Raw genomic sequence first — 115343 nt, 5'->3', positions numbered from 1 at the left:
GCAAAAATACATTTAGCAAAATATGCCCCGGTACAAGAAGTCGGTACTGGATTGCAACTGACTTACCCAAGTTAATACAGCATGCAGAGAAGGTAAAATCTGGTTTTTGTTAGACTTTACCTAAATTAATAATATTAAACACCTGACAAATAGTGAAGGTTTAAGTTCTTGAGCCTAAATCTTCATCCTTATTACTGCCTTTAACCATTCTTGTCATTTCTTCGCAACGGATAATTTTCCCATCTTCTATTTGAAAACAAGCAAATACCTCAAATTCACTTATTGAGCCATCTTTTTTAGTCGCTTTTGCCAGATGTTGAGTATGCACACACCCATCCCCCTCCGCGATAGATTTAATGGTAATAACGATCGACTCAGTGGCTTGCTTCAATACCTGCAAGTGTGTAATAAACTCATTAAAATCAATTTGTTTACCATCAACAACTTGAATGTATTTATCTGAAAAATATTGTTTCGCCACAGACAATGAACCAATGTCCTCACCCAATACTGCGTTCAGTGCCTGTATAACCCATTGTGCGTTAGTCATATGTGCATTAGTCATATTTTATCCCTTATTATAAAAATATTATTTATAATTGTTATGGGTGTATTATTTTTCATTTCAAGTCAAAATAGAATTTATTATCTTTAAATTCTCACCTTTACACTATCTTCTAATAATTTATCCGTGATTTAACCTGAAGGATGGCACTTAATTTTATGCTTTTGTCCCTTTTCTATATCACGATAAATTTTTGCGTAAACAATCAAAAATTTATTTCTTATTCATCAATTTTAGTTTGGTTTTATTGGTGTTTTCAATTAATTACTCATTAACACACTTTATGCGTAATTGAATCCCCTATAAAGAACTTAACTTTTATGCTTACGCCGATTTGGATTAAGGCTTAAGAACTGGTATTATTTAGTGGTCTATCTAAGCAATAGACGCCTTATAACAATAACTATAAATATACATTTCCATTAGATACCCCTGCTTGCAGGGGCTTTTTTTGCTAAACAATGATATATAATGAAAAAAGTCATTGCCAACCTCATAGCCCAGTCCCATCTTTTTGAGCACACTGAGAATTCCTTAACTAAACGTCTAGTCAGCTTAAGCAGATTATCAATACTTTATTAGTTGGTTCATTAAACTATCAATAAAGGATAGCATCATATTTACGCTATTACACAATGGGTTATACTAATATAGCGTTTGCACTTCTCATTAAATTTGAACCGATGAGTAAAGTACACTCTGAAAATTTAAGATATCTATTTATAACTCGGGAAAATAAATGCCAACTAAAAATACCGGCTCAATTGAGCAAGATATTCTGGTGTATCTTGTCAATTCTTTCACACAAAATAACACTGGGGGTAACCCTGCGGGTGTCGTTCTAAATCCGCCAGCACTCAGCACTTCACAAAAAATTGCTATTGCACAACAAGTCGGTTTTTCAGAAACAGCGTTTGTCTATAATAGTGAAGACACTGATTTTGAAGTGGATTTTTATACCGCTGAAGGTGAAGTCGATTTTTGTGGTCATGCAACATTAGCGGTGTTTTTCACTTTAGCTTCACTTAAGCTAATTTCTTCTGGGTGTTACACCCAAAAAACCAAAGCCGGTGTTTTAAGTGTGTCTGTTAGCCCAAACAATATCGTTATGGATCAAGCGCTACCAACCTTACGAACTGGGCCTAATATCAATGAAGTTGCAGCAGCCCTTGGCATAACTCGTGAAATGATTACTGAAACAGGCCTACCTATCATGATAGTTTCAACTGGGTTACCTGACATCATTATTCCAGTTAATACCGGTTATTTAGATTTACTGCAGCCTAATTATGAAGCAATAACGAGAATCAGCAAAGAATCAAATGCTATCGGTTTTCATGTATTTGAGTTAAGTAAAGACCCTTCAATCACAGCACATTGTCGAAATTTTGCACCGCTCTATGGGATCAATGAAGAATCAGCAACTGGCAGCGCTAGTGGAGCACTTGGCTGCTATTTGGTCAATTATATCTTACCGAACGAAACGCAATTTCTATTTGAGCAAGGTCGTGCAATGGGATGCTCCTCCTTGATTCATGTCACTATTCATTCACAAGCAAAAAATATTACTCAAGTGAAAGTTGGCGGCCAAGCAGCCATGATCGATACGCAAATAATACATATTTAACAAAAAATAAGGCTCACAATTGCAAGTCAGTGGCCATCTTTTAATGCCATTTATTCGGTTATTTATCATCACTAGAAAGCTTAGCTAGCTAGCTAATATAGAAACTTTTCCCATGGATGGGAAAATCTAGCATATAATAAATAATTATGCCGTTAACCTATAACTATCTTCAATTAACTCCTTAATTTCATCCTCTGTAAGGCTCCCTGGTAGCTTTATCGTAATCCAATGCTCTTTATTCATATGATAAGCCGGATAAATATCATCCTTTAATCTCAATGAACCAATGAGCTCCGGTTGGGCTTTAAGGTTGACAATATTAACTATCTCTTCATTCTTATTTGCATCTAATTTACGAGATGAAATACGCATAATAACTGCAAACCATTTTGCATTATTTTTTCGCCTAAAAACAAGATAATCAGGATACTTTGCCCACGGAGTATCAGGATCTACACCATAATTATTCTGAATATAATCAATCAGTTCACTGCGGTTCATTTGATCATCCCATTTCAATAATAAACTTCAGTAATATCACCTAACCTCATTATTATATGCCGTCTGACCGACTCTGTAACTCTTCTTTTACTAAAACTTTATTAGGCCATAAGAGCCAAGCGATGACCGATAAATATCATGATGATCGAGGGAAAAATTGGCAGGTTTTAGCTATAAAATAACGCTTATTTTGTAGTCTATTTTGCAAAAGAGTTTTGCAGAAGAATTTTTCTAGACAAAATAAAACGGGAGTTTTTAGGCTCCCGTTATTAATCACACAATATAATAAATTACATGTGTTTAATGATTGCGTCACCGAATTCGCTACATTTCAGTAATTTAGCGCCTTCTAATTGACGTTCGAAGTCATAGGTTACAGTCTTAGCTTCGATTGCGCCTTCCATACCTTTAACGATTAGGTCAGCCGCTTCAGTCCAGCCCATATGGCGTAACATCATCTCAGCAGAAAGAATGATAGAGCCTGGGTTTACCTTGTCTTGGCCTGCATATTTTGGTGCAGTACCGTGCGTTGCTTCGAATAATGCACACTCAGAACCAATATTCGCACCTGGAGCAATACCGATACCACCAACTTGTGCTGCTAATGCATCAGAAATGTAGTCACCATTTAGGTTCATACACGCGATAACATCGTATTCAGCTGGGCGCAGCAGGATTTGTTGTAAGAAAGCATCTGCAATAACATCTTTAACAATGATATCTTTGCCCGTTTTAGGGTTTTTAATTTTAACCCATGGGCCGCCATCTAATAATTCACCGCCGAATTCCTCTTGTGCTAATTGGTATCCCCAATCTTTAAATGCACCTTCAGTGAATTTCATAATGTTACCTTTATGAACTAAAGTCACTGAATCACGGCCGTTATCAATAGCATATTCAATTGCTGCGCGAACTAAACGCTTTGTCCCTTCTTCTGAGCAAGGCTTAATACCAATACCACAATCTTGTGGGAAACGGATTTTAGTCACACCCATTTCATCTTTCAGGAATTTAATCACTTTATCAGCTTCTGCACTGCCGGCTTTCCACTCAATACCCGCATAGATATCTTCAGAGTTTTCACGGAAAATAACCATATCAGTCAGTTCAGGTTGTTTAACTGGGCTTGGAGTGCCTTTGTAGTAGCGAACAGGACGTAAACAGATATACAAGTCAAGTTGTTGACGCAGTGCAACGTTCAAAGAACGGATACCACCACCAACAGGCGTTGTTAAAGGGCCTTTAATTGAAACGCGGTAATCACGGATTAAATCGAGAGTTTCTTCTGGTAACCAAACATCTTTACCATAAATTTGTGTAGATTTTTCACCGGTGTAAACTTCCATCCATGAAATTTTGCGCTCACCGTTGTAGGCTTTTTTAACTGCCGCATCAACCACTTTTAACATTGCTGGTGTAACATCGATACCAATGCCGTCACCTTCGATATAAGGGATAATTGGGTTGTTCGGAACATTTAGTTTGCCTTTTGCATCAATGGTAATTTTAGCGCCTTCTGCCGGAACTACTACTTTGCTTTCCATTAACCTCTCCTTTCACTTGCGTATTTTGCTTGTTAATTTTTTGTAAGAGACGTGTCAATACTACTTCAATCTGCGTCGAACGCCAATGATTACTCATCTAAGCTTCAATGCCGATCGCATTTAACGTACTGTTTTATCTTGTAAGTTAATCAACTAACTCTTTATAAACACTTTTAAATCAATAAATTAATTTAAGTATTCTATTATTGAAAATAAATCAAACCGCGATGAAAAGTTGTCAAAGGCTCATTTGAGCGAGTGACTTGATTTTGATTAAAGTACTTCCCTACAAAAAATAATACTAGCAAGTTAACTCAAATTAAAAATACGTTTTGCTCACACTATCGCCATCCAAACAAACTCATATGTACTTATTTTTAAATGGAAAATTATTTTTATTAATTTAAATGTTTTTAAAGTTGTTAATTAAATATTACATCGCGATAAAAAATACGTCCTAGGATCCAACCGTTAAATCTCCTACACTATATGCGGTAAATAACCACAAATTATAAATTCTTATTGAATGGCCATGAACAGACCGAACTCGAAATCCGTTTTGAAGAAAAACCGTTACTCACCGAACCCTACCGTTTTAAAACATAAAGCTAAACGGGTTTCCGTTAGTTCGCAAACATCAACTAAAATCATTTTATTTAACAAACCCTTTGATGTTTTACCTCAATTTACTGATGAACAAGGCCGCGATACATTAAAAAAATATATTCCAATCACCGATGTATACGCAGCGGGCCGTCTTGATAGGGACAGTGAAGGGCTGTTAATTTTAACCAATGATGGGAAGCTGCAGGCGCGTTTAACACAACCACAGAAAAAAACAGGGAAAATATACTATGCTCAAGTAGAAGGGATCCCTGATGAAGACGCATTGCTAAAATTTCGGCAAGGGCTGGTGTTAAATGATGGTCCAACGCTCCCCGCAGGCATCGAGTTAGTTGGCGAACCAGAATGGTTATGGCCAAGAACCCCACCTATACGGGAACGCAAAAATATCCCGACCAGTTGGTTAAAAATCACCTTATATGAAGGACGTAATCGGCAAGTTCGTCGTATGACGGCAAATATAGGTTTTCCCACACTTAGGCTAATTCGCTATCAAATTGGTGAATTTAATTTGGGAAATCTTTCAGTTGGCGAATGGAAGGAGGTAACTGTTGTTTAAACCCAATGTGACTGTAGCAACTGTCGTACACGCTCAAGGCAAGTTTTTAGTGGTAGAAGAGTGGATAAATAACAACCCCACGTGGAATCAACCTGCTGGGCATTTAGAAGCGAATGAGACTATTTTACAGGCCGCTGAACGTGAGTTACTAGAAGAAACGGGAATAAAAGCCACACCAACGCAATTAATTAAAATTCACCAATGGATTGCCCCAGATAAAACCCAGTTTATCCGCTTTTTGTTCGCCGTAGAACTTGGCTCCCTTTGTGAAACACAGCCACAAGACAGTGATATTAGCAAATGTCACTGGCTAACAGCCGAAGAAATTTTACATAGCAACTGCTTGCGGTCGCCATTAGTAGCTGAAAGTTTGCGCTGTTTTCTCACAGGAAAGCATTATCCTTTAGATATCTTAACGGCTTACGGTGACCATTACCTTTAACCCCTTAACGTCTGCTTGGTGAAATCTTCACCAAGCAATAATATTCCCCTCTAACTCTGGTGTAATGCGGGAACAACATGCTAAAGTATGGGGCTTGATTTTTCCGCAGTGAGATATTTCCATGTCAAATAATAGTACCATGTCAGATAACAGCCAAAAAAAAGTCATCGTCGGGATGTCCGGTGGTGTTGACTCCTCTGTATCCGCTTACTTGCTACAGCAACAAGGGTATCAGGTTGCTGGTCTGTTTATGAAGAACTGGGAAGAAGATGACGACACAGAATATTGCTCGGCTGCGGCTGATCTTGCCGATGCGCAAGCCGTGTGTGACAAACTGGGTATTGAACTTCATACCATTAATTTCGCTGCTGAGTACTGGGACAATGTTTTCGAACATTTTTTAACTGAATATAAAGCAGGTCGCACACCAAACCCAGATATCCTCTGCAACAAAGAAATCAAGTTTAAAGCGTTCTTAGAATTTGCTGCTGAAGACTTAGGTGCAGATTACATCGCCACAGGTCACTATGTTCGCCGTCGCGATGTTGACGGGAAAAGCCAGTTATTGCGCGGTTTAGATGGCAATAAAGACCAAAGCTATTTTTTATATACATTAAGCCATGAACAGGTTGCTAAAAGTCTGTTCCCTGTTGGCGAACTGGAAAAACCTGAAGTTCGTCGCATCGCAGAGGAAATTGGCCTGATCACAGCGAAGAAAAAAGACTCTACTGGTATCTGTTTTATTGGCGAGCGTAAATTTCGCGACTTTTTAGGCCGCTACTTACCCGCTCAACCCGGCCCTATTGTGACTGTCGATGGCGAAACCATTGGCCAACACGAAGGCTTGATGTACCACACCTTAGGTCAACGTAAAGGTTTAGGTATCGGCGGTACAAAAGAGGGGTCAGAAGAACCTTGGTATGTTGTCGATAAAGACGTTGAAAACAACATTCTTATCGTTGCGCAAGGCCATGAACACCCTCGTTTAATGTCTATTGGGTTAATTGCCCAGCAATTACATTGGGTTGACCGAAAAACAATGACTGAGCCGCTACGTTGCGTCGTAAAAACACGTTATCGCCAAGCGGATATTCCTTGTACGATTACCCCACTGAGTGATGAGCGCATTGAAGTCGCTTTTGATTATCCAGTTGCGGCTGTCACTCCAGGTCAATCTGCTGTATTTTATATCGATGAAGTTTGTCTCGGTGGCGGTATTATTGAAGCCCGTATTCAGGAGTAAATGTGGCAAAAAACTATTATGACATTACGCTTGCCTTAGCGGGTATCTGCCAAGCAAGCGCAATGGTTCAAAAACTTGCACATGAAGGTGTTTGTCTTGAGAAAGACACGGAAACCATGGTCAACTGCCTCACCAATATGAATCCAAAATCCACTTTGGATGTCTTTGGTAATGATACCGCAAATTTAAAAACGGGACTCAGTGCCCTGTTAGGCATGTTAACAGGCGGCAACAATGGTTTATCCGCTGAAATGACACGCTATATGTTAAGTATTATGGCACTCGAGCGTCGTCTCAATAAAAACCAAGAAGCGATGAACCAACTCGGCCAACGTATTGAGCAATTCGAACGCCAAGCTGATTATTTTGAGCCTCTTTCTGAAGGTGTATTTAACGCGCTTGCGGGTATTTACGTAGACGTAGTTAGCCCTGCGGGACCTCGAATTCAAGTCACGGGCTCCCCTGATATTCTAAAGAATACGTTAGTTCAAGCAAAAGTTAGAGCCACTTTACTCGCAGGTATTCGCTGTGCGGTGCTTTGGCAACAAGTTGGCGGAAGTCGTATTCAACTCATGTTCTCTCGCAATCGTCTGGCTAATCAGGCGAAAGATATTTTGTCTCACCTTTAAATCTGGAGTTGCTACCAATGGAATTATCCTCACTGACCGCTGTATCCCCGATTGACGGCCGTTACGGTGATAAAGTCAGCGCTTTACGCACTATTTTTAGTGAGTTTGGTTTACTGAAATTTCGCGTGCAAGTTGAAGTCCGCTGGCTACAAAAACTGGCTGCAACCGCTCAAATCAAAGAAGTTCCTTCATTTGATGCTGACGCAATCGCTTACTTAGATGAAATTGTCGCGAACTTCGGTGAAAAAGATGCAATGCGCATCAAAGAAATTGAACGCACAACCAACCATGATGTGAAGGCCGTAGAATACTTCCTAAAAGAAAAAGTGGCAAACATCCCTGCTCTTCATGCCGTTTCTGAATTTATTCACTTCGCTTGTACTTCAGAAGATATCAATAACCTTTCTCATGCATTGATGCTGAAAACCGCTCGCGAAGAAGTTTTGCTACCACAATGGCGTCAAATTATTGATAAAATAAAAACAATGGCTCATGAGTACCGCAATTTGCCGTTACTATCACGTACTCATGGTCAACCTGCCACGCCTTCCACCATTGGTAAAGAGTTTGCCAACGTTGCTTATCGTTTGGAACGCCAATTCCGCCAGCTACAACAGATTGAAATTTTAGGTAAAATCAATGGTGCTGTTGGTAACTATAATGCACATATGGTCGCTTACCCTGAAGTGAATTGGCACGAATTTAGCGAAACCTTCGTTACGTCTTTAGGCATTCAATGGAACCCATTCACCACACAAATTGAACCTCATGACTATATTGCTGAGTTATTTGATTGTGTCGCTCGTTTTAACACTATCGTGTTAGATTTCGACCGTGATATTTGGGGCTATATCGCATTAAATCACTTCAAACAAAAAACAATCGCTGGTGAAATTGGCTCTTCCACTATGCCACACAAAGTGAACCCGATTGATTTTGAAAACTCTGAAGGTAACTTAGGGTTAGCAAATGCCGTCTTAGGTCATTTAGCGAGCAAACTTCCTGTTTCTCGTTGGCAGCGTGACTTAACAGACTCGACAGTATTACGTAATCTCGGTGTCGGCTTAGGTTATGCATTGATTGCTTATCAATCAACCATGAAAGGCTTAAATAAATTAGAAGTTAATGAACAGCATTTACTGGATGAATTAGACCAAAACTGGGAAGTTTTGGCTGAGCCAATTCAAACTGTAATGCGCCGTTATGGCATTGAAAAACCATACGAAAAACTCAAAGAATTGACCCGCGGCAAACGCGTTACCGCTGAAGGGATGAAACAATTCATTGATAGTTTAGATTTGCCTGAGCATGAAAAAGCCCGTTTGAAAGAGATGACGCCTGCCAACTACATCGGTTACGCTGTCACTTTTATTGATGAGCTAAAATAACCTCAAGCTTTTAACTTAATACATTCAAAGTGGGCGGGCTCTATGTCCCCCACTTTTTATTTACCCTATAGCCTCTGCTTGTTCCCCCCTAAACTGCCTGAAGATAAACAAAGATAAATTATATTTCCGCTTTGTTTGATTTATATTTACTTAATCCCTTGTCGTTATTCAGAACTCTTTTTACCATAGCGTATCTAGTGCTACTATTTGCAATAAGTGTAGCTATCTTTTTTCAATATGAGGGTTTCCGATGCGTATTCTTATTGTCGAAGACAATGCGTTACTTCGTCACCATTTAACCGTACAGCTTAAAGAGCTTGGTCATCAGGTTGACTCCGCTGAAGATGCAAAAGAAGCTGACTACTTTTTACACGAAAGTTGCCCAGATATCGCGGTAGTTGATTTGGGCTTACCTGATGAAGACGGGCTTTCCATGATAAAACGCTGGCGTGGTGAGCACGTCAATATTCCACTTTTAGTATTGACGGCTCGCGAAAGTTGGCAAGAAAAAGTACAAGCACTAAACAGTGGTGCAGATGACTACGTGACGAAACCTTTCCAGCTAGAAGAGCTGGTCGCCCGCATGCAAGCTTTAATGCGCAGAAATAGCGGTCTCGCTTCACAAGTACTCGAATTAGGCAATTTCGTTATTGACCTCTCACGTAAAGAATTTACAGTTAACGGTGAAACCGTCAAATTAACTGCTTTTGAGTACACCATTATTGAAACACTGCTTCGCAACAATGGGAAAGTGGTTAGCAAAGACTCGTTAATGCGCCAGCTTTATCCAGATGCCGAACTTAGAGAAAGTCATACTATCGATGTTTTAATGGGCCGATTACGCAAAAAAATTCAACAATTCCATAGTGATGATGTGATTGTCACTGTACGTGGCCAAGGCTATCGTTTTGATGTGAATGGCTAATATGACGCTACGTAAATTTAAGTTCAAGCCCCTTTCGCTACGAGCACGTTTTCTCTGTGCCACATCAGCCGTGATCTTGGCGCTTTCTTTGTCCTACGGTATCGTTGCAATTTTGGGGTATCTAATTAGTTTCGATAAAACAACTTACACTCTATTACGTAGCCAAAGTAACTTAATTTACAGCCTAGCCCAATGGCAAAATAATAAAATTGATATTCGTGTTCCACCAAATTTCACATTAAATAACCCTACTTTGGTTATTATTTATGATGAACAAGGTCTCGTATTATGGCGCCAACGGGATGTACCTAGCGTTGAACGGCTGATCCGTAATGATTGGCTAAAAAAAGAAGGCTTATATGAAATTGATACGGACATTCGTGAAACTCGCCAACTCCTAGACGACAACCCCGAGTTCAACACAAAATTAGACGACATGGGTAATGATGACGAACCGTTGACTCACTCCGTGTCCGTGAACCAATATGCCGCAAGCGAAAACCTGCCTCCTCTCACCATCGTCGTTGTTGATACCCTACCACAAGACTTACAAAATACCGGTTTAGTTTGGGAATGGTTTGGTTACGTTTTACTAGCTAACTTAATTTTAGTCATCCCCTTATTATGGTTGGCCGCTTATTGGAGCCTACGGCCAATTAAATCATTAGTATCACAACTCAGTAGCCTAGAAAAAGGTGAACGGGATGCACTGGACGAGAACCCACCGTATGAGCTTCGCGGCCTAGTACGCAACCTTAATATTTTGTTAACGAATGAACGAAAGCGCTACAGTAAATATCGCACCACACTTTCGGATTTAACACACAGTTTAAAAACGCCTTTAGCCGTTTTACAGTCGACATTACGCCTGCTTCGCTCAGGCAAACAAATGAATATAGAACAAGCTGAGCCTATCATGCTTGAACAAATTGGCCGTATTTCTCAGCAGGTTGGCTATTATTTGCACCGCGCATCAACGCAAGGTGATGAAAACATGATGCTACGTGAAATTTCATCTGTTCCATCAATATTAGACAGCCTTGCAAGTGCCCTGCATAAAGTTTACCAACACAAAGGGGTTTCTATTACGGTTAACGTTTCTCCTGAAATAACCTGGCTAGGTCAACCTAATGACTTCATGGAAGTTATGGGCAATATCATGGAAAATGCGTGTAAATATTGCCTTGAATTCGTTGAGGTTAGTGCTGTTACGGGGGCTGATAGCTTAACATTAATTGTCGATGATGATGGTCCTGGCGTACCTGAAAGCAAACGCAGCTTAATTTTCGTTCGAGGGCAACGTGCAGATACCCTGCGTCCAGGCCAAGGCTTAGGCTTATCCATTGCCTTGGATATTATCGACCAGTATGACGGGGAAATCATAATTAGTGATAGCCCGCTTGGCGGTGCACGTTTATCCGTCACATTTAGGCAGCAATCTATGATTGAAGATAGTTAATCTGTGATATGAGTCCGTTTGTCCCCTATTTTACGAACCATTTCCGGTATACTATTTATGAAGTGTTTTATGAAAAGTAGTTTAAGGTGGCTGACTTGTTTACTCTCAAGATAAACCGCCCCCTACGTTTCTCATAAAGTTTATTTAGCATAATACTATTGTATATCGGCCATTTTTCGGTATTAAGACCGGGTATATTGCAATAAACTGATTAGCTATATTTAGCAGCTCCAAGGGACAATAAGATGGATTACAAACTAAATCTCGACTGGCAAAGTTTCCTCGACAGTCACTGGCAGAAGCGCCCACTGCTTATCAAAAAAGGGTTTGCAAATTTTATTGACCCTATCTCGCCTGACGAACTTGCAGGTCTGGCGATGGAAGATGAGGTTGATAGCCGTTTGGTTAGCCATAAAGAAGGAATTTGGCAAGTTGGCCATGGCCCATTTGAAAGCTATGAACACCTTGGCGAAGAGAATTGGTCTATTTTAGTTCAAGCTGTTGACCATTGGCATCACCCAAGCTCTGCGTTGATGAAACCATTCCGTGTACTTTCAGACTGGCGAATGGATGATTTAATGATCTCCTACTCGGTCCCCGGCGGTGGTGTAGGCCCTCACCTAGACCAATACGATGTGTTTATTATTCAAGGCGAAGGCCGTCGTCATTGGCGAGTGGGCGAAAAAATTCCAATGAAACAACATTGCCCACACCCTGACTTACTGCAAGTACAACCCTTTGATGCCATCATTGATGAAGAAATGGAACCCGGCGATATATTGTACATTCCACCTGGGTTCCCACATGAAGGCTACGCCATTGAGCCTTCATTAAATTACTCGGTTGGCTTTCGTGCACCAAATACTCGTGAATTGGTCAGTAGCTTTGCCGATCACTTAATTTCTAACGATTTAGGCAGTTACCGTTATAGTGACCCTGATTTATCATTCCGTGATAACCCTGCGGAGATCTTGCAAGGTGAACAAATTAAGCTGCGTGAGATGATGATATCACTAATTAATGACCCCGAGCTCTTTCGCAAATGGTTAGGTGAGTTTATCTCTCAATCACGCCACGAATTAGACATTGCGCCACCTGAACCACCTTATGAGCAAGAAGAAATCTATGATTTACTGAAAACTCAGCAAGAAACCTTGTACAAATTAAATGGTCTCAGAGCATTACGCGTTGGCGACCAATTTTTTGTAAATGGAGAATGCTTAGAAACTGAGTGTTATGAAGCTGCAGATAGTTTGTGTCGCTATGATGCCGTTAATAGCCAACTTTTAGCTGATGCTATTGATGACGTTAATTTTATCGCACTACTTACTGCACTCGTCAATAACGGCTACTGGTATTTTGATGATTAATCGATACCAATAATATTAAATGTGTATTTTATGAAAAGGCCCATTAATTATGGGCTTTTTCTTTAAACGAATTCTATTAGTATGATATAGCAACTCTCTCCTACCCCATTAATAAAAACCGCTGACTGTAATTAAAATACCTTCATTAATAACTAAGTTATTTATTTTAGTCTGTATTTTATTTCACGGTCACATACTCCCTTTATGAGCCTGATTTACTCATCAGCACGCAAAGATAACGTATTTTATTTGATTCAATTCTAAACTGTTTTTACTTCAACATCGCCAATCCTATACAGCGTTAATTACCCCTTTTAAAGATGATAACAACATGAACATAGAAACACTTTTGGCTTTATCATTGTTTTCCTTTGTGACATCCATAACGCCAGGACCCAATAATATTATGTTACTTGCTTCAGGCATTAATTTTGGATTTAGAAAAACATTGCCGCATTCATTGGGAGTATCAATCGGTTTTCTTATTATGCTCGTTGCAGTAGGGCTTGGAATCGGAGCCTTGATCCAATCATCCCCTATGATTTATTCGATATTAAAATATTTTGGAATTGTTTATTTGTTCTGGCTTGCATGGAAAACCACGATTAGCCATTCCATTGCACAGACAAATAACCAAGAGATTAAACCGCTAACTTTCTTAGAAGCGGCACTATTTCAATGGATAAATCCTAAAGCATGGATGATGGCTATTTCTGGAATGGCCATGTATACCAATACAAACGCCCCCTATTTATCGATGTTTCAGGTCGCCGTCATCTTCTCAGCCATCAACTGGCCGTGTGTTGCTATCTGGGCGATGTTTGGCAGTAAATTAAGAGAAAGACTAAAACAACCTAAAATATTAAAACGATTTAATTTAGTCATGGGTATTTTACTGGCGCTTAGTGGTATTTCTGTATTATTTCAATAGAAAAATTAGAGTGCTTATCGCAGTAAGCACTCTATTTATGGCAAGATATCAGGATTGCCGTGCGTGGATAGCCGTTAGCTCCGCAATACGCATAATCACACTAACAGCCTGTTCCATACCTTCTTGGGTTATAAACTCATGTTTACTGTGGAAATTATATCCACCTGTAAAAATATTTGGGCACGGTAAGCCGCGATGTGAAAGCTGAGCTCCGTCAGTACCGCCCCGGATAGGTTGAATAATGGGCTCAATGCCACAATCAAGCATCGCTTGCTTGGCTAGTTCAATCACGTGTGGGTACTTCATGACCTCTTTGTGCATGTTATAATAGGTATCATCAAGCGTTAGTTCGATATAACAACTTGGATGTAGCCCTTCGCCAACTTTTTCAGCAATTCGAATGATATTTTTCTTCCTAGCTTCAAATCCTGCTAAGTCAAAATCACGAATAATATAATTCAACTCGGCCTTCTCTACTGTACCTTTTAACGAGGTTAAATGATAAAACCCTTCATAACCATCTGTACTTTCAGGTGTTTCATCGGGAGGTAACATTGCATGAATACGATTTGCTAACCCTAATGCATTCACCATCACCCCTTTGGCTGTACCTGGATGGGTGTTATTGCCGACAATTTTAATCGAAACATTGGCCGCATTAAAATTTTCATACTCTAATTCACCAACACCACCACCATCGACGGTATAGGCCCACAATGCATCAAATTGTTTAAAGTCGATATGGCGAGCCCCACGTCCTATCTCTTCATCAGGGGTAAATGCAAGACAGACTTTCCCATGAGGAATATTTTTTTCCTTTAAACGGACGAATGCTGTAATAATTTCTGCAATTCCCGCTTTATCATCGGCACCAAGTAAGGTTTTACCATCAGTCATGATCAGGGTTTTGCCAATCATTTCATGGAGTACCGGAAACATTACTGGGGATAACACTTCATCACCAATACCTAACGCAATATCCCCACCTCGATAATTTTCAAGGACTTGTGGACTCACGTTTTTACCTGAAAAATCAGGCGCTGTGTCTAAGTGTGAAATAAAACCAATAGTGGGAACATCCCAATCAACGTTTGACGGCAAATAGGCCATCACACAACCTTGATCGCTTAGTGTTATTTTTTCAAAACCTAATTCGTTCAGTTCATTAACTAATGCGCGAGCAAACTTTAACTGCCCCGCACTGCTCGGTACGGTTTTTGCGTTTAGTTTTGACTGTGTATCGAAAGCGGTATATTCAAAAAACCGCTCTAAGAGTTTGTCCATACCCTTCCCCCTAAAATATCAATGTTTATATTATGGGAAAGATCACAGATTCAATTATTGTCTCAAATCAGCTTTCCTGTTAATGCGCACTATTTTTATAGTAAATCTTTAATAAAATTTATTTTTTAGCGTATTTTTTGGGTGATTAACTGTCATAGTCACAATCAGCACCTATAATTAATAGGGGTAATAATTAAATTACATTAATTAGTAAATTATTAGTTACCTAAAAACACGCCTCTTGGTTAACTTTCACTCTCCCACTACACAGATCATCAATTATTGAATTGAAATAGTATGTTATATATGACCTATTATTTTTTTATTTATTATCTAATTAATAAACAAAACGAAGTTTAACTCGTTAATAGGAATATCTATGTCAAAAACATGTTTAATTTATGGTGTGAGCAAAGGCTTAGGCAAGGCATTAGTCGAAGGATTCCCTGAAAAAGTAGACCATATTTATGGTGTTTCTCGCTCAAAACCTCCTTTTGAACAAACTAATTTTACGTGGATCCCTGCTGATTTAAATGACATTAATAGTGCAAATACCATTAAGCATGTTATTCAAAATCAACCTATTCATACTTTAATTTATAACGTTGGCATATGGGAAAAATTGGCATTTAATGAAGAGTACCAATTTGAATCGACTGATGACATAGAGTTACTCAATATGGTTCAAACCAATATAAGTGCCTGTTTATTAAATCTAAAAGCGCTCTTACCTAATTTGCGCCTAGCAAAAAACAGTAAGGTTATATTGATTGGCTCCACATGGGGTTTAGATAATCATAATGGCAAGGAAGTCACCTTTTCTGCCACCAAATATGCCCTCAGAGGGATAGTCCAGTCATTAAGAGAAACACTACGGGAAGATAAAATAGCAATATCAGTCATAAACTTAGGTTATCTAGCAACTGAGTTCCCATTAACTGTTTCTGTCGATGAGGTCATTGAAAAAAGTGATGGGCAATTAATCCCATTACAAGATGTTGTCAACGCCGTGCGTTTTATCGCCAATACCAGCAATGCAACCTGTGTCAAAGAGATTACGATGCCAGCCATGATGGATACAAACGTCTAACCTATAAGAGGAAACAATACGCTTCCCCTATAATGTTATATATTAAAAGCTTATTGCGCGGTATTTTTAACCTGTAACTCAGTAATAAGCTTATTAATATATTCAACAACGACTTTGCTGGCTAAACCATAGTGTTTTTCATCGAACTCACTTTCCACTTGGCTAGGCTCTAAATTCAGTTCGACGGTATGTGCCCCATGTAATTTCGCCTCATGCACAAAACCTGCCGCAGGATACACATGGCCAGACGTTCCAATAGAAATAAAAATAGTCGCCGATTCAATGGATTGATAAATATAATCCATTCCAATTGGCATTTCACCAAACCAAACAATATGGGGCCTCAGCGGTTGAGGAAATTGGCAACAATGACAGCGGTCATCGACCGATAAATCCCCTTTCCACTCCAATACTTGATTTGACCAATTACAGCGAACTTTTAATAGCTCTCCATGCATATGGATAACCCGCTGACTCCCCGCTCTTTCATGCAAATTATCTATATTTTGCGTAATTAACAAAAAGCGGTCACCAAAAAGTTCTTCAAGCTGTGCAAGTGCATAGTGAGCGGCGTTAGGCTTAATATTTTCTTGCTGTAACTGCCGACGCCGCTCATTATAAAAACGTTGTACTAATTCAGGATCACGCTCGAAACCTTCAGGAGTAGCGACATCTTCAACGCGATGCTCCTCCCATAATCCATCCGCAGAACGGAATGTTTGGATCCCAGATTCAGCTGAAATTCCAGCCCCCGTCAAAACGACGATATTGACATTTTTCATGTTATCCAATCTATTATCTATATAAAAAGACCGGTTACGAAGTCGCTGGCGGCGTATACATTTATTCTTACGAGCTTTTTTCAACCTATAACGAAATCGCAACATCAAAACTTCCTTTCATCCATATCACCAATAAAATTTATACCGTATTAAATATTAATTGTTTTCTATCATGTCATTACGACATGAATTTATAAACCTTGATTGTTTGAAATTATTTAAAACAATCAAGCTCAAGTGTGTATTTTATTGGCATATTAACCATTTCCTTACCACAACTGATGATATTATCTAAATGTTAACATACTAAAACGCATCATCATGCTGAATGCAAATAAAAATATCGAAGGTATCGATTTTGTCACTTTTTGTTCATGAAAATGACATCATATATTCATAAATACGCCATAAAACTGCCACAATGGGAAAACAATAAAAAAACCTTTCTCGTTCACTCTCAGTGCAGTTAAAATACGCCTCGCAGATTTTACTGTGTTATTAACTCACCACTACAAGGGATTTCATGGAAAAGTTTTTTGAAAGAGCGATGTATGCTTCACGTTGGATTTTAGCGCCTATCTATTTTGGGCTTTCACTGACACTATTGGCTTTAACCATTAAGTTCTTTCAAGAGCTATACCATATTTTGCCAAATATCTTTTCAATTCCTGAAGCAGACTTAATTTTAACGCTATTATCATTGATTGATATGGCATTAGTCGGTGGGTTATTGGTGATGGTGATGTTTTCAGGTTATGAGAACTTTGTTTCACAAATGGATATTCCTGACAACAGCGAAAAACTTGGCTGGCTTGGAAAAATGGACGCTTCATCATTAAAAAATAAAGTCGCGGCTTCCATTGTTGCAATTTCCTCAATTCACTTGTTAAAAATCTTTATGGACTTAAAAAGTGTCTCAAATGACAAACTAATGTGGTATGTCGTTATCCATTTAACCTTTGTATTATCTGCATTCGTTATGGGTTACCTCGATAAAATGACCAAAAAATAAACAGTTGAATTTATTTTCAAAGTGCCTAGCCTCGACGCATAGGCACTTATCAGTTGACTAATCTTATCTTTATCTCCCTTTTCATTTTCCGCTTTGTGTTACCATCACTGTTCTGAAGACCCGTACTAAGGATACTCAACATGAGCCAACATTTTGTCGGCAAATATGAAGCTGAGATTAAATTTCAATTACCAGACCCTGACACTTTTTTGCATAAAATAAGAGCCGACTTGGCCGAACCCTTTACGGAAAATAATATAGAAACAGATTATTTCTATGAAAACCCACATTTACCACTGGCCGACAATAACGTCAGTATGTGTGTCCGTGAAATGGTGCCATCAGGCATAAAATTATGGATAGTTAAAGGCCCTGGGCTTTCTGAATGCAAAGCCATTAATATTGATGACTGCCATCATGTACAAAACATGTTGACGACACTGGGATACCATTGCTACTTAACCACGACAAAGGTAAGAAGTATTTATTTTCTGAATGACATACACATAACAATTGACCATCTTAGTGGGATCGGTTGGTTCGCTGAGTTTGCCATCATGACTGATGAACAAGATTTACTTGATAGTTTATATAAAAGGTTGATGGCGACGGCCAAACAGTATGGATTTACAGAAGAAATGGTCGAAACTCGTAGCTATAAACAGATGTTTTTAACTGCACAGCCATCATATAAAGAGCCAATAAATTTTTAGCGCCATTCCCTAAAAATAATTGGCTCTTTGCCCTAATGACTATTGGCCACTGAGGATCCGAGCTGGGTCTAACTTACTCGCTCGGCGAGCTGGATACCAACTGGCTAACAGGCTTAACACAATGGTTGTAATTAAAACATAAACTACATCCATAACATGCAATTCAGACGGTAAAAAATCAATAAAATAGACATCACCGGACAAAATTGGATGGCCAACAATAGCCTCTATCACCTTGATCATTGACGTTAAATTTAAGGATATGACGACCCCAAGTACCGCGCCAATCAAAGAACCAACAAGGCCCCCCAACAAACCATACCATAAGAAAATAGCGCGGATTTGCCTATCTTTTGCTCCTAAGGTTCGCAATACAGCGATGTCACTACTTTTATCTTTAACGGCCATAACAAGCGTAGAAACAATATTAAAACAGGCAACACCAATGACTAATATCATAGCTAAGTACATGATACTTCTAACCATTTGAATATCATTGTACATATAGCCATAATCACCAATCCAGCTTTTTACGACAACGTGATGCATAGTTTTCAAACCTGCATCATAAACAACTTGATCGGCAATAAATGGGTCTGTGGCTTTGATTTCAAACCCTGTCACACCATCCCCATAGTCGAGGTATTCCTGTGCATCTGCGAGTGGAACAAGTGCCAACTGGTGATCTAGCAGGCCGCTCAGTTTAAAAACCCCTGTCACCTGCACGCGAATACGCTTAGGTTGTTGAATTTTTAAGCTAGCATCCGTATTTGGGATCATGATTGTCACCCAATCCCCAACCTTCACATTCAATGCATCAGCCACACCTTGGCCTAAAATAATTGATTGTTTACCCGCTTCAAAATGCTGCCAAGCGTCATTGAGAATAAACTGTGGTAATGCGCTGACTTGTGATTGCGTTTCTCGTGAAACTCCCATCACTTGGATTGCTTTTAAATTTGCGCCACGCTCAAGCAACCCAGTAAAATTGATGTAAGGACTAACGCCTTCTACACCCGGCGTTTTTCGGATAACTTGTTCAGCAAATTCCAAATCTTTATAGGGCGGTTTAACTGCATATATTTGCCCATGGGGAACGACAGATAATACGCGGTTATTTAATTCTCGCTCAAAGCCGTTCATCGCGCTCAAACCGATAATGAGCACTGCAACCCCGAGAACAATACCCAACGTTGAAACTATCGAGACTAACGAGACCATCCCGGTTCGACGTCGACCACGGCTGAAACGCAGCGCTGTGAGTAGTGAAAGAGGCAATTTAGACATTACCGAGCCCCCAAGGTAATTTCCTGCTGTAAATGCCCATCACGCATTTCCAATTGACGAGATAACCGGCGAGCTAGTGTCATATCATGAGTGACCACTAAAAATGCGGTCCGCTGTGTTCGGTTTAATTCCCCCAGCAATTCAAAAATGGCGTCTGCATTGCGTAAGTCCAGATTACCTGTCGGCTCATCGGCTAAAACCAATGCTGGCTCATTCACTAACGCCCTTGCAATAGCAACACGCTGACGCTCTCCCCCTGACAATTCAGAAGGACGATGCCCTGCCCGATGCGCTAGCCCGACCGCTTCTAGCATTTCGGTCGCTTTCGAAAATGCAGTTTCTTTCGCAACCTTGCCAATCAATAAAGGCATCGCCACATTCTCTAAGGCGGTAAAATCCGGTAAAAGATGGTGAAATTGGTAAATAAAACCTAAATCTTTATTACGAATAGCCGCACGTTCATCTGAAGATAATTGATTAATATGCTGCCCACGAAAAATGACATTCCCTTCTGATGGGGTATCTAGGCCCCCCAGTAAATGTAATAAGGTACTTTTACCCGAACCCGAGCTTCCCACAATAGCCATCATTTCCCCAAGCCCCATGGAAAAACTGACATTTTTCAACACTTGCGTCGACAATGTCCCTTCTTGATATGTTTTACTCAAATTTTCACAGACCAGAAGTGGTTGTTTATTCATAACGTAAAGCCTCAGCAGGTTGAACCGCTGCTGCACGCCAAGAAGGATAAAGCGTTGCCAGCAGAGAAATCAGCATTGCACTCAGTGCAATAATTAAAATACCAGAGTAATCAAGCACAATAGGCAGAGAGACACCTTTAGGTAATAAACCAATCAGCGGCATAATGACATTCAGTTGACTAGAAAGTATTGTGCCTAATATTGTGCCAATGAGTGAACCAATCACCCCCGCCCCTGCACCTTGGATCATAAATATCATTAAAATACGCCAACGTTTGAGACCAAGGGTTTTTAAAATAGCCACTTCACCTTGCTTTTCCATCACTAACAACGATAGCGAGGTAATAATGTTAAATGCCGCCACTGCGATAATTAAGCTGAGCAATAAGCCCATCATATTTTTTTCCATGCGAACCGCTTGGAAAAACTCCCCTTTACGCTCTCGCCAATCTTTCCACACCAAGCCTTCTGGTAACGTTTGCTGACTCAAAACGTCAACTTGTAAAGGTTCATCCAAATATAAACGCCACCCAGTAATGTGCCCTGTTGGATAACGTAGCATACGTGCGGCATCTTGCTGTGCGACGACCAACTCGCTCGTATCCGCTTCCCCATTCGTTTGGAAAATGCCTGCAACGGTAAATAAGCGCTGACTTGGAATACGCCCCATCGGTGTTAACTGACTCACCCCAGGAATAATTAAGCGAACTTCATCACCACGTTTTACGCCAAGCGTTTCTGCCAGTTTGTTCCCCAGAAAAACATTGTAACTGCCTTCTTTAAGATCACTGCGTTGCCCAACAACCAGTTTATCCAATAATAGCGAAGGTTCTTCAGGTTCAATCCCCCCCATGACACCAACGCCAACATTGGTTCGGCTTTGTAATACCACGTCAGATTGCACAATAGGTGCAATATGGCTAACACCGTTTAAATGTTGTAGGTCGGTTATTGGATATTTTGCTGGGTCTATGTTTCCAGAGGCAGAGGTTAAAATTGCCTGCGGCATATAAGCAAGTATGCTATCTTGTAAAGATCGCTCGAACCCATTCATCACTGAAGTGACGGTTATCAATGCCGTCACCCCCAGTGTGATACCAATGGCAGATAAACTGGAAACGAAACGCCCAAATTTATCTGCGGCGCGCCCACGTAAATAGCGTAGGCCTATAAATAATGAGACAGATTGGTGCATGAAATCTATGATGCCCCTGTTGCCAAAGCGAAGTGTTCAGCGATAATAAAGGGTACGATTGATGAATGGAACCACTCGATGGTTTTTTTTCTGCTTTGAGTGCCTTTTTGTCTGACTTTCAGACGAATTACGAGTTAAAACTGATTGTTTTGTTCCGAATTTTGTAGTTTAACTATCCATTGATTAACTTAACTATTTTTCGTGCAAAATTTGGCTATGTTTGTGCTAACTCTTGTTTAACTGCTTACTAATCGCTGTGAGATACCGAAGATTTCTATGTTGTCAAAATTTCGTTATGAACTCCCTAGTCGTAGTGGCGATGTTCGCCATTTAGGTTGCCTTATCGGGGCGGCTGGTGCACTTGAATGTGGAGAAATAATACAACGTCATCAAGGGCCTGTTATCATCGTGACACGTGACATGCAAAATGCATTACGTTTAAAAGATGAAATTCAACAGTTTACACAACACCCTATAGAGACACTTTCTGATTGGGAAACATTGCCATATGACAATTTCTCCCCCCATCAGGAAATTATTTCTCATCGTTTATCGACCCTGTACCGTTTGTCCAGTTTACAAAAAGGCGCATTAATTCTTCCCGTCAATACGCTGATGCAAAAAGTCTGCCCTGCTGACTTTTTAACCAGCCATGCTTTGTTGATGGCAAAAGGTGATAAACTTTCCCGTGATAACTTACGGAATGAGCTCGATAACGCGGGTTACCGCCATGTTGAACAAGTTTTAGAACATGGCGAATATGCAACACGCGGAGCGCTGCTCGATTTATTTCCAATGGGAAGTTCATTACCATTTCGTATTGATTTCTTTGATGATGAAATTGATAGCTTGCGAACTTTCGACGTAGACTCACAAAGAACACTCGAGGAAGTCGAGCAAATTAATTTACTCCCAGCGCATGAGTTCCCGACCGATAAAGACGCGATTGAACGTTTCCGCAGCCAATGGCGGGAGCGTTTTGAGGTTCGCCGTGACCCAGAGCATATTTACCAACAAGTCAGTAAAAATACCTTACCAGCAGGTATTGAGTATTGGCAGCCTTTATTCTTTGCACAGCCACTGCCCTCTTTATTTGAGTATTTACCACCATCAAGCTTAATTGTTTCGCAGAACTTACAAGAAGCCGCTGAACGGTTTCAGGTTGATACTCGACAACGGTATGAAAGCCGCGGTGTCGACCCTATGCGCCCATTGCTCCCGCCATCTGAACTCTGGCTAACCGTTGAACAACTTAATCAATCATTAAAAAACTGGCCACGTATTCAATTATCACCTGAGTCTCTGCCCAAAAAAGCGGCAAATACCAATTTAGATTATCTGCCATTACCGGATATCAGCACACAAGGGCAAAGCAAAACGCCACTCGAAAAATTGCGGCAGTTTACTGAACAGTTCGATGGAACTATCGTCTTTTCTGTTGAAAGCGAAGGCCGACGTGAAACCGTTACCGAACTATTAGCTCGTTTAAAAATTCGCCCTGAAATTATTCAAAGCTATACTAGCCCTGCTGATAACCGGTTTGCCATCACCATTGGTGCCGCTGAACATGGTTTTATTCAATCTGATATCCATAAAGCATTAATTTGTGAAAGCGATTTGCTTGGGGAGCGTGTTGTTCGCCGCCGGTCAGATAACCGCCGTTCCATTAATACCGATACCCTCATTCGTAATTTAGCGGAATTACGCACGGGGCAACCAGTTGTCCATATTGAGCATGGTGTGGGCCGTTACCAAGGGCTAACTACCTTAGAAGCGGGTGGGATTAAAGCGGAATATTTAATTTTAACCTATGCTGGCAATGATAAACTGTATGTTCCTGTTTCTTCGCTTCATTTAATTAGTCGTTATGCAGGTGGCGCGGATGAAAATGCCCCATTGCATAAATTAGGCAGTGATAGCTGGGGGCGTGCACGCCAAAAAGCGGCTGAAAAAGTTCGCGATGTTGCGGCAGAACTTCTTGATATCTATGCACAACGAGCCGCTAAAGCTGGCTTTGCATTTAAGCATGATAAACAACAATACCAAGAGTTTTGTCAAGGTTTTCCATTCGAAACAACGCCTGACCAAGAAGCCGCCATCAATGCCGTTCTCAGTGATATGTGCCAGCCATTAGCGATGGATCGTCTGGTTTGTGGCGATGTGGGCTTTGGTAAAACCGAAGTGGCAATGCGAGCCGCATTCCTTGCGATTAATAATAACAAGCAAGTTGCCGTGTTAGTCCCCACGACACTACTTGCGCAGCAGCACTACGATAACTTTAAAGATAGGTTTGCTAACTGGCCTGTCCGTATCGAAATGTTGTCACGCTTTAAAACAGCGAAAGAGCAACAACAAATTATTACCCAAGCTGCTGAAGGCAAAGTGGATATTCTAATTGGTACCCACAAATTGCTACAAAGTGACTTAGTATGGAAAGATTTAGGCTTACTTGTCGTCGATGAAGAACACCGCTTTGGTGTCCGTCATAAAGAACGCATCAAAGCCATGCGTGCAGACGTTGATATCTTAACGCTGACTGCCACACCTATCCCTCGGACGCTCAATATGGCCATGAGTGGTATGCGTGATTTATCTATTATCGCCACACCACCAGCACGCCGTTTGGCTGTAAAAACCTTTGTGCGCCAATATGATGACTTAGTTGTCCGTGAAGCAATTTTACGCGAAACCTTACGTGGCGGCCAAGTTTATTACCTTTACAATGATGTTGAAAACATTGAAAAAGCCAAAGCACGCCTTGAAGAGTTAGTCCCTGAAGCCCGTTTTGTTGTTGGTCATGGCCAAATGCGTGAGCGCGAATTAGAACGCGTAATGACAGATTTCCATCATCAACGTTTTAATGTATTGATATGCACAACAATTATTGAAACTGGTATTGATATACCGACGGCAAATACCATTATCATTGAACGCGCTGACCATTTCGGGTTAGCACAACTCCATCAACTACGTGGCCGTGTGGGTCGTTCTCACCATCAAGCTTATGCATACTTGCTCACTCCGCATCCAAAAGCCATGACTTCCGATGCACATAAACGTCTTGAAGCCATTTCTTCACTGGAAGATTTAGGAGCTGGGTTTGCTTTAGCAACTCATGATTTGGAAATTCGTGGTGCGGGTGAATTACTCGGTGAAGATCAAAGTGGGCAAATGACCACGATTGGTTTTACCCTCTACATGGAACTGTTAGAAAGTGCGGTTGATGCGCTAAAAGAGGGCCGTGAGCCTTCATTAGAAGATTTAACTAACCAACAAACAGAAATTGAGTTGCGCATGCCTGTTCTGTTGCCTGACGACTATATTCATGATGTGAATATCCGTTTATCTTTCTATAAGCGGATAGCCAGTGCAAAAGGAAGCCAAGAGCTCAACGACCTACGTACAGAGTTAATCGATCGTTTTGGTAGCCTACCAGATGCAGGTAAATTCTTACTAACGAATGCGGCTATTCGATTACAAGCTCAAGCCCTTGGTATTAAACGAATTGAAGCTCATGAAAAAGGCGGGTTCATTGAGTTTGGTGATAAAAATAAAGTCGACCCAAGTTTCTTAATAAGCTTATTACAAAACCAGCCACAAACTTATCGGTTAGATGGCCCTGTTAGACTAAAATTTTTCCATGATTTAACCGAAAGAGTTTCTCGACTAGAGTTTATTAAACAATTACTCATTGGATTTGAAGAGCATCAAATTAGCTAAGTTTGATGCTCTAAAATGATAAAAGGCTACTCTTGTAGCCTTTTATCTCTATAATATTTATAGAAAAAATTATTCCATAAAGCCAAATGTATTTTTATTCGGTTGCAGTTCTAAGACTACTGATGCGTTTTTTGTGATTGGTAATTCATTTTGCTGTAGGCAATAAAAGGGTAATAACTCTTTTATATCACTGCGAATGGTTTCACATACTGAATTAGATGATGTTAATACTAGGCGCCCTTCATCATCTAATGGAATAAACATTGATGGTGCATAGGATGTTCTAACTTTTCCAATATTTTTACCTATTTGGTACACAACATCATACCCAATAACAACTAATTCCATTTTTTGTGTCTTCACACAGGTTTGATCTTGCATATCAAACAGCGATGGAAAGCCTTTCCCTTGCAGCGCTTCAATCATGAAAACCATTTTGCATTCACTTTGCGCAGGATGAAAGCGAGAAAGAGACTGTTGATTAAAAGAACCTAGAACCCCAGTAACTGTACAATTTTCATACTCCACAAGGCGATTGGATTGGATTGGTTCAACAGATAAAACCGTAGCCAACTTAATTTCAGGGGCTCGGTTGAATAAAGCCACGAGCAAGACAATAAGGAATACCACTACTGTTGCTAATAACAACTTAAATTTTAGCTTCATCGCGTTAACCCTTATTAAAATATGCCGTATCTATTGTAACCACTACTCAGAATAATTCGATAATTACGTACTAATCGTATTGTTTTTTAGAATTATCTTAAGTCATCATCAAAAAACGGTTTATTATAACTGTTTTGGAAAATAGAAACTTTACTATTAGTGTAATTTCACAATTCTATTAGAGGGGGATTGATATAACCATTAAAATCAATAAGATACACTAAGATCTCATTCATTTTTCAACTTTTCGTTATATAACCAAATTTACACCTTAATTATTTATACCCTAGGTATTTAATATACTAATCACTTATTTTATATTAACGCCTCGATTTAAATTTGATTTAGATAAAATATATGAATAAGCAATAATGGCAATATACTCGATATTTAATCTATTACTCTTGATCTAAATAGTTTTTCTATGCAATATTTAATACAGATAAATCTTGACAGATTTAGTTAATATATTTTATTAATGGCATATTTATCATTATAAATATAAGAAATAATGCACCTGTTATACGAATACACAGGTGCATACCGCTACTAAAACCTGATTAAACAACTAATTAGTAATAAATTAGTGCAATTTTAACTTCGGTCGAATAATTCGGTTAATACTACCAACAAGCATCATTAGCCCAGTTTTAATATAACCATGTAATGCAATTTGGTGCATACGATATAAAGAAATGTACACAAAGCGTGCAATGCGTCCCTCTACCATCATATCCCCACGCATTAAATTACCCATCAAGCTACCAACGGTACTAAAGCGAGATAGTGATACTAATGAGCCATGGTCTTTATAAACATACTCTTTTAAAGGCTTATCTTTCATTAATGCGACGATATTATCATAACAAAGGCTAGCCATTTGATGGGCTGACTGCGCCCTTGGTGGCACAAAGCCCCCTTCTGGCTTAGCACATGATGCGCAATCGCCAATGGCAAAAATCATATCATCACGAGATGTTTGTAACGTTGGTTTTACCACCAATTGGTTAATGCGGTTGGTTTCTAACCCAGCGATATCTTTCATGAAGTCAGGTGCTTTGATCCCTGCAGCCCAAACCATGAGGTCCGCATAGATTTTACCATCTTCTTTCGTATTCAAACCATCTTCATCAGCACTGGTCACCATGGTTTTTGTCAAGACATTCACACCTAGCTTATTAAGTTCTTGGTGAGCTGCACTTGAAATTCGAGGAGGCAAGGCCGGTAAGATACGTTCGCCAGCTTCGACTAATGTCACATTCAATGCATCCGTATCTAACCCTTTGAAGCCATAACTGGTCAGTTGCTCAACTGCGTTATAAAGTTCTGCTGATAACTCAACGCCCGTTGCACCGCCACCAACAATAGCAATATTAACGCTCTCTTCTGCGTTATCACGCACTGAATAACGTAAAAAGAGATTTAACATTTCGTCATGAAAACGATGTGCTTGATGTGGATTATCTAAGAAAATACAGTGTTCTTTGACGCCAGGTGTACCGAAATCATTCGACGTACTACCTAGTGCCATCACTAAAATATCGTACTCTAATTCACGCAGAGGGACTAATAATTCGCCGTGCTTATCATAAAGCTCACCGAGAACCACTTTTTTATTTTCACGGTCAATATTGGTAAGCGAACCTAACTGGAAATTAAACGCATTATGGCGTGCATGAGCCAGATAGCTTATCGCATCGACACCATCATCTAACGAACCTGTTGCCACTTCATGTAATAGTGGTTTCCATAAATGACTTGGGTTGCGGTCAACCAAAGTAATTTGTGCGCGTTTTTTACGGCCTAACTTGCGGCCTAAACGTGTTGCCAGTTCTAATCCGCCAGCACCACCGCCGACAACGATGATTTTGGGTTGAGATAAGGTCATAAATCCCTCGAAACAAAATATATTAATGTTATTTAAGGTTTCTCACCTAGAAAAGTCTTATATAACAATAATTAGCCAAGCTATCTTCCATTCCCATTAGAATATCATGCGTGGTCTATTGGTAATACCAAATATTGATTCATATCAATTTAGTTGATTATTATGACTACTATCACATTCGTCAAATCATTTTTTCTTCCGAACGAATCGAGTCAGCTTTTTGGTATTCATATCAATCAATTGTTTAAATCCACATAAACCATAATGATAATGAGAACTATTATTCTATCATTTTTAAATTGGTGTGTACTATCAATTCCCTGCTGTTGAGCTAAACCTACACAAAGCACAAAAAAAAACTCCAAGGATGAAAAGCACCCTCAGAGTTTTTAATTAAATATTAAATTTTATTATTTAATTTTCTTGATACGCACATCCGTAGGAACTGAAACGGGTGAGTTATCTTTAAAATATTGCATTAACGCTTCGTTATCTGGCAGGCTATAAACACGGTCTTTACCTTGGTTGAAGGCAGAGAAACGGCTGCCACCCGTTGCTAAGAATTCATTCGCAGCAACACGATAGCTTTTGTTCATGTCTAACGGCTTACCGTTTAATTTCATTGATTTTTGAATAACTTTGTCACCCACTGGGCGGCTGTCGTCCCACTCGTAATAAAAACCTTTAGAAACAGGCATGACTTGTGGACGAGCACGATCCCATTGCTGTTCAAGCGCTTGTTTAATTTGTGCACCTGTTAGCGACTGTGTGACAACCACGTTAGAGAATGGTTGGACTGTGAAAATATCACCATACGTCAATTCACCTGCTTTCATGTCAGCACGAATACCGCCACTATTCATAAATGCAATTTGAGCACCGCCCGCTTCTTTGCTGGAAGCTGCATATAATTGACCATCAGCAATAATCTTACCTAAGGTAGAATCCCCTGCTGGTAATAATTTTTTATCCACATTAGCCGTCAAAGACCCCATCACTTGTTGAGAAATAGGTAACGCAATTTTTTCGTATTTTTGTACGAACGTGGTTAACTCAGGGTTTTTCTCATAGCGACTCGTCTCAACAGGGATATTTTTTGCATTTATGCTAACAATATCTTTCGTGTTTCTATCAATCTCAATATTTAATTGAGACAATAAAGTCCCGTTAGATTGGGCAGAAATCACAGTCATCCCATTGATTTCACAATTGTAAGCTTGGTGTGTATGACCACTAACGACAAAGTCTACCGCGCTATCTAATTGTTTGACGATATCAACAATTGGGCCTTTGATATTATCGCAACGGTTAATATCTTTAACTTTTGTATCAACTTGTTGTGTTGCGCCTTCATGGATCAGAACACCGATACTGTTAATACCTTGTGATTTTAATAATTTCACTTGGTTATTAATAGTTTCAACTTCATTTTTGAATTCTAAACCTGCGGTTCCACTTGGTGTTACGATAGCCGGCGTACCTTCTAACGTTAAACCAATAAATGCCATTGGAACACCATCAAACTCTTTAATAAAGTAAGATGGGAACAGTGTTTCACCAGTTTCTTTAACAATAACGTTGGCTGCTAAGTAGTTAAAGTCAGCCCCTGAAAAGGAATCTTTACCCACACAACCGGCCGTTGGGTGACAGCCACCATTTTGCTTTCTCAGCAGCTCTTCTTTACCTTTGTCAAACTCATGGTTACCCACTGCACTGGTTTCCATACCAATCGCACTTAGCGCTTCAATAGTGGGTTCGTCGTAGAACATTGATGACAATAGTGGGCTTGCGCCGACTAAATCACCCGCGCCTACAACGATAGTTTTATCATTTTGCGCTCTTAATTGATTAACCAGTGTCGCAATTGACTCAATTCCACCTAACTTACCATCGCCCGGTGCTTGTAGAGCGCCATGGAAGTCATTTATACCAATGACTTGTACTTTTACCGTATCCGTATTTTTGGAAGCACAACCCGCCAAAAGTGCACCGGAAATGAGCAGTGTGAGTAATCCAATTTTGTATTTCATTTATCTTACCTTTTAATCCTTTTCAACTATCGGCTACATTTTGAAACGATAAGTCGTTGTCATTGAACCAGATAACGAGTGTGCGCGACGTGATTGACCATCATATAATTTTGGGGTCGTGTAGTCGTTTTCCTGACGATGGTGCCAGCCCAGACCCCCACTTAACGAAACAGAAAGATTTTCAGTTGGTTTCCAATAACTAAACAGACCAAACTGACCTTGTTTTAATCTTTCACCTTCATATTTAAATTCTGAATAGTTAGTACGTGCGCCAACAGAAAGCTCTTTACTAATACGATACTCTGCGGCCATAGCGACCATGGTTTCACCATCACGTACGTAGTCGATATCTGCATAAGCTGGGGAGTTAAAACGGCCACGCGTGTTACCAATTGGGTTACGTGCAAATTGTCCGACGCCGTTCGCTTTTTTCGCTTGGGTGTAAGTTAAGCCTGTGCTTAGCGTCCAAGGCGATTCTGGGATGCGCCATTCTGCCGTCCCTGCATAGTGCCACGCACGTTTGTCAAAATTACGCTTCCCTTTTTGTTTATCGGTTTCAGTACGTTTACCGTCACTACCGTATTCATGGTTATAGATTTGTGTACCAAGTGTCACATCTGAAGTCAGTTTATATTTTGCTTCTAAACCTTGTTGACGGAATAAATCATCGGCTTGACCATAGAAATAATAAACTTTCAATGGCTTAGTATTGTAGTTAATCCCTCCCGTGATGACATGATTAACATTGTGTCGAACACCGTTAGCATCAGTAAAATACATGGCATCAATATTTGGGCTATCACGACGCATAACTTTTTTATCGAGATATAATAAGTCCAAACTCCAATCACTGATCGCCGTATTCGTGTAGTAACCGCTATAGCTGTTCAATGATAAGCGCTGTGAATTCGTGAAAATACCCGTATTTTTCAGTGTAAACCAACCAGCCTTGGCATTAAATTTTACAGGTTCAAGGTCAAGTTTTATTTTTGCATAACGTTGACCAATTTTGTTATACCCTTTCGCATGGCCATCATCGTTATATAAAATTGCACGGGAGGCGAAGTCTTTACTTGCACCCAACTTGATACCACCGTAATAAGATGCATCAAAACCAATGACATCTGCGAAATAACCTGATTTGAAATCTGCTTGGAAGTTTTGCCCCCAAGCATTTGCGACTTGTTTTCTATACCGGTTTTCGTTTTTATCAAAACGGTTTTCTGTTTTTAAGTATTTCCACATGTTGCGGGTTGACAGCTCGAGTTCCGAATCCGCAATGAATGAGTTTTCCTTGATAGAATTTTCCCAGTTGCTGGCATTTGCCATTGCTACCGCTAAATAGCAAGGAGAAAGCATTAATAACGCAATATTTTTAACTTTCATTGGAATAAACCTAGTTAATGATTATTTGAATTAATTTTATGCTGTGCCATGTTTCCATGAACAACAAAACACCATTTTTTATTTTTAGCTTAATAAAACAATTTCACTTAAAGACAAACAGACACATCCATTTCAAACACATAAGTCATTTTAAATATAAAATTCAATACAGTATTTCCCTGTATTTGTGTTTACTTATTACTATGAATAGAAATATTCCTTATAGGAATTCCAAAGTACATTATTGAATCAATAGCGATAAATACTCATATTTGGTGTTTGTTTAGCTTAAGCCTCACATTACGGTACTGTATTTACCGACACCGCATTAATTCATTAAGAAAAAACTTTCACTCTATTTTTTATGACAAAGTGTTCCCCTGAGAAATAATCATCTCAAATAAATTTGAATATTTAACTTAAAGTGCAACCATTAAATTGCTGTTTTTTTAAACTGATTACTTATCGCTCTAAATTGTCATAAATCTTTCATAATATGAATGCTATCGTAATTTTATGTCAATTAAAACGATCGCTGTCACAACACGTTACATAAGTTGCATTAAACTACCCACCAACAGTGATCACAATCACACTTCATTTTAGGGGAATTTAAGGTATAAACCTTTATTTTGGATAGGGTTTCAGAATCAATTCATTTATAACCAGTTAAAACATAAATTTAAATGGATATCTGCAAACTGCTTTCTTTATAGATATAAAGAGTAATGAATAAAATATAACCTAATAAAAATTTTCACATGAATACATACTGTTTGTAGATATATATTCAATCCACAATTATTCTATATAGCACATCACAAGAGAAAGTACATTTCCCTACAGGCCAATTGCAATCAAGTAAATCTCGGATAAATGATAAATATTATTTAGCTATCAAATGTTGTTTTACTTATCTTACTTTTCATTTATTTAAATTTTCTTTAACTTTTGAAAGTAACCTATTTCATTATTAAATGGCTCAAAGTCATATTGGACGCTTTTAATCGCATGAAAAGCAAGTTGCAATGCAAATTATTAGTTAATTATTTCATATAAACTAAAAATACAAATACCAATAAGTCAAACTATCAACAATTTCACTTTTTTATTTCAAACAATGAACCTTAAAATGATTAAATCAATAAAATACTCTCTAATTATTTTAGAGAGCAAAATAAATATTGATTGATTTTTATCTAATACGATTAGATATATTATTGTGATTAACTGTGCAATTATTGATAACGTTACGGGTAACTTTTAATATGAGCAATGATATCACCATCTTCTTTATGAAAAATAGTACCCCTTTGTTATGCGTATTTATGCAAAAAAAAGCCAGTAAATAAAATACTGGCTTTTAGATATACTAAATGTAATCAAAATTATTAGCGGTGTTCTTGCCAACGCTCATGCAAATCAACCAGTTGCCGATGACTTTCTTTCCAACGCTCAACGGCCTGTAATTCTGTCAAACTGTATTGTCGGCCACTATGATATAGCTTAGAAGCTTGGCTATCATATTGCTTCGGTAAGTTATCTAAAACACTAACGGCACCTTCACGGTTATTACAAACTAAAATCATGTCACACCCCGCATTCAGTGAGGCCTGTGCTCTCTCAGGGTAACTCCCCATCACTGCCGCGCCTTCCATAGATAAATCATCAGAGAAAATGACACCATGAAAACCAAGTTGCTCGCGCAATACCGATTTTAACCAAAATGGTGAGCCGCTCGCAGGGCGGTCATCAGCTTGGGTATAGATAACATGGGCTGGCATAACTGCATCGAGTAGCTCTCGTTGAATAAAGTCTTTAAAAATCAGCATATCTTTACCGCGGATCTTCTCCAAAGCACGATCATCCCGAGGTGTTTCTTTATGCGAATCGGCTTTCACTGCACCATGACCAGGGAAGTGTTTACCTGTCGTTTTCATCCCTGCACTGCGCATACCTCTAATAAAACGCTCCGCCATAACCATCGCAATCTCTGGGTCTTCGTGGAATGAACGTTCACCTATCGCAATGCTTTGATGGCCAAGATCCAAAACAGGTGCAAAGCTAATATCAATATCCATGGCTATCATCTCTGATGCCATTAACCAGCCTGCCTCTTCAGCAAGCTTAGCGCCATCCATCTCACTATTGAGTGCAGCAAATGCTTGAGCTGAAGGCAATGCGGTGAAACCATCACGGAAACGTTGTACTCGACCGCCTTCTTGGTCAACGGCTATCAGCAACCGGTGTCTTGATGCATCACGAATTTGGCGAACAAGCTCTCGTAATTGTGCTGCGTCATGAAAGTTACGGGTAAACAGTATTAAGCCCCCCACGGATGGGTGAGCCAATATTTCGCGCTCTTCGTTGTCCAATTCATAACCCTGAACATCTAGCATTATAGGACCCATAACATGCCTCACTTATTAAACTAATTAACTTAATCCGATACTGTTTTCTGATAGCCTTCGGCCATCAACCTAATAAACCAAAATATTGTCGTAATGGTTGTGAGTGTAACAAAAAGTCCGATGACTGGCTTTCATGCCACTGCACTTCATACCACATTAATGTCATATATTTTACCCAAGGTGCCCATAATTGACAGCTTTCGGCCAATTGCTGTTTGTCTCGATAAGCACCGTGAATGTCACAATATTGCGTCAAGAAAAAATCTCGCTGAATATCACTCAGACCATTAAATTGAAAATAGGTTTCTAAAGAGAATGCGATATCTGTATTGGCCGCATATTCCCAATCCAATAGCATTAAACGCCCTGCTGATGTGCAAACAATATTTTTAGCATGGATATCCATATGGGCAGGGGCAAGTTTTAGCGTCTTAGGGAAGTCTGCAGAGGTAAAATGACGATGTAATTTTTTCCAACGAGGTGAAAAACGTTTTTTATCGATTAAATAGCCATAATGCGATATTTCATCGCAAAGTTGTAAGCGATACCCCAACAGTGGCGCCCGATGTAATTGTGCGACTATATTCGCAAGCTCACACTGAAAACTAGGCAGCAAAAAAGCTTTATTATCAGGATGTTGCCCTTCACACCATCCGAGTAATAACCATTGTGAATTTCGGCCAATCACTTTCGGCGTAAAGGAAAAAGCGCGTAATTGCTGTAATATTCGCGCTTCTTTCTTTCGATTAACATACAACGCGGTTTGTGCAGTTCCATCCGCACGCGCGATAAGCTTGACTTCGCTGCCAGGCAAAAAACATTGCAGCAAATAACTTCCACCTGACAGCCCTGTGAGTGAGGATATTTTCCAATCTCGCACAGAGATTGTAGGAAAGCACGCCACTAACAGTTGATAAAGTGACTGCGAGTTACTCAATATTGTGTTTTCCAGTCCAAATAATTTCGCCTGTTTGCACTTCCATTAATTGCATTTCAAGGCTTCGTTCTTTGTTTGAACCTGACATCACACTGTAAATGACATAATCCGCTTGGACATAGCGGCCTAACCCAATGGCTTTGCTACGGGTTACCAAGCTGTCTTCTTGAGATAAACCGAGCGTCTTACGCGCAGACCCCACCACACTGGCAGGAACAACTTTAAAGCGATTTGTATTCTCAACCGCAGTTGTCATGGCTGATGTCACCGCTTGCACAGGTAGTGAACCGTTCGTATTATTTTTCACTGAATCAACTAACAGGACTTTGCCATTTTCAACACCATCCGCACTCGCCATTTGATTAACTAAAGGCGTAATAGATGCAGACCAATCTATTGTTTGCTGTTTTGGTGGAGTTGGAACAACATCAATGGGTGGTGGCGTTACTTCAGGTTGTTTTTCCGGCTCTATTGGTACAATCGGTGGCTGAGTACCAGGTTGTTGAGGTGGATATGAAGGGCACCCAGCCAAAATTAATGTAGCGGCAGCAACCATTAAGATGCGTTTCATTATTACTCTCCGGCCTTTGGCGATAAAAATACATGAACACGTACATTTGTTGCACGTGGAGAGGAAGTCGCAGCATGAACTTTCGCAACGGAATTCGCTGCAATCTGCTGATACAAGGTATTTGAAGTCTCCACTTTTAACCCTTGCTTATCATACCAATATAAACGATAAGCAATATTCACCACTTCAGATTGAGTATTACTCATATTAATCGTGGCAATGGTTTGATGGTTTTCACTACCTATCACTGGGTTTTCGACAATGATACCTTGCGCGAGTACTGCTGGCTCCATAATGATGCTTTGTTGCTCATTAAAAACCAGCCCTTGTGTCTTTTTAAAGATGCAACCACTTAGCAACATTGTTACCAAAGCAAGTAATGCAATACGGTTCATTGTCGATCCCTTATCCCTTATTACTCATTACTTAGCCAATAATGGCCCTAATGGACGACCACCCACTAGATGCATGTGGATATGAAAGACTTCTTGCCCCGAATGTTCATTACAGTTCATGATTAAACGGTAACCATTCTCTGCAATACCTTCTTCTTTAGCAATTTTAGCTGCAACAGTAAACAAACGACCTAACGCAAGTTCGTCATCCGCAGTGACATCATTGACAGTTGGAATTAATTTATTAGGAATGATAAGAATGTGTGATGGTGCTTGTGGTGAAATGTCACGAAATGCGGTGACAAGATCATCTTGGTAAACCACGTCTGCAGGGATCTCGCGACGGATAATTTTACTGAAAATCGTTTCTTCTGCCATTTCAATTTCCTTAGTCATTTAATCGTTCTTGTGAACTCATTTATACGTTACCTGTACCGACATTTAAATGAAACAAACGATTGAAGTTTTGCGTCGTAATTTCAGCGAGCTGTTCAACACTCACTCCCTTCAATACTGCCATATATTCAATGACATCCCGAACATACGCAGGTTGGTTTTCCCTACCACGATGAGGAACAGGAGCTAAATAAGGTGAGTCGGTTTCAACTAAAATGCGGTCTAAAGGAACAACTCGAGCGGCTTCTCTAATTTGTTCTGCGTTACGAAATGTGACGATCCCTGAAAATGAGATATACATGCCTAAATCGAGTAACTCCACCGCAGTATCTCTATCTTCGGTAAAGCAGTGCAATACTCCGCCACAATCCATCACCTTCTCTTCACGTAGAATGGATAAAGTATCTTCTCGTGCTGCACGAGTATGCACAATCACCGGTTTATTAACTTCGCGACCAATGCGAATGTGCTGGCGAAAAGATTCTTGCTGCAGCAGCGCATTTTCTTGCTGGTAATAGTAATCCAGCCCGGTTTCCCCTAACGCAACAACCTCATTTCCTGCCGCTAATTGTGCTAATCGCGCGAAATCATATCCTTCGTCTAAATTAAGAGGATGGATACCACATGAAAAAGCGATATTGTCTCGCATACCAATCATTTTCTTCATGCTTTCAAAACCATGCAACGTCGTTGCAACGGCTAACATAAAGTGAACATCACGAGCCGAGGCCTTTGCGATAACATCGTCGACATTTGTGTGCAATTTTTCATAATCTAAACAGTCGAGATGACAGTGTGAATCAACAACAAACATATTTAACTCTTTTTAAAATGTAGGGACAGCCAGTGAAGCTTCCCATTGTAATAATTGATTTGTCAGGATCAGTTCCTGATTCAGTGCAGGAACTGTCATTAATTGATGACGGCAGTATAACCACTTATCATACATATTTATTAACTGGGTGCGATTCATAGCACCAGCTAATTGCATAACTTGAGCTTGCTGATCTTGGTTGATGCAAAAAGCCCCAGCACCTTGTTGAATTTTAATTGCATCCGCAAATAGACTAAGTAGCCAATTTAAGGCATCTGTGACCTCGTCGATATTCAAACTAGGCAGCAAACTCAGCATATCACCCGTATGCAATGCGTGACTTAAACTATGGCACAGTGCATTACGTTTTTGCCAACGCTGTTCGTCCAATAAGGCCAGTGCAGAAATTGGCGCACCTTGGCATATTTTTAATGCCGTTATCGCATTTTCAGTCGCAATACCCGGTTTTTGCTTTTGAAGCCAGTAAAGTGCTATTTGTAGATCGGGCGCGGATAAGAAATGACTTAGGCAACGGCTGCGAATGGTCGCTAGCAAATTCTCTTGTTTATCACTTCCAAGTAAAAAGTAAGTGTCCTTTGCAGGCTCTTCCAATGTTTTCAATAAGGCATTCGCTGCTGCATCTGTCAATGCTTCAACCTGTGGGATATATACCACTTTATTGCCACCTTGCTGAGCATGGCGACTTAAGGTTTCAATTAACTTCCTAACCGCATCAACGCTAACAGTAGACTTTCCTTTTTCTACTTCAATAATGTGATAATCAGGATGGTTACCTGCGAGCATCAAACGGCAACTATGGCACTGCCCACAGCTTTTTAACCCGTCTCTTTCTTGGCAAATAAGCCAACGACTCAAACCATAGCACAGCGCTTGCGCCCCATTTCCCGGTACCGAATGAAGCAGTAACGCGTGGTGGCCTCGACCGCTTTGGTACGCAGTTATGATTTGTCGGTAAGGTTCATTTAACCAAGGATACCAATTCATGGGATTAATACCTTATTTGGTTTATCTGGCACGCACGAGCCATTCTGTCAGTGTTTGCCGAATATCTTGCTGTACTTGCTCAATATTTTGGCTTGCATCAATCGTGAGTATGGTTTTGTCGCCAGCAGCAAGTTCAAGATAACGGCTGCGTGTTCTTTCAAAAAAAGCTAACGATTCTTTTTCAATTCTATCTAATTCACCTCGTGACCTTGCACGCTGCAAACCTAATTCAGGTGGTAAGTCAAGGTATAAGGTTAATGAAGGTTTGAATTCACCTAGCACCAAATCACGTAATGATTTCATTAAATCGCGGTCAATCTCACGCCCGCCCCCCTGATACGCTTGGGAAGATAAATCATGACGATCGCCCACCACCCATTTGCCGGCCGCTAATGCAGGTTGGATCACTGTATCAACCAGTTGGACACGGGCAGCATATAGCATTAGTAACTCCGCCTTGTCAGTCACTTTATCACCGGCAATACCTTGCTTTATCAGCTCGCGTAATTTCTCGGCTAATGGCGTGCCTCCGGGTTCACGGGTGAAAACAATATCTGTGACCCCTGCTTGGTTTAACGTTTCTACAACCGTATTGATTGCAGTTGTTTTACCAGCGCCTTCAAGTCCTTCAATAACAATAAATTGGTTTTTCATTTTTATCAGTTTTGCTGTTCAAATTGGCGATAAACTTTAACGGCACGATTGTGGTCGTTTAAATTACGACTAAAAGTATGCCCACCTTTACCATCTGCGACAAAGAATATGTAATCCGTTTTAGCCGGATGCGCTGCTGCCTTAAGTGATGCAAGGCTTGGCATTGCAATCGGTGTTGGTGGCAAACCATCAATCTTATAAGTATTGTACGGTGTGTAAGTATCTAAATCACTACGATAAATTTTACCACGATACTTTTCACCTAAGCCATAGATGACTGTTGGGTCGGTTTGCAAACGCATATTTTTCTTTAGGCGATTAACAAACACGGAGGCAACTTGAGACCTTTCACTATCAATACCGGTTTCTTTTTCAATAATCGAAGCCATAATAAGCATTTCATAGGCATTCTTATAGGGTAAATCCCTATCACGCCCTTTCCACTCTTCATCAAGGCTGTTTTGCATACGTTTATAGGCACGTTTCAAAATTTCAGCGTCAGTTGTTCCTGCTGTGTATAAATAAGTGTCAGGGTATAGCCACCCTTCTAACGTGCCTTCCCCGTTAAAACCAATCAGGGCATGCAGTTCTGTTGGGGTTAAATTGGTGGTTTTATGCTCTAAGTACGGTGCGTCGCGTAAAATATTACCCCAATCGCTTAAACGATTACCTTCAATAAAACGGATCGAAAACTGGGCTTCTTTTCCACTCACAATTAATTGTAATAGCTGTTCAACATTCATCCCCGGCTGCAAGCGATAAGTGCCCGCTTTTAGCTGAGCCAGTTCAGGCCGTAATTTGAGTAACCATTGAAATTCATTCCCTTTGTCAAGAATGTTATCTTCAATAAGTAACCCTTCAAATGCAACACGCCCAGTCCCCGCAGGTACCGTAAAAATTTTTTCTTGTGTGATGTTGATTGGCGTTTTGGCATAGTCCAATACTTGACGATATTGCCAATAGACAGCGACTGCAACAATAGCAGCCAAGGTAACGGCGATTAGAATGATTTTTTTGGCTAATTTCATTTATTGACCATTTCAATGCGTGTGTTGGTAATAATTAATTCATTTATAAAAACTAAATTTTGCAACGCAAAAATAGATACTCAAACAGCTCACGAGACGCAAATTGTAATGGTGGAAGTTGTTTATCCATTTGAATACTTTGTACAGGTAAAACCGGCATCAGCGCATTACAAATAACCACTTCATCACAATGATTTAAAACGTTAGCAAAGCGTTCGACCTGTTGAAGATGGTACTGGCTATCCTCTAGCAGTGATATGATCTTTTGTCTCATTAATCCATTGACACCACTATGAGATAAAATTGGGGTATACACTGTTTGCCCAATTCGCCAGAAAACATTCGCGCTACAGCATTCAACAATAATACCGTCGGTATCTAGCACAATCGCTTCATCTACACCTAGTTCATCAACCTCTTGCCTAATAAGAACTTGTTCTAGGCGGTTGAGATGCTTCATGCCAGCTAACAATGGGTTACGAGCTAATGGAATTTGGCTAAGAACTAAGCGCGCCCCTTTGCACTGCAGTTGAACATAGTTATTTGTAAAGGGAGAAACGCTCACTATTACCGTCGGTGTGGTAAAACCTTTAGTACTATATCCTCGGCCTCCAACACCACGGCTCAGGATCACTTTAATCACAAACTCGTCTTGAGTTTGTTCTGCACAAATCTGCTTTAAGTGCACTGCCAAGCTTTCCCAATCTGGCTGTGCAATTTTCAACCTTTGGCTATCATGTTTTAACCGAGCAATATGCGCATCTAACATTTTAGCTTGCTGATTAACGCCGTATATAGTCGTAAAGCAGCCGTCTCCAAAAGAGACCGCACGATCGGTAACACTTATTTGTTGGCAAAGCTGCCCATTAACCCAATATGACATTGATATTACTTATAATAAAAGCTGATAAATCAGACAGTAATCAAGTGAGATTATCATAAACTAAAGCGAAGAGCTGTGCAAAGTACTGCAAAAAATAAAGCCCCAGCCACAATTAAGCGACTAGGGCTAATTAATCACGGTAATTGATTAATTACTCGCCGTTATAACGACGGAAAATTAATGAACCGTTGGTGCCACCAAAACCAAATGAATTACACAGAGCAAACTCCATGTTGTCCACTTTACGAGCCTCACCTGGAACAAAATCCAGTTTGCACGCTTCATCTGGGTTATCCAAATTAATGGTTGGTGGAACAATTTGGTCGCACAATGACAAAATGGTGAAAATTGATTCAATAGCGCCCGCTGCACCAAGGAGGTGCCCAGTCATTGATTTGGTTGAACTGACTAATACGTCAGTACCTTCACCAAATACATTAACGACCGCTTGCGCTTCAGCCAAATCACCTGCAGGGGTTGAAGTACCGTGAGCATTGATATACCCCACGTCACTCGCTTTAATGCCTGCGTCATTCAGTGCGTTTTCCATTGCAAGTGCGGCACCCGCACCATTTTCAGGCGGTGATGTCATATGATAAGCATCACTGCTCATCCCAAAACCTGCAATTTCGGCATAAATTTTTGCACCACGCGCTTTCGCATGTTCATATTCTTCGAGAATGATGATACCTGCTCCGTCCCCCAGAACAAAACCATCACGGTCTTTATCCCATGGACGACTTGCCGCTTGTGGGTCATCGTTGCGAGTCGACAATGCACGTGCTGCACCGAAACCAGCTACACCAAGAGGTGTTGTCGCTTTTTCAGCACCGCCTGCAACCATCACATCCGCGTCACCGTAAGCAATCATACGTGCAGCATGACCAATATTATGCACACCAGATGTACAGGCGGTTGCAATTGAAATACTTGGACCACGGAAACCGTACATAATGCTTAAATGACCAGCCACCATATTAATGATGGTTGATGGTACGAAGAACGGGCTTACCTTACGAGGCCCACCGTGAAGTAATGACTCACAGTTGTCCTGAATTAAGCCTAACCCACCAATACCAGAACCAATCGCTGCACCAATTCGGGTAGCATTGGCTTCTGTTACTTCCAATCCAGCATCTTTGAAGGCTTGAAAGCCAGCCGCGATACCATATTGGATAAATGGATCCATTTTCTTTGCATCTTTACGGGAGATGCCAAATTCTTCGTAATTGAAATCTTTTACTAAGCCAGCAAATTTAGTTGCGTGGTTAGTAGTATCAAAATGATCGATTAGGCTGATACCACTCTGTCCGTCACAAACAGCTTTCCATGATGACTCAACTGTGTTGCCGACAGGAGATAACATGCCCAGTCCGGTTACGACTACACGACGCTTAGACACGTATTTCCTCCAAGGAGGGAAAAGTTACAAAAGAAACATAGGCGATCGAGTGATCGCCTAGATAAGTTTTTCGTACAATTATTTAGATGCGTTCTCGACGTAGTCAATCGCAGCCTGTACTGTTGTGATCTTTTCAGCTTCTTCGTCAGGGATTTCGCAATCGAACTCTTCTTCCAGAGCCATAACCAGCTCAACTGTGTCAAGAGAATCAGCGCCCAAGTCATCAACAAATGAAGCTGTATTTACAACTTCTTCCTCTTTAACACCCAGTTGTTCAACGATGATTTTCTTAACGCGTTCTTCGATAGTGCTCATACTATTAAAATTCCTATCAAAACTCGCTTTCGCGATGGTTTTCGTAGTTTATGAAATACAGGAAAAGATACAACCCAATCCCGGCTGTTGGAACTATTATTTTGCATTATTTAGCGTTGGATAACATTAAAAATGCAAATAGTTCCATCATTTCTTTAGATCATGTACATGCCACCATTGACATGCAATGTTTCACCTGTGATGTAAGCAGCCTCATCAGAAGCTAAAAACGCTACAGCACTGGCAATTTCTTGTGCATCACCCAGTCTATCCGCAGGAACCTGAGATAAAATGCCTGCACGCTGTTCATCTGTCAATGCTTTAGTCATATCTGTTTCGATAAAACCAGGTGCAACGACGTTGACAGTAATACCACGAGAAGCGACTTCACGAGCTAATGATTTGCTAAAACCAATTAACCCCGCTTTCGCTGCTGCATAGTTAGTTTGCCCCGCATTTCCCATTACACCAACAACGGATGCAATTGAAATAATACGTCCACAACGTTTTTTCATCATGGCACGCAAAACGGATTTAGACAAACGGTAAACAGATGAAAGATTGGTGTCAATAATATCTTGCCATTCATCTTCTTTCATACGCATCAATAGGTTATCACGAGTGATACCTGCATTATTAATCAAAATATCAATTTCACCAAATTCTTCGCGGATTTTGGTCAAAGTTTCTTCGATTGATGCTGTATCAGTCACGTTTAAGGCTAAACCTTTACCTTTACCATCAAGATAAGCGGTAATGGCTTCTGCGCCTTTTTCGCTGGTTGCTGTTCCGATAACGGTAGCGCCACGAGCAATTAGTGTTAAAGCAATCGCTTTACCAATTCCACGACTCGCCCCTGTTACCAGTGCAATTTTTCCTTCAAAGCTCATGTCGTCCTCAGCTATTTTCTAAAGCAGTGCTTAATGATACAGGATCATTGACTGCAACGGCAGTTAATTTAGAGACAATTCGCTTGGTAAGACCAGTCAATACTTTTCCTGGGCCTACTTCAATTAGGTGTTCAACACCTTGATCTGCCATCAATTCTACAGTTTCTGTCCAGCGTACTGGATTATACAGTTGACGGACTAAAGCATCACGAATATTTTGTGCCGATTTCTCAATTTTAACATCAACATTGTTAATAACTGGATAGACTGGCTCACAAAAATCGATTTTTGCTAACGCTTCGGCTAATTTATCAGCAGCTGGCTTCATTAATGCACAATGTGAAGGTACGCTAACAGATAAAGGCAATGCTCGTTTTGCCCCCGCTTCTTTACAGGCAATACCTGCGCGTTCAACGGCCGCTTTTTCACCCGCGATCACAACTTGGCCCGGTGAGTTGAAGTTAACTGGTGAAACCACTTGGCCTTGAGAGGCTTCTTGGCAGGCTTTTTCAATTGATTCATTATCTAAGCCAATAATGGCATACATTGCACCCGTGCCTTCAGGAACCGCTTCTTGCATGAGTTTCCCCCGCAATTCGACCAGTTTAATCGCTTGTTTAAAGTCGATAACACCGGCACAAACTAAAGCTGAATACTCCCCAAGGCTGTGGCCTGCCATGATTGTAGGCATTACGCCATTTTTTTCTTGCCAAACACGGAAAATCGCCACAGACGCTGCTAATAAAGCAGGCTGTGTTTGCCATGTTTTATTTAATTCTTCTTCTGGCCCATTTTGTACTAACGCCCAGAGATCGTAACCCAATGCTTCCGATGCTTCAGCGAATGTTTGCTCAACAAGCTGATTTTCTTCAGCTAGTGCCGCTAACATACCTAAAGACTGAGAACCCTGTCCGGGAAATACCATAGCAAATTGTGTCATGTCTATTTTCTCAGTTAATTAAAAACGAACTAATGCAGAGCCCCAAGTGAAACCACCACCGAAAGCTTCTAAAAGCACAAGTTGACCACGCTGAATACGGCCATCGCGCACCGCTTCATCCAACGCTGTAGGAACTGATGCTGCAGACGTATTGCCGTGACGGTCTAATGTGACAACGACTTTATCCATTGTCATATCTAATTTTTTTGCCGTCGCAGAGATAATTCTTAAATTTGCTTGATGTGGGACGAGCCAATCAAGTTCTTCTTTCGCAATGCCGCTTTGTGCTAATGTCTCATCAACAATATGCGCTAATTCACGCACTGCAACTTTAAAGACCTCGTTACCTGTCATGGTTAGATATGCAGGGTCTTCAGAACAACGGCTACGGTTAGGTAATGTCAGTAAATCCCCATAACGGCCATCTGCATGTAAATGAGTCGAAATAATACCCGGCTCTTCAGATTCACCAATAACAACAGCCCCTGCCGCATCACCAAATAAAATAATCGTGCCACGATCTGTTGGGTCTAATGTTTTAGATAATGCATCTGCGCCAATCACTAACGCTTTTTTGGTCATACCCGTTTTGACGAATTGATCAGCGATACTAATTGCATAGGTAAAGCCTGCACATGCGGCTGCAACATCAAATGCGGCGCAATCATGAATACCTAGCATCTGTTGAATTTGACAGGCTGCGCTAGGAAATGCGTGAGTTGCGGATGTGGTCGCGACGATAATTAAACCAATGTCTGTTGCATCGACTTGTGCCATATCCAACGCATTTTTGGCTGCATGAAACCCCATCACTGACACACTTTCTTCTTCGTTAGCAATTCTTCTTTCATGTATGCCAGTGCGTGTCACAATCCATTCATCAGAAGTATCAACCATTTTTTCCAGATCAGCATTGGTACGTACTTGTGCTGGTAAGTAGCTGCCTGTTCCTAAGATTTTACTGTACATAGCCATAGGTTATTGATCACTCCTGGGTAAAACAATATTTAGTCGCGCTGTTATTCTTTCTGGGACTTGTTTTTCAACAGCTTGTACTGCGCGGTCAATAGCCGCTTTGAAAGCGCCTTCATTCGCTGCACCATGACTCTTGATGACAATACCTTTTAATCCTAACAGAGTCGCACCGTTATACTGGTCGGGGTTCATGTCCCCAAAACGTTTCATTAAACGTTTTTTTAACCATTTTTTCGCCAGTTGCATAAACCAACCGCTTTTTTTGTGTTGATCACCGGACGATTTTATCAATGAAAGGATGACACGTATTACACCTTCCATCGTCTTCAACGAGACATTACCTGCGAAGCCGTCACACACTAACACATCGGTTTTACCTGTCAGTAACTCGTTACCTTCTACATAACCAATGTAGTTAATTGATGTCGTTTCTTTTAATACTGAGGCGGCTTCGCGGATATTATCCAACCCTTTACTCTCTTCTTCGCCAATATTCAGTAACGCAACTCTCGGTTTAGAAATGTTAACCACTTCTTCCGCCATCACGGAACCCATTACGGCAAATTGGACTAGCATATCACTACTGCAGTTAACATTAGCGCCTAAATCTAGCACTACTGTTTGACTTTTTTGCTGATTAGGTAAGATTGTCATTAGCGCTGGGCGCTCAATCCCCTCTATAGACTTCAGCATTAATTTGGCTAAGCCCATCAGCGCACCCGTATTTCCGGCACTCACGCACGCTTGTGCCTGCCCTGTCTTCACTAACTCCAAGGCCACTCGCATCGATGTTCCTTTGCTTTGCCTTATCGCGTTTGATGGTTTTGCATCGTTTGCGATAATGCCATCTGCAGGAATAATTTCGACGCGCGAAATTTGCTCAGCACTTTGATGTGCAAGCAAAGGTTGAATGGCTTCGGGTTGACCGACAAGCAGTAATTTGAGTGCTGGATTAGATGCCAGTGCCTGCAATGCAGCAGGCACCGTGACGCGGGGACCAACATCCCCGCCCATAGCATCTAACGCGATGGTTAGATTAGCCAAGGTAACAACAAATTACTTGTTGATAACCTTACGGCCACGGTAGTAACCATCTGCAGTCACATGGTGACGCAGGTGAGTTTCACCGGAAGTTTTATCTACAGAAACTAGGGTAGCAGTCAGTGCATCATGTGAACGACGCATACCGCGTTTTGAACGAGTTGGTTTATTCTGTTGTACGGCCATTGACCTTACTCCTTAAGTACTTTTCTTTAAACTGGCTAATACGGCAAATGGGTTTGGTTTTTCTGCCTCGGGAGGCAGTTCACCATACACCATGTCCGCTTCGGACACTTCACAGTGTTCAGAATCATGAACCGGAACCACTGGTAAGGATAGAATTATTTCATCTTCTATCATTCCCAGCAAATTTATTTCACCAAATTCATCTACATAAACTGGTTCATACTGTTCCGGTAATGCTTCGGCCTTTTCGTCATTGACGACAGGACTAAAACAATACGATACGTAGACATGATGCTTGAAATCATTTCTGCAACGTTGGCATTGTAGGGTGACATCAACTTCAGAATGTCCCTCTATGACCGTCAAACGCTGATTATCAATTTTAAATGATAATTCGTTTTCTACATCACTATCTACACTGACTACTGATTCGGCAATTCGTGTAACTTGCTCAGATGTATAACTCCCAACATAGTCGAGGTTTTTCTGAGCTGCACGCTGCGCATCGATAGTCAGGGGTAATTTTACCTTTTGCATAAGGCGCGCATATTAACTTTGTAATGAGCTATAGTCAAAGAAAAAGGCGGGGTAAACTCGCCTTTTCACCAAAAAACCGTCGGTTTTACGTTTTATAGTTTAAAATGAGTTAACCCTTTTGGCTACGAGTTTCGAGAAAAATCATGAAATCGATTATTTTGGCGTCAACTTCAACATATCGACAAGCCCTACTAAAAAAACTGGGTTTGCCTTTTTTAGCCGTGGCTCCCAATATTGATGAATCGCCCATATTGAATGAGTCCGCTCAGGCTTTGGTCATGCGTTTGTCTCATGAAAAGGCCAACGCACTCTCTGTTCAATACCCTCAGCATCTGGTTATTGGTTCTGACCAAGTCTGTGTAATTGGAAATAAAATTATGGGCAAACCGCATAATTTTGATAATGCCTTTCAACAGCTTAAATCCGCTTCCGGCAATAAGGTCACTTTTTATACTGGCTTATGTTTGCTAGATAGTGAAACAGGTAAGTTTAATGTCGAGTGCGAACTGTTTCATGTACATTTCAGGCAATTATCTGATGAGGAAATCACTAATTATTTACTTAAAGATGAACCTTATCAGTGTGCTGGGAGTTTTAAATCGGAGGGATTAGGGATCAGTTTATTTGAACGTTTAGAGGGGCGAGACCCTAATACATTAATAGGGCTTCCACTTATTTTATTACTCGAGATGTTACGTCAACACCAAGTCAACCCATTACTTAGTCGATAATTTAGTCGCTAAATATTTATACTGGCAGGAAAAACCTGCCAGTTAATTAAATGACTTACTTTTCTGCTTTACGGCTACGCAGTATTTTTAGGCAGTGGTTCAACTGGTTATCTAATGGCGCGTTCAATCGCATCTCTTCACCCGTTTTAGGGTGCGTAAATTTCAGTGCGCTCGCATGCAAAAATAAACGATTTAAACCTGTGCCTTTTAGCTGGCTATCAAATTGCTTGTCACCGTAACGGTCATCGAACGCAATTGGATGCCCTGCATAGAGGGTATGTACGCGAATTTGATGGGTACGTCCTGTGACGGGGCTCGCTTTTACTAAAGTTGCATTGTCAAAACGTTCTTCCACTTTAAAGCGCGTCTCTGATGGTTTCCCTTCACTACTCACTTTAACGACACGTTCACCACTTTGTAGAATATTTTTGAGTAGAGGCGCTTGGACAACTTTCATGTGTGATTGCCAGTTGCCTCTTACTAATGCTAAATAATCTTTTTGCATTTGTTTCAAACGCAATTGTTCATGTAGCGCTCGAAGTGCTGATCGTTTTTTAGCCACCAATAAAATGCCAGAGGTGTCTCTATCAAGACGATGAACTAATTCGAGAAAACGTGCTTCTGGACGCAATGCTCTCAAGCCTTCAATCACACCAAAACTTAAACCACTTCCGCCATGAACGGCTGTACCAGAAGGTTTATTCAACACTAAGAGAACGTCATCTTCAAATAAGATGCAATTCGCTAACGCTGCTACCTTATCCAGTTTGGCTGAAACTGGGGCTGCTTCACGTTCAGCAACCCGAACAGGTGGAACGCGGACTTGGTCCCCTTCTGCCAATTTATATTCAGGCTTTGTCCGCCCTTTGTTAACACGCACTTCCCCTTTGCGGATAATGCGATAAATCATACTTTTTGGGACACCTTTAAGTTTAGCGAGCAAAAAGTTATCGATACGTTGCCCAGCTTCGTCATCACTGATGTCTATAAATTGAACTTGATTTTGTGTATTCATTCGGGAATGCGTTAACTCTAATTGATTAAAATATGCTCTTATTCGCTTTCTCTATCATACCGACTCCACAAAATTTTTTATCTTTTTTTTTAATTTGGTTATTTTCTGCATGATTAATCCTATTTCTAAATAAAATTTCCATATAACTTCCTTATCAACTTGCTATAATGCTTATGGCAATGGAATAATATGAAGTTGCTGAGATGTTTAAAAACGAAAGTTTACGTTTTATAGGATTTCTTATTTGATGGCGTAACAATGCAGCAATGGCGTAAGACATTTAGCAACATCAAATAAATTAGCGAGCAACGAATTTTGGCTTATTGGGTTAGGAACTTCCGTTTTCTTTAATAACTTACGGCATCCTGATTAAGAACGCTGAATTTTTAATCTAAAAATCAGGTTCACCGAATACTGCGCGTCTCTATACGAACGACTGCCGCGAGGCAGACGGTTTTGTAAAAATCACGAGGCCATCGGTTTACAGTAGCTCTTTCTTTCGCTGCTCTTTATTTAAAAGAAAATAATGAGTAAGTAATAACATGAAAAGAATGCTAATAAACGCAACTCAACAGGAAGAGTTGCGTGTTGCCCTTGTTGACGGGCAACGCCTCTATGATTTGGATATTGAAAGTCCCGGTCATGAGCAAAAAAAGGCCAATATTTACAAAGGTAAAATCACCCGTATTGAACCTAGTCTTGAAGCCGCTTTTGTTGATTATGGCGCTGAAAGACACGGTTTCCTTCCTATCAAAGAAATCGCTCGTGAATACTTTCCAAGCAACTATCACTCCCAAGGCCGTCCTAACATTAAAGATGTGTTAAAAGAAGGCCAAGAAGTTATCGTTCAAGTGGATAAAGAAGAGCGTGGTAATAAAGGGGCGGCGCTAACAACCTTTATTAGCTTAGCCGGAAGTTACCTCGTTTTAATGCCAAATAACCCACGTGCGGGTGGTATTTCACGCCGTATCGAAGGTGAAGACCGAACGGAGTTAAAAGAAGCGCTGTCTTCTTTAGAGATCCCCGACGGGATGGGGTTAATCGTTCGTACCGCGGGTGTGGGCAAATCTGCAGAATCTCTGCAACAAGATTTGCTCTACCGTTTACGTCACTGGGAAGCAATTCAAAAAGCCGCTGAAAACCGCCCTGCACCTTTCTTGATCCACCAAGAAAGTAACGTTATCGTTCGTGCATTCCGCGATTATCTACGCCCAGATATCGGCGAGATCCTAATCGATAACCCGAAAGTTGTTGAAATGGCACGTAACCATATCGAAGCTATCGGCCGTGGTGATTTTGCCAGTAAAATTAAGCATTACAGTGGCGATGTTCCACTCTTTAGCCATTACCAAATCGAGTCACAAATCGAATCTGCGTTCCAACGCGAAGTCCGTTTGCCATCAGGTGGTGCATTAGTTATTGATACCACTGAAGCGTTGACCGCTATCGATATCAACTCCTCACGTTCAACACGTGGTGGCGATATCGAAGAAACTGCGTTCAATACTAACTTAGAAGCGGCTGATGAAATTGCACGCCAATTACGTCTACGTGACCTAGGCGGTTTGATTGTTATCGATTTTATCGATATGACGCCAGTTAGGCATCAACGTGAAGTGGAAAACCGCTTACGTGAAGCTGTGCGCCAAGACCGTGCTCGCATTCAAATTGCACGTATCTCTCGTTTTGGTTTATTGGAAATGTCACGCCAGCGCTTGAGCCCTTCTTTGGGTGAATCCAGCCATCACGTATGCCCTCGCTGTTCAGGAACAGGAACCATTCGTGATAACGAATCACTTTCTCTGTCTGTTCTTCGCCTTATTGAAGAAGAAGCGCTGAAAGAAAATACCCATGAGGTACATGCGATTGTCCCCGTACAGATCGCCTCCTATCTACTTAACGAAAAACGCAAAGCAGTCAGTGATATTGAACAACGTCAAAGCCATGTTCGCGTTGTTATTGTCCCGAATGACCAAATGCAAACCCCTCACTTTCACGTGATCCGTATCCGTAAAGGTGAAGAGGTCAATACTTTAAGCTATAACTTAGCCCAATATCACGAAACAGAAACTTTAACGCAAAGTGATGAAACTGCTGCTGAGCGTAAAGTCCCTGAGCAACCTGCAATTTCTGCTTTTGCACTGCAAGAACCTGTTGAAGCCTCTACAACCGTTAAATCAAAAGAAGCCTCCACAAAAACACCTGTTAAACCAGCAACAGCACAACCTGCACAACCGGGTTTATTTAGCAAAATTGCTGCTTTCTTCAAGAAACTATTCGGTGAAGAAGAAAAAGTGGTGGAGAAACCTGCACCAAAAAATCGTCAGAATAATGATCGTCGTCGGAATAATGAACGTCGCAATAATAATCGCCGCAATAACAATCGTCGTGACCGCGATGATAATGAAACTCGCGATAATCGTGACAATCGTGATAACCGCGACAATCGCAATAACCGCAATACGTCATCGGATGATGCGAATAATCGTAACAAAGGCCGTAATAATAAAAATACGAGCCAACACGATGAACAAACAACTGAGACTAGCAATCGTGACAACCAGCAGCAACGTCGCGAACAACGTGCCGAGCGCCGCCGTCGCCAAGATGAAAAACGTCAACAGCAAGCGGCTAAAGCGCAGCAAGATTCTCAACAAAATAATGTCGAAGATGCGGTGGAAAAGGAAGAGGAACAGCGCCCTGTCACTCCTCGTCGTCAACGTCGTCAATTGACACAAAAAATCCGTGTTACTGATAGCGAGCAAGTTGTTGCTCCTGCTGAAACAACACCTGAAATAACGCCTACGCCAATTGCTGCATTGCCTGCCCCAATTGCACCTGTGAGCCAAACTGAAGGTGAAGTACAAACTGAAGAGCGTCAAGAATCCGTGGCTCAAGTTGATGGTGAAGAAAAACAAGATACCATCATTCCACGTCGTTCTCGTCGTTCACCTCGTCACTTGCGTGTCAGTGGTCAACGTCGTCGTCGCTACCGTGATGAGCGTCATTTAACTAAATCACCAATGCCATTAATCGCTGCCGTTGCCTCACCAGAGCTTGCGTCTGGCAAAGTATTTATTCATTACCCGATTGCTCAGCCTCAACAAGAAAGCATGGCAATCATCACCAATGAAGAAATGCTTGAACAACAAAGTGTTAATGACGCTTCTGTAGCTGAAACCTCAAATGTTACCGCGTCACAAAGTAGTCTTCTGCCTATCGTTACAGCGGCAGCGGTTGAAGTTGCTCAGCCAGAACCAGTTGTAGCACAAGCTGTGGAGCCTGAAGTCAAAACTACTGTCATTGAGCAACCTGTCGAGGTAGCCCCTGTTGAAGTTGATGCTGTTGAAGCAACTCAACCTGAACCCCTGACTGAAGAAACGGTTGAAGAAGTCACAGCAGATGTCGTTGCTCCAGCTGAAACCGTTAAATTAGATACAGCAGAGCCTGTCGTAATTGAAGAAGCACCTGTTCATACTGAAATCGTCGAAGAAGCATCCGCTCCTGAGGTTATCGTTGAAACAGTAACAGAAGCTCCTGAAGTTAAAGCGATTGAACCTGTTAAAGTGAGCGAGCCAGCAGCAGTAACCAGCTTACATAAACGTCATGCTTATTCTCCAATGACAAAAGCGCCCGCACCTGCAAGTACTGCTGCACCATTTGAGATAACAGAGTATCAGCGTGAAGCCTCAACCTTTGAAGGTAAAGGCGGCGCAGGTGGTCATGTTGCTTCAACCGTCGCAACTTCTGAAATGGCGAAACCAGCCAACTTCTAATACGCGACAACGTTAAATATTTAAGCCTTGCTGGGAAACTAGCAAGGCTTTTTTATTACAATATAATTTAAAAATTTCATCACCTCGTCGTTTTTTTACATTGTATTCTCACCCAATTCATGTATATATTACTGTATTTTTGTACAGTTTATTTATAAAGAAAAGGGAAATCCATGTTAAAAGTCATTGCGGAAGATTTTATTAAAACTGAGGCGATTGAAATAGTTATGCCTCTATATCGTGAATTAGTCGCAGCAACCAAGCAAGAACCTTTATGCATCAGCTACGACCTTTACGTTGACCAAAAAGACCCGGGGCACTTTATTTTTATCGAGGAGTGGCCGAATCAAGAAGCATTAGATATCCACTGTGCTAGTGAACATTTCCAGCGCCTAGTTCCGCTCATAAATAGCTATAAGCGGTCGGAGCCTATTATCAAACTGATGAATGGTGCGTTTGAATAAGCATTCCGCTAAACGAGGCCCTAGGAGCATACATAAGTATGTGACTAGGGCGAGTGTGCGACGCCAACAACGCTATAGTTCTAAATAAATACAATCATATCAATCCTCTAAATAGTTCGGTCTGTCGCTAGGCGGCAAGCTAAACGAGGCCCTAGGAGCATACGTAAGTATGTGACTAGGGCGAGTGTGTGAAGCCAACAACGCGACAGGCCGAAATATGACGAGGATTTTTAGAACCACGGAGCTTGGATCATCACCGAGCCATAAAACAATGCTCGGCCGGCTAACTCTCCGCTAAACATCGCCAACATTATCAATACAAGTAAGAGTGCGGACGGTCGCTCCTTATATCCTTTCATCACCACAATGCATGGCAATAGCATACTCATCACTACCTGCCACCACAGCAAGTAGCTCCCGCCTTGGCTTGCAGGTAATTGTAAACGAATAATCTGTGCAATTAATACCAATGCAACGCCTATCAGCACGCCAACTTTAATAGTCGAGGGTAATGATTTGCCTTGCCCAATAACAAATAAGGCTACTAGACTAAAACCAAGGACAATTGCACTGCCTATAAACGCGATTTGGGTTGCAGGTGTATGCCATAATGGGTGAGCGACCATTTGATAATAGACCTGTGCCGTGACCAATATAGCGGATAATCCACCAATTCCACTTACCCAGCCTAATATCGTGTTGCGCATGTTTACTGTGGGTTGCAACCAGCAAGATAGCGCCCATAACGTAACAACGCCGTTTAATAATACAAATGTCACGGCCTCACGGCTTAACCATGAATGGCTTAACCCCAGAACGGAACGATAAGCTTCGAGAGGCACGCCTAAATGGCCCATTGACATCGTTGACCCGACAACTTCAATCAGCCATATCAATAACACTGCGCGACGTAATGCAGAACCTGATAATAGGCGCTCCTGACTGGCCTTCATTTGGTAAATGGTTAATGCGAGAACAGCGCCGACTCCCCATTGGCTCATCACCGTGAAAAATACCAGAGGGAGTTCCATATGTTTAATATCCATGATCAGTCCTCCATCCCAATAATCACAATATTTGGATGACTAATTGTGTGATCGGGCATGTTATAACGTTGCTCCAGTACCGCCCAGTTTGTCGTGTGCTTTTTACGTAGCTCGGTAATATCACCAAACTCAATAGCGCCCGTCGGGCAAGACTCCACACATCGTGGCAATAAGCCTTCATCTAACCGTTCTGCGCACATATTACACTTACTGGTTTTTCCTTCTGCTGGGTCAAAGACAGGGGCATGATATGGGCAAGCCATGATGCACATCTGGCAGCCGATACATTTTTCATGATCTTGAACGACAATACCGTCCGCCCGTTTGGTATAAGTATCTGCTGGGCAAACTTTTAAACATTGTGGGTCATCACAATGATTACAAGACATCGTAATAAATGCTTGGGTATTCGGTGAATCATCATTAAATTCACGAACTCGGCGCCACAACACACCCGGTGGCGTGACATTTTCAGATTTACAGGCCATTGAACAAGTGCGGCAACCATAACAATCTTTTGTGTTGATCAAAAAACCATATTGCTTGACCATGATTAAGCCTCCCTTCTGACATCAACTAGCGTGCTATTACAGCAGTGTCCTGTTCCCAGGTGTTCAACTTGGTCATTCGTGACATGGCTGCTACTTCCCCCCTGCTGTTCCCACCAGCCGTTATCTAGTGAGATTACGCCTTTTTTAATATGCGTAGTTACCACCGCAATGGCTCTGTGTTCGCCTCGGTCATTAAATGTAACCGCCCATTCCCCATTCTTAATGCCTCTAGATTTAGCATCTTCTGGATGGATTAAAACATTTGGCTGGTTTCGTTGTACTTCAAGGATCCATTCATTCATTCCATGACTTGAATGCACACTACGCGCTAACTTGCGCTGAACCGCCATCAACGGGTACTTTTTGGCTAATTCAGGTGAACCTTTAACAGACTCCGTCACTTGGTAGTAAGCGACAACAGGTGAAAAGTTTTTCTTTTGCCAATCTTCAATAAACAGGTGCGCTTTTTGGGTTGATGTCCTAAAAATACCGTCTTTGAATGGTATCCAATCCCCCTCGACTGGGCGCACAGGGCCTTTTTCTAACATTTGGCGCGTGATACCAGAACCGACTAAACAGGCGTCAATATAGTGCTCTATGGGTTTATTGAATACGTCTCCAAAACCAAAACGTTCCGCTAATTGGGCAAAAATCCAATAATCGGGTTTTGCCTCACCCGCGGGCTCAACCGCTTTTTCCATTAATTGAACATATTGGCTACGTACACCTGCCATCAAACTGGTATCTTCAAAAATCGTGGTAACAGGTAGAACTAAATCTGCATATAACGCCGTCGAACTCATTAAGTTATCCGCCACAACCACAAACGGGACTTTCTTTAATGCTTCGCGTACCTTATTTGTGTTTGGTAATTGGGTCATAACCCCCATGGTCATGATCCACCAGAAATTAATCGGATGCGGTTTTTCATTGACAATAAAATCACCAACTTTCGCAACAGGAATAGGCGGGATATTTTTCACATTCGGTGCGGGGGGAACGATTGGACTAAATTTAGCCATTTGTCGAGCACCGCCAGCATCGCAAACACCCGCCCCTCGTTTTCCAATATTTCCAGTGAGTAAAGCGAGATAGAACTGACTAGCGGCAACATAAGCCCCATGTTCTGTGCGCTGAGCGCCAGACATATTTTGTACAATCATGGACGGTGTAATGGATGAGTAATCACGAGCAAGGCGGACTATCGTTTCCACAGGTACGTCTGTTTCTTCACTGACGCGAGTCACATCCCAACCTTTCGTTTGCTGATAAATTTGTTCAAAAACCGTGGTGTAACCCAAGTTATCAGGGAGTTCATGTTGGAAAAGTGCCGGTTTAATACCCGATAAATCATGGCGAACTAATTGTTTGCTTAATATATCGAAAACTAAATAGCTGTCTTTATCATCTTCATTTTGCCTAACTTGTTTTTGGTCTGCATCAACCAAATAGACAGCACCGGTATGAGCTCTGAGGAAATTTTCATCTATCCGATTTTCTTCAATGATAATTTTGATCATGCCTAAAGCAAGCGCAGTATCTGTCCCTGGAATAATTGGGATCCACTCATCGGCTTTTGCTGCGGTTTCATTAAAGCGCGGGTCAATAACCACTAATCGAGCGCCATTCTTTCTTGCTTGGTTATAATTTTTAAAATAGGCTTGCATCGTAACCGCTGGGTTATTCCCCCAACACAGGATATAACGGCTATCTGCTATCGTATCGCGGGTATCGGCATACCTCAGGCCGAGCATTGGGATCATGGCGGCTGTTACAGCAGAACAACACAGTGAGCCTGCTTGTTTCGTTGCCCCACCTAAATAATCGAAAAACGCCTTCCCCATATCATTTTTAATCGAGTCCATGTTTCCGGCATGAGTCGAAATAAACAACCCTTCATTGCCATATTTATCGATGGTCTCTCTGATATTTTTTTCAATAAGATCCAATGCCTCATTCCAACTTATTGGCTTGAATTCTGCTTTACCTTTTTCGCCTACTCGCAGTAAAGGGGTTGTGATGCGTTGATCATGATAGACCCATTTAGTTCGGCTCATACCTCGCAAGCAGCATTTAACATTAAACCCATCCGTTGCTTGAATTTTCATCAGCTTACCTTGATAGGTATATGCGGTTAGGTTGCAATGTAAACACTCCATTGCACAAGTTGAGCGGAATGTTTTGTAGTCCGACAGTTTTAGCCGCACTTTGGGTAAGGGTTGATTACTGTTACCCTGTGCATATGAACAGGGTGCAATACTTGCCAACCCGACAACACCAAGCCCTTTGAGCAGAGTTCGGCGCTTCAAACGTAGTGTATTTATAGTTTTCATTATAGTGAACCTCGACATTGCCTTTATAAGTACACTATATATATACCCCATTCACCAAAGATGAACTTGAGTAGTATCAATAATTCTATCTATTTATAGGTAATAACGCGTTACCGCTTTAGGGTTATCTTTTTGCTTTATCGGGTCGTTAGCAGCGCAAGGCAACTCATGGTAAAATACGAGGACTTGTTAAACTGAGGTTTATGTATGTCTACTCTGCAAGGTGTTAATTCTGTTGATATCGCTGTAAGCATTTTAAATTATATTGCTCAAAATGGGGGCATTGCGCGCGCAGCGGATATTTCAAAAGGTTGTGAGATATCGAAAAGCCGTCTGCATAAATACCTCGTTTCACTATGCCGTACACAAATGCTGTATCAGGATATTCAAACTAGTCGTTATGGGTTAGGTCGTAATTTAGCCTTCTTAGCCAATTTTGTTGAGCCTGAAGACTCTTATATCGACACCATTAATAATAGTTTGATTCAATTTCGCGATGAACAAAACGTCTCAACGGGTATTGCCACCCGCCTAGGGAAAGCACTTTCTTTAGTTAAATATAATCGCAGCTTCAAAAATATTGAAATTGACTTTTTACCTAACACCCCATTACCTGTAGTAAAAAGTGCGGCAGGGCTGGTTTATTCCGCATTTGATAGCCAATTTGGCTCGAATTCATATTCACAAGACGAAATAAACAAAGTTATCCAACAAGGCTATGCAATCCGTTACCGGCCGACAGAAGGTATTCCCGGTGCACAATCTATTGCTTGTCCTGTATTTAATCGCGAAGGCCAACTTGTTGCGGCAGCAGTAACGATGGGATTTATTGCAGAAAATGAAATGGAAAAGTTGGCAACTTTATTAATCAAACAAGTTAGCCGGTTAAATTTATAATAACTACACGTGGCCGATACTATCGACTCCAGCTATAAAATATAGCTTGAATCAACGGTTCCAAATAAACAAGCAAAAAATAAAGCCGAGCTTTGAAGTATCTCACTTTATGAAAGCACTTCAGTTACCTCGGCTTTATAAATTCATTACTTCACATCGATACGAGGCAATTCGCCCATTTCTTTGAGTTTTTTAGATATTTCACGACGCTCTTTAGAGAGCTCTGCGTTCTTAATAATATAATCATCAACGCGATCATCGTAATCGCTACGCATATTCGCAATAATTGCCTGAATATCTTCAATCGACATGCCTGGTTTTATATATTCACTCAAGTTATCCAGCAGTAAAACACGCTTCTGGTTATCACGAATTTTTTTCTCATTGTCGGTAATTTCACGACGAATTTTATTTTTGCGACGAAACATACGCACAAATTCCAGAACATTTTGGAAAGACGGCTTGTTAGCGTTGTCCATGTTTAAAACCCTCTAGTCAATATTTAAAACGCATTATCTATTAACACAATACATTCTAATCCTATCGTGTTACAAGTCCGTTTGGCATATTTATCAAAATATTCCACTGTAAATTGATTTCGCCTTACACTTTTACGACCAAATTTTCGGCGTGATCTTCATGAAATTTATTTATTTGTTCTTTCCCTTTGATTTATGGGACACCAGCCCATCACCTCTGAGGCAAAATGCAGATAATATCGTCGTAATAATCACAAATACTCCCATAACAAGATAAGTATGAGCAAAACCAATTTTGTCATACCCCCAGCCTGCTAATGGAGACAAAAGACTTGCAACAACAGAACTCATGCAACTAAAACCAACCAAATAAAGTGTCGATGATAAACGCTTATCAAAATGAAGACTGTTATATTTAAAAATTGCGACTAAAAGAATTGGGAGTTCAACGGCATGCAGTAATTTCATTATCGATATCATAATTGCACCATCAGCTAAGCCTGACCCCATAATGCGTAACGCCATGACTGAACTAGCAAATAATAATCCATTTTTAGCACCGATACAGTTGACGATAAATGGCGCTATGAACATGCCTCCCGCCTCCAAGAAAACCTGCAATGAATTTAGATAACCGTACATCTCATTACCTAATTGTTCACTTTGGAACTGATGAACAAAATACACCATAAATTGCTGGTCATAGACGCTGTATATGCAGGTTCCTAATACAAATAATATTAAAGCCCAAAATTGAGGCTGCACAAATAATTGTAAAGCATCTTTCACCGTTATGGCGGAAGGCTTACCGTGTTCAAGACGATTATAAGCCTCCGTATTTACTGTTTTTAATCTCAATAAAATAACTAAAAATAATAAGCCTGAAACGGTTGCCATAATAAAATTGTAGTCGGCGTTTACGTTAATATTGCGTCCAGCAAAAAACGTTGCAGTGGCCCATCCCAGTGAGCCCCACATCCTCGCTTTTCCATATTCAAAATTATGTAATCGGCTGACCCGTTCAGTATAAGATTCAAGTACACCAATCCCTGCGTGAAAGGTGATGCCAATAAACAAACCACCGATAATACTGCCTAAAAGTACATTCCATTTTAACAGCGTACCGAAAACCATAAAAAATGGCCCTGATGAAATTAGCAGTATGGCAATAAATAGCAGTAAATTTTTTCGTAAGCCTAATTTGTCCTGTATAAATCCATAAAGTGGCTGAGCGCAAAGCGCCACAATTGAAATACAAGAGAAAATAAACCCCGTATCTGCGCCATCTAAGCCAACATATTTACGCAGCCAAATTGCGACGACAGAAAATATTGATGACCACGTGAAAAAGAAAAAAAACAATAATGCACTCAACGAGACATAACACTGTTTTGACTCACGCTCCATATTTCACCACCTGCCCCAAATTATCCTGATTAAGCCGCTATTAATTCCACTCTCTCAATATCAGATAGCGTTGGTTTAGCTTTCACAGTAGATAAGGTATCATTAATCAACAATGTATAGTGATACCAATCAATTAACCACTATCAACCTATTATATAACCATCAAAATGGTGAAAACGTTGCAAGATAATAAAAAACAACCTACTTTTTTTATTCATGACTATGAAACCTTTGGTAAACGCCCTGCTCTCGATAGGCCTGCGCAATTTGCAGGCGTTCGTACCGACCTTGATTTTAATATCATTGAAGAACCTGAGGTTTTTTATTGCGCTCCGGCTGATGATTATTTACCACAGCCAGAAGCCGTCATGATCACAGGGATCACCCCACAGGTAGCATTATCTCAAGGCGTTAATGAAGCCGAGTTTGCTAAACGAATTCATGCAGCTTTTAGTGTTCCTAATACCTGTATTATGGGTTACAACAATATCCGTTTCGATGATGAAGTTACCCGTAATATTTTTTACCGAAATTTTTACGACCCATATGCCTATAGCTGGCAACAAGGAAACTCGCGTTGGGATTTGCTCGATGCTTTGCGGGCCTGTTTTGCGCTTCGTCCCGAAGGCATTCAATGGCCAGAAAATGAAGATGGCCTACCGAGTATGCGTTTAGAACATTTGACCAAAGCAAATGGGGTTGCTCATGAAAATGCTCACGATGCAATGTCTGACGTTTTAGCCACTATTAACATGGCAAAACTGTTGAAAGCTGCTCAACCGCGAATGTTCGACTATTTTTATCAGTTAAGAAATAAAAACAAAATAAGCCAACTTATTGATATTGTAGAAATAACGCCATTAGTTCATGTGTCTGGTATGTTTGGCGCATTGCGTTCTTATGTTAGTTTAGTTGCACCTCTGGCTTGGCATCCTGACAACAAAAATGCCGTCATTATGTGTGATTTATCTGCCGATATCTCCCCCTTAATTGAGTTAGATGTTCAACAGTTGCGTACTCGCTTATATACACCTAAGGCCGAGCTGGCTGGTGCGTCCCCTGTTCCTGTAAAATTAGTGCATATTAATAAATGCCCTATTTTAGCGCCAGAAAAGACACTGCGCCCAGAAGATGCACAGCGAACTGGTGTTGACCGTGACTTATGTATGCGCAATCTGGAAATCTTACGTAAAACTCCTGTCATTCGTAACAAACTAATTGAGTTATTTAGCGAACCTCAAATATTCGCAGAGTCCGATGATGTCGATACACAAATTTATAATGGTTTCTTCGGTACTTCTGACCGTTCGACCATGGATATTATTCGTGAAACATCCCCACAGAACTTGCCTGCATTGGAATTAAGTTTTGAAGATAAGCGTTTGAAAGAACTGTTTTTTCGATATAAAGCACGTAATTACCCTGCAACACTATCTTATGATGAGCAGCAACGCTGGTTACAGCACCGTAGGGACTACTTTAATGAAGAACGTTTAACAGACTATATGCAACAAATACAGCAACTGCTTGTAGAACATCAACATGATGAAAAGCGTTGTCAGCAATTAAAAGCATTGATTAATTATGCGAGAGATCTCGCCAGTTAATTTATCAATAAAAAAGGCAGATATTGTACTATTCCCAATACCTGCCTTACTTCATTTATATAGCGAGTTTATTACTGGTCATGAGTATGACCACAGCCACAATCTCCTTCCCAATTTTTCCGTTTAGTTGTTTTACCTAAACCTGGGTTCATTGTGTTTGTTGGGTCAGATTGCTTATAGAATGATTTCAGTTGCTCAGGCGCTTTATATAAATGACCGACGTTATGTTCAGCCGGATATTGAGCGCCTCGTTCATCTAATAACGCTAACATTTTTTCTTTTAGTTCTTTCGGGTCAACCCCTTTTTTCAATACGTAGTCTTGGTGCATAACATGGCACATAAAATGACCGCAGTATAATTTATGAACTAAGAGCTTTTCAATTTCTGGTGGTAATGTTTCAAACCAGTTTCTATCATTACGACGCAATGCAATATCGAGAGGCAATACATCTTCCACATCTTTATTATGAACAGCATGATAACGAACCGCAGAACCCGCAGCAGCAAAGCGGTGCAAAAAGGCTTTTGCGCCCTCTTCTGGCGTACATTCAAAATAGCCGCCATCTGCGTTTGAAAAATAAGATTTTAGCCAAACTTTAGCTTCATCAATGCCGTCTCCAGCCATTTTCAACATTAAATGGTGTTCGTAACGATCACGGAACTCTTTCATGCGAGGCGGTAAGTGGGAAGGCCATAATTTACTGAGAACCTGCATGGTACGGTCAATCAGATTTGATGGCAAGAATGGGACTTTATTTAATACTGCATCAATACGCCCTTTAATAGTGAAAAACATTGGCATTTTGTCGGTGCCGAATTTATCAATCATTAAAAAGGTGTCTTTACCATAAACCTCTGCAATATCGAAACAACCACGATGCATATATTCCCCTGCAACTGGCAGGTTTTTAAATTCACTCAGAATATAACGACGTATATCTTCCAAAACATCTGGATTGTTAGAACCAATATAAAATACTTGTGTTTTTTTATCTGCTGGGAAGGTATCTAAACGAACAGCAAATACCGCTAGTTTACCCGCGCAGCCAGAAGCTTCAAATAGACGTCGTTCATCCGCATTGAAACGTGACGGTGTATCGGCATCGACATCACGAACGCGTTCCGCATATTCATGGTCAGACGCTAGTTTATCGCTCACTTGCACGTCTTCGCTGCTATAACCACGATTTTGTAAATTCGTCAGGATCTCTTCTGGCGTATTCCCCAAATCAATACCGAGGTGATTGACAAGCTCTACTTTGCCATCATCATTCACTCGCCCATACAGAGCCAATTCAGTATAGGCAGGGCCTCTGCGCACCAATGAACCACCAGAACTGTTGCAAATACCACCGACAACCGAGGCACCAATACATGAAGAACCAATCAAAGAGTGCGGCTCGCGCCCTAATGGTTTCAGAATTTTTTCCAGATCGTACAAAGTACTTCCTGGCATCGCAACAACTTGGTTAAACTCAGGTAAAACTTGAATTTGGTTTAGTTTCAAGGTGCTAATGATGACGATATCGCGATCATAATCATAACCACTCGGAGTTGACCCTTCGGTTAACCCTGTATTAGCCGCTTGCATCAGCACAATTTTATCTGCTTCAACACACGCCTTGAAGACATACCACTGTTCAAGCAATGTTGTTGGAAATACAACTGCGATTGCATCGCCCATACCAGAACGGAAGCCTTTACGGTAACGTTCTGTTTTATGCGGCTCTGTTAAAATATTTTTTTTGCCAACAATATTCCTAAGCGTCAGTAATAACCGTTGATTCTCAGGTTTCTTTGCATCATTCATTTGTGTGCCTTATTAATCGAATTCGTAATTATCATAGTTATGCATTATGTGTTGTAACAACAATATCACATAATATTATGATGTTAATAGGCTACACGCTTTATCTTAAATAATTCTTAACGGGTAAAAAAATAGCGCCTCAAGGACGCTATTTGATCAATTCTAATTCTGAGTATATTCAAAATAGTTCGCGTTGTAGCAAGGCACCGAGCAAAACGATCATGGGGAGCATACATAAGTATGTGACCCATGTCGTTTTGAGAACGCAACGCAGTTACGGCACGAAATATGAAGAATATAGCTAGATGTCGCTCATCTGTGGCATAGGCCGCTTAAACATACGTGTCAGCACCGCCATATAGACCAAACCAACCGCTGTCCAGATCAACCCATAAACCATTGAGTCTTCTTCTATATTCAGCCATAACACACACACTGTCAGTGTACCAATAACAGGCAGGATCAAGTAGTTTAGGATATTTTTGAAGCCTGTCATGCGGCGTTCACGAATAAAGAATTGGCTAATGACCGAAATATTTACAAAGGTAAACGCGATTAGTGCACCAAAGTTAATTAATGCTGTCGCAAAATCCATTTCAAACCAGATAGCGCCTAATGCCAAAAAGCCAACCAATAATACGTTGTATGCCGGGGTGCGCCATGTTGGACTTACGTAGCCAAAGACTTTTTCTGGGAATACCCCATCACGTCCCATAACATACATTAAACGCGCACTACCTGCATGAGCGGCCATGCCTGATGCTAATACGGTAACACATGAGAACACCAGAATGATTGACTGGAAGAATGTACCAGCAACAAAACGCATAATATCTGGCTGTGTTTCATTAATATTCTTAAAGCGTGATACATCAGGGAAGTATTGCTGTAAGAAGAACGAAACCGTAATAAAGATAACCCCACCGATTAACGCGGTTAAGAAAATAGCACGAGGAATAACTTTACCAGCATTCGGTGTTTCTTCTGAGAGTGAACTTAACCCGTCAAAACCTAAGAATGAGAAACAGAGGATTGTTGCCCCAGCAATGAGTGGGATCATTTCTGTTTTTTCATTAGCAAATGGGTTAAAAGTCCAAATTTCTCCCGTTCCTTCACCGTTAGAAACACCGTGGATCACAAGCCCCGTAAACACCACCATGACACCCACTTGAATGATGGCAATGACGGTACTTAAGTTTGCAATTACGTTAATCCCACGTAAGTTGGCTGCAGTCATTAAAATAACCAGCCCAACAACGAAGATTGCCGGTTCCACATTAGGGAAAATATCTTGTAAATAAATTTTAGCCAATAATATGTTGATCATTGGCATAAAAATATAGGACAGCAAGGATGTCCAGCCCACCAAGAAGCCAATATGTGGGCTCATTGATTTTTGGGCATAAGTGTACGCTGAACCGGCTGATGGGAAACGTTTCACCAATTTACCGTAGCTCAGAGCAGTAAACAGTATCGCAGCAAGTGCAATAATGTATGAAGTTGGAACATGTCCACCGGTTTTATCTGACACCATTCCGAAGGTATCAAATATCGTCATTGGCTGGATATACGCAATACCGATCATGACCACTTGCACCAATGTTAAGGTTTTTGCAAGTTGTACGCGGTTATTCGCACCCGTTTGATTGTGACCGATGTCTAATGGAATTGGCGTATTATTTTGCACGTCTAAGCCCTCCCATAACTTTCGATTGCATACTACTTCGGCTTAATCGACAGTTACTGGGAAGACTTTGCATCTGCCTATAGGCAGAGAAAAACGAAGAAAGGGAGAAAGGCGTGTGAGCGAAGCCACCGAGAGCCCCGTAGTCATCGATACGGCAGCCGCCAGCGCCTGGCCCTGCTGCGAATGCGAAAAAGTAAGCCATAAAAGCATTCCTCAAATCGGTAGCGAAAAATGTTTGCTACACGTAAATATTAAAATTATCTCTCCGGCTCTATGTCCGGCCCCGCTAGAATGAACGTTCCTAAAAACAAAAAAACCGATGCTTCATTTGATTAAGCATCAGTTATTTTTTAGTTCGCGCATTTTGCACGCCATAACTCGAAATAGCAAGTTAAATTGTTAACAAATCACCCTATTTTCTATGAGAAATTTTGATTATTTCTGGCTTTTTGCCATATCTGCTTATAAGTTCTTTTTCTTATGATTTTTATCAGGTTTTAATCAACAAAAAACCCTCTGGTGAGAGCCAAAGGGTTTGGGTTAATCGAGATAGTTTTTTCGATTAGAAGTTGTAGTTGATACCGATATTGTAACGACGGCCATCAAGTACTTTATCATTGGACTCAGCAGTTAAACGCTTATCAAAGATATTGTACATACCTGCTACTAAGTTGATATTTTTATCAATATGATAGCTCGCACCGATATCAACAAAAGTATAAGAAGGCCTTTCTTTGCTCATACTAGTTCTGGAGAGATAAGAGCTACTTTTTCCGTTAAAGTTAACACGATTCCACAATTGAAGATCTTCAGTTGCTTGCCAAGTTAAAGAACCATTCGCCATATGTTTCGGTGTACGGCTTAAAGGCTTACCTTTGAACTTACCACTTTTTTGCTCAGAATCAGAATAAGTATAGTTAGCAGCAAATGCGAGATCCGTTGTAATATCCCAGTTAAATGTCAGCTCAGCACCGCGAAGGTTTGCTTTATCAACGTTCTCTCTTTCACTAATAAATTTGTATGCTTTCCCATCATACATACATTCACCACTAGCGATTGTGCCTGTATTTCCATCTTTATCTTTTGTGGAATCCGTGCAGCCACGTACTTCCATGATTTTATCTTTAAATTCAGTATTAAAGAATGTCACTCCGACATTCAGGTTATCTTGATTATTCCAGATAAACCCAAGCTCTTGTGTAACACTTTTCTCAGGTTTTAAATCTGGATTACCGATAATAACTGCAGGGTCACCGCCACCACCTGTTACTTGTCCCCAATTTGGTGCAACTTGTCTTAACTCAGGTGAACGGTATCCTGTTGAAATACCACCTTTAATTACCCATTCATCTGAGGTATGCCAAACACCGTATAAACGAGGAGTCCAATGAGAACCAAAGTTCTCATCTTTATCCATACGGACACCACCCGTTAAAGCAAAATCATTGGTCATCATCCACTCATCTTCAGCAAATAATGCCCAACTATAACGAGTTAGCTTATCAACGCCTTGAGCCGATGATAATTGGTTACCTTTGTCACGAAGATCTTCATAACGGTATTGACCGCCAATACTTAACGTATGATCCCCCAAATTAAATACGGTTTGATTTTTAACTAATGTATCGTTATATTCCATTTTACGACTTGGGTTTTTTGTTTCGTCCCTTTGAACAAAGGTTTCCATTGCACCCCAATCATAAATACCGTTATGCGTAACTGCATAGTTATTTTTCCGGTATGTCACATTTGAATCGTCACATTTTTTCGTAACTTTATTTGCACCTTTACCTGTCGTACACATCAATGAACCTGATTTTCCAGCAGTCGTATTCCGTTCTTGCTCATCATGTTTGAAATCAAAATCAAAAGTATTAAATTCATCAGGCGTTAATGTCAGTGTTGTTCCTACTGCACCAATTTTTTGTTCATTAAAACCACCAACAAATTTATCTTCCCAGCGCTTAGAATAAATTCCATTAACTTTCATTCCAAGTAAGCCATCAACTAAAGGTCCCGATGCATAGAAACTTCCTTGGCCTTCATTTCCTGAATCACGATGAGAATTGATTGTAGTATCAGCACGTAGACTACCATTCCACTCTTTTCCTACTTTGCGGGTAATAATATTGATTACCCCACCCATCGCATCTGAACCGTACAGCGATGACATAGGACCACGTACCACTTCAACGCGTTCAATTGCAGGTAATGGCGGTAGCCAACCTTGTTCAATACCTGAACCATCACTATTTGGGCGAGTACTACGTGAATCAATGCGCTTTCCATCAACCATAATCATGGTGTATTTTGCATCCATACCACGAATACTAATATCAGATTTACTTCCACCACCAGTAACCTGAACACCAGGTAAATCCTTTAACGCATCGGTGACATCTTTATAAGCTTTGTTCTCGAGTTGTTCGCGCGTCACAACAGAAATAGACGCAGGTGCATCTTCAATTTTCTGTTGGTAGCCTGATGCTGTTGTTACATAGATTTTATCATTACTATCATCAGCAAATGCAGGTGCCGCAGCGATAGCCGCAATTATGCTAATTGCCACTTTTCTTTTATTAAAAACAACCATTCCCAACTCTCCAAGAGATATTTTGTTTTATATATGAATTGATTTGCTCACATTGATTTCATTGAATCAAAAATATCTTTTTTATTATTTAGGCATTGAAATACCCATAGGAAATTCATGGTAAAAAACCATTATATAATTCAATTAAATTTCCTGTGGGTAATTACTATTAATGAATATTTAAATTGTTTATTTTCAATATTGCTTTCTCTCCTTTTATTTAATGTACTTGCCAAGTGCGGCAAGTACATTATTTTATTACGATATTAACTCGCCAGTTTATCAACAAGCCCATCAATCAGGACTTGTGGAACACCTTGTGAACAACGTTCGATGCGACCACGTACACCATAAACTTCAGCAAGGCTTTCCGGTGTAATAACCTCAGCAGGTTCGCCTTGTGCAATTAAATTACCCTGCTTCAACATTAATATATGCTCTGCATGTTTAAGCGCAATATTAATATCATGAACTACCACAACCGTGATTATATTTCGGCGTTTGGTTTCTTTCGCCACTAAATCCATCACATGATATTGGTAATTTAAATCCAGCGCACTTAAGGGCTCATCTAATAACAATAAGTTGGGTTGACGAATTAAAGATTGAGCCAAGCCGACTAATTGTTTTTGACCACCAGAAAGTTGGTCTAAATAACTTAACGCCAAATGTTCAATACCCAATTGGCGTAATAGCCCCATCACTTCGTCTTTACTATTTTCATTGCTCAAACCGCCTGACGCACGTTGAGCAACAATAACAGACTCAAGAACATACAGGTGCACACCAGCAGGTAACGTTTGCGGTAAATACACCACATTTTGTGCCCGCTGGGCAAAGCTCTGTTGGGTTAAGTCCTGACCATCCAGTAGCAGCTGCCCTGTGGCTTTATTTAACCCCGCCAATGAACGCAACAACGTGGATTTACCACTGCCATTAGGCCCAAGTAATACCGTGATCTTGCCTCGAGGCAAAATATCCGTCGATAAATTCTCAATTACGGGGCGTTTTGGGTAGCCTGCATTAAATTGATTAATAATCAGGCCGCTCATGATACGTTCCCTCTATGACGTAAAATAATGCTTAAAAAGAACGGTACCCCCACTAACGATGTCACAATCCCAACAGGAATAATCACACCCGGAATAATATTCTTCGACGCAATTGACGCCATGGATAAAATTAACGCCCCAATTAATGCACTTGCCGGCAGATAAAAGCGGTGATCTTCACCAAAAATCAACCTTGCAATATGCGGTGCGACTAAACCAATAAAAGCGATAGGGCCAACAAATGCCACCGCTAACGCCGATAAAATACTGATACGTAATAATGTTGTTAGCCTTAAACGACGCACATCAATACCAAAACTGATTGCCCTGTCCTCGCCCAACCTTAAAGCCGTCAGTTTCCATGAGCTCATCATGGCAATCGGGAAAATAAGTGCGAACACTAGCGCCATAACACCCAGTTTTATCCAAGTTGCTTTTGATAAACTCCCCATCGTCCAAAAGACTAAACCTTGCAAGGTATCTTCCGTCGCGATGAATTGCATCATAGAAACCAATGCATTAAAGGTGAACACGAGAGCAATACCAAACAATACAACACCTGAAGTTGCTACGCGCGTCCAACGGGTAACCGCGTCTAACATCAAAGCGGCTAACAATGCAAAAATAAAGGCATTCGCTGATATCACCCATTGGTCAGGCACACCTGGAATTGCAATGCCAGAAACAATCGCTAATGCGGCACCAAAAGCCGCGGCATTAGAGACCCCTAACGTAAATGGGCTCGCTAACGGGTTATTGAGGATAGTCTGCATCTCAGCGCCAGCAAGCCCTAATGACATGCCAATCACCACTGCCATCAACGCGTATGGCAACCGAATATCCCATACGATGACGCGTGTTCCTGCATCAACGACCTCTGGGGTCATCAACGTTTGCCATAAACGCTCAAGAGATAAACCTGATGGCCCTAATGTAAAATCAATAACCAGTGATAATAAAATTGCCGCAACGATGACCCCTAGCCAAGTCAACCGACGACGTAACATATTTTGATAATGTATTTTTACATTATCGTCAGCCTGAATCGCTGATTTTTCAGCCACAACTATTGGCTCGCTCGTCATACTCATCAATTCTTACCCGTTTTCATTACTTTTCGCTGACCCAATATACACCTGTTGGTTCGATGGCGAGAAACTCTCTATGCAATTGTTCCAGCGTTTTTTGCGGCTCAAGGTCGGTAAATTGTTCTGGATAGAACCACTTAGCGAAAACTTGCGTCGCAATCACATTGTACGGAGAGTTATAGTAATTGTGCCAGATAGCATAATCTTGCTTATCTTTAATGGCTGATAACGCGCTAATTCCTTTACGTTCAGTTATTTTTTTCAGGCTTGCTTTCGCATCCGCTAATGAGCTTTGCGCACCTAATTGAACGCCTGCATCTTTACTACCCGGTGCTTTTGCCCCTGATGCAATATAAATATTTGGGTCTGCTGCGATGATTTTCTCTAAATTCATTGTACCAAGTGCACCCGGTAAAACGCCTTTTGCGATATTTTTACCACCTGCTAGGTCAATAAAATTCCCCATATTTCCATCGCCAGCCGTGCCACAGCAATCTTCAAAGGCACCTGCACGTAATTCAATAAAAACATTTGGTTTTTTATCGTCTGGTATTTTAGAGGTGATGTCAGTGACTAATTTTTGGTTTTTTTCATAAAAATCGACATACTTATTTGCTGCCTGTTCACGATTTAACGCTTTACCGAGTAAACGCATACTTGGCAATGTGTTTTCCAGTGGCTTATCACGGAAATCCACGAATACAACAGGTACTCCCGCTTTTTCAAGCTGGTTAACTAATTCACTATTTTTACCCGGCCCATGGCCTGATAACCCAAAAATCGCGATATCTGGATTTAGGGTTAATACTTTTTCTGAACTGACGCTATCTGCACTGGTATTACCAATCAGTGGGATATTATCAATTTCAGGAAATTTAGCTTTATAGGCAGCGTAGGTTTGTGGATCTAGTTTTCGAAGGTCACCTTGCCAACCCACAATTCGGTCAATAGGTTTATCACCTTCCAGCAGAGCTATTGCACTAAATAGGCGTCCCTCACCTAATAAAATGCGATTAACATTATCAGGAACTTCAACTGTACGGCCTGCAATATCAGTGACTGTTGCAGCCCAAGCACTCATACTGGCACTTGCTAATAACGCTAAACTTATCCCTTTTACTACCGACCTAGCTACAGACTTCTTGGCTACCGACGACATAGTATTAAGCTCCACTATTAACCTCATTGACTTACCTTTTTTTTATGCGGTAACAATAAAGCAAATAAGAATACTTATCAATACGATTATTAGTTTAATCATGACTTTCATCAATGGAATTTTGTGACCACCATCGTAAAGCCAAGCATTCAGCATATTTTATCGCCAAAATACCACTTTATTGCCAGCGCTATATATAAAAAAACAGCACCCTATAAAGAGTGCTGTTTTCATGATAAGTATTTAAAAAAATTATTTATCTAAATTTTCGCGGTAACTTGGAAAGCTCATGTCTTTATAGCGAATAAACGTTGTTTTCTTCGCTATCTTATAGCCAAACCAAATCGCTAAAAATAATGGGATACCAATATAAGTTGCAGTAACCCCCACCCAATCAATTTTATCTTCTAAAAAGGCTTGGTAGTTTTGGCCTAATGTAATTGTTAAACACAAAATAAAGGCAAAAATAGGGCCAATTGGGAAGAAACCTGAACGATAAGGTAAGTCATTAAGATCTTTCCCTTGTGCAATATAGCCTCTACGGAAACGATAATGGCTAATTGCAATACCTAACCAAGCAATAAACCCTGTCATCCCAGATGTATTTAATAGCCACAGGTACACCGTCTGGTTTCCAAACATAGAACTTAAGAAACATAAGCCCGCAACAACTGTCGTTGCTAACAATGCATAACGCGGTACGCCACCTTTAGATAATCGGGCGAAAATGCGCGGCGCTTTGCCTTCACGCGCTAAGGTATACAACATACGCGTTGATGCATACATACCCGAGTTACCCGCCGATAATACTGCCGTTAAGATAACCGCATTCATCACTGCTGCTGCGGATAATAGGCCTGCATTTTCAAATACTAAGGTAAATGGACTAACACTAATATCTTTAACATCGTTACGTAGTAAGCTTGGGTCAGTATAAGGAATGATCAAACTAATAATTAAGATTGCGAAGATATAGAATAACAGGATACGCCAAAACACTTTGCGCACGGCTTTCGGAATATTTTTGGCAGGATCTTTCGACTCACCCGCAGCAATACCAATTAATTCAGTACCTTGGAATGAGAAACCAACGATCATTGCCACACCAATCATCGCAGAGAAACCACCAGCAAAAGGTGCATCACCGATTTCCCAATTATGCCACCCTGCATTTTCTGCACCACTCATGATGCCAAAAATCATCAATACGCCAACAACAATAAAAATAACGACCGTGGTGACTTTTATTAATGAGAACCAGTATTCTGCTTCACCGAACCCTTTAACAGAGATGAAATTCAGTAAGAAAATAATGGCGAGGAAGATTGCGCTCCAAATCCAACCGGGCGTATCTGGGAACCAGTAGGTCATCACCAATTGAGCGGCAACTAAGTCAACCGCAATGGTCACGGCCCAGTTGTACCAGTAGTTCCACCCGAGTGCGAAACCAAAGCCTTCATCGACATATTTTGCACCATAAGTTGCAAATGAGCCCGAAACAGGCATATAAGCGGCTAACTCGCCCAAACTGGTCATCAAAAAATAGACCATTAAGCCAATGATAGCATAAGAAAGGAGTGCTCCACCGGGGCCTGCTTGTGCAACCGTTGCACCCGATGCAACGAATAAACCGGTACCGATAGATCCACCGATAGCAATCATCGCAAGATGGCGCGCCTTTAACTCACGGCGTAGTCTTTGTGCGCCGCCCTGCGAGATAGTATTGGTATGTTGTTCTGACATTTGTTCCCTGCAATTTATTATTCAGCTAATATCGCATGGATTCTAGCAAAATAGGCTGTGAGAACTAAGCAACTCTTCACTGTTATAAGATACCTTCATAATTCACACAAAATTATAAGTAAAACGCGTTATTGCCAAATCCCCCATTTCTATTGAAAGAATATCAAAAATAGAATGAGGTATTTAACTAAGACGAAAAAGCGCAGCCAACAAGGCTGCGGCTCGATATATGGCGAGTATTACTAGTTGCAATAAGACAACAGGTTAGTAATCGCGTTCGAAAGATGCTTTTGACGGTGATAAATCAAATATAGCGTTCTTTCTAAATGAAGTTCGTCTATTTTTAATTCGACTAGAGAGCCATTTTCTAATTGCTCTTCGATCACTCGGCGTGATAAACAGCTTATGCCTATTCCGTAACGCACTGCATGTTTAATCGCTTCTGAATTACCTAGCTCCATTAAAATATGAAAGCCGGGAAGATGTGCAAATAATAGTTGGTCAAGGACATCCCGCGTACCTGACCCCCTTTCACGCAAAATCCAAGGCGCATCACGCAAATCCTTTAAAGAGATATTTTTATTCGCTAATGGGTTTTGAGGTGAAACAAAAATAACGAGTTCATCTTTTAACCATGCTTTAGAAATTAACTCAGGGCTATGGCAAACACCTTCAATTAACCCAACGTCCGCTCGAAACTCCATAACGGATTTAATGATTTCTTCTGTGTTACTGATAAAAAGCTCTAAAGGTATATCCGGGTGATCATGACGATAACCCGCTAAGACTTCTGGCAAAATATAATTACCAATCGTCGTACTGGCAGCAAGACGCACAGCCCCCATCTCTTTTTTAAATAATTGCTCGACCTCTAACCCTTGCTCTAATAATGCTAACGCTTTGGGATAAAGCAGCCTTCCGTGCTCATTTGTAACAAGTCGTTTACCCACACGGTCAAATAATTGAACGCCTAATTGGCCTTCTAAATCCGTTAGGGATGCGCTGACAGCTGATTGTGAAAGCGCTAATAACTGAGATGCCTGCGTCGTGGAGCCACTTTTTAATACTTCCGTAAAAACCTCAAGTTGCCTAAGTGTAATTCGCATAAAGGTAAGCCCCAACGTGATTTTTAGTATTTGTAATAATAATGTTAATAGTAACGATTTATTCGTAATATTCCAGAAGAAACTTATAATCTGTTTTAGTGGTAGATAATATAAAGACAATCAATTTAAATTATTATTGATTTTGATATATCCTTATTACTAAATCTTATAAGCGGTAATAAAGAGCATCATCATGAATAAAAGTGACACCAACACCCTTGAGCAGAACAGTCAGAACCCTATATTAAAACTCATACCAGGTATTATTTTAGCTGGGCTCCTAACTGCTATTGCAATTTACCTCGGTGACCAACCCTGGTTTATGGATATCGGTTTAGGTGCATTAACCCTCGCAATATTATTAGGAATTATTGTAGGGAATACTTTTTATCCCGTAGCCAGTCAATCTTGTGATGCAGGCATTAAATTTGCCAAACACTATTTCCTACGCGCTGGTATTATCTTGTATGGTTTTCGCCTTACTTTCCAGCAAATCACAGACGTCGGAGCCACTGGCGTCATTATCGATGCTTTAACATTAACATCGACATTCTTACTAGCGTATTGGCTAGGTAAAAAAGTGTTCGGTCTTGATGAAGAAACAACACTATTAATTGGTGCAGGCAGTAGTATTTGTGGTGCAGCTGCAGTCATGGCAACCGAACCTGTGGTTAAGGCCTCAGCGAGTAAAGTCGCGGTTGCCGTTTCAACGGTGGTTATCTTTGGTACGATTTGTATCTTTGTTTACCCTTGGATTTACCAATTAAATGCGCACTTCGGCTGGTTTCCAGCAACAGAAGAAACTTTTGGGATTTATATCGGTTCAACCGTGCATGAAGTTGCACAGGTTGTTGCAGCAGGCCACACCATTGGGACTGACGCAGAGAATGCCTCTGTCATTGCCAAAATGATCCGTGTCATGATGCTTGCGCCTTTTCTCATTATTTTATCGGCTTTCTTAAGCCGTAAAACAGCGGCTAACCAAACAACCAATACCCAAAAAAGCAAAATTACTATTCCTTGGTTCGCTGTATTCTTTATTGTTGTTGCAGGTTTTAACTCACTCAACCTACTGCCTCAAGTATTAGTGCAACAAATCATTGCGTTAGATACAATTTTACTCGCAATGGCAATGGTGGCTTTAGGGCTAACGACCCATGTGAGTGCTATTCGCCAAGCGGGTATTAAACCCTTGTTAATGGCGCTGATACTGTTTGTTTGGTTGATAGTCGGTGGACTTTTGATTAACTTACTGATTCAAAGTATTTTTTAAACTATATTTCCCTCATTTTTAGCCACCTCACTTGGTGGCTTTTTTGTTGATTTCATTTATTTGCTCATTAATGGCATACTCCAAGAAAAAGGAGTCAAAAATGAAATATATTGGAGCACATGTCAGCGCCTCAGGTGGCGTTGACCAAGCCGTTATTCGCGCACATGAAATCAATGCAACCGCTTTTGCATTATTCACAAAAAATCAGCGCCAATGGAAAGCCGCACCGTTAAGCGAAGACGTTATTAAAAAATTTAAAGATAACTGCAAGAAATATGGGTACGGCAAGCATCAAATCCTTCCTCATGACAGCTATTTGATCAATCTAGGTCACCCCGAATTTGAAGCTTTAGAGAAATCTCGGGTCGCTTTTATCGATGAGATGCAACGCTGCGAACAATTAGGTATTGATTTACTTAACTTTCACCCAGGTAGTCATTTAAAGAAAATTGAAGTTGACGATTGTTTAGCGCGGATTGCTGAATCTATTAATATTGCCCTTGCTGAAACTGAAGGAGTGACTGCCGTGATTGAAAATACGGCTGGCCAAGGGACTAACTTGGGCTTTGACTTTACACATCTCGCCAAAATTATTGATGGCGTGAAAGATAAAAGCCGTGTCGGTGTTTGTATCGATACTTGCCATGCTTTTGCCGCAGGTTATGACCTACGCACGTCCGAAGATTGTGACAAAACATTCGGCCAATTTGCAGAGATTGTCGGGTTTGAATTTCTAAAAGGAATGCACCTAAATGATGCTAAAAGTGAATTTGCCAGCCGCGTTGACCGCCACCATAGTTTAGGTGAAGGAAACATAGGCTTTGCGCCATTTACTTACATTATGCAAGATAACCGCTTTGATGGTATCCCATTGATTTTAGAAACCGTTAACCCCGATATTTGGCCGCAAGAAATTGCATGGCTCAAAGCACAACAAAATAGCTAATTATTTACTTTCTAATAACCATAAACCCCTGCATTTATCATGTAGGGGTTTTGGTTGAAACTAACGTACTATAACGATTTCATTTCAATTTTAGCCATCATATCCGCTAATTTGTTTCTATTTTTTAAACCGACATCTGGCTGAGAAACCGATAACGCAGAAATCGCTGTCGCCATACGTAACGTGTGCTCACTGGATTCACCATTCAGTAACCCATACGCTAACCCTGCCACCATGGAATCACCAGCACCAACCGTGCTTATCACTTCACAATGGGGTGGTTTTGCAAGCCAAGAGCCCGACGCATTAACCCAAAGAGCCCCTTCTTCCCCTAACGATATGACCACATGGGAAATCCCTTTATCTCTTAATTCATGCGCTGCGGTCACGACATCTTGTAAATCGGGAAGTTTTCGGCCAACCCAACTTTCTAACTCATGACGATTAGGTTTTACTAACCATGGAGATGCTTTTAAACCGGCCTTCAACGCTTCCCGGCTACTATCAAAAATAATACATGGGCATAATTGGCGAAGGCGAGTCATCCAGCGAGTAAATTCTTCTGGATCAATACCACTCGGTAAACTTCCGCTCACCACCACCATATCGAAATGGCCTAACCAGTTGAGCGACTCTGTCGAGAAACGGTTCCAATCTTCTTTACTAACTTCAAAACCTGAAAAATTGAAATCAGTCGATTCCCCGTTATTTTCAGTGAGTTTCACGTTAATTCGTGTACGCCCTGGCACCATACTAAAGCGATTAGCCATACCATTTTCACTGAAAAAATGTTGGAATTCTTCTTGGTTATCCTTTCCCATAAAACCACTAACGGTGATATCAATACCTAAGTCACGGAGCACTTTTGCGACATTGACACCTTTACCACCCGCATTGAGGCTAGCGGTTTTGACTAAATTGACTTCACCAACTTCGATAGTAGAGCATAAGCCCACAAGGTCGTAAGCAGGATTTAATGTAATTGTAGCAACCCGGCGAGTCATAACCACTAATCTCCCTTATCATGATTATCGTGTCTTTAAATTTAATTATAGTTATAACATTAAAGCATATTGTTTTCAGTGATATTTGTACTTTTTCCTGCTTGTTTTTCTACACGATTATGTCAGGATCAGCGCGCTAAAAATAAAACAATAAGGAGAAGATATGTCTGAGCCTACCAACGTCGTCGTGGGTGTCGGTGTTCTAATCACGAACAAACATGGGCAAATTTTAATGGGTAAACGCAGCAGTAAGCATGCGCCCTATTGGTCTATTTTCGGAGGCCACGTTGACCCAGGTGAGTCTTTTGAAAATTGTGCCATTCGCGAAATAAAAGAAGAAATTGGTATTGATATCCAAGCCCCCACCGTTTTTGGCATCAGCAATAATTTACAAACTTATCAACAAGAAGGTAAACATACGGTTTCTATTTGTATGCATGTTGAATATAGCGGTGATGTTGAGCCTCGAATTATGGAAGCAGATAAATGTGAAAACTTAATGTGGGTTTCCCCTGATAATCTCCCAGAACCCCATTTTGAAGCGAGCCGCAATGCGGTTGACCTCTGGTTAACACACCGTTTCTACCACCACATCGCCTAATTAACCGAAACGTACAAACCTCTTCGTTTTGTGCGTTTATTGTCCATCTCTTTCTAATTACTCATTTTTCCCTAATTTATTCAATTTGCCATATTTACAATACCTCACACTTACCGTATCATTTGGCTAGTACAGTGAAACGTAATATTTAGGAGCCACCATGGCTATTGATGGAACAACCCAACAAAAAAATCCTTCTATATTGGGAGGTGCTATGATCATCGCCGGTACTGCAGTCGGTGCTGGTATGTTTTCTATTCCTATGGTGACTTCTGGCGTATGGTTCACAGGTTCCGTCATTCTGTTAATTTATACCTTTATTTGTATGTTACTTTCTGGGTTAATGATTTTAGAAGCTAATATGAATTACCCTGCGGGTGCTAGTTTCCATACAATGGTAAAGGATTTATTAGGTTCAACTTGGAATTCAATTAACGGCTTATCCGTTACTTTTGTGCTTTATATACTCACTTATGCCTATATTTCTGCGGGCAGCTCTATCATCGCAGCAAACCTGTCAGAAAAAATACAGATACCACAAGCGGGTGCAGGCTTTGTTTTTGCTTTCATTGTTGCTTTTTTTGTATGGCTTTCTACACGTGCTGTCGACCGGTTAAGCACCATTTTAATTGGCGGGATGGTAATCACCTTTATCATGTCAATCGGTGGGATGGTTTCCACTGCATCGCCCGCGATTTTATTTAACCAAACTGAGCAAAGCGAAAGCCAATACCTCCCCTATGCCTTAGCCGCATTACCTTATTTATTAACCTCTTTTGGTTATCATGGTAATGTGCCTGGATTAGTAAAATATTATAATAAAGATAGCCGTAGTGTTGTTAAGAGCCTCGTCTATGGTGCCACAATCACTGTTGTTATCTATATTTTATGGCAGTACGCTATTCAAGGAAATATTCCAAGAACGTCATTTATTGAGATCAGAGAAAACGGCAATAATATTGATGCATTACTGGCTCAAATGAATATTTCCACCCAAAGTAGTTTTATCTCTCAATTTTTGAACCTGTTTTCGTACATGGCTCTAGCTAGCTCTTTCTTAGGCGTGTCTTTAGGGTTATTTGATTTTATTGCTGACTTTTTCAAATTTGAAGATAATAAGTTTGGCCGTCTTAAATCTGTCGCAGTCACATTTTTACCACCAACAATTCTCGCTTTAATTTTCCCTAATGGGTTTATTTATGCGATTGGTTTTGCCGGGTTGGCTGCCACTATTTGGGCTGTTATTGTCCCTGCATTGATGGCAAGAGCCAGTCGTAAACGTTATCCAAATAACAGCTATAGAGCACCAGGAGGAAGCTTTATCATTGGCTTCGTGATCCTTTTTGGTTTAGTTAATGCGGTGGCTCATTTATTGTCATTGTCTGGCTTACTTCCTATCTACTAATCATTTCAGTATGAATATAGCCCACGGGTTATATTCATACTTATTGCCTTATCCAAGAACTGTATTATCTAAAATTGTATTTTCCAAAAATTTTTCACCGAAAATTGACTTTAGCATCTTGCCTAATTCCTTATCTGCGAGTAATTTTGTCGCACTCTTTTTGACAACCCCAAAGAAGGTTATTTATGGCCAAGGCCAATGAAATCAAACGTGGTTTTGCAATAAACTACAATGGCAAATTATTACTTGTAAAAGACATTGATATTCAAGCACCTAGCGCTCGTGGTGCGAGTACATTATATAAAATGCGTTTTACTGATATCAAAACTGGCCAGAAAGTTGAAGAGCGTTTCAAAGGCGATGATATTTTAGACACTATTTCACTTACGCGTCGTGGCGTCAGTTTTTCTTATATTGATGGTGATGAATATGTCTTTATGGATAATGAAGACTACACGCCTTATATTTTCAAAAAAGCTGATATTGAAGAAGAATTACTTTTTATTCCTGAAGAAGGGTTACCAGGAATGCAAGTGTTAACGATGGATGGGCAAGTTCTGGCTTTAGAGTTACCACAAACCGTTGATATGGCCATTATAGAGACAACACCTGCGATTAAAGGAGCGTCTGCCAGCGCACGAACTAAACCGGCAACAATGTCGACAGGGCTAACCATTCAAGTTCCTGAGTATCTAACTAGCGGCGAAAAAATTCGTATTCATATCGCTGAGCGCCGTTATATGGGCCGTTGCGATTAATTTTTACTTTTAATTTTGCAAAAGTAATGCTTTATATGCCTATGAGTTTATTGTTCATAGGCATATGCCATTGCAATTAAACATTGCTCCCTCATCCCATCTTCGTTTGCTACATTCAATTATTGGTTATCTCAAAATTAATCGTATTTAATCGTATAAATCCCTAACGTTTTATCTTTATTAATCCAGTTAAATTGCTGAGTACCTTTTTGATTTGGAAGCAACATTTCTTGATTTTTTAGTTTTCGAATATCTGCAGATGCGGTTTCCAATTTGCCGTTATCACTCCAACATTTAGTTTCAACCTTATTCGCATTCGCTTCGACAACACAAGGTGATGCAACAATAGCTCCAGTAAATCGAATAACGGCGGTATTACTCCGTCTCGCCTCACTGTTTTCAGAGGCAAAAATTGAAAAACTTGTACTTAATGTCGCTACCGCTAAAAAAGTCATTACTATTTTTTTTACTGAGCTATTCATGATGAAATCCCCTTCTAAAATTATGTTATCGTCACTTTCTGTCATTTATTTACAGTTAAAGTATTTAATTTGGCTGAATTGCCGGAGAACGACATACTAATTCCAAAAGGAAATTAAAAATTTAATTTATAGTCGTAGTTTTTTATTTTTCCTTTTAATTATTTATCCAAATAAAATAAACGACTTGCATCACACTTAATTAACCACACAAAATGCAACACTTTATAAATAGTATCTATTAGCATTGGTTGTATAATTTATAAAAAACGTCGCAATATCATTTTAGGCTTATCCTATAATTCATTAAAAATAGTATGTATCGCCATGAATAAAAAACTAGATAAAAAAATTTCATTACCCGTTAGCAACTTAATCGCATCAGGCCGCCAGCGCGCTTGTTATCAGCATCCTGACTATCATGACCTATGTATAAAAGTTCATTTAAATGGGAGAGATGACAAAGAAACCTTAAGAGAGATCCGCTATTACAAGCGCTTATATAGAAAAAACTTCACGACAAAAACAATTTCTCATTACTATGGCACCCAACAAACTGATCAGGGGCTGGGGTATGTATTCCAATTAATCAAAGATAAAACAGGAAATGTTTCACATACTTTAGATTATTACCTAAAAAATAAACAACTTTTTTTAAAACATAAAAAAAATATGAAAGTTGCTTACGAGCAATTTAAAAAGAATATATATAAAGAAGCTATCACCACGATGGCGCTAAAAACGTATAATATCGTTTACCAACTAGGTTATAAACCTTATGGCCAGTTTTTTATTATTGATAACCTGGGGTCCGCTAACTTAATCCCCATTGATTATTTTTCAACTAAAATAGCCCGTTCCACACTAAATCGTCGGTTTACCGATTTCGAACAGCGGCTATATCGTGACTATAATATTAAGGTATAGCGCACATACTCTGACTTATACTTTACCTTCACCATTAGTATCTGGTTATATTGATTTATTGTTAGCATAGATTATCTCGCATTATCTGATACCAGTATCACACAAAAAATAGGATTAACGAAAATACTGATATACATACAGTGCTTTTGTTTTTTTGAGTATTTTTTCTCCTAATAGTGTTTTTTTAAGACAAATTAAACTATTCATTTTTTCCATAAATAAACCTTCGTTAAATATAAATTTAGACTTCTTTACATTTCGGGTTTGAAAAGGACTTAATTATGTAATTACACTGAAATATTACACAATAAAACGTGATTTAGATCATAGTTTATTAGTGATAAACACCCGTTCTGTAAGTGAATATACCTCATTGTAGACGACCATCACATAACCCAATGGCAAATAGGCTCTTTTATCTAATGTTTTGTAAATTTCCCCCCTATTAACTCGCCATTTTGCTTTTGTTTATGTATGCTCTTAAAGGTTTGATTTGGTACTAATGCGATACCGAATCTTCTAGGTAAAGAATGTTTTAGTAAATTTAGTAAATATTGATATATATCCTATACTCAATAAGTCATTAAATATGATTAATACATTCGAAGTTTGGTAGTGCTGCAATAAACACTTTCTGCGAAAAACACACTTTTCTGATTTGTAATGCGTTTTTCACAGGGATAGGTTTAGTTTTTTTGTGTCTTTTTACACAATAAGTACTAGAAAAATGGTAAGGGATATATATAAGAATGTTAACGTCTGAAAAACTTAAGCGCTATGCTTGGCGCATTGTTCCGGCAATTGCCATTGCCGTGACGCTCACAGCATGTACCACCCCAAAGTCAGCTAAGAATACACAATATACCGCTAAATCAGATACCCGTATGCTAAACGGTTCTGCTGGCGATTCGTTGACGATGGCATCTCAAGATGAATTCGAAGAGTTAGTACAAAGTGTTGATACTAAGTCTAAAATAATGGACCAATACGCAAACTGGAAAGGTGTAGCTTATCGCCTTGGTGGCACAACAAAGAAAGGTGTCGATTGCTCAAGTTTCGTTCAGCGCACATTCTTTGAACAATTTGGTGTAGAGCTTCCACGCACAACATCTGAGCAAGAATCCTCCGGGAAAAGCGTAAAACGCAATAACCTAAAAGTCGGTGATATTGTTTTATTTAAAACAGGCCGCACGATGAAGCATGTTGGTATCTATATTGGTGATGAAAAATTTGTTCATGCATCAACCAGTAGTGGTGTTATCGTTTCTGAAATGACTAACTCTTACTGGAGCAAAAGATATTACGCAAGTAGACGCATTATCAACGGTTCATAAATTTTTGTAGTACCCTATATCCCCTTTCCAATAAAAAAGCTTCCATTTGATGGAAGCTTTTTTATTGGAAATCTTTACTGACTAAATTTAGTGGTAGTCATCCGATTTTAAATCAAAAATAACTCAGTCACCAAATTCCACCTCATGATGATACTCATCCAAAAAAACAATTTTAAATATAGAGCCAAATAAAATCAGTAAGCAAAAACAGTAATAAACAGTCGAGCCATCATTACTAAACAAAGATTAAAACATACTCAAAGCTAAGCACTATAAAAACCAGAAGAAAGTTCTGCTATAGCAACACCTGAAGCTTTTAAACGGCACATAGCGGCTAACTCATCATTAGCATGAATGAATAGGCAAATTTCTTTCTGCCACTCTAAGATCGCATTAGCAATCTGCATGTCTGATAATGATTCAGACAATTGCTGCATTGCAATACAGTCTGTCGCACAGTCATGGCTAAGCAGTTTCAGCCCCACAAGCTTATCGCTATCGACATCATTCATAGGCACAACTTCAACATCGGTACCTTTTTTGCCTGATAACCAGCGGTAGCTTTGCGGTAGCCTGTGCACCACCGAAAGACCTAATTTTTCCACAAACATATCCTATTGAAACATTTTAGTATTTTGCCAAGTATTGATATTTACTTTCTTACTTGACCTAACACGGGCTTAAGCCAATCATTCATCGTTCAAACCGAACTTTTAGTTATCTAAAAAGTGACATTAATGTTAAATAATGAACCATAAATATAACATTAAAAAAACAAAATGTCGTTAAATTTTTGTGACACAAATCATTGCATATTCATTTTAATAGTAAATACATTAAAATTTAAACTATTTTTGATCTTTGCGCTCAACATCCTGCTCAAAACACTTAACTTTTTTTTACATTTCTGAAATGAAAATAGTAAAAAATAGTTAATTTTTGAAATTAAACAAAATTTTTATTAATCAATAATGTTGCAATGTACATTAAATCATAAAACATAAATTTAACAAATCTAACCATAATGATAGTTGATTTAGATCATTTTTCAGCAAATATTTTAACTACCCTGTGTTACTATTCGGTTTTGTCGAGTGATAATCCTTTATCCCTTATAGATAAAATGAATGATATGGAAAAGTAACTAGAAAAAGCTTCATTTGATTAGAGATATAAAGAGGAGAATTATGTGTTTTCAGCTTCATCCTTGAAACTTGAAAACATACGACTTACTTTGTTTTTTTTGCCAATAATACAAATAACATTGAAAAAGCGACACAAGCGACCATAGAACCCACCATTGGCCATGCGCTCTGGGCGGGTATTAGCGATAATAATGTTCCAACAAGTGCCCCTATCGAAAACCTTATTGTTCCTGCCAATGAAGAAACCGTTCCTGCAATATGTGGATAATTATCTAAGATCACGGCCATTGCATTCGACGTGATCATCGCTATACCACTAACATAAATGGCAACGCCGATTACCAGAGTCCAAAAATCTAGCGCAAAGGCTGTTGTCACTAGCAACCACACCCCCATTACAAATTGAATAATAATACCAAAATAAAGCATTTTTTCGGCACCAAAATGCCTAACATAGCGGCTATTTATTGTCGTCATAATAAATAGGAATATGATATTGATACCAAAATAGTAGCCAAAATTCTGTGGAGACACCCCGTTCAAATCAATATATACAAAAGCGCCTGCATTTAAGAATGAAAACATCCCTGCAAAGGAAAATGAACTCGCTAATATGTAGAACAGTACCTGTCTTGCCCTAAATAAAGTAGCAAACTGCCTTAATGTTGTACCAATATGAAACTTCTGCCTTTTAGCTACGGGTAATGTTTCTCGCACAAAACAGCTCACTAAAACGACAGCGATAACCGCGGCAATGGCGATGCTCCAAAAAATTGCATGCCATGAGAACCAGCGCATTAGCTCCCCCCCTAAAATAGGGGCTAACAACGGCGCTACTGTCATCACTAATACAACGAAGGACATACTTCTTGAAAATTCATCACGAGTAAACATATCCCGCATAAGTGCGTTAATCACAACACTTGCAGCGGCAGCAGCAAAACCATGTAAGAAACGTAACCAAATCAGTGAATCAATCGATTCCGTGATAGCACAGGCCGCTGATGCGATGGCAAAAACGACGACCCCACCTAAAATAACAGGTTTACGCCCGATGCTATCTGCCATCGGACCATAGAATAATTGCCCTATAGCAAAACCAAAAATGTAGCTATTGAGCGTCATCTGAATGCGCCCTTCATCTACATTAAAATAATGCATCATCGTCGGAAAGCTTGGTAGGTACATATCGATAGCCAATGGCATTAGCATCGATAATAAACCTAGAATTAATATCAGCCCCAAATAGGATGAACGCTGCTGTTGCACTCTTTAAACTCCTGCTGTTTTTTTACGTGGTACATTAATACTATTGATCTCTTCTTCCGTCAGTGGGCGGTATTCTCCTGGTTCAAGTGTCTCATCTAGCCAAATTTCGCCAACGCGTTCACGATGCAGCCCACAAACATGGTTCCCTACCGCAGCAAACATGCGTTTTACTTGATGATAACGCCCTTCACTAATCGTCAATCGGACATCTCTAGGGCTAATAATTTCCAGTTTCGCTGGTTTAGTTGGGTGTTTTTCCCCGTTAAGCATGACCCCCAGAGCAAACTGTTCGGCAACATCATTGGCAATATCGTCACTTAATTGAACTCGGTATGTTTTTTCACAATGATGCTTCGGTGAAGTAATGCGATGTGACCATTGGCCATCATCAGTCAATAGCACCAAACCTGTTGTATCGATATCTAAACGCCCTGCTGAATGCAGTTTTTGTGCGAGAGGCTCATCGATAAAAAACAGGATCGTGGGATGTGTTGGGTCATCTGTGGAGCAAATATAGCCTTGTGGTTTATGTAACATAAAATAACGCGGCCCTGTAACTTGCACGAGGACATTACCATCATAAGCGACTTCATGGTCAATCGTAACTTGAAAAGCACCTGATTTAACGATTTCATCGTCAACGGTTACAAGCCCTGCACGCAGTTCTCGCGCTACCAAACTTCGGCTTATCCCTAATTGCTGGGACAAAAATTTATCCAGTCGCATAGATTCTCTTAACTTGATGGAATGTCAGTGAAGCGTACAATAACGCTCAACTGTCAGAATAATATAGAGTGAAAGGGTGTTGTGATTGTTATCACATTATTCATTATAACAATAACCCCTGTGAAGTGATAGCTTCACCTAAGCAGCTGACATCTTTAGACAGACTCATCGTTTTAAATTAAATTTAACGTCATTCACCTGATTTAATTACATAATACTGAATAATATGCCTTTTATTTTACGCCCTTATCAACAAGAAGCTGTCGATGCGACAGTGAGTTATTTCCGTAAGCAGGCTCACCCGGCTGTGATTGTCTTGCCTACTGGCGCAGGTAAAAGCTTAGTGATTGCCGAATTGGCCCGACTCGCTCGAGGACGAGTGCTGGTATTAGCTCATGTGAAAGAGTTAGTTGAACAGAACCATGCTAAGTACCTCGCATATGGCCTGCAAGCTGATATTTTTGCCGCGGGACTGAATCGCAAAGAGTCTCAAAGCAAAGTCGTTTTCGGCAGTGTGCAATCCGTTGCTCGCAATCTAAAAGCATTTAATGCACATTTTTCCCTAGTGATTATTGATGAGTGCCATCGCATAAGTTTGAATGATAAAAGCCAATATCAACAAATTATTCAAGCTTTACAGGTAAATAACCCTTCATTGCGTATTTTAGGCTTAACAGCCACCCCCTACCGCCTCAACAGTGGCTGGATTTACCAATATCATTACCATGGCATGGTACGCGGTGATGAAAATTGTTTTTTCCGTGAGTGCATCTATGAGTTACCGCTACATTATATGATTAAAAACAAGTTTTTAGTCCCGCCTGAACGGCTTGACATGCCTGTTTTACAATATGATTTCAGCCAGGTTTCACTCGCATCATCAGGTATTTTTAACGAACAAGAACTTAATTTATCGTTAAAAAAGCAACAACGCATTACGCCTAAAATTATTGAGCAAGTTATTGAATACGCAGCTCCGTTGCAAGGCTGCATGATCTTTGCTGCAACGGTCGAACATGCAAAAGAAATTTTGGGCTATTTACCTCAGGGGCGCGCCGCATTAGTGACAGCTGAAACCCCAGCGGCTGATAGGCAATCAATTATTACGCAGTTTAAAAACAAAGCACTACATTATTTAGTTAACGTTTCAGTGTTAACAACTGGGTTTGATGCACCCCATGTTGATGTGATTGCTATTTTGCGACCAACAGAGTCAGTGAGTTTATACCAGCAAATTGTTGGCCGAGGATTACGCCTTTCTGAGGGCAAAACACGCTGTTTAATCTTAGATTATGCAGGAAATCCACACGACCTATTTCGGCCTGAAGTGGGCTCAAGTAAACCGAATTCAACCAGTGTGCCGGTACAAATTTTTTGCCCATTGTGCCAATTTGCGAATGTTTTTTGGGGGAAATGTACCTCTGATGGCCAAATTATTGAACACTTTGGTCGGCGCTGCCAAGGCTGGGAAGAAGACGAAAATGGGCAAAAACAGCAATGTGAATTCCGCTTTCGCTTCAAGCAATGTCCACACTGTGGCGCTGAAAACGATATAGCCGCTCGCCGCTGCCAAAAATGCCAAGAAGTGCTAACCGACCCTGACGATATATTAAAAGCCGCATTAAAACTTAAAGATGCATTAATCATTCGTTGCGGGGGAATGCAATTTATCACAGGGAATGATGCCAAAGGCGAATGGATTAAAATCAATTATTATGATGAAGATGGAACCTCTGTTTCAGAACGTTTTCGCCTAGCGACGCCCGCACAAAAACGCGTTTTCGAATACCGTTTTTTACGAGAACATCAACGTGCCCCAGGGGTCCCATTTAAGTGGAATAATGCAAATGATATATTATTGCAGCAGTCTTTGTTACGTTATCCCCAATTTATTGTCGCTCGCAAAAAAGAACGTTTTTGGGAAATTCGCGAGAAAATCTTCGATTATCAAGGGCGTTTTCGCGTTGCAGATCCCTTATCGTAGAGCGAAGATGATCATAATGATTGCTGGATGACGGATTTTTCGTTAAAATGCCGCCCGCCTTCCGATATCTTGTTCTCTGAATGAAGTATTCCTAGGCCAAATCTCGAACCTGCTGCTGGGTCGCCTGTAGCAGGAATTTATATTTTCTTTTTATAGAGAAATAGTAATGTTAACTATCAATGCAATTGAACGTAAAGAGCAGGGTAAGGGTGCGAGCCGCCGCCTGCGCAGAGATAACCAGCTTCCAGCTATCGTTTACGGTGGCAACCAAGAAGCTATCTCTGTAACTCTTAACCACGATGAAATCATCAACCAAGAAAGCAAAGCAGAATTTTACGAAGTTCTGAATCTGGTTATCGATGGTAAAGAAACAAAAGTAAAAGTTCAGGCTGTTCAACGTCACCCATTTAAGCCAAAAGTGACGCACATTGACTTCCTGCGCGCTTAATTAAAGCCCACAGCCGAGCTTTAGAATTTTCGGGACGCCGAGTAAATAACGCCGCAATTGCGGCGTTATTTATTTCTAGCTATTCAACACCATAATCTATTTCGTGCCACGGCGTTGTAATTGGTCTCGCAGATTAGGTGGTGTACCACGAATGGTTAACGTATCAGTGACAGGATCCCAAAAGATACGCTCCCCCATAAGCATCGCATCAAAGCTAATCGTGATCCCTCCACCACTTCCTGAAAACTTCGTTAATTGCTTTAATGTTCCTCTATCAGCAGGGAAACTTTCCTCAAGTTGGTAATCATTTTGACGAGCGAAATCGTCAAAACTTTGCTCTTCCACCATTGGTAACTCTTTCGCCAATGCTTCCAACTCAATTTCTTCACCTGACTGTAATTGCTCCGTGCAATAACTGTGAACTTGCTGGCGATAAGCTTGACGCGTGTTTTTATCCATCTGAGCATTGTCACAAAAATCATCCAGTGCTTGAACTAAGCCTTTATTTTGAACTTTTGCATTTAGCCCTTCGGACGCAGCTAAAAAATCCATAAAGAAGTCAGAGACTTTTCGTCCTACTCTACCTTTTAAGAACGTTAAATACCGTTTTGACTCAGGATTGGTTTCCCATTCGGTTAAATCAATACGAGCGACAATATCCGCATGAGGAATATCTAAATAGTGTGTCGTGCCTAAATCTAATGATTCCGTGACAAACATGCTGTCACAACTATTGAGCACTGCAATTAATAGGTATTCGACTGCGAGGTAGCGGTATTGACAAAAAAGAACGACGCCCCCTTCAGCAAAAGGGTATTTGGCTAGTTCATCTTTCAAGCGAACGGTCATCGCACGGCTGAAACCTAAGAATTCTTCTTCGCCCTTACGCAATAACTTTAACGCATCAGCAAGTTCACTTTCTTCGTTAAACTCACCAAATGCTTTACTTTTAGCACTATAGACGCGATGTAGCTCTGCCATCATGTCTTGTACGACACCATCTGCTGTCAATAAAGAATCCCGCAACATCACCTCGAGGGTTTGTTCATCTCTTTTAATTAACTGGTGTAACGCTATCTGGTTAATTTCCAGACTCATTGTTGGCTCCTTCGAAATAGCAGAAATAATGTTGCGCGTATTCAAACATTGATATTATTCCTCTGCAATAGAAACTATCATTTGCACAAATTTTAACCCACACTGCTGAACTTATGCACACTTTACGAATCTTAATTAGCATTATTATCACTTAAACAAAAATTTGTTGCGAAGAAAGAAGAAAAACCAACTGTGATACGCTATGATATGTAGCTTTCATTAATTTAGGATCTCTTAATTTATGCCACAATCATCTCGCTATAGTGATGAAAAAGTTGAAGGTTTACTTTCTGACCTTGTTAGTGTGTTAGAAAAAAACCACACCCCTGTTGACCTTTCCCTTATGGTGTTAGGTAATATGGTCACGAATCTGCTGAATACGTCAGTTGCACCTGCACAACGTAAAATGATTGCAGAATCATTCGCAAATGCATTACTTTCTTCTGTTAAAGAAGATAAATCACACTAATTGATTAATGAAATAAACAGTATGGTCACCCACCTGCGCTACCGTGACAAAGTCTCTAACATGATTGGTTGGGGGCACTGGTTTGCACTATTCAATATACTGCTTAGCCTTGTGTTAAGTAGTAGCTATCTGTTTATTTTTGATTGGCCAGACACCCTAACTGGCCGAGTTTATGCTTTCGTCAGTTGGTTAGGTCATTTTAGCTTCGTGGTCTTTGCTGCCTACTTACTCATTATTTTCCCACTGACCTTTATTGTCATGTCTCAGCGGTTGCTGAGGCTACTTTCTGTTGCCCTCGCGACTGCAGGGATAACTCTTTTAATTTTTGATATCCGTGTTTTTAGCCAGTTTGGCTTGCATCTAACCCCACAGGTATGGGATTTAGTCATTAACCCTACAAAAGGCGAGATGGCTCGTGAATGGCAGCTGATGTTTATCAGTATCCCCATTATCTTTCTTGTTGAAATGTTATTTGCAACTTGGAGTTGGCAAAAACTGCGCAGCTTAAGCCGGCAAACCTTTGGTAAACCGCTTGCGGGTATTTTTATTGTGACTTTTATCATGTCACACCTGATGTATGCGTGGGCCGATGCGAACTTTTACCGCCCTATCACGATGCAGCGTTATAATTACCCATTATCACAACCAATGACTGCGCGGAAACTTCTTGATAGATACGGCTTATTGGATTTAACAGAACATCAAAATCGTGTCTTCCAGCAAGGTAGTCCGACTGCCCTTAAATTAAATTACCCATTAAAACCATTAAGCTATTATGACCAGGGTTCAGGTTATAATTTATTATTATTAGTGATTGATGACCTCGGTAATAAGTCTCAACAAGACTCGATGGATGCTCTGAATGAGTTTAAATCAATCAGCACACAGTTTACCAACCATTATACAACTGGTTTACGTAACGATACCGCCTTGTTTGGCCTATTCTATGGTATCTCATCGACTTACTTTGATAATATTCTTAATGGCCGCCATCCATCAAGTCTGATTGAAGCTCTTCAGCATCAAGGGTATCAGTTCGGTTTATTCTCAACAGATGGCTTTAACTCTCCATTATTCAGGCAAGCTATTTTAGCCGATTACTCTTTGCCTGCCAAAACTGCCGATAACGATAGTTTGACTGTTTCTCAATGGAATAATTGGTTAGATAACCTGAAAAATGGGTCGCCTTGGTTCTCGTTCCTTAACATTACAGGTACGCCAGGCAGTGCAAAAACCAACGAGCAGATCAAGCGTGTGATGGCGACATTACAACGTGAGAACCGGTTAGAAAATACCATTGTTATTGTCACTGCCAATTACAATAATCAAGGTAAATCAGAGAACGAATGGTTAGATGGCAAACACTTTAATCGAGATAAGATGCAAGTGCCTCTATTTATTTACTGGCCGAATACTCCTGCACAACAAATAGATAAACTGACTAGTCATCAAGATGTAATGACCACGCTAATGCAACGGCTGTTACACGTCAGTAACCCACCTGATGATTACAGCCAAGGTGAAGATTTATTTAGTGTTAAACGTACCTACCCATGGGTGATCACCGGTGATAACGACGATGTTGTGATTACCACTGACAATGCCACCCTTTATATGGATCAAAATGGTCAGTTTAATATCTATGATAAACAAGGGGCTATCGAGAAAAATGAAAAACCTGATTTGGCTGAGTTATTGAAGATCTTTACTGAATTAAAGCGTTTTAATGAAAATTAAATGCTTAAATATCAACCAGTCGCATCATGCGTCTATTGCTTTTAGAAACAAATTGGGTAGTATAAATCAAAGTTCGGCATGTAGCGCAGCTTGGTAGCGCACCGTCATGGGGTGTCGGGGGTCGTAGGTTCAAATCCTATCATGCCGACCAACTTTTTATAGAGAAACCAACCACTTAAGGTTGGTTTTTTTGTATCTAAATTTTAGGTGGGTAAAATGGGGTACCCCAAAAACTTTCACTTCTACAAATCAGTCGAATACAGCCACTCAACACTTCTTAATTAAAGCTGGCTTTATTCCTAGTGGCTACATTAAAAATTTAGATAATAATGACCCGGTACTTATCTATTGCTATAAACTTGATTAAAACCATCTACATAAGGAACTATAATAGCGCTTTATTCATCACAAGCGTTTGTAAGGCGTGATTAAATTGCTGATAGACTTCTTCTGCTATCGCTTCTGGATAACTTAATACCCTAAGCTTATGTGGCTTATTTCCAGGGTAATAACTTGGATGTGCGTGTGCATATTCGTTTTGCTGAAAACCGCAATGTCGATAAAAAGACCAACGCTTTTGGCTCACATCATCAATAATAGGGTCAATTTCTAGGATCACTTTACCTACATCATGACAAAACTGTTTTAATACCTTTTGCCCATAACCTTGCCCTCTTAGTACAGGAGAAATAGCAAGATGTTCGATGTAATAATAATCTTCGATTTTCCAACACCCAATAAAACCAATAAAAATGTCATTTTCTTTGAAACTGAACAAATAATAATCACTATGATTTAATATTGCTTCTCTTCCTTGGTAGCTTCTTTGTTCATATAATGGAAAAGCTGTGTCATACAACTGGTTAATCATTGCTACCGTTTGGCTATCTTCACTTGAAACTCTTAAACCATATAACATTTAATCGTTACTCACTTTCATAAAATATATTTTTTAGAATACCTATTTTAAACTTTCTGACAATTACTTATCGAGCACTAATAATATTAACCTACTGTTTTGTCTAAATATTATTTTTCCACTTAATTCACTGATAAAAATATTTTTGCCTCTATATTGACTTTTTTACCTAATAGTTCTAAAAATACTGTATATAAACACAGTCCTTATTAGAGGCTATCATGTTACGTATCGAAGTTTTATTTGATAAGAATGCTCCACAAAAACCGAGTTCAGTTGTTTTACAAGCACTTGAAACTGAGATTTTACGCAAACTTCAAAACCAATACCCGGACATGGTAACGCGGGTTGGGTTTAGTTCACAACAACGCGTGAATATCTCAGGTACAAAAATAGCGGAGGATAAAACGCGTATTGAAGAAATACTGGAAGAGATATGGATGGATGATGGTTGGGTCCCAGAAGAAACAACGGTGGATTAACCAAAGACTTAAAGGAATGTTTCCTTATTGTGTAACATTCCTTTTTCTGTCTCCAAAATTTGCAAGTAAAAAACTACTCGCTTTAAATTTCTCATATCTAAATTTTACGCCCTATTAATTAGCCAATTTTATGCCTAAGAAAGGCTTTAATTTCTTTCACTAGATTCAACTTTTTATTTTTTTTATCCGTTGTTCTAACCTGAGAAATACAGTTATTAGCATCTACACAGGTAGGAATTTCATTTAACATTATTGCTGATAAACTCACAGCCGGCCTATTATTGATATCTTTTCCAATAAAAGTTAAGGCCAGCGCGATTGCTGCTATAAATAATGGCACCTCATAGAATGCTTGTTTCATTATCAATGCTCTTATTGTTTGAGTGATGGATAATAATAAACAGTCTATTTCTTTGTACCTTAAAAAATAGTTAAACCAACCTTAAGGTATGCTTAAATCCATCTCAAACTTGAATTGTTCGTATTGTCTGACGCTCATTGCCTGCTTATACTTGCTAGTAGAGGTGATAACATGAATATCCTATTAGTCGAAGATGATCTTCAATTGGGAAAAGCGCTATGTCGTGGGCTGGAACTTGCAGGTTTTAGTCCTTGTTGGGTCAGGCTACTTGCTGATGCAAAATTACAACTCGCATCTCGCAATTTTGATTTAATGCTCCTAGATTTGGGATTGCCTGATGGCGATGGTCTTGATGAACTCATTACTTGGCGTAATACGGGAGAAACGATCCCAATCATCATTCTTACAGCAAGAAATCAAATGGATAACTTAGTTTCTAGTTTAGATTCAGGCGCTGATGACTTTTTAACAAAACCATTTGCTATGCCTGAGCTTATTTCTCGAGTAAAAGCGGTTAGTCGCCGTATGGCTGGTTTTTCATCTGAAATATGGCAATTAGGTAACCTACAATTAAATCCTCTTAATCACCAAGTCACCCTTAATGAGCAATTGTTGCTGCTCTCCGGGAAAGAATATCTATTACTCTACGAACTCATAAAAAATGCAGATAATGTTGTCAGAAAAACGGATTTAGAGCAGCGCCTATTCGGGTTAGATGATGTGGAAAGTAACTCTTTAGAGGTTCACATTCATAATCTACGCCGGAAAATAGGTAAAGACCGTATAATTACTATCCGCGGTATTGGTTATTTATTAAAAAAAGAAGTGCCACTAAGTGAAAGTTAAATCATTTTTTATTTATACGTTTGGGCTGCAAATCAGCTCAGTTATTTTCCTTTGGCTGCTATTAGTTGGCTGGCTACAATTTTTTTATTGGCCCTCAATTCATGATGAGTTAAATGCGCAACAGAATATCGTCACTCAAGGGTTTGCTAAGACACTTGATATAGTTGCTGATAAACCGGAATATTTCAATAAAATAGCAAATAACCTACAAGAACTTTATTCTGCAGCGATGGAAAGTGGCGATGATATTAACTATCGGCCTTTTATGGTTGTTAGAGATAAACAAGGGAATGTCTATTACCGAAACAGTGACAAATTACATGTGCCATCGCTTAAATCTGTCTCTGAACTCGCCGCATTACATAAAGATTGGCATTTTACTTCTGCATGGAATGATCAAGAAACTTTCGAAGTTGTTATTGCCGAGTCTTATAGTGACCGTAAATCTTTATTAGGTAACCCAGCTGAAGGTACAGCCATTCCACTCGCTTTTATTTTGGGTATTATGTTGTTAGCAATATTAATTACCGCTTATTTTAGTCTGCGGCCTTTAAGGCAATCTGCAAAACTAATTTCTAGCCGTCAGCCAGGTAATTTAACTCCGATAGAAACGAAAGAACAATATAAAGAAATTCGCCCTATTATTGATGCTATAAATAACCTTATGTCACGTGTTGATGCTGCAAATCAACGTGAAAAGCGCTTTATGGCAGATGCTGCACATGAATTAAGAACTCCCATAGCGGCTGTTATTGCTCAATTACACTTGTTGATGCAAATTGATAACCCAAAAGAAAGGGCAGAAATCATTAATGATATGCAAGAAACTTTAAATCGCGCAGCCTCTTTATCACATCAATTAATAGACCTAGCCCGCTTAGAAACTGAAGACTTTTTATTAAATAAAGAGCAAATTGACCTACCCGTATTAATTAGCCATTTAATATCCTCACACATACCTTACGCCATTAATAAAAATATTGATGTTGAACTACAAAGCCCAAATTCTTTTTATATCCTCACCGATAAACTCGCATTGAGTAATATTTTTACTAATTTGTTTGAAAATGCGATTAAATACTGCCCAGAGAAAGGGAAAATAAAAGTCGTTTTAAAAGACCTTACCCCGTTTGGTGGGACTATTTCTGTTCAAGATAATGGCCGAGGAATCCCAGAAGAAAGTCGCCAACTTATATTTTCTCGTTTTTATCGCGTACCAGGAACAATGGAAACCGGAAGCGGTTTAGGTTTATCTATCGCTCAAAATTTAGCCTGCAAAATCGGTGCTGTAATAAGAGTTACTGATGGATTAGACAATCGAGGTATCGGTTTTATTATTGACTTACCCTAAATCGAATTATGTTATTGAGTTAACAGCATTCGCTATTTTTTCTAGCTAGAATATGCCTTTCATACGTTAATATACCTACACCTAGAAGAGGCAATAATGTCCAAGGCATTAGTAATTATTGATCTCATTGAAGAGATAATTGGTAAAAATGGCTTATCTAATTCAAGTTATCAACAGACTTGCTCACGTAAAATCGTTGAGAAAGCCAATCAAGCAGCGCAATATGCAAGAAAGCATCATATCCCTGTTATTTGGGTAAAGGTTGGGTTTTCAGACAATTACCACGATGTTCCTGCCGGTTCTCCGATGTTCCAGCAAGCCAAAAGCCTTGGTGCCTTGAAATTGAGCGGTAATGGCTGCAATTGGGCTCATGACCTTGAGGTAGCTTTTCGTGATCCTGTAATGATTAAAAAAGGGGTTTCTGCGTTTGCAGGAAATCATTTCAATAAATGGCTTACTGATAATGGGATCACCGAGTTATTTATTGGTGGAGTCAGTACCGTAAAGGCCATTCAAAGTACTGCACGACAAGCCCACGATTTAGGATATTATGTCACCGTACTTGAAGATTTATGTGCAGCCCCAACGCCAGAACTCCACGAGCAAAGTCTTCTGGCACTGGAAGGTATGGTAACGGTTTCTTCAGTTAAAGAATTTATGCAATTAAAATAACATTTGATATTTCAAAGCATTATTTTAGTTTTTGCAAGTATATCTCCCGTAGCCGGATAGCTAGTTTCCCCGGCTTACCTTCTCCAATTAATTGTCTATTAACCATAATAACTGGCCACACTAATGTTGTTGCTGAAGTAATAAAGACTTCTTTAGCTTCTAACATTTCATCAATACTAAATGGTTTTTCAATAATGCCTATTCCTTGCTCCCGGGCAAGTTGTAAAATAGCTTGGCGAGTAATGCCTGGCAATATCTCATTATTTAACCCTCGCGTTTGTATTTGGTTTTGATGGTTAATAATAAAACAATTACTGGAACTTCCTTCAGTGACATAACCATTTTTAACAAATATGGCGTCATCAGCACCTTGTTGCTTAGCGTATTCTTTTGCCATGGAAGCAGCTAATAAGGCGACAGTTTTAATATCACAACGCTGCCAACGAATATCATCCACGGTGACGGCTTTTATTCCATGTTTTGATTTTTCATTTTCAACAATCTTCGTCTTTTGTGCAAATAAGACTAATGTTGGCTTCGTCTGTTTATCAGGATATAAAAAACTGCGTTGTTTTGCATTGCCACGTGTCAACTGAAGATATACAAGCCCTTCTTCTATGTTATTCTGCTGAACCAGTTGAAAATGAATGTGTTTTAATTCGGCTAAATCGTAGGGGAATGATAACTGTAATTCAGCGCAAGAGCGCTGCAAACGAGCCATATGATGTTCAAAATCAACTAGCTTACCGTTGATTATTGCTGTCACTTCATACACTGCATCCGCAAATAAAAAACCACGGTCAAAAATAGATACTGACGCTTCTTCTTCAGGTAAAAACTGGCCGTTTACATAAGCAATCATGAGCTATATTCCTTTATCAATCAAATCATTACCTAATCTCTTATTAACCATACACTATATTACAAAAATTACCTTTCAATTCTTCACATTTATTATCTCTATTTGCAGATTCGGGCCCTCTTGTATGCACCGCGACTAACAAAAAAACAAGCGGTAGCACAGCAACTAAAATATAGTTTAAAATTTAAAATTATTTTTAATATTAACTTGACATTAACATGTGAATAGCTAGAATGCTCTCACGTGATCTGGATCACATTTTAATTTGGAGTTCTCGATGAAAAGCATCAAAGAATTTATCAGCAGTGTACAAGAAGTCGTCGAATTACTATCTAAACGTTTTATGTAAGCAAGTTAATTAATCTTTAGTTAATCAAACCTTTAGTTACCTCATCATTAGCGTTAAATTGCATTTATTTTGCACAACGACCTTAAAATTAAGGTCGTTTTTTTTATGCTTAATTATAAAGAACCACTATCCGAAAACCCTCATCACACGTAATGTTATGTAAATGTTACTTAATCACTCAAATTAGTAAGTGCCCTTCTTTATAATAGCTCTTATTGTCATTAATATTATTTTCATATATTAGACAATACTTAGAACTAGTAATAAGAATTAAGACGGAGTTTAATATTACTCCCCATGAATTTTCGTTGTAAATATGATAAAGTCATTTGACCTATGCTATTTTATAAACACTATTTTATAAACAATTGTTCCTAACATTCTAAAGAAGGAGAAACCATGCAGCAGCAACTGCTAGACTGGGTACGTCAATTCAACCAAGATTACGCTGACATTGCCTCTTTACTTATGGTGCTCGGTTTAATCCTTATTGTCGCCTGCGTATTACACTTAATTCTACATAAAATATTACTTCCTCAGCTCGAAAAGCGCGGGCAAAAAAGTGCAGGAACTTGGGTACATTTAATCACTCAACATAATCTTTTCAATCGATTCGCATTTGTGATCCAAGGTGTTGTGGTCAATATCCAAGCAACACTATGGTTACATTCAGGTTCGACTGCTCAAGCCGTTTTAAACGTTGGCTCACAGGCATGGTGCCTATTATTTGGCTTACTCACCCTTTATTCCGTCCTTGATATCATACTTGGCGTACTCCAACGTGCAGCCAAAACAGCACACCTACCTCTTCGAGGTATATTCCAAAGCCTGAAGCTACTCGCCACAATTTTAATTGGCATCATGATCATCGCGCTATTAATTGGCAAATCACCACTGATTATCCTAAGTGGCCTTGGTGCGATGACAGCCGTCATGATGTTAGTGTTTAAAGACCCCATTATGGGCTTAGTTGCAGGAATACAACTTTCAGCCAATAACATGGTCAATATTGGTGATTGGTTAGAAATGCCTAAATACGGTGCTGATGGCGCTGTTGTTGACATTGGTTTAACCACAGTTAAAGTGCGTAACTGGGACAACACAGTTACGACTATTCCAACTTATGCGCTGATTTCTGACTCCTTCAAAAACTGGAAAGGAATGACAGAATCAGGTGGACGCAGAATTAAGCGTAGTGTCCGCTTAGACGCCAGTAGTGTTCATTTTTTAACCGATGAAGAAATCGCGCAATACATTAAAGCCAATTTACTTGAACCCTATATTGAACAAAAAATATCGGAGATCCAAGTCTTTAATTCTAGTCTACCTGATGACAAAGCCGTTCCTTTAAATCAACGTCGTTTGACGAATATAGGGACCTTCCGAGCTTATATTGAAGCTTATTTAAAATCACACCCTAATATTCATAAAAATATGACAATTATGGTCAGACAGCTAGAATCTGATTCAAATGGTATTCCAATCGAAATATATGCCTTTACGAATACAACCGTATGGGTGGAGTATGAAAGAATACAATCTGACATTTTTGATCATATCTTTTCCATCCTGCCGCAATTTAATCTGATGGTACATCAATCACCTACCGGAAATGATGTTAGAATGATAGGCCATTTCCCAGAAAAATAACTAATACTAAGTGATTAGTTAAATTTTCTTATTCATCTACATCTAAAGTAGTATCTAAAAGAGGGAGATATCCCTCTTTAACTCTTAATCCCCTGTCATCGCTATATAAACAATAACATTTCGATAGTTAATCAAAATAAAACTAACCTATGCACTAACAAACAAAAAACCCTTATAAATTAAATAAATACATTTACTTTATCAGGGATAACATTGATGTAAGTCATGTAACTCAACAGAAACTTTTTTTAACATATAACACAAGATAGTAATGTTGTTATTTACATATAGGCAATGTCAATGCATAAAAATAAAATAAATACTCAATTTGGAAAACTGAGCAGGAGGGAGTTTATACAAACCTCCGCAACTGTTGCGGGTGCCGCTGCTGTTGCAGGCTCAATCACTCTCCCTTTTGCTGCACAAGCAAAAACACCAGCAATCATGCCAGACGAAGTCAGCGAAAAAATTAGCTATAGCGCATGCTTAGTCAACTGTGGTAGCCGCTGCCCATTAAAAGTCCATGTGAAAGATGGTGTTATCAGCCGTATTTCCAATGAAACGATGTATGACGACTCAACGTTAGGCGAACACCAAATCCGTCCATGTTTACGTGGTCGTTCAGTGCGTTGGAAAACCTACAATCCAGACCGTTTAAAATACCCAATGGTTCGTGTTGGTAAACGTGGTGAAGGTAAGTTTAAAAAGATTTCATGGGATGAAGCAACAACCATTATCGCTGAAAAATTAAAGTATACGATTGATAAATATGGAAGTGATGCCATTTATTATCAGTATGGCTCTGGGTCAACGGGTGCTAACTTACACGGCCGTGCAGCGTGTAAACGTTTATTAAGCTTAACCGGTGGTTTCTTGGGTGACTATGGTACATATTCATATGCTCAATTAATGGAAATCACACCTTATGTCTATGGTAGCGTAGAAGAATCCTATTTATCTGAAATCCAAAACTCTGACCTAGTTGTCATGTTTGGTCACAACCTTGCTGAAACGCGTATGTCTGGGGGCGGTCAATTTTACGAAACCCTCAATGCGTTAGATAAAAGCAAAGCAAAAGTTATCATTATTGACCCGCGTCGCACTGATAGCGTCACAACGCTTGGCGCAGAATGGATACCTATTTACCCAGGTACTGACGCTGCATTAGTTGCTGCTCTCGGTTATGTCATGATCGAAGAAGGCCTGACTGACGAAGAATTCCTAAACAACTATTGTGTTGGTTGGGATGAATCGACCTTACCTGCTTCTGCACCACGCAATGCATCATATAAAGATTATATTTTAGGTAATGGGCCTGATGGCATCGCAAAAACCCCAGAGTGGGCGAGCAAATTAACGGGGATCTCCGTCGCACGCATTAAGCAACTTGCACGTGAAATCGGCAATGCTAATAGAGCATGGATTTCACAAGGCTGGGGCTTACAACGTACTGAAAATGGCGAACAAGCTTGTCGTTCTATTATGATGTTACCGCTGATGTCTGGGAACATTGGTCGTGCAGGAACGAACACAGGTCTGTGGGGGAATAGCTATGCTTATCCTGTTGCGGGGTTTGCTTTACCTAACCCAGTCAAAGCCTTGATCCCAACTTATATGTGGTCAGAAGCTATTGTTCGTGGGAAAGAATTAACCGCAGAGAACGGTGGTATTAAAGGTGTCGATAAACTCAATAACGACATCAAGTTTATGTGGTGTTACTCCAGTAATGTCATTGGTAACCAACATGGCGACTTAAACAAAACCCATGAAATACTGGCTGATGAGTCAAAATGTGAATTCATTTTAGTGTGGGATAACCATGATACGCCATCCGCAAAATATGCAGATTTATTGTTACCGGATGTCACAACCGTTGAAACCAATGATTTAATCAATAACTCCTATGCAAGTGGTGCATACCACTATTTAGTTCGCCTACAGAATGCCATTGAACCACTGTGGGAAAACCGCCCTAACTATGATGTATTAGCAGAAGTTGCTGAGAAAATGGGGGTAAAAGAACAATTCACCGAAGGCCGTACCTACGCCGAATGGATTGAGTTCTGTTATAACAAAACACGTGAAAAAATGCCGCATTTACCTGAATTCAGCGAAACCGACGGTGCGGGTATTATCGACCGTAAGTTCTTGAACAGTTCAGAAAATATTGCATTGAAGAAATTCCGCGATGACCCAATCAATAACCCATTGAAAACGCCGTCAGGTAAAGTGGAAATCTATTCGGAACAACTGGCTGAGCGTGTTAAAAATTGGGAGTTACCAGAAGGCCAACGTATCCCTGCCCTTCCTGAATATTGCGTCAATAAAGAAGGCGTTGAAGCCCAAGCAAGCCAACAGAAGCATCCGCTATTAATGACAGGCTTTCATGATAAAGGCCATGTGCATTCATCTTATTACAATGTTGCCATGCTCCGTGAAGCCATTCCGCATCAATTTTGGCTCAACCCAATTGATGCCCAGCAACGCGGTTTGAACAATGGTGACATGGCTGAAATATTTAATGATCGTGGCCGTATTCAAATTAAAGTGAAAGTGACAGAGCGTGTATTACCTGGTGTTATCGCTGTTCCACAAGGTGCATGGCGTACTCTCAATGAAGATGGGCTGGATATTGGTGGTTGTATCAACACACTGACCTCTCATGTTCCTTCGCCATTGGCTAAAGGTACCCCACAACATACTAACCTTGTTGAAGTTAAACGCGCTTAAGGAGTTGAATAATGAAACAATATGGCTTTTACTTTGACTCCACTAAATGCACTGGCTGTAAAACATGTCAAGTCAGTTGTAAGGATGAAAAAGATTTAGATTTAGGTCCAAAATTCCGTCGTGTCTACGAGTTTGGTGGCGGTAGTTGGCAGAAACAAGATGGTATTTGGCAGCAAAACGTTTTTAATTACTATCTTTCAATTTCATGTAACCATTGCTCAAACCCGACTTGTGTCGCAGGTTGCCCAACCGGTGCAATGCACAAACGTGAAGAAGATGGTTTAGTCGTAGTTGACCAATCTATTTGTGTGGGTTGCCGTTACTGTGAATTACGCTGTCCATATGGCGCACCACAGTTTGATGAGAAGAAAAAACTCATGACTAAATGCGACGGCTGTTATGAACGTGTCGCAAAAGGAATGAAACCGGTTTGTGTTGAGTCTTGCCCGCAGCGTGCTTTAGATTTTGATGATATTAATGTTCTTCGTGAGTTACACGGGACCGAGTGTGGTATCGCTCCAATGCCAGACCCAAGCCTGACAAACCCAAATATTGTCATCAAACCCCATAAAGATGCGAAGCCATTTGGCGATAAAAGTGGCGAATTAAAAAACCCTGCGGAGGTGTAAGATGCATGAATTACCACTCGTTTTTTTCACTGTCTTAGGACAGTCAGCTGCTGGGCTTTTTTTACTCGCTTATATCAGCCGTAAAATGGGATCTATTGATGATAAACAGCTAAAAACTGCCAATATCGTTGCCTTTATTATTATGATAATTGGTTTAGGTATCGGTGGGTTACACGTTGGCCAGCCACTACGCTTCTTCAATATGCTACTGGGTGTGGGCCGTTCGCCTATGAGTAATGAAGCCTTCTTAAGTGGTGTATTTGTTGGATGCGCTGCGGCAACGTTATTTTTCACCCTGTTTTTCAAGCATACGTTATTGCGTGAACTGGCAAATATTGCCGCTGTCGTGTCAGGGCTTGCATTTGTTTGGTCGATCCCTCAAGTGTACAATATCGCCACTATTGCTAACTGGGACACCGGTTATACCACACTGCAAATGTGGATGACGATGTTAGTCGGGGGCGGCGCGCTCGCTATTGCTATCGGCGCACGTGGCTTAGGTATTGCTTCATTCTTAATTGGTACTTTCGCTATCTTTGCAAGCCGTGCTGGTTACCAAGCGTTTTTAGCCGAAACCGGCCCCGCTCTTAGCGGTGAGCAAACAGGCTTCTGGGGCTTCCAAGTGGTTGTCTTAGCGATTGCTTTAGCTGCATTTGTTGGTATGGCGTTGAAACAACGTGCGCCAAGAGCAACATTAGCAACGTGTGCCGCAGCAGTATTATTAGCTGAACTTGCAGGCCGTATCGCATTCTATAACTTGTGGCAGATAACCATGTAAGGCATTGTTCTTACTATGTTATAATTTATTACTCAAGAACCCCATTTGGGGTTCTTTGTTTAGTAATCCCACATTATCCTGCATCGATACAGTGACAGGAAATCAGATAATAATGGCATACTTTAGCGCAAAATAAGACGGATAAATAATATGATTGACACGACAATGATCCGCATCCTTGGTGCGTTTTTCTACTACCCTCCGCAATCGGACACGCTACGAAACGTCTACCCTGTTTTGAGTGAAATTCCACAATTACACACATGGGAAAATCCAGAACAAATTCAGGCGCTTTGTACTGCGTTGTCACAAACACAACCTGATGATATCTCGTATGATTATTCTATCTTATTTGAAGGACAAGGTAGTATGCCAGCGCCTCCATGGGGATCTGTGTATCAAGAACATGATAATTCTGTTATGGGAGAGTCAACGGCTGCTTATCGCCACTTTTTGCAAACCAAGGGGTTAGTGACTGATACCGGACTTCGTGAGCCTGAAGACCAATTTGGCTTAATGATGATGGCTGTTTCTGCTTTAGCGGAACAAGAAGACGACAGTGCCATTATAACGCTATTTGAACAACATTTATTACCTTGGGCATATCGTTATTTAGAACTGGTGCAGGAAAGTAAAACTGAGACAGCCTTTTACCCTAACCTTGCGCAGATCACTGAAATTTACCTCAAATCACTACAGTTAGAATTAGCATTATCGCCAATCCATGTTGAGTTATTTCGTTAAATGAAAAACGAAACCAAATGAGCTTATTAAGCAGTAATATGGGCTCATTTGGTTTTCACCTAAAATGAAGAATTTGGCTCTTGTAAAAATGCAATTTCTTCTTGTGTCGATGGCCGACCTAAAATTTCATTACGGTGTGGATAGCGACCAAATTTGTCAATAATCGCTTTATGTCGCATTTCATAATCTAATGTGCCGTCATCACCCAGCATGCGAAAAAGTTCAACAGCCTGTAAATGAATAAAACTGGATTCAGAATGCATAAATGGCATTAAAACAAACTTGCGCTGTGATAACGTCAATAGGTTATAATCATGCTGTTTGATCGCTTCTTGCGCGAGAGCTAAAGCCATTCCATCTTGAGCAAAAGACTTTGGCGTATCGCGCCATAGGTTACGAGAAAACTGGTCTAGAACAATAATTTCTGCTAAACGTCCACGAATAGATGCACGCCAATACGCTAATTCGCCCTTAGCTGCACGTTCACAAACATGAGCAAATCGCTGTGCTATCGTTAAATCAAATTTAGCGCTTTTTTCAAACCATTGTTTTGGCGTCGATTCCTCAAACCAAAATGAAAGCACTTCTTCCATGGCAGTCATGATGTATTCCTATCAATTTTCTTATTAGAGGTTGTCATAATCCTAGATAAAATTCGCCTTAATTGACAGGCTTGAGCTCTAATATCGGTTATTTGTAGATAATTATTTTATTTTTTTGCGATCTGACGCCAAAAAACACTCGATATCGTTAGGGGAATTTTAACTATATACCGCGTTATTTGTTACCAAATCATGTGGTTCCTATTTATAATAATTCGCAACTTTTTAATTCATAACGATTTGCTTTTTAGTGTGAATAAAAGAATTCCCCATGACTAAATACATACATTTGGTTAACTCAATGTTAGAATTTAACTTATAATGCGTATGTAAATTACGATAGCTACTTACAGTCATCACTTTTCAGCGGTTCATATTGGTTCTTATTAAGGAAGGCAATGTAAATGGCAGGACATATGGTACTCATTGGTTGGGCGTTATGGGTGAGTCCTTGTGGCTCAGATTCATGCGATGCGTTACCTGTGACTGAAACTATTTTCACACAAGAACAATGTATTAGCCGAAAAGACTACCTAGAATCAAAACGACCAAATCTCTATTTTCTATGTGGTGAAGTCTACCGCGATAGCAATGAAATAACTGCTGAAGAAAAACATGCTATTCCTGCACCTCATCTTCCTCTAAGAACATTGCCTGAACGGCTTTCCCGTTAGTTTGAGCTAATTCCTTTAGCTCAAACTTAAGCGGACTAAACTAAATAATTTCAGCTATTGGGCTCTCCGCTTCAACAAAATCCCCTTTAGTCGCGCAATGTTTCAACGTTCCTGCACGGTGTGCAACAATTTGAACTTCCATTTTCATCGCCTCCATGACACCAATTATATCCCCTTCCGAAACATTATTTCCGTGAGGGATCAGCCAGTTAAATAATAGCCCAGAGATGGGGGCATTAACGGCATCTGGGTTATGGATGATTTGAGGGGCAAAATGGGTTGCAGCTGAATTATTGACTGAAAAGCCAGAAAACAGTTGTGTGGGTAAACCCAATTCGCAACGCTTTCCATCGATTTCAATAAAAGTGCGTGTTATTTCAGCAGCCGATAATGGAATTTGCCGTTTTGCGGGTGGAATTTCCACATTAAATTCAGTCTCTATCCAACGCGTATGTACGCTAAAATCCTCACAAAAATCAGCTTGTTCCATTACCGCACGATGGAATGGTAATACGGAGGCAACACCTTCAATGTTAAATTCAGCCAAAGCACGACGTGCACGCGAAATGGCTTGCTCTCGTGTACTCCCCACAACAATTAATTTCGCCATTAACGAGTCAAAAGTGCCTGGTATTGTTGTTCCCGCTGTTACCCCACTATCGACACGAACCCCCGGCCCTGTTGGCGCATCAAAAACCGTAATAGTGCCGGGTGTCGGTAAAAAACCATTTCCAGCATCTTCAGCATTAATACGAAACTCAAATGCATGCCCTCGAGGAGTCGGCATCTCATTAATACTTAAAGGTAAGCCTTCTGCAATTCGCAATTGCTCAATCACTAAGTCGATACCTGCGGTTTCCTCTGTGACTGGGTGCTCAACTTGTAAGCGCGTATTCACTTCTAGAAATGACAACGTGCCATCTTGGCTTAGCAAAAACTCCACGGTTCCTGCTCCCACATAGCCCGCTTTGCGGCAAATATCCGTTGAAGCTTGAATGATTTGCTGCTGTTGCTTCTCAGATAAAAAAGGGGCTGGTGACTCTTCAACCAATTTTTGATTGCGCCGCTGTAATGAACAGTCACGTGTCCCCACCACCAGCACATTGCCATGTGTATCTGCAATAACTTGTGCTTCAATGTGCCGAGGGTTATGCAAAAATTGTTCAATAAAGCATTCGCCACGACCAAAAGCGGCGGTTGCTTCACGCACAGCTGAATGATAAAGCTCTTCAACTTCATGGAGTTGCCATGCAACTTTTAGGCCTCTGCCACCACCACCAAATGCCGCTTTAATTGCAATAGGTAGGCCATGTTGATGTGCAAATTCGAGTACTTCCTGTGCATTCTTCACTGGGTCTTTTGTTCCGACCACTAACGGTGCGCCAACTTGCATTGCAATATGACGGGCTTGAACCTTATCGCCTAATACATCAATGCTGTTTGCATTCGGTCCAATCCAAATTAACCCTGCAGCCTCTACCGCACGTGCAAACTCAGCCCGTTCAGATAAAAAACCATACCCTGGGTGCACCATGGTTGAACCTGAATGTTGAGCGATACTAATCAGCTTTTCAATATTCAAATAACTTTCTGCTGGCGAATTTCCGCCAAGCCCATAGGCTTCGTCCGCCATGTTGACGTGAAGAGCGTCAATATCGCTGTCCGCATAAACTGCAACAGACTGGAAACCATAATCACGACATGCACGGATAATACGAACGGCAATTTCGCCTCGATTAGCAATCAATACTTTATGTTTTTTGTTGTTATTCATTTTCATAAGCACAATGGCTCCCTTCTAATACTTTAAATTCACCGAGTGGATTAAAACGTATTTTGGCATTCACAGGAATTTGCCCCGCTAAACCCAAATGATATTCACATACCGCACCAATAACCGGATATCCCCCCGTTAGAGGGTGATCGTTGAGAAACAAAACAGGCTGGCCATTTGCGGGGACTTGAATTGCCCCAATGCAAGTTCCTTCGCTCGGTAACTCCTGTAATTGTTCGCGCTCTAACGGTTTTTCACTAAATAGTCGTAAACCTATTCGGTTTGATGATGCGGTGACTTGCCATAATTGATTCGTTAGTTGCTCAACGGCTTGTTTTGTAAACCAATCTGTTCGAGGCCCTAATACCACATCCAAAACCACTACATCACTTTCTGCTGGGTACTCAAAAGCCGGCGCCTCATTTAATGAAACGGCTAATGGAGATGAATAGCCGTTAACCGTGAGTTTTTGGCCTGCCGTGATTGGAGTTGGGCCAACTTGCGCTAATGTATCAAACGAGCAGCTCGATAAAATAGGTTCTATATTGAAGCCACCTCGGACAGCGAAATAACTACGAACTCCTTTGCTCGGGCGGCTGAGTTTGATAGTGTCGCCCTTTGCTAAATGAATCGGTTGATAAGTGTCAACTTGATATTGCTGGTTTTCTGCTGTGATAACCTCAATGGCACAAGGCGCTCCAGTTACTGCAACAATGAGGTCCTTGTGAACTTGCACCTTAAACCCACCTTGCGTTATCTCTAAAACGGCGGAATCTGATTTATTCCCCACAATACGGTTTGCACTACGTAATGCCGATTTATCCATACCGCCTGACTCAGAGATCCCCAAGGCCGATTGGCCTATACGCCCTAAATCTTGAAATAAAACCTGTAATCCTGTCGCTAAAACAGTCAAATCAGCGGCTGAATGCTCAGGTTTTGTTTCGATTTCCGCTTTCTCTGGCAAGCTATAGCTAATTTGGCTTTTTGCGGCATCAACAAAGTTGACCCGCATGCCTGCTTGAACGAGCGCAGGTTCAGGTCGATTGATATCCCACATTAATAGTTCAGTCACACCAATTAACTGCCATCCCCCGGGGCTAGCTTGTGGGTAAACACTGCTAAACTCCCCAGCTAATGCAACAGAACCCGCAGGAATACGCACCCTTGGCGATTGGCGTCTTGGGACATTCAGATTAGCGCCTTTCGAAACCATGTAACCAAAACCCGGGGCAAAACCGCTAAATGCAACCTGAAATTCATTTTCTGTATGACGACGTATCACTTCCGCAGTGGATATCCCTAAATGTGCTGCAACATCGGGTAAATCCTCGCCAATGTAATGAACAGGGATCGTGACCAATTTACTGGCCTTGCCGACGAGCTTCGACACATCCCTAATAGATATCTTTTCAACTAAATCATTCACATCTGCTTTGATCGGGTTATAGCGAATTAAAATCGTCCTCGCTGCTGGCGTTATTTCGTCAATCCCATAAATTGGCATTTCTGTTAAGGAATCAGTCAATGCCATTGTTTGTTCAAGACTTTCCAACTCAACCATAAAAGCACTTAAATTGACGGGTAAAAATCTCAATTGGCACCTCTATATGTGATATGCGGCATCAGGTACATCCGTAATAAACATGTAACCCGGTGCGTGACTTAATGCAAAAGGAACTCCAGATTTCATTACCGCAGCTTGAGGTGTGACGCCACAAGCCCAAAAAACGGGAACTTCGCCCTCTTCAATGCGAACCGCATCACCGAAATCAGGTTGCATAATATCCGTAATACCTAGTTGTTCTGGCGCGCCAATATGAACAGGTGTGCCATGCACGGCAGGGAACCTACCCGTAATACTCACTGCGTCAGCCACACGATTTGCTGGTATGGGTCGCATTGAAACCACTAATTCGCCTTGTAAACGCCCTGCTGGGCGACAAAGGCGATTGGTCTTATACATCGGAACATTCGATTTATCCGTGATATGCCGTACATCAATACCTGCTTCTATCATTGGTGTTTCGAATGTAAAACTGCAACCAATTAAAAAAGTGACTAAATCAGAATGTTGTTGATAGATTGTTGTCGCATCCGTAATTTCATCAATTAATTGTCCTTTTTCCCAAACACGGTAACGTGGAATATCCGTGCGTAAATCGGCGCCTTCCGCTAAGACCGTTTGCCAGCTCCCCGCTTCACATACGTCTAGAACAGGGCAGCTCTTTGGATTGCGCTGAGCATACAATAAAAAATCAAATGCCCAGTCACGTGGTAATGCAATCATATTGGCTTGAGTCATGCCCGGGGCAAGGCCTGCTGTTGGTTTACTGTATCCTTCGCGGATTGCTTGTCGTGCAAGGCGAGCAGCTTCGATGGCCTGCAATGACGCTTTCATTAGCTGTGTCATTCATGGTCTCCTTTGTGGGCAAAACCATAAATTTCAATACCTTGTTGCTCTAAGATGACTCGCACCTGTTTTGCCATTTCAAGGGCCCCCGGGCTATCCCCATGAACACAAATCGACCCAGCATCAACAGGTGTAAATTTTCCATCAATTGACATCACACCGCCTTCCATAACCAGCTGTAACATACGGCCTGCGACTACCTGCGGGTCATGTAATACTGAACCGGCTAATTTTCGGGATACCAATGTGCCATCGCTGTTATATGCGCGATCAGCGAAGGCTTCGGCAACGACACTTAGCCCACTGTCTCGTGCCCACTCAATTATCGGGGCTCCAGCTAATGCAACTAATATCAGTCGTTTATCAATGGCTAATATCGCATCAATCACGGCCATTGCTTGGCGCTTATCATGAGCAATCGTGTTATACAGTGCACCATGAGGTTTAACATATAAAACTTGTGTTCCTGCCGCGGTTGCTAAGCCTTGTAATGCACCAATTTGATAAATCACGTCTGCGGTTAATTCATTCGATGCAATATCCATATTACGTCGACCAAAGCCGACTAAATCGGGATAGCCCACATGTGCACCAACAGCAACCCCATTTTCTTTTGCAGCTTTCAGAGTTTTTAATATCCCTTCTGGTGAACCCGCATGGAAGCCACAAGCGATATTCGCACTGCTAACAACAGGAAGAATGTCGCTATCATTGCCCATTTCCCATTGTCCAAAACTTTCCCCAAGGTCACTGTTTAAATCAATTTGCTTTTTCATTGTCACTCCTTGAGTTATTTCAGATAATTAAAGATGGCACCGACAGACATCACACCCATATACCAAGTGAGTGCACACGTCACAACACCAGACCATAGTAACCAACGCGGATAATGATAACCCGACATTAAATCTGAACGTTTCCAGCCAATATAAACAAATAAAGTTAAGCCAATCGGTAAAATTAACCCATTGAAACCACCAGCAAAAACCAGTAGTGCCGCAGGAGCCGTTCCCATGAATAAATAGACAACCAGAGAAACTGCAATGAATAAGATGGTTGCGACATTACGTTGTCTTTCTGTAATAGAAGACTTAAATGCCGTTAAGAAACTCATTGAGGTATACGCCGCACCAATTACACTGGTGAGTGCCGCAGCCCATAGGATTAAACCAAAGATACGTAAACCAAAATTACCTGCGGCAGCCTGAAATGCTTGAGATGCAGGGTTGGCCGCATGACCCGAAATATCAATAGTTACACCACTTGCGACGACGCCTAAGATAGCCAAGAATAAAATATACCGCATCAGCCCAACAACGAGGATGCCTTTTGTGGCAGCGCTAGAGACAATTTTAATATTTTCAATACCAACAGCGCCTTTATCTAATAAACGATGAGCACCTGCATAACAGATATATCCCCCGACAGTACCCCCAACAATGGTGGTTATCATGGCAAAATCAACTGTGTCAGGTAATACGCTTTGGCGTAATGCTTCCCCAACAGGAGGGTTTGATGCGATAGCGACAAATAAAGTTAAGCCGATCATCACGACACCTAAGCCAATAATTAACCGGTCAATAAACGTACTGGCCTTGCGAGAGGAAAATATATAAATTGCTAATAATGCGCTAATCAAACCTCCCCATTTAGGATCTAAGCCGACTAAGGCATTAAGCCCTAACCCTGCACCTGCAATATTACCAATATTAAAAATTAACCCGCCAAAAATAACTAATATCGCTAATAAATAACCACTCCCAGGAATTGTGGCATTCGCAATTTCTGATGAGTGCATTTTAGTCAGGGTAACAACCCGCCATATGTTCTGCTGAACAATGAAGTCAATCACAATAGACGCTAAAATTCCGAAGGCAAAAGCAGCCCCTAATGTCACGGTAAAAGTCGCAGTTTGAGTGATAAACCCAGGCCCAATGGCTGAGGTTGCCATTAAAAAGATTGCGCTTATCAATGATGAACGACGGCTTTTCACATATTCAGCAGTAGTTGGTGCACTTTCTTGAGCTGCCATGTGCATACTCCTCTAATAGTTATTGTTTTAATTATTGATGTGGTTGTTGATGTCATAATCACTAAGGCAATTATCGTGCCATTGTTCTACTTGTTAACTATATTGTTAATTCATTTTTAATGAATTGTTGAACAATTAGTATTGAATGATGAATAAACAATCAATAGAAATCGTAATTGGTCGTTTAAAAATCAAGACGAGATCACTTTTTTAACAATTTTGACTCACCGGCCATATCACTTACCCAGCAAATTGCACCAAATTGATGCAATAAATTTTAATTTCACTATTCTTGTGCAAATACAAGGAGGGAATGTGGTAAGGAGAAATGAAACTTGCTGCTATAATTTGAATATGTGAATATAACGGCTTATTGCCCCCTGAGACTAAAATTCGCCTTTATTATGAAAAAACAACCTGTTGTCCAAACTTTATCTGTTTCTATTGCGGAAGTTATACGTCATAAGATAACCATTGGGGAAATAACACCAGGTCAACGCTTATCTGAAGCGGCATTAAGTGAAGAACTCGATATTTCTCGAAATACATTACGGGAAGTATTTCGCGTACTCACGCAGGAAGGTTTATTAACTTATGCCCCAAATAAGGGCGTATTTGTCTCAGTGCCAGACATGGCTGCCATTATCGATATTTATCAAGTTCGCCGACTTATTGAATGTGATGCACTAATGCATGCATATGCCTTACATCCATCAGTTCAAAAAATGAAAGATGCAGTTCAAGAAGCTCGAGAGCATGAAAAGACAGAGAACTGGGTGGGGGTAGGGACTGCAAATATGAAATTTCACACGGCCATTGTCGAATTATCTGACAGCGAACGCCTAATTAAATTATACCGTAATGTGTCTGCTGAATTACGGTTGGCCTTTGGCCACCTCAATGACCCTAAAATTTTATATGCACCCTATATTGATAAAAACTACTCTATTCTTAATTTATTAGATTCTGGCCAGAATATAGATGCGGCCAATATGTTACGTAGTTACTTAGATCTCTCTGAACGTACACTGCTCGCAGCATTTAAACGAAAACAATCTGCTCTTTAAGTTGTTTGACGTTTTACTTTTTTTGTTTAACTCGCCTACTCCTCACTAATTTCATTATATAAATTAGAATAAGAAATCATTTATTGAAATCCTTTAGTATCTCAATACTATCTATTAATCTAGCCAGATTTAATTTTAATTAAATCTAATACTTTAAATATAAAATCACATTCAATCGCTTATTCGATAAAAATAAAGTGTTGTTGTCTGTTTCTCATTTAATCCGCCTTTGTTTACAAAAACAAACAACATAAAAACCATATCATTAATATTTTTGGAATATTTATCAGGCTTACCTTTGGTAACATTTAGACATTAAAAATCACTCAACCATTCACATTTAACCCCAAAATTTTACATACATCGCCATTTATCGCTTTACTTTTAACATTAGAAATATATTTACATCGATCACTCGTTGAAATTACTCAAATTTATCGAGTTAATAGTTGTAGTTTTACCGAATATTCGATATAAAATTTATGATAACAAAAAAACAAATACATTAAAATTATTAATATAAATGAGATTTAATTATGATATTAAACCAAGTGACTAAAAAGAAGCCGTTTAAATTTGGCCTAGGATGGCAAATATTACTTGCTCTTATTTTAGGTGTTATTGCTGGGGCGCTTTTACATGATAATTCAGAGTATAAAGACTGGTTAATTTTAAATATTCTTTCCCCGGCGGGTAAAATATTTATTCAGTTAATCAAAATGATTGTTGTTCCTATCGTTATATCAACGTTAATTGTTGGGATCGCAGGGGTTGGTAATACCAAACAACTCGGTTCGCTCGGTTTCAAAACTATCCTTTATTTTGAAATTATTACTACAATTGCCATTATCGTCGGTATTTCTTTTGCGAATATATTCGAACCAGGTGTTGGTATCGACATGTCGCAATTAACACAAGTCGACATCTCACAATATGAAAAAACCACTCAAGAAGTTGAAAGCCACCCTTCTGGGATCATTAATACGATCCTAACTTTAGTGCCAAGTAATATTTTCGCTGCTATGGCAAGTGGTGACATGCTGCCTGTCATCTTTTTTGCTGTATTATTTGGTTTGGGGCTTTCTTCTTTACCTTCTGAGAAAAAACAACCATTACTCAGTGTACTACAGACTTTCTCTGAAACCATGTTCCGTGTGACAAACATGATTATGATGTATGCTCCAATCGGGGTTTTTGCACTAATATCCGTTACCGTCGCTAACTTTGGTTTCTCATCTTTAGTGCCTTTGTTGAAACTTGTTATACTTGTCCATTGTGCAATTATATTTTTTGCTGTGGTTGTATTAGGATTAGTCGCCCGTTATTGTCGAATAAATATTTTCACTTTAATGATGATATTGAAAGATGAGTTATTACTCGCCTATTCAACAGCCAGCTCTGAAACTGTGCTTCCTCGTATTATGGATAAAATGGAAAAATATGGAGCGCCTAAATCCGTAACAAGCTTTGTTATTCCAATCGGTTATTCATTTAATTTAGATGGCTCAACATTGTACCAAAGTATTGCCGCTATTTTTATTGCCCAACTCTATGGTATCGAACTCTCTATTGGACAAGAACTTATCCTAGTATTTACGCTTATGATCACGTCTAAAGGTATTGCGGGTGTCCCTGGCGTTTCATTTGTTGTTCTTCTTGCCACACTCGGAAGTGTAGGGATCCCACTAGAAGGGCTTGCATTCATCGCAGGTGTAGACCGAATTTTAGATATGGCACGCACGGCACTTAATGTTGTAGGTAACGCCCTAGCCGCTCTTGTTATTGCCAAATGGGAACATAATTATGATGATAAAAAAGCTCGTGAATATGAAAAAAGTTTTTAGTTTATTCTAAAACAACTCTATACTAGAATCACTTTCGATTAATAACATTATTGAAAGTGATTCTATTTTACGCAACAAATAACCTGTTATTTTTTATTTTTAAATACTCATTATCTTAGTTATTTTTACTTATTATATGTAATGTATTTCACATTTTTTTAATATTTCATTAAGAAATTGGTATTTTATAGCCAGTGTTACTACACTATATAAGACTTTTAATTAGCCATTTTTTATTAGCTAAGCAGGAAACAATGAATCAAATAAGAAGATTTCTTTTGTTTTTAAAGGTGCTCCAACACCTAATGATAATTTTTATATTTTCATTATCATACTTTATGCTACACAGCTGGTTATAACGAGAAGCCTTACACTAAAAATAACATAATTCATTGATCAAACGAGGTAAACATCTGTTTATCTCGTTTTGTATTATATGCTAGAAAAAGCGATAAGATAAAAATGGTTATCAATAGAAAGCCTACAAGTTCTTTTTTACCCCTCTATGGTACCTGACATTATAAATAAATTATAAGGCTAGTTATAGAGTGACGTTTCCCCTTCAGGCCTAGTTTTAAAACGTCTATGGGCCCAAAGGTACTGTTCAGGTGCTTTCAATATTTCGGTCTCTAAAACAGCGTTAATTATTGTTGCATCCTGTAACGCATTACAACTTGGGTATCCTATTATTTGTTTACCCAATACTAAATCATAATTCACCCCACTCTTGTTTCTCAATAATGTTACTGTGAGTGTCGGTGATTTAGATAATTGAGCAAGTATAGATGTCCCCTTTGATGTGGAGGTATTTTTAACAGAAAAGAATGGCGCAAATATCGTCCCTTTTCGTCCAAAGTCTTGGTCAGGTGCAAACCAGATGGACTTGCCGCTTTTCAATTCTTGAACCATAAATTTTAAATTTTTACGGTCAATCATTCCTTTGCCAGAACGGCACCGCCCCTTTGTTTGAATATATTCCATCGCTTTATTATTATGAGGCCGATACATTGCATTAACTGGGAAACAAAGGCCCATAATCCGTCCACCTAACTCAAGTGACATAAAATGGACCCCAACGATAATTACACCTTTATTTTTCCCAATCGCATCTAAATAATTAGACATTCCTTTTACTTGAAATAATTTTTTAACTTTTTTATCGCTCCAGAACCAGGCTATCCCTGTCTCAAATAATGCGATACCTAAAGATTTTAGGTTGTCATTTACCAGAGTATCTATTTCATTTTTATTTTTATTTGGAAAACATAACTCTAAATTTTGTTTAATTATTGATACTCTTCTCTTAATAAAATACCGTGAATTACTACCTAGAAAAGCACCAAGCCACATTTGCCATTTATAAGGTAATTGAACTAATAAAAATAAGATAAAAACCCCCACCCATGTTACTAAGTACTTTGGATGGACCAATTTCCGTGAAAATGGGTTTTTGGCGTACATTATATCTCCCAATA

General features: G+C 40.1%; 104 protein-coding genes and 1 tRNA gene (1 of these 105 only partly in view). 44 read left to right on the top strand and 61 right to left on the bottom strand.

Translation table 11 applies throughout. From position 1 onward, the window contains the following. A protein-coding gene (locus PSF42_RS09595; RefSeq protein WP_272679932.1) for an MBL fold metallo-hydrolase crosses the window boundary here: on the top strand, nucleotides 1-75 show its 3' end. It extends 768 nt beyond the left edge of the window; 75 of the gene's 843 nt are visible here — the last part of the coding sequence; the start codon falls outside the window, past its left edge; it ends in the stop codon at nucleotides 73-75. Nucleotides 76-160: 85 nt separating this feature from the next. On the opposite strand, the gene PSF42_RS09590 is transcribed toward PSF42_RS09595, so the two are convergent. Beyond that, nucleotides 161-565: a nuclear transport factor 2 family protein gene (locus PSF42_RS09590; RefSeq protein WP_248466621.1), complete on the bottom strand. Its 405-nt coding sequence runs from the start codon at nucleotides 563-565 to the stop codon at nucleotides 161-163. A gap of 739 nt (nucleotides 566-1304) precedes the next feature. On the opposite strand from PSF42_RS09590, the gene PSF42_RS09585 reads away from it, so the two are divergent. After that, nucleotides 1305-2192 (top strand): PhzF family phenazine biosynthesis protein, encoded by an 888-nt coding sequence (locus PSF42_RS09585; RefSeq protein WP_272679909.1) that lies wholly within the window; start codon nucleotides 1305-1307, stop codon nucleotides 2190-2192. 144 nt (nucleotides 2193-2336) lie between these two features. Here PSF42_RS09585 and PSF42_RS09580 read toward each other — a convergent pair whose 3' ends face one another. Further along, on the bottom strand, nucleotides 2337-2693 hold the full coding sequence (locus PSF42_RS09580; RefSeq protein ID WP_272679908.1) for an MmcQ/YjbR family DNA-binding protein: 357 nt from the start codon (nucleotides 2691-2693) through the stop codon (nucleotides 2337-2339). Between the two features lie 290 nt (nucleotides 2694-2983). Further along, on the bottom strand, nucleotides 2984-4237 hold the full coding sequence (gene icd, locus PSF42_RS09575) for an NADP-dependent isocitrate dehydrogenase (protein WP_004253371.1): 1254 nt from the start codon (nucleotides 4235-4237) through the stop codon (nucleotides 2984-2986). Nucleotides 4238-4769: 532 nt separating this feature from the next. Here icd and rluE point away from each other — a divergent pair. The 9 genes from rluE to PSF42_RS09530 all read left to right on the top strand — a co-directional run bounded on the left by rluE (nucleotide 4770) and on the right by PSF42_RS09530 (nucleotide 13807). Further along, nucleotides 4770-5420 (top strand): 23S rRNA pseudouridine(2457) synthase RluE, encoded by a 651-nt coding sequence (rluE, locus tag PSF42_RS09570; RefSeq protein ID WP_272679907.1) that lies wholly within the window; start codon nucleotides 4770-4772, stop codon nucleotides 5418-5420. Then, a complete protein-coding gene (locus PSF42_RS09565; protein WP_248466624.1) occupies nucleotides 5413-5862 on the top strand; it encodes an NUDIX hydrolase in 450 nt (149 codons plus the stop codon). Before rluE ends, PSF42_RS09565 begins: the two co-directional genes overlap by 8 nt. Before the next feature lie 139 nt (nucleotides 5863-6001). After that, nucleotides 6002-7105: a tRNA 2-thiouridine(34) synthase MnmA gene (gene mnmA, locus PSF42_RS09560; protein ID WP_125891390.1), complete on the top strand. Its 1104-nt coding sequence runs from the start codon at nucleotides 6002-6004 to the stop codon at nucleotides 7103-7105. Nucleotides 7106-7107: 2 nt separating this feature from the next. Continuing rightward, entirely contained in the window at nucleotides 7108-7734 is a 627-nt protein-coding gene (gene hflD, locus PSF42_RS09555; protein WP_272679906.1) for a high frequency lysogenization protein HflD, read from the top strand. A 17-nt stretch (nucleotides 7735-7751) separates the two neighbouring features. Beyond that, nucleotides 7752-9122: an adenylosuccinate lyase gene (purB, locus tag PSF42_RS09550; protein ID WP_125891178.1), complete on the top strand. Its 1371-nt coding sequence runs from the start codon at nucleotides 7752-7754 to the stop codon at nucleotides 9120-9122. A 250-nt stretch (nucleotides 9123-9372) separates the two neighbouring features. Further along, nucleotides 9373-10047 (top strand): two-component system response regulator PhoP, encoded by a 675-nt coding sequence (gene phoP / locus PSF42_RS09545; protein WP_125891179.1) that lies wholly within the window; start codon nucleotides 9373-9375, stop codon nucleotides 10045-10047. 1 nt (nucleotide 10048) lies between these two features. Continuing rightward, nucleotides 10049-11506, top strand: coding sequence for a two-component system sensor histidine kinase PhoQ (gene phoQ / locus PSF42_RS09540; protein WP_185746866.1), 1458 nt, complete (start codon nucleotides 10049-10051; stop codon nucleotides 11504-11506). A 245-nt stretch (nucleotides 11507-11751) separates the two neighbouring features. Beyond that, the gene (locus PSF42_RS09535) at nucleotides 11752-12876 is read left to right on the top strand and encodes a ribosomal protein uL16 3-hydroxylase (protein WP_125891181.1); all 1125 of its coding nucleotides are present in this window, start codon (nucleotides 11752-11754) and stop codon (nucleotides 12874-12876) included. Nucleotides 12877-13207: 331 nt separating this feature from the next. Then, complete coding sequence (locus PSF42_RS09530) at nucleotides 13208-13807, top strand: LysE family translocator (RefSeq protein ID WP_125891182.1); 600 nt, start codon at nucleotides 13208-13210, stop codon at nucleotides 13805-13807. A gap of 48 nt (nucleotides 13808-13855) precedes the next feature. Here PSF42_RS09530 and pepT read toward each other — a convergent pair whose 3' ends face one another. Then, a complete protein-coding gene (gene pepT / locus PSF42_RS09525) occupies nucleotides 13856-15091 on the bottom strand; it encodes a peptidase T (RefSeq protein ID WP_125891183.1) in 1236 nt (411 codons plus the stop codon). A 379-nt stretch (nucleotides 15092-15470) separates the two neighbouring features. Between pepT and PSF42_RS09520 the strand changes: the two genes are divergently transcribed. Beyond that, a complete protein-coding gene (locus PSF42_RS09520) occupies nucleotides 15471-16181 on the top strand; it encodes an SDR family oxidoreductase (RefSeq protein ID WP_272679905.1) in 711 nt (236 codons plus the stop codon). Nucleotides 16182-16231: 50 nt separating this feature from the next. Here the strand turns inward: PSF42_RS09520 and cobB are convergent, their stop codons facing one another. Further along, a complete protein-coding gene (gene cobB / locus PSF42_RS09515; RefSeq protein ID WP_125891391.1) occupies nucleotides 16232-17065 on the bottom strand; it encodes a Sir2 family NAD+-dependent deacetylase in 834 nt (277 codons plus the stop codon). A 421-nt stretch (nucleotides 17066-17486) separates the two neighbouring features. Here cobB and PSF42_RS09510 point away from each other — a divergent pair, with 421 nt between their 5' ends. Next, the gene (locus PSF42_RS09510; RefSeq protein ID WP_125891185.1) at nucleotides 17487-17975 is read left to right on the top strand and encodes a TIGR00645 family protein; all 489 of its coding nucleotides are present in this window, start codon (nucleotides 17487-17489) and stop codon (nucleotides 17973-17975) included. 140 nt (nucleotides 17976-18115) lie between these two features. Next, nucleotides 18116-18688 (top strand): class IV adenylate cyclase, encoded by a 573-nt coding sequence (cyaB, locus tag PSF42_RS09505; protein ID WP_125891186.1) that lies wholly within the window; start codon nucleotides 18116-18118, stop codon nucleotides 18686-18688. Nucleotides 18689-18727: 39 nt separating this feature from the next. Here cyaB and lolE read toward each other — a convergent pair whose 3' ends face one another. From lolE to lolC, 3 genes are read right to left on the bottom strand one after another with little or no spacing between them, the layout of a single operon-like run. Continuing rightward, nucleotides 18728-19975, bottom strand: a complete 1248-nt coding sequence (gene lolE / locus PSF42_RS09500; RefSeq protein WP_272679904.1) for a lipoprotein-releasing ABC transporter permease subunit LolE — start codon at nucleotides 19973-19975, stop codon at nucleotides 18728-18730. After that, the gene (gene lolD, locus PSF42_RS09495) at nucleotides 19975-20676 is read right to left on the bottom strand and encodes a lipoprotein-releasing ABC transporter ATP-binding protein LolD (RefSeq protein WP_125891188.1); all 702 of its coding nucleotides are present in this window, start codon (nucleotides 20674-20676) and stop codon (nucleotides 19975-19977) included. The genes lolE and lolD overlap by 1 nt, the downstream gene beginning before the upstream one ends. Beyond that, nucleotides 20669-21871 (bottom strand): lipoprotein-releasing ABC transporter permease subunit LolC, encoded by a 1203-nt coding sequence (gene lolC / locus PSF42_RS09490; protein WP_213912592.1) that lies wholly within the window; start codon nucleotides 21869-21871, stop codon nucleotides 20669-20671. The genes lolD and lolC overlap by 8 nt, the downstream gene beginning before the upstream one ends. 276 nt (nucleotides 21872-22147) lie before the next feature. Between lolC and mfd the strand changes: the two genes are divergently transcribed. Next, nucleotides 22148-25591 (top strand): transcription-repair coupling factor, encoded by a 3444-nt coding sequence (gene mfd, locus PSF42_RS09485; protein ID WP_272679903.1) that lies wholly within the window; start codon nucleotides 22148-22150, stop codon nucleotides 25589-25591. A gap of 69 nt (nucleotides 25592-25660) precedes the next feature. Here the strand turns inward: mfd and umoD are convergent, their stop codons facing one another. The 22 genes from umoD to yceD form a co-directional block, all read right to left on the bottom strand. Next, nucleotides 25661-26257: a UmoD family flagellar biogenesis regulator gene (gene umoD, locus PSF42_RS09480; protein ID WP_125891191.1), complete on the bottom strand. Its 597-nt coding sequence runs from the start codon at nucleotides 26255-26257 to the stop codon at nucleotides 25661-25663. 583 nt (nucleotides 26258-26840) lie between these two features. Next, nucleotides 26841-28145 carry an NAD(P)/FAD-dependent oxidoreductase gene (locus PSF42_RS09475; RefSeq protein WP_125891192.1) on the bottom strand — a complete coding sequence of 435 codons (1305 nt, stop codon included), beginning with the start codon at nucleotides 28143-28145 and terminating at the stop codon, nucleotides 26841-26843. A 410-nt stretch (nucleotides 28146-28555) separates the two neighbouring features. Beyond that, nucleotides 28556-30175 carry a bifunctional metallophosphatase/5'-nucleotidase gene (locus tag PSF42_RS09470; protein ID WP_272679902.1) on the bottom strand — a complete coding sequence of 540 codons (1620 nt, stop codon included), beginning with the start codon at nucleotides 30173-30175 and terminating at the stop codon, nucleotides 28556-28558. A gap of 33 nt (nucleotides 30176-30208) precedes the next feature. Further along, the gene (locus PSF42_RS09465; protein ID WP_125891194.1) at nucleotides 30209-31561 is read right to left on the bottom strand and encodes an OprD family outer membrane porin; all 1353 of its coding nucleotides are present in this window, start codon (nucleotides 31559-31561) and stop codon (nucleotides 30209-30211) included. 1391 nt (nucleotides 31562-32952) lie between these two features. Further along, on the bottom strand, nucleotides 32953-33972 hold the full coding sequence (gene nagZ, locus PSF42_RS09460; protein ID WP_272679901.1) for a beta-N-acetylhexosaminidase: 1020 nt from the start codon (nucleotides 33970-33972) through the stop codon (nucleotides 32953-32955). Between the two features lie 64 nt (nucleotides 33973-34036). Further along, nucleotides 34037-34909 (bottom strand): phosphotransferase, encoded by an 873-nt coding sequence (locus PSF42_RS09455; RefSeq protein WP_272679900.1) that lies wholly within the window; start codon nucleotides 34907-34909, stop codon nucleotides 34037-34039. Continuing rightward, a complete protein-coding gene (lpoB, locus tag PSF42_RS09450) occupies nucleotides 34902-35480 on the bottom strand; it encodes a penicillin-binding protein activator LpoB (RefSeq protein ID WP_272679899.1) in 579 nt (192 codons plus the stop codon). Before lpoB ends, PSF42_RS09455 begins: the two co-directional genes overlap by 8 nt. A 2-nt stretch (nucleotides 35481-35482) precedes the next feature. Further along, entirely contained in the window at nucleotides 35483-35875 is a 393-nt protein-coding gene (locus tag PSF42_RS09445; protein WP_272679898.1) for a YcfL family protein, read from the bottom strand. A gap of 27 nt (nucleotides 35876-35902) precedes the next feature. Further along, a complete protein-coding gene (gene hinT / locus PSF42_RS09440; protein ID WP_272679931.1) occupies nucleotides 35903-36253 on the bottom strand; it encodes a purine nucleoside phosphoramidase in 351 nt (116 codons plus the stop codon). A 40-nt stretch (nucleotides 36254-36293) separates the two neighbouring features. Continuing rightward, the gene (locus PSF42_RS09435; RefSeq protein ID WP_125891199.1) at nucleotides 36294-37085 is read right to left on the bottom strand and encodes a metal-dependent hydrolase; all 792 of its coding nucleotides are present in this window, start codon (nucleotides 37083-37085) and stop codon (nucleotides 36294-36296) included. A gap of 12 nt (nucleotides 37086-37097) precedes the next feature. Beyond that, on the bottom strand, nucleotides 37098-38090 hold the full coding sequence (gene holB, locus PSF42_RS09430; protein WP_272679897.1) for a DNA polymerase III subunit delta': 993 nt from the start codon (nucleotides 38088-38090) through the stop codon (nucleotides 37098-37100). A 21-nt stretch (nucleotides 38091-38111) separates the two neighbouring features. After that, nucleotides 38112-38744, bottom strand: coding sequence for a dTMP kinase (tmk, locus tag PSF42_RS09425; RefSeq protein WP_272679896.1), 633 nt, complete (start codon nucleotides 38742-38744; stop codon nucleotides 38112-38114). A gap of 5 nt (nucleotides 38745-38749) precedes the next feature. Beyond that, nucleotides 38750-39772, bottom strand: coding sequence for an endolytic transglycosylase MltG (gene mltG / locus PSF42_RS09420; RefSeq protein WP_213912585.1), 1023 nt, complete (start codon nucleotides 39770-39772; stop codon nucleotides 38750-38752). Between the two features lie 52 nt (nucleotides 39773-39824). Then, nucleotides 39825-40655 (bottom strand): aminodeoxychorismate lyase, encoded by an 831-nt coding sequence (gene pabC / locus PSF42_RS09415; RefSeq protein ID WP_125891203.1) that lies wholly within the window; start codon nucleotides 40653-40655, stop codon nucleotides 39825-39827. Between the two features lie 151 nt (nucleotides 40656-40806). Then, nucleotides 40807-42057, bottom strand: coding sequence for a beta-ketoacyl-ACP synthase II (gene fabF / locus PSF42_RS09410; RefSeq protein ID WP_125891204.1), 1251 nt, complete (start codon nucleotides 42055-42057; stop codon nucleotides 40807-40809). Nucleotides 42058-42135: 78 nt separating this feature from the next. Further along, nucleotides 42136-42372 (bottom strand): acyl carrier protein, encoded by a 237-nt coding sequence (acpP, locus tag PSF42_RS09405; protein ID WP_004253236.1) that lies wholly within the window; start codon nucleotides 42370-42372, stop codon nucleotides 42136-42138. 155 nt (nucleotides 42373-42527) lie between these two features. Continuing rightward, nucleotides 42528-43262, bottom strand: coding sequence for a 3-oxoacyl-ACP reductase FabG (gene fabG, locus PSF42_RS09400; RefSeq protein WP_102137722.1), 735 nt, complete (start codon nucleotides 43260-43262; stop codon nucleotides 42528-42530). Between the two features lie 7 nt (nucleotides 43263-43269). Then, nucleotides 43270-44202: an ACP S-malonyltransferase gene (gene fabD / locus PSF42_RS09395; protein WP_125891205.1), complete on the bottom strand. Its 933-nt coding sequence runs from the start codon at nucleotides 44200-44202 to the stop codon at nucleotides 43270-43272. An 18-nt stretch (nucleotides 44203-44220) separates the two neighbouring features. Continuing rightward, entirely contained in the window at nucleotides 44221-45171 is a 951-nt protein-coding gene (locus tag PSF42_RS09390; RefSeq protein WP_125891392.1) for a beta-ketoacyl-ACP synthase III, read from the bottom strand. A 9-nt stretch (nucleotides 45172-45180) separates the two neighbouring features. After that, entirely contained in the window at nucleotides 45181-46221 is a 1041-nt protein-coding gene (plsX, locus tag PSF42_RS09385) for a phosphate acyltransferase PlsX (RefSeq protein ID WP_125891206.1), read from the bottom strand. 12 nt (nucleotides 46222-46233) lie between these two features. Further along, nucleotides 46234-46404 (bottom strand): 50S ribosomal protein L32, encoded by a 171-nt coding sequence (gene rpmF, locus PSF42_RS09380; RefSeq protein ID WP_004253223.1) that lies wholly within the window; start codon nucleotides 46402-46404, stop codon nucleotides 46234-46236. A gap of 12 nt (nucleotides 46405-46416) precedes the next feature. Beyond that, nucleotides 46417-46941, bottom strand: coding sequence for a 23S rRNA accumulation protein YceD (gene yceD / locus PSF42_RS09375; RefSeq protein WP_125891207.1), 525 nt, complete (start codon nucleotides 46939-46941; stop codon nucleotides 46417-46419). 143 nt (nucleotides 46942-47084) lie between these two features. On the opposite strand from yceD, the gene PSF42_RS09370 reads away from it, so the two are divergent. Further along, entirely contained in the window at nucleotides 47085-47672 is a 588-nt protein-coding gene (locus PSF42_RS09370) for a Maf family protein (protein ID WP_125891208.1), read from the top strand. A gap of 55 nt (nucleotides 47673-47727) precedes the next feature. Here the strand turns inward: PSF42_RS09370 and rluC are convergent, their stop codons facing one another. Next, a complete protein-coding gene (gene rluC, locus PSF42_RS09365; protein ID WP_125891209.1) occupies nucleotides 47728-48687 on the bottom strand; it encodes a 23S rRNA pseudouridine(955/2504/2580) synthase RluC in 960 nt (319 codons plus the stop codon). 542 nt (nucleotides 48688-49229) lie between these two features. Between rluC and rne the strand changes: the two genes are divergently transcribed. After that, complete coding sequence (gene rne / locus PSF42_RS09360; RefSeq protein ID WP_272679895.1) at nucleotides 49230-52463, top strand: ribonuclease E; 3234 nt, start codon at nucleotides 49230-49232, stop codon at nucleotides 52461-52463. A gap of 173 nt (nucleotides 52464-52636) precedes the next feature. Next, a complete protein-coding gene (locus PSF42_RS09355) occupies nucleotides 52637-52927 on the top strand; it encodes a putative quinol monooxygenase (RefSeq protein WP_125891211.1) in 291 nt (96 codons plus the stop codon). A gap of 230 nt (nucleotides 52928-53157) precedes the next feature. Here PSF42_RS09355 and PSF42_RS09350 read toward each other — a convergent pair whose 3' ends face one another. Genes PSF42_RS09350 through PSF42_RS09340 form a run of 3 tightly spaced genes read right to left on the bottom strand, consistent with a single transcriptional unit; the run spans nucleotide 53158 to nucleotide 56857 of the window. Next, the gene (locus PSF42_RS09350) at nucleotides 53158-53973 is read right to left on the bottom strand and encodes a dimethyl sulfoxide reductase anchor subunit family protein (protein ID WP_272679894.1); all 816 of its coding nucleotides are present in this window, start codon (nucleotides 53971-53973) and stop codon (nucleotides 53158-53160) included. 2 nt (nucleotides 53974-53975) lie between these two features. Then, a complete protein-coding gene (locus tag PSF42_RS09345) occupies nucleotides 53976-54524 on the bottom strand; it encodes a 4Fe-4S dicluster domain-containing protein (protein WP_004911860.1) in 549 nt (182 codons plus the stop codon). 2 nt (nucleotides 54525-54526) lie between these two features. Then, complete coding sequence (locus tag PSF42_RS09340) at nucleotides 54527-56857, bottom strand: molybdopterin-containing oxidoreductase family protein (RefSeq protein WP_272679893.1); 2331 nt, start codon at nucleotides 56855-56857, stop codon at nucleotides 54527-54529. Between the two features lie 207 nt (nucleotides 56858-57064). Here PSF42_RS09340 and PSF42_RS09335 point away from each other — a divergent pair, with 207 nt between their 5' ends. Continuing rightward, nucleotides 57065-57754, top strand: a complete 690-nt coding sequence (locus PSF42_RS09335) for a helix-turn-helix domain-containing protein (protein ID WP_272679892.1) — start codon at nucleotides 57065-57067, stop codon at nucleotides 57752-57754. A gap of 146 nt (nucleotides 57755-57900) precedes the next feature. Here the strand turns inward: PSF42_RS09335 and tmaR are convergent, their stop codons facing one another. Both tmaR and PSF42_RS09325 read right to left on the bottom strand, forming a co-directional pair. Next, nucleotides 57901-58233, bottom strand: coding sequence for a PTS system regulator TmaR (gene tmaR / locus PSF42_RS09330; RefSeq protein ID WP_004253179.1), 333 nt, complete (start codon nucleotides 58231-58233; stop codon nucleotides 57901-57903). Nucleotides 58234-58404: 171 nt separating this feature from the next. Continuing rightward, nucleotides 58405-59640: an MFS transporter gene (locus PSF42_RS09325; RefSeq protein ID WP_272679891.1), complete on the bottom strand. Its 1236-nt coding sequence runs from the start codon at nucleotides 59638-59640 to the stop codon at nucleotides 58405-58407. Nucleotides 59641-59807: 167 nt separating this feature from the next. Here PSF42_RS09325 and sbcB point away from each other — a divergent pair, with 167 nt between their 5' ends. Further along, nucleotides 59808-61247 (top strand): exodeoxyribonuclease I, encoded by a 1440-nt coding sequence (sbcB, locus tag PSF42_RS09320; RefSeq protein WP_442959223.1) that lies wholly within the window; start codon nucleotides 59808-59810, stop codon nucleotides 61245-61247. A gap of 71 nt (nucleotides 61248-61318) precedes the next feature. Here the strand turns inward: sbcB and dld are convergent, their stop codons facing one another. The 9 genes from dld to yieE all read right to left on the bottom strand — a co-directional run bounded on the left by dld (nucleotide 61319) and on the right by yieE (nucleotide 73486). After that, entirely contained in the window at nucleotides 61319-63058 is a 1740-nt protein-coding gene (dld, locus tag PSF42_RS09315) for a D-lactate dehydrogenase (RefSeq protein WP_125891217.1), read from the bottom strand. A gap of 301 nt (nucleotides 63059-63359) precedes the next feature. Further along, the gene (locus tag PSF42_RS09310; RefSeq protein WP_125891223.1) at nucleotides 63360-64745 is read right to left on the bottom strand and encodes an APC family permease; all 1386 of its coding nucleotides are present in this window, start codon (nucleotides 64743-64745) and stop codon (nucleotides 63360-63362) included. Further along, nucleotides 64735-64947: a hypothetical protein gene (locus PSF42_RS09305; RefSeq protein WP_004253162.1), complete on the bottom strand. Its 213-nt coding sequence runs from the start codon at nucleotides 64945-64947 to the stop codon at nucleotides 64735-64737. Before PSF42_RS09305 ends, PSF42_RS09310 begins: the two co-directional genes overlap by 11 nt. 360 nt (nucleotides 64948-65307) lie before the next feature. Beyond that, the gene (locus PSF42_RS09300; RefSeq protein ID WP_272679889.1) at nucleotides 65308-67338 is read right to left on the bottom strand and encodes a ligand-gated channel protein; all 2031 of its coding nucleotides are present in this window, start codon (nucleotides 67336-67338) and stop codon (nucleotides 65308-65310) included. A 266-nt stretch (nucleotides 67339-67604) separates the two neighbouring features. Further along, the gene (locus tag PSF42_RS09295) at nucleotides 67605-68393 is read right to left on the bottom strand and encodes an ABC transporter ATP-binding protein (RefSeq protein WP_125891225.1); all 789 of its coding nucleotides are present in this window, start codon (nucleotides 68391-68393) and stop codon (nucleotides 67605-67607) included. Beyond that, entirely contained in the window at nucleotides 68387-69481 is a 1095-nt protein-coding gene (locus tag PSF42_RS09290; RefSeq protein WP_272679888.1) for a FecCD family ABC transporter permease, read from the bottom strand. Before PSF42_RS09290 ends, PSF42_RS09295 begins: the two co-directional genes overlap by 7 nt. 19 nt (nucleotides 69482-69500) lie before the next feature. Beyond that, nucleotides 69501-70637, bottom strand: a complete 1137-nt coding sequence (locus PSF42_RS09285; RefSeq protein ID WP_272679887.1) for an ABC transporter substrate-binding protein — start codon at nucleotides 70635-70637, stop codon at nucleotides 69501-69503. Between the two features lie 252 nt (nucleotides 70638-70889). Further along, nucleotides 70890-72380, bottom strand: coding sequence for an amino acid permease (locus PSF42_RS09280; RefSeq protein ID WP_248466639.1), 1491 nt, complete (start codon nucleotides 72378-72380; stop codon nucleotides 70890-70892). A gap of 242 nt (nucleotides 72381-72622) precedes the next feature. Next, complete coding sequence (gene yieE, locus PSF42_RS09275) at nucleotides 72623-73486, bottom strand: DNA-binding transcriptional regulator YeiE (protein ID WP_125891229.1); 864 nt, start codon at nucleotides 73484-73486, stop codon at nucleotides 72623-72625. 193 nt (nucleotides 73487-73679) lie between these two features. On the opposite strand from yieE, the gene PSF42_RS09270 reads away from it, so the two are divergent. Together PSF42_RS09270 and nfo are read left to right on the top strand one after the other, a co-directional pair. After that, a complete protein-coding gene (locus PSF42_RS09270; RefSeq protein ID WP_272679886.1) occupies nucleotides 73680-74759 on the top strand; it encodes a YeiH family protein in 1080 nt (359 codons plus the stop codon). Nucleotides 74760-74859: 100 nt separating this feature from the next. Beyond that, nucleotides 74860-75705 carry a deoxyribonuclease IV gene (gene nfo, locus PSF42_RS09265; RefSeq protein ID WP_272679885.1) on the top strand — a complete coding sequence of 282 codons (846 nt, stop codon included), beginning with the start codon at nucleotides 74860-74862 and terminating at the stop codon, nucleotides 75703-75705. Between the two features lie 68 nt (nucleotides 75706-75773). Here the strand turns inward: nfo and fruK are convergent, their stop codons facing one another. Continuing rightward, complete coding sequence (gene fruK / locus PSF42_RS09260; protein ID WP_248468450.1) at nucleotides 75774-76709, bottom strand: 1-phosphofructokinase; 936 nt, start codon at nucleotides 76707-76709, stop codon at nucleotides 75774-75776. 163 nt (nucleotides 76710-76872) lie between these two features. On the opposite strand from fruK, the gene PSF42_RS09255 reads away from it, so the two are divergent. The 3 genes from PSF42_RS09255 to yeiP all read left to right on the top strand — a co-directional run bounded on the left by PSF42_RS09255 (nucleotide 76873) and on the right by yeiP (nucleotide 79473). After that, nucleotides 76873-77310, top strand: coding sequence for a nucleotide triphosphate diphosphatase NUDT15 (locus PSF42_RS09255; protein ID WP_248466641.1), 438 nt, complete (start codon nucleotides 76873-76875; stop codon nucleotides 77308-77310). 160 nt (nucleotides 77311-77470) lie between these two features. Next, on the top strand, nucleotides 77471-78715 hold the full coding sequence (mtr, locus tag PSF42_RS09250; RefSeq protein WP_140172547.1) for a tryptophan permease: 1245 nt from the start codon (nucleotides 77471-77473) through the stop codon (nucleotides 78713-78715). A gap of 185 nt (nucleotides 78716-78900) precedes the next feature. Continuing rightward, nucleotides 78901-79473, top strand: a complete 573-nt coding sequence (gene yeiP, locus PSF42_RS09245; protein WP_125891234.1) for an elongation factor P-like protein YeiP — start codon at nucleotides 78901-78903, stop codon at nucleotides 79471-79473. A 137-nt stretch (nucleotides 79474-79610) separates the two neighbouring features. Here the strand turns inward: yeiP and PSF42_RS09240 are convergent, their stop codons facing one another. Next, the gene (locus PSF42_RS09240; protein ID WP_125891235.1) at nucleotides 79611-79955 is read right to left on the bottom strand and encodes a hypothetical protein; all 345 of its coding nucleotides are present in this window, start codon (nucleotides 79953-79955) and stop codon (nucleotides 79611-79613) included. 324 nt (nucleotides 79956-80279) lie between these two features. On the opposite strand from PSF42_RS09240, the gene PSF42_RS09235 reads away from it, so the two are divergent. After that, nucleotides 80280-80879: a YrbL family protein gene (locus PSF42_RS09235; protein ID WP_213912570.1), complete on the top strand. Its 600-nt coding sequence runs from the start codon at nucleotides 80280-80282 to the stop codon at nucleotides 80877-80879. 749 nt (nucleotides 80880-81628) lie between these two features. Next, on the top strand, nucleotides 81629-82213 hold the full coding sequence (gene mepS, locus PSF42_RS09230) for a bifunctional murein DD-endopeptidase/murein LD-carboxypeptidase (RefSeq protein ID WP_272679884.1): 585 nt from the start codon (nucleotides 81629-81631) through the stop codon (nucleotides 82211-82213). A gap of 263 nt (nucleotides 82214-82476) precedes the next feature. Here the strand turns inward: mepS and PSF42_RS09225 are convergent, their stop codons facing one another. From PSF42_RS09225 to rsuA, 3 genes are all read right to left on the bottom strand, one after another. Next, complete coding sequence (locus PSF42_RS09225) at nucleotides 82477-82818, bottom strand: hypothetical protein (RefSeq protein ID WP_102137693.1); 342 nt, start codon at nucleotides 82816-82818, stop codon at nucleotides 82477-82479. Between the two features lie 624 nt (nucleotides 82819-83442). After that, a complete protein-coding gene (locus tag PSF42_RS09220) occupies nucleotides 83443-84627 on the bottom strand; it encodes a Bcr/CflA family multidrug efflux MFS transporter (protein ID WP_213912569.1) in 1185 nt (394 codons plus the stop codon). A 3-nt stretch (nucleotides 84628-84630) separates the two neighbouring features. Then, nucleotides 84631-85353: a 16S rRNA pseudouridine(516) synthase RsuA gene (rsuA, locus tag PSF42_RS09215; RefSeq protein ID WP_125891238.1), complete on the bottom strand. Its 723-nt coding sequence runs from the start codon at nucleotides 85351-85353 to the stop codon at nucleotides 84631-84633. 226 nt (nucleotides 85354-85579) lie between these two features. Between rsuA and PSF42_RS09210 the strand changes: the two genes are divergently transcribed. Further along, on the top strand, nucleotides 85580-87337 hold the full coding sequence (locus PSF42_RS09210; protein WP_272679883.1) for a DEAD/DEAH box helicase: 1758 nt from the start codon (nucleotides 85580-85582) through the stop codon (nucleotides 87335-87337). 166 nt (nucleotides 87338-87503) lie between these two features. Further along, nucleotides 87504-87785 (top strand): 50S ribosomal protein L25, encoded by a 282-nt coding sequence (gene rplY / locus PSF42_RS09205; protein WP_004260060.1) that lies wholly within the window; start codon nucleotides 87504-87506, stop codon nucleotides 87783-87785. A 96-nt stretch (nucleotides 87786-87881) separates the two neighbouring features. On the opposite strand, the gene yejK is transcribed toward rplY, so the two are convergent. After that, entirely contained in the window at nucleotides 87882-88883 is a 1002-nt protein-coding gene (gene yejK / locus PSF42_RS09200; protein WP_125891240.1) for a nucleoid-associated protein YejK, read from the bottom strand. A gap of 241 nt (nucleotides 88884-89124) precedes the next feature. Here yejK and PSF42_RS09195 point away from each other — a divergent pair, with 241 nt between their 5' ends. The 3 genes from PSF42_RS09195 to PSF42_RS09185 all read left to right on the top strand — a co-directional run bounded on the left by PSF42_RS09195 (nucleotide 89125) and on the right by PSF42_RS09185 (nucleotide 91240). Continuing rightward, nucleotides 89125-89352 carry a YejL family protein gene (locus PSF42_RS09195; RefSeq protein WP_047755730.1) on the top strand — a complete coding sequence of 76 codons (228 nt, stop codon included), beginning with the start codon at nucleotides 89125-89127 and terminating at the stop codon, nucleotides 89350-89352. Nucleotides 89353-89373: 21 nt separating this feature from the next. Further along, a complete protein-coding gene (gene yejM / locus PSF42_RS09190) occupies nucleotides 89374-91089 on the top strand; it encodes an LPS biosynthesis-modulating metalloenzyme YejM (protein WP_125891241.1) in 1716 nt (571 codons plus the stop codon). Nucleotides 91090-91163: 74 nt separating this feature from the next. Beyond that, nucleotides 91164-91240: transfer RNA gene (locus PSF42_RS09185), tRNA-Pro, on the top strand. Nucleotides 91241-91474: 234 nt separating this feature from the next. On the opposite strand, the gene PSF42_RS09180 is transcribed toward PSF42_RS09185, so the two are convergent. Then, nucleotides 91475-92008, bottom strand: a complete 534-nt coding sequence (locus PSF42_RS09180; protein ID WP_213912560.1) for a GNAT family N-acetyltransferase — start codon at nucleotides 92006-92008, stop codon at nucleotides 91475-91477. A gap of 221 nt (nucleotides 92009-92229) precedes the next feature. On the opposite strand from PSF42_RS09180, the gene PSF42_RS09175 reads away from it, so the two are divergent. Then, nucleotides 92230-92490: a DinI-like family protein gene (locus PSF42_RS09175; protein WP_213912559.1), complete on the top strand. Its 261-nt coding sequence runs from the start codon at nucleotides 92230-92232 to the stop codon at nucleotides 92488-92490. A 118-nt stretch (nucleotides 92491-92608) separates the two neighbouring features. Here PSF42_RS09175 and PSF42_RS09170 read toward each other — a convergent pair whose 3' ends face one another. Continuing rightward, nucleotides 92609-92851, bottom strand: coding sequence for a hypothetical protein (locus PSF42_RS09170; RefSeq protein WP_125891244.1), 243 nt, complete (start codon nucleotides 92849-92851; stop codon nucleotides 92609-92611). Nucleotides 92852-93022: 171 nt separating this feature from the next. On the opposite strand from PSF42_RS09170, the gene PSF42_RS09165 reads away from it, so the two are divergent. From PSF42_RS09165 to PSF42_RS09155, 3 genes are all read left to right on the top strand, one after another. Beyond that, the gene (locus PSF42_RS09165) at nucleotides 93023-93697 is read left to right on the top strand and encodes a response regulator (RefSeq protein WP_272679882.1); all 675 of its coding nucleotides are present in this window, start codon (nucleotides 93023-93025) and stop codon (nucleotides 93695-93697) included. After that, nucleotides 93687-95048, top strand: a complete 1362-nt coding sequence (locus tag PSF42_RS09160; RefSeq protein WP_272679881.1) for a sensor histidine kinase — start codon at nucleotides 93687-93689, stop codon at nucleotides 95046-95048. Before PSF42_RS09165 ends, PSF42_RS09160 begins: the two co-directional genes overlap by 11 nt. Before the next feature lie 96 nt (nucleotides 95049-95144). Then, a complete protein-coding gene (locus tag PSF42_RS09155; RefSeq protein ID WP_213912557.1) occupies nucleotides 95145-95720 on the top strand; it encodes a cysteine hydrolase family protein in 576 nt (191 codons plus the stop codon). A 19-nt stretch (nucleotides 95721-95739) separates the two neighbouring features. Here PSF42_RS09155 and PSF42_RS09150 read toward each other — a convergent pair whose 3' ends face one another. Further along, entirely contained in the window at nucleotides 95740-96582 is an 843-nt protein-coding gene (locus PSF42_RS09150) for a D-amino-acid transaminase (protein ID WP_272679879.1), read from the bottom strand. A 748-nt stretch (nucleotides 96583-97330) separates the two neighbouring features. Between PSF42_RS09150 and PSF42_RS09145 the strand changes: the two genes are divergently transcribed. The 5 genes from PSF42_RS09145 (at nucleotide 97331) to PSF42_RS09125 (ending at nucleotide 103462) form a co-directional block, all read left to right on the top strand. Next, entirely contained in the window at nucleotides 97331-98581 is a 1251-nt protein-coding gene (locus tag PSF42_RS09145) for a mechanosensitive ion channel family protein (protein ID WP_125891250.1), read from the top strand. 300 nt (nucleotides 98582-98881) lie between these two features. Continuing rightward, nucleotides 98882-101311: a DMSO/selenate family reductase complex A subunit gene (locus PSF42_RS09140; RefSeq protein WP_125891251.1), complete on the top strand. Its 2430-nt coding sequence runs from the start codon at nucleotides 98882-98884 to the stop codon at nucleotides 101309-101311. An 11-nt stretch (nucleotides 101312-101322) separates the two neighbouring features. Next, nucleotides 101323-101940 (top strand): DMSO/selenate family reductase complex B subunit, encoded by a 618-nt coding sequence (locus tag PSF42_RS09135; protein WP_125891252.1) that lies wholly within the window; start codon nucleotides 101323-101325, stop codon nucleotides 101938-101940. A gap of 1 nt (nucleotide 101941) precedes the next feature. Next, complete coding sequence (locus PSF42_RS09130) at nucleotides 101942-102718, top strand: dimethyl sulfoxide reductase anchor subunit family protein (protein WP_125891253.1); 777 nt, start codon at nucleotides 101942-101944, stop codon at nucleotides 102716-102718. A gap of 150 nt (nucleotides 102719-102868) precedes the next feature. Beyond that, nucleotides 102869-103462 carry a TorD/DmsD family molecular chaperone gene (locus PSF42_RS09125; protein ID WP_272679878.1) on the top strand — a complete coding sequence of 198 codons (594 nt, stop codon included), beginning with the start codon at nucleotides 102869-102871 and terminating at the stop codon, nucleotides 103460-103462. Between the two features lie 59 nt (nucleotides 103463-103521). Here PSF42_RS09125 and PSF42_RS09120 read toward each other — a convergent pair whose 3' ends face one another. Continuing rightward, complete coding sequence (locus PSF42_RS09120) at nucleotides 103522-104064, bottom strand: DUF924 family protein (protein WP_272679877.1); 543 nt, start codon at nucleotides 104062-104064, stop codon at nucleotides 103522-103524. 404 nt (nucleotides 104065-104468) lie between these two features. Here PSF42_RS09120 and PSF42_RS09115 point away from each other — a divergent pair, with 404 nt between their 5' ends. Next, entirely contained in the window at nucleotides 104469-104738 is a 270-nt protein-coding gene (locus tag PSF42_RS09115) for a hypothetical protein (RefSeq protein ID WP_213912552.1), read from the top strand. A gap of 40 nt (nucleotides 104739-104778) precedes the next feature. On the opposite strand, the gene PSF42_RS09110 is transcribed toward PSF42_RS09115, so the two are convergent. The 5 genes from PSF42_RS09110 to PSF42_RS09090 are packed head-to-tail and all read right to left on the bottom strand — an operon-like array spanning nucleotide 104779 to nucleotide 110957. Further along, nucleotides 104779-106518, bottom strand: coding sequence for an acetyl/propionyl/methylcrotonyl-CoA carboxylase subunit alpha (locus tag PSF42_RS09110; protein ID WP_272679876.1), 1740 nt, complete (start codon nucleotides 106516-106518; stop codon nucleotides 104779-104781). Then, on the bottom strand, nucleotides 106505-108109 hold the full coding sequence (locus tag PSF42_RS09105) for an urea amidolyase family protein (protein ID WP_272679875.1): 1605 nt from the start codon (nucleotides 108107-108109) through the stop codon (nucleotides 106505-106507). The genes PSF42_RS09110 and PSF42_RS09105 overlap by 14 nt, the downstream gene beginning before the upstream one ends. A 9-nt stretch (nucleotides 108110-108118) precedes the next feature. Then, nucleotides 108119-108925: a putative hydro-lyase gene (locus PSF42_RS09100; protein WP_272679874.1), complete on the bottom strand. Its 807-nt coding sequence runs from the start codon at nucleotides 108923-108925 to the stop codon at nucleotides 108119-108121. Beyond that, entirely contained in the window at nucleotides 108922-109701 is a 780-nt protein-coding gene (locus tag PSF42_RS09095; RefSeq protein WP_125891259.1) for a LamB/YcsF family protein, read from the bottom strand. Before PSF42_RS09095 ends, PSF42_RS09100 begins: the two co-directional genes overlap by 4 nt. 14 nt (nucleotides 109702-109715) lie before the next feature. Next, nucleotides 109716-110957 (bottom strand): NRAMP family divalent metal transporter, encoded by a 1242-nt coding sequence (locus PSF42_RS09090; RefSeq protein WP_125891260.1) that lies wholly within the window; start codon nucleotides 110955-110957, stop codon nucleotides 109716-109718. Between the two features lie 404 nt (nucleotides 110958-111361). Between PSF42_RS09090 and PSF42_RS09085 the strand changes: the two genes are divergently transcribed. Both PSF42_RS09085 and gltP read left to right on the top strand, forming a co-directional pair. After that, entirely contained in the window at nucleotides 111362-112024 is a 663-nt protein-coding gene (locus tag PSF42_RS09085; protein WP_125891261.1) for a GntR family transcriptional regulator, read from the top strand. Nucleotides 112025-112560: 536 nt separating this feature from the next. Beyond that, nucleotides 112561-113868 (top strand): glutamate/aspartate:proton symporter GltP, encoded by a 1308-nt coding sequence (gene gltP, locus PSF42_RS09080; protein WP_272679873.1) that lies wholly within the window; start codon nucleotides 112561-112563, stop codon nucleotides 113866-113868. A gap of 537 nt (nucleotides 113869-114405) precedes the next feature. Here the strand turns inward: gltP and lpxL are convergent. Next, nucleotides 114406-115329 carry an LpxL/LpxP family Kdo(2)-lipid IV(A) lauroyl/palmitoleoyl acyltransferase gene (gene lpxL / locus PSF42_RS09075; RefSeq protein ID WP_125891263.1) on the bottom strand — a complete coding sequence of 308 codons (924 nt, stop codon included), beginning with the start codon at nucleotides 115327-115329 and terminating at the stop codon, nucleotides 114406-114408. Nucleotides 115330-115343: the final 14 nt, after the last annotated feature.

The sequence above is a fragment of the Providencia sp. PROV032 genome (assembly GCF_028484875.1).
Taxonomy (GTDB): Bacteria; Pseudomonadota; Gammaproteobacteria; order Enterobacterales; family Enterobacteriaceae; genus Providencia; species Providencia rettgeri_E.
This window is presented reverse-complemented; position numbering and strand designations above follow the sequence as displayed.

What these genes read in the sequence shown, in the direction of transcription:
- fabG (WP_102137722.1), bottom strand. Translation starts at nt 43,262, where the DNA reads ATGAGCTTTGAAGGAAAAATTGCACTGGTAACAGGGGCGAGTCGTGGA.
- PSF42_RS09135 (WP_125891252.1), top strand. Translation starts at nt 101,323, where the DNA reads ATGAAACAATATGGCTTTTACTTTGACTCCACTAAATGCACTGGCTGT.
- PSF42_RS09255 (WP_248466641.1), top strand. Translation starts at nt 76,873, where the DNA reads ATGTCTGAGCCTACCAACGTCGTCGTGGGTGTCGGTGTTCTAATCACG.
- PSF42_RS09090 (WP_125891260.1), bottom strand. Translation starts at nt 110,957, where the DNA reads ATGGCAGCTCAAGAAAGTGCACCAACTACTGCTGAATATGTGAAAAGC.
- lolD (WP_125891188.1), bottom strand. Translation starts at nt 20,676, where the DNA reads ATGAATAAACAACCACTTCTGGTCTGTGAAAATTTGAGTAAAACATAT.
- PSF42_RS09470 (WP_272679902.1), bottom strand. Translation starts at nt 30,175, where the DNA reads ATGAAATACAAAATTGGATTACTCACACTGCTCATTTCCGGTGCACTT.
- PSF42_RS09280 (WP_248466639.1), bottom strand. Translation starts at nt 72,380, where the DNA reads ATGTCAGAACAACATACCAATACTATCTCGCAGGGCGGCGCACAAAGA.
- lpoB (WP_272679899.1), bottom strand. Translation starts at nt 35,480, where the DNA reads ATGAAACGCATCTTAATGGTTGCTGCCGCTACATTAATTTTGGCTGGG.
- gltP (WP_272679873.1), top strand. Translation starts at nt 112,561, where the DNA reads ATGATATTAAACCAAGTGACTAAAAAGAAGCCGTTTAAATTTGGCCTA.
- pepT (WP_125891183.1), bottom strand. Translation starts at nt 15,091, where the DNA reads ATGGACAAACTCTTAGAGCGGTTTTTTGAATATACCGCTTTCGATACA.
- yeiP (WP_125891234.1), top strand. Translation starts at nt 78,901, where the DNA reads ATGGCCAAGGCCAATGAAATCAAACGTGGTTTTGCAATAAACTACAAT.
- yejM (WP_125891241.1), top strand. Translation starts at nt 89,374, where the DNA reads ATGGTCACCCACCTGCGCTACCGTGACAAAGTCTCTAACATGATTGGT.
- PSF42_RS09510 (WP_125891185.1), top strand. Translation starts at nt 17,487, where the DNA reads ATGGAAAAGTTTTTTGAAAGAGCGATGTATGCTTCACGTTGGATTTTA.
- mfd (WP_272679903.1), top strand. Translation starts at nt 22,148, where the DNA reads ATGTTGTCAAAATTTCGTTATGAACTCCCTAGTCGTAGTGGCGATGTT.
- fabD (WP_125891205.1), bottom strand. Translation starts at nt 44,202, where the DNA reads ATGACACAATTTGCTATGGTATTTCCCGGACAGGGTTCTCAGTCTTTA.
- pabC (WP_125891203.1), bottom strand. Translation starts at nt 40,655, where the DNA reads ATGTCATATTGGGTTAATGGGCAGCTTTGCCAACAAATAAGTGTTACC.
- PSF42_RS09210 (WP_272679883.1), top strand. Translation starts at nt 85,580, where the DNA reads ATGCCTTTTATTTTACGCCCTTATCAACAAGAAGCTGTCGATGCGACA.
- PSF42_RS09235 (WP_213912570.1), top strand. Translation starts at nt 80,280, where the DNA reads ATGAATAAAAAACTAGATAAAAAAATTTCATTACCCGTTAGCAACTTA.
- PSF42_RS09475 (WP_125891192.1), bottom strand. Translation starts at nt 28,145, where the DNA reads ATGACCTTATCTCAACCCAAAATCATCGTTGTCGGCGGTGGTGCTGGC.
- PSF42_RS09240 (WP_125891235.1), bottom strand. Translation starts at nt 79,955, where the DNA reads ATGAATAGCTCAGTAAAAAAAATAGTAATGACTTTTTTAGCGGTAGCG.
- PSF42_RS09145 (WP_125891250.1), top strand. Translation starts at nt 97,331, where the DNA reads ATGCAGCAGCAACTGCTAGACTGGGTACGTCAATTCAACCAAGATTAC.
- rpmF (WP_004253223.1), bottom strand. Translation starts at nt 46,404, where the DNA reads ATGGCCGTACAACAGAATAAACCAACTCGTTCAAAACGCGGTATGCGT.
- yejK (WP_125891240.1), bottom strand. Translation starts at nt 88,883, where the DNA reads ATGAGTCTGGAAATTAACCAGATAGCGTTACACCAGTTAATTAAAAGA.
- phoP (WP_125891179.1), top strand. Translation starts at nt 9,373, where the DNA reads ATGCGTATTCTTATTGTCGAAGACAATGCGTTACTTCGTCACCATTTA.
- PSF42_RS09590 (WP_248466621.1), bottom strand. Translation starts at nt 565, where the DNA reads ATGACTAATGCACATATGACTAACGCACAATGGGTTATACAGGCACTG.
- PSF42_RS09100 (WP_272679874.1), bottom strand. Translation starts at nt 108,925, where the DNA reads ATGACACAGCTAATGAAAGCGTCATTGCAGGCCATCGAAGCTGCTCGC.
- tmk (WP_272679896.1), bottom strand. Translation starts at nt 38,744, where the DNA reads ATGAAAAACCAATTTATTGTTATTGAAGGACTTGAAGGCGCTGGTAAA.
- mepS (WP_272679884.1), top strand. Translation starts at nt 81,629, where the DNA reads ATGTTAACGTCTGAAAAACTTAAGCGCTATGCTTGGCGCATTGTTCCG.
- yieE (WP_125891229.1), bottom strand. Translation starts at nt 73,486, where the DNA reads ATGCGAATTACACTTAGGCAACTTGAGGTTTTTACGGAAGTATTAAAA.
- PSF42_RS09520 (WP_272679905.1), top strand. Translation starts at nt 15,471, where the DNA reads ATGTCAAAAACATGTTTAATTTATGGTGTGAGCAAAGGCTTAGGCAAG.
- PSF42_RS09170 (WP_125891244.1), bottom strand. Translation starts at nt 92,851, where the DNA reads ATGAAACAAGCATTCTATGAGGTGCCATTATTTATAGCAGCAATCGCG.
- holB (WP_272679897.1), bottom strand. Translation starts at nt 38,090, where the DNA reads ATGAATTGGTATCCTTGGTTAAATGAACCTTACCGACAAATCATAACT.
- lolE (WP_272679904.1), bottom strand. Translation starts at nt 19,975, where the DNA reads ATGTCTAAATTGCCTCTTTCACTACTCACAGCGCTGCGTTTCAGCCGT.
- rluE (WP_272679907.1), top strand. Translation starts at nt 4,770, where the DNA reads ATGAACAGACCGAACTCGAAATCCGTTTTGAAGAAAAACCGTTACTCA.
- sbcB (WP_442959223.1), top strand. Translation starts at nt 59,808, where the DNA reads ATGGTGAAAACGTTGCAAGATAATAAAAAACAACCTACTTTTTTTATT.
- PSF42_RS09340 (WP_272679893.1), bottom strand. Translation starts at nt 56,857, where the DNA reads ATGAAAACTATAAATACACTACGTTTGAAGCGCCGAACTCTGCTCAAA.
- PSF42_RS09110 (WP_272679876.1), bottom strand. Translation starts at nt 106,518, where the DNA reads ATGAAAATGAATAACAACAAAAAACATAAAGTATTGATTGCTAATCGA.
- mltG (WP_213912585.1), bottom strand. Translation starts at nt 39,772, where the DNA reads ATGAAATTAGCCAAAAAAATCATTCTAATCGCCGTTACCTTGGCTGCT.
- nfo (WP_272679885.1), top strand. Translation starts at nt 74,860, where the DNA reads ATGAAATATATTGGAGCACATGTCAGCGCCTCAGGTGGCGTTGACCAA.
- mnmA (WP_125891390.1), top strand. Translation starts at nt 6,002, where the DNA reads ATGTCAGATAACAGCCAAAAAAAAGTCATCGTCGGGATGTCCGGTGGT.
- PSF42_RS09580 (WP_272679908.1), bottom strand. Translation starts at nt 2,693, where the DNA reads ATGAACCGCAGTGAACTGATTGATTATATTCAGAATAATTATGGTGTA.
- PSF42_RS09155 (WP_213912557.1), top strand. Translation starts at nt 95,145, where the DNA reads ATGTCCAAGGCATTAGTAATTATTGATCTCATTGAAGAGATAATTGGT.
- acpP (WP_004253236.1), bottom strand. Translation starts at nt 42,372, where the DNA reads ATGAGCACTATCGAAGAACGCGTTAAGAAAATCATCGTTGAACAACTG.
- PSF42_RS09150 (WP_272679879.1), bottom strand. Translation starts at nt 96,582, where the DNA reads ATGATTGCTTATGTAAACGGCCAGTTTTTACCTGAAGAAGAAGCGTCA.
- PSF42_RS09355 (WP_125891211.1), top strand. Translation starts at nt 52,637, where the DNA reads ATGTTAAAAGTCATTGCGGAAGATTTTATTAAAACTGAGGCGATTGAA.
- dld (WP_125891217.1), bottom strand. Translation starts at nt 63,058, where the DNA reads ATGAATGATGCAAAGAAACCTGAGAATCAACGGTTATTACTGACGCTT.
- lolC (WP_213912592.1), bottom strand. Translation starts at nt 21,871, where the DNA reads ATGCACCAATCTGTCTCATTATTTATAGGCCTACGCTATTTACGTGGG.
- PSF42_RS09285 (WP_272679887.1), bottom strand. Translation starts at nt 70,637, where the DNA reads ATGTCGTCGGTAGCCAAGAAGTCTGTAGCTAGGTCGGTAGTAAAAGGG.
- PSF42_RS09180 (WP_213912560.1), bottom strand. Translation starts at nt 92,008, where the DNA reads ATGTTATATGGTTTAAGAGTTTCAAGTGAAGATAGCCAAACGGTAGCA.
- PSF42_RS09370 (WP_125891208.1), top strand. Translation starts at nt 47,085, where the DNA reads ATGAAATCGATTATTTTGGCGTCAACTTCAACATATCGACAAGCCCTA.
- rsuA (WP_125891238.1), bottom strand. Translation starts at nt 85,353, where the DNA reads ATGCGACTGGATAAATTTTTGTCCCAGCAATTAGGGATAAGCCGAAGT.
- icd (WP_004253371.1), bottom strand. Translation starts at nt 4,237, where the DNA reads ATGGAAAGCAAAGTAGTAGTTCCGGCAGAAGGCGCTAAAATTACCATT.
- PSF42_RS09345 (WP_004911860.1), bottom strand. Translation starts at nt 54,524, where the DNA reads ATGGTCAAGCAATATGGTTTTTTGATCAACACAAAAGATTGTTATGGT.
- PSF42_RS09300 (WP_272679889.1), bottom strand. Translation starts at nt 67,338, where the DNA reads ATGGTTGTTTTTAATAAAAGAAAAGTGGCAATTAGCATAATTGCGGCT.
- PSF42_RS09435 (WP_125891199.1), bottom strand. Translation starts at nt 37,085, where the DNA reads ATGTTTGTTGTTGATTCACACTGTCATCTCGACTGTTTAGATTATGAA.
- umoD (WP_125891191.1), bottom strand. Translation starts at nt 26,257, where the DNA reads ATGAAGCTAAAATTTAAGTTGTTATTAGCAACAGTAGTGGTATTCCTT.
- fruK (WP_248468450.1), bottom strand. Translation starts at nt 76,709, where the DNA reads ATGACTCGCCGGGTTGCTACAATTACATTAAATCCTGCTTACGACCTT.
- PSF42_RS09085 (WP_125891261.1), top strand. Translation starts at nt 111,362, where the DNA reads ATGAAAAAACAACCTGTTGTCCAAACTTTATCTGTTTCTATTGCGGAA.
- PSF42_RS09535 (WP_125891181.1), top strand. Translation starts at nt 11,752, where the DNA reads ATGGATTACAAACTAAATCTCGACTGGCAAAGTTTCCTCGACAGTCAC.
- PSF42_RS09095 (WP_125891259.1), bottom strand. Translation starts at nt 109,701, where the DNA reads ATGAAAAAGCAAATTGATTTAAACAGTGACCTTGGGGAAAGTTTTGGA.
- cyaB (WP_125891186.1), top strand. Translation starts at nt 18,116, where the DNA reads ATGAGCCAACATTTTGTCGGCAAATATGAAGCTGAGATTAAATTTCAA.
- PSF42_RS09305 (WP_004253162.1), bottom strand. Translation starts at nt 64,947, where the DNA reads ATGGCTTACTTTTTCGCATTCGCAGCAGGGCCAGGCGCTGGCGGCTGC.
- rplY (WP_004260060.1), top strand. Translation starts at nt 87,504, where the DNA reads ATGTTAACTATCAATGCAATTGAACGTAAAGAGCAGGGTAAGGGTGCG.
- PSF42_RS09290 (WP_272679888.1), bottom strand. Translation starts at nt 69,481, where the DNA reads ATGAGTATGACGAGCGAGCCAATAGTTGTGGCTGAAAAATCAGCGATT.
- PSF42_RS09530 (WP_125891182.1), top strand. Translation starts at nt 13,208, where the DNA reads ATGAACATAGAAACACTTTTGGCTTTATCATTGTTTTCCTTTGTGACA.
- PSF42_RS09175 (WP_213912559.1), top strand. Translation starts at nt 92,230, where the DNA reads ATGTTACGTATCGAAGTTTTATTTGATAAGAATGCTCCACAAAAACCG.
- yceD (WP_125891207.1), bottom strand. Translation starts at nt 46,941, where the DNA reads ATGCAAAAGGTAAAATTACCCCTGACTATCGATGCGCAGCGTGCAGCT.
- phoQ (WP_185746866.1), top strand. Translation starts at nt 10,049, where the DNA reads ATGACGCTACGTAAATTTAAGTTCAAGCCCCTTTCGCTACGAGCACGT.
- PSF42_RS09140 (WP_125891251.1), top strand. Translation starts at nt 98,882, where the DNA reads ATGCATAAAAATAAAATAAATACTCAATTTGGAAAACTGAGCAGGAGG.
- mtr (WP_140172547.1), top strand. Translation starts at nt 77,471, where the DNA reads ATGGCTATTGATGGAACAACCCAACAAAAAAATCCTTCTATATTGGGA.
- PSF42_RS09270 (WP_272679886.1), top strand. Translation starts at nt 73,680, where the DNA reads ATGAATAAAAGTGACACCAACACCCTTGAGCAGAACAGTCAGAACCCT.
- PSF42_RS09585 (WP_272679909.1), top strand. Translation starts at nt 1,305, where the DNA reads ATGCCAACTAAAAATACCGGCTCAATTGAGCAAGATATTCTGGTGTAT.
- purB (WP_125891178.1), top strand. Translation starts at nt 7,752, where the DNA reads ATGGAATTATCCTCACTGACCGCTGTATCCCCGATTGACGGCCGTTAC.
- PSF42_RS09130 (WP_125891253.1), top strand. Translation starts at nt 101,942, where the DNA reads ATGCATGAATTACCACTCGTTTTTTTCACTGTCTTAGGACAGTCAGCT.
- PSF42_RS09465 (WP_125891194.1), bottom strand. Translation starts at nt 31,561, where the DNA reads ATGAAAGTTAAAAATATTGCGTTATTAATGCTTTCTCCTTGCTATTTA.
- hinT (WP_272679931.1), bottom strand. Translation starts at nt 36,253, where the DNA reads ATGGCAGAAGAAACGATTTTCAGTAAAATTATCCGTCGCGAGATCCCT.
- PSF42_RS09125 (WP_272679878.1), top strand. Translation starts at nt 102,869, where the DNA reads ATGATTGACACGACAATGATCCGCATCCTTGGTGCGTTTTTCTACTAC.
- PSF42_RS09350 (WP_272679894.1), bottom strand. Translation starts at nt 53,973, where the DNA reads ATGGATATTAAACATATGGAACTCCCTCTGGTATTTTTCACGGTGATG.
- PSF42_RS09195 (WP_047755730.1), top strand. Translation starts at nt 89,125, where the DNA reads ATGCCACAATCATCTCGCTATAGTGATGAAAAAGTTGAAGGTTTACTT.
- rluC (WP_125891209.1), bottom strand. Translation starts at nt 48,687, where the DNA reads ATGAATACACAAAATCAAGTTCAATTTATAGACATCAGTGATGACGAA.
- PSF42_RS09120 (WP_272679877.1), bottom strand. Translation starts at nt 104,064, where the DNA reads ATGACTGCCATGGAAGAAGTGCTTTCATTTTGGTTTGAGGAATCGACG.
- nagZ (WP_272679901.1), bottom strand. Translation starts at nt 33,972, where the DNA reads ATGGGTCCTATAATGCTAGATGTTCAGGGTTATGAATTGGACAACGAA.
- tmaR (WP_004253179.1), bottom strand. Translation starts at nt 58,233, where the DNA reads ATGGACAACGCTAACAAGCCGTCTTTCCAAAATGTTCTGGAATTTGTG.
- rne (WP_272679895.1), top strand. Translation starts at nt 49,230, where the DNA reads ATGAAAAGAATGCTAATAAACGCAACTCAACAGGAAGAGTTGCGTGTT.
- PSF42_RS09335 (WP_272679892.1), top strand. Translation starts at nt 57,065, where the DNA reads ATGTCTACTCTGCAAGGTGTTAATTCTGTTGATATCGCTGTAAGCATT.
- lpxL (WP_125891263.1), bottom strand. Translation starts at nt 115,329, where the DNA reads ATGTACGCCAAAAACCCATTTTCACGGAAATTGGTCCATCCAAAGTAC.
- PSF42_RS09445 (WP_272679898.1), bottom strand. Translation starts at nt 35,875, where the DNA reads ATGAACCGTATTGCATTACTTGCTTTGGTAACAATGTTGCTAAGTGGT.
- PSF42_RS09165 (WP_272679882.1), top strand. Translation starts at nt 93,023, where the DNA reads ATGAATATCCTATTAGTCGAAGATGATCTTCAATTGGGAAAAGCGCTA.
- PSF42_RS09390 (WP_125891392.1), bottom strand. Translation starts at nt 45,171, where the DNA reads ATGTACAGTAAAATCTTAGGAACAGGCAGCTACTTACCAGCACAAGTA.
- PSF42_RS09325 (WP_272679891.1), bottom strand. Translation starts at nt 59,640, where the DNA reads ATGGAGCGTGAGTCAAAACAGTGTTATGTCTCGTTGAGTGCATTATTG.
- PSF42_RS09115 (WP_213912552.1), top strand. Translation starts at nt 104,469, where the DNA reads ATGGCAGGACATATGGTACTCATTGGTTGGGCGTTATGGGTGAGTCCT.